101 protein-coding genes and 1 riboswitch (1 of these 102 running past the window's edge) are annotated in these 115,343 nt (G+C 52.5%); of the genes, 55 read left to right on the forward strand and 46 right to left on the reverse strand.

What is annotated here, in order from left to right; translation table 11 throughout:
- Positions 1 to 28: 28 nt before the first annotated feature.
- Entirely contained in the window at positions 29 to 550 is a 522-nt protein-coding gene (locus tag AC5E51_RS08710; protein ID WP_491778432.1) for a hypothetical protein, read from the forward strand.
- A 160-nt stretch (positions 551 to 710) separates the two neighbouring features.
- On the opposite strand, the gene AC5E51_RS08715 is transcribed toward AC5E51_RS08710, so the two are convergent.
- Positions 711 to 2,636, reverse strand: coding sequence for a DUF2075 domain-containing protein (locus AC5E51_RS08715; protein ID WP_491778433.1), 1,926 nt, complete (start codon positions 2,634 to 2,636; stop codon positions 711 to 713).
- Complete coding sequence (locus AC5E51_RS08720; RefSeq protein WP_491778434.1) at positions 2,629 to 2,856, reverse strand: helix-turn-helix domain-containing protein; 228 nt, start codon at positions 2,854 to 2,856, stop codon at positions 2,629 to 2,631. Before AC5E51_RS08720 ends, AC5E51_RS08715 begins: the two co-directional genes overlap by 8 nt.
- A gap of 93 nt (positions 2,857 to 2,949) precedes the next feature.
- Between AC5E51_RS08720 and AC5E51_RS08725 the strand changes: the two genes are divergently transcribed.
- The gene (locus AC5E51_RS08725) at positions 2,950 to 3,123 is read left to right on the forward strand and encodes a hypothetical protein (RefSeq protein ID WP_491778435.1); all 174 of its coding nucleotides are present in this window, start codon (positions 2,950 to 2,952) and stop codon (positions 3,121 to 3,123) included.
- 4 nt (positions 3,124 to 3,127) lie between these two features.
- Here AC5E51_RS08725 and mnmE read toward each other — a convergent pair whose 3' ends face one another.
- From mnmE to rpmH, 5 genes are all read right to left on the reverse strand, one after another.
- Positions 3,128 to 4,531, reverse strand: coding sequence for a tRNA uridine-5-carboxymethylaminomethyl(34) synthesis GTPase MnmE (gene mnmE / locus AC5E51_RS08730; RefSeq protein ID WP_491778436.1), 1,404 nt, complete (start codon positions 4,529 to 4,531; stop codon positions 3,128 to 3,130).
- Between the two features lie 135 nt (positions 4,532 to 4,666).
- Positions 4,667 to 6,376 carry a membrane protein insertase YidC gene (yidC, locus tag AC5E51_RS08735; RefSeq protein WP_491778437.1) on the reverse strand — a complete coding sequence of 570 codons (1,710 nt, stop codon included), beginning with the start codon at positions 6,374 to 6,376 and terminating at the stop codon, positions 4,667 to 4,669.
- Positions 6,377 to 6,378: 2 nt separating this feature from the next.
- Entirely contained in the window at positions 6,379 to 6,681 is a 303-nt protein-coding gene (gene yidD / locus AC5E51_RS08740) for a membrane protein insertion efficiency factor YidD (protein ID WP_076514369.1), read from the reverse strand.
- On the reverse strand, positions 6,641 to 7,030 hold the full coding sequence (rnpA, locus tag AC5E51_RS08745) for a ribonuclease P protein component (RefSeq protein ID WP_273091328.1): 390 nt from the start codon (positions 7,028 to 7,030) through the stop codon (positions 6,641 to 6,643). Before rnpA ends, yidD begins: the two co-directional genes overlap by 41 nt.
- A 30-nt stretch (positions 7,031 to 7,060) precedes the next feature.
- The gene (gene rpmH / locus AC5E51_RS08750; RefSeq protein ID WP_068435451.1) at positions 7,061 to 7,195 is read right to left on the reverse strand and encodes a 50S ribosomal protein L34; all 135 of its coding nucleotides are present in this window, start codon (positions 7,193 to 7,195) and stop codon (positions 7,061 to 7,063) included.
- Positions 7,196 to 7,746: 551 nt separating this feature from the next.
- On the opposite strand from rpmH, the gene dnaA reads away from it, so the two are divergent.
- The 5 genes from dnaA (at position 7,747) to AC5E51_RS08775 (ending at position 15,022) form a co-directional block, all read left to right on the forward strand.
- A complete protein-coding gene (gene dnaA, locus AC5E51_RS08755; protein ID WP_491222042.1) occupies positions 7,747 to 9,285 on the forward strand; it encodes a chromosomal replication initiator protein DnaA in 1,539 nt (512 codons plus the stop codon).
- A gap of 37 nt (positions 9,286 to 9,322) precedes the next feature.
- A complete protein-coding gene (gene dnaN, locus AC5E51_RS08760) occupies positions 9,323 to 10,423 on the forward strand; it encodes a DNA polymerase III subunit beta (protein ID WP_076514371.1) in 1,101 nt (366 codons plus the stop codon).
- 19 nt (positions 10,424 to 10,442) lie between these two features.
- Positions 10,443 to 11,528, forward strand: a complete 1,086-nt coding sequence (gene recF, locus AC5E51_RS08765; RefSeq protein ID WP_491778438.1) for a DNA replication/repair protein RecF — start codon at positions 10,443 to 10,445, stop codon at positions 11,526 to 11,528.
- Positions 11,525 to 13,942, forward strand: a complete 2,418-nt coding sequence (gene gyrB, locus AC5E51_RS08770) for a DNA topoisomerase (ATP-hydrolyzing) subunit B (RefSeq protein ID WP_068435455.1) — start codon at positions 11,525 to 11,527, stop codon at positions 13,940 to 13,942. The genes recF and gyrB overlap by 4 nt, the downstream gene beginning before the upstream one ends.
- 303 nt (positions 13,943 to 14,245) lie before the next feature.
- On the forward strand, positions 14,246 to 15,022 hold the full coding sequence (locus AC5E51_RS08775) for a glycoside hydrolase family 19 protein (protein WP_491778439.1): 777 nt from the start codon (positions 14,246 to 14,248) through the stop codon (positions 15,020 to 15,022).
- 40 nt (positions 15,023 to 15,062) lie between these two features.
- Here the strand turns inward: AC5E51_RS08775 and AC5E51_RS08780 are convergent, their stop codons facing one another.
- Positions 15,063 to 15,914, reverse strand: a complete 852-nt coding sequence (locus AC5E51_RS08780) for a metal-dependent hydrolase (protein ID WP_491778440.1) — start codon at positions 15,912 to 15,914, stop codon at positions 15,063 to 15,065.
- 165 nt (positions 15,915 to 16,079) lie between these two features.
- Here AC5E51_RS08780 and AC5E51_RS08785 point away from each other — a divergent pair, with 165 nt between their 5' ends.
- The gene (locus tag AC5E51_RS08785; RefSeq protein WP_491778441.1) at positions 16,080 to 17,591 is read left to right on the forward strand and encodes a mechanosensitive ion channel family protein; all 1,512 of its coding nucleotides are present in this window, start codon (positions 16,080 to 16,082) and stop codon (positions 17,589 to 17,591) included.
- A gap of 31 nt (positions 17,592 to 17,622) precedes the next feature.
- Here the strand turns inward: AC5E51_RS08785 and AC5E51_RS08790 are convergent, their stop codons facing one another.
- Together AC5E51_RS08790 and AC5E51_RS08795 are read right to left on the reverse strand one after the other, a co-directional pair.
- Positions 17,623 to 17,814 carry a PLDc N-terminal domain-containing protein gene (locus AC5E51_RS08790; protein WP_068442368.1) on the reverse strand — a complete coding sequence of 64 codons (192 nt, stop codon included), beginning with the start codon at positions 17,812 to 17,814 and terminating at the stop codon, positions 17,623 to 17,625.
- A gap of 65 nt (positions 17,815 to 17,879) precedes the next feature.
- On the reverse strand, positions 17,880 to 18,674 hold the full coding sequence (locus AC5E51_RS08795) for a lysophospholipid acyltransferase family protein (RefSeq protein ID WP_491778442.1): 795 nt from the start codon (positions 18,672 to 18,674) through the stop codon (positions 17,880 to 17,882).
- Positions 18,675 to 18,835: 161 nt separating this feature from the next.
- On the opposite strand from AC5E51_RS08795, the gene AC5E51_RS08800 reads away from it, so the two are divergent.
- The gene (locus AC5E51_RS08800) at positions 18,836 to 20,824 is read left to right on the forward strand and encodes a BCCT family transporter (RefSeq protein WP_301377784.1); all 1,989 of its coding nucleotides are present in this window, start codon (positions 18,836 to 18,838) and stop codon (positions 20,822 to 20,824) included.
- Here the strand turns inward: AC5E51_RS08800 and gmhB are convergent.
- A complete protein-coding gene (gene gmhB, locus AC5E51_RS08805) occupies positions 20,821 to 21,372 on the reverse strand; it encodes a D-glycero-beta-D-manno-heptose 1,7-bisphosphate 7-phosphatase (RefSeq protein WP_301377786.1) in 552 nt (183 codons plus the stop codon). The genes AC5E51_RS08800 and gmhB overlap by 4 nt on opposite strands.
- Before the next feature lie 233 nt (positions 21,373 to 21,605).
- On the opposite strand from gmhB, the gene AC5E51_RS08810 reads away from it, so the two are divergent.
- On the forward strand, positions 21,606 to 23,273 hold the full coding sequence (locus AC5E51_RS08810) for a hypothetical protein (protein ID WP_301377787.1): 1,668 nt from the start codon (positions 21,606 to 21,608) through the stop codon (positions 23,271 to 23,273).
- Positions 23,274 to 23,339: 66 nt separating this feature from the next.
- On the opposite strand, the gene AC5E51_RS08815 is transcribed toward AC5E51_RS08810, so the two are convergent.
- The 5 genes from AC5E51_RS08815 to AC5E51_RS08835 form a co-directional block, all read right to left on the reverse strand.
- Positions 23,340 to 24,500: a hypothetical protein gene (locus AC5E51_RS08815; protein WP_068442641.1), complete on the reverse strand. Its 1,161-nt coding sequence runs from the start codon at positions 24,498 to 24,500 to the stop codon at positions 23,340 to 23,342.
- A 20-nt stretch (positions 24,501 to 24,520) separates the two neighbouring features.
- A complete protein-coding gene (locus AC5E51_RS08820; protein WP_301377790.1) occupies positions 24,521 to 25,396 on the reverse strand; it encodes a hypothetical protein in 876 nt (291 codons plus the stop codon).
- A 151-nt stretch (positions 25,397 to 25,547) separates the two neighbouring features.
- Positions 25,548 to 27,626 carry a glycine--tRNA ligase subunit beta gene (gene glyS, locus AC5E51_RS08825; protein WP_301377792.1) on the reverse strand — a complete coding sequence of 693 codons (2,079 nt, stop codon included), beginning with the start codon at positions 27,624 to 27,626 and terminating at the stop codon, positions 25,548 to 25,550.
- Between the two features lies 1 nt (position 27,627).
- A complete protein-coding gene (gene glyQ / locus AC5E51_RS08830; RefSeq protein ID WP_068442629.1) occupies positions 27,628 to 28,617 on the reverse strand; it encodes a glycine--tRNA ligase subunit alpha in 990 nt (329 codons plus the stop codon).
- Between the two features lie 169 nt (positions 28,618 to 28,786).
- Complete coding sequence (locus AC5E51_RS08835; protein ID WP_068442626.1) at positions 28,787 to 30,094, reverse strand: TolC family outer membrane protein; 1,308 nt, start codon at positions 30,092 to 30,094, stop codon at positions 28,787 to 28,789.
- Between the two features lie 183 nt (positions 30,095 to 30,277).
- Between AC5E51_RS08835 and AC5E51_RS08840 the strand changes: the two genes are divergently transcribed.
- From AC5E51_RS08840 to parC, 7 genes are all read left to right on the forward strand, one after another.
- The gene (locus tag AC5E51_RS08840; protein WP_068435246.1) at positions 30,278 to 30,889 is read left to right on the forward strand and encodes an NUDIX domain-containing protein; all 612 of its coding nucleotides are present in this window, start codon (positions 30,278 to 30,280) and stop codon (positions 30,887 to 30,889) included.
- 143 nt (positions 30,890 to 31,032) lie between these two features.
- Entirely contained in the window at positions 31,033 to 31,488 is a 456-nt protein-coding gene (locus AC5E51_RS08845; protein WP_068442623.1) for a DUF1249 domain-containing protein, read from the forward strand.
- 152 nt (positions 31,489 to 31,640) lie between these two features.
- Positions 31,641 to 32,447 carry a 3',5'-cyclic-AMP phosphodiesterase gene (gene cpdA, locus AC5E51_RS08850; RefSeq protein ID WP_301377796.1) on the forward strand — a complete coding sequence of 269 codons (807 nt, stop codon included), beginning with the start codon at positions 31,641 to 31,643 and terminating at the stop codon, positions 32,445 to 32,447.
- 1 nt (position 32,448) lies between these two features.
- Positions 32,449 to 33,057: a YqiA/YcfP family alpha/beta fold hydrolase gene (locus AC5E51_RS08855; protein WP_301377798.1), complete on the forward strand. Its 609-nt coding sequence runs from the start codon at positions 32,449 to 32,451 to the stop codon at positions 33,055 to 33,057.
- Positions 33,058 to 33,123: 66 nt separating this feature from the next.
- Positions 33,124 to 35,013: a DNA topoisomerase IV subunit B gene (gene parE / locus AC5E51_RS08860; RefSeq protein WP_068442612.1), complete on the forward strand. Its 1,890-nt coding sequence runs from the start codon at positions 33,124 to 33,126 to the stop codon at positions 35,011 to 35,013.
- Between the two features lie 65 nt (positions 35,014 to 35,078).
- Positions 35,079 to 36,872 carry a putative bifunctional diguanylate cyclase/phosphodiesterase gene (locus tag AC5E51_RS08865; RefSeq protein ID WP_301377800.1) on the forward strand — a complete coding sequence of 598 codons (1,794 nt, stop codon included), beginning with the start codon at positions 35,079 to 35,081 and terminating at the stop codon, positions 36,870 to 36,872.
- An 86-nt stretch (positions 36,873 to 36,958) separates the two neighbouring features.
- The gene (gene parC, locus AC5E51_RS08870) at positions 36,959 to 39,217 is read left to right on the forward strand and encodes a DNA topoisomerase IV subunit A (protein ID WP_301377802.1); all 2,259 of its coding nucleotides are present in this window, start codon (positions 36,959 to 36,961) and stop codon (positions 39,215 to 39,217) included.
- 1 nt (position 39,218) lies between these two features.
- On the opposite strand, the gene AC5E51_RS08875 is transcribed toward parC, so the two are convergent.
- Entirely contained in the window at positions 39,219 to 39,857 is a 639-nt protein-coding gene (locus tag AC5E51_RS08875) for a hypothetical protein (protein WP_301390944.1), read from the reverse strand.
- A gap of 230 nt (positions 39,858 to 40,087) precedes the next feature.
- On the opposite strand from AC5E51_RS08875, the gene AC5E51_RS08880 reads away from it, so the two are divergent.
- The 3 genes from AC5E51_RS08880 to speE all read left to right on the forward strand — a co-directional run bounded on the left by AC5E51_RS08880 (position 40,088) and on the right by speE (position 42,574).
- Complete coding sequence (locus AC5E51_RS08880) at positions 40,088 to 40,528, forward strand: gamma-glutamylcyclotransferase family protein (RefSeq protein WP_301377806.1); 441 nt, start codon at positions 40,088 to 40,090, stop codon at positions 40,526 to 40,528.
- A 114-nt stretch (positions 40,529 to 40,642) separates the two neighbouring features.
- Complete coding sequence (locus AC5E51_RS08885; protein WP_301377808.1) at positions 40,643 to 41,581, forward strand: alpha/beta fold hydrolase; 939 nt, start codon at positions 40,643 to 40,645, stop codon at positions 41,579 to 41,581.
- Between the two features lie 138 nt (positions 41,582 to 41,719).
- A complete protein-coding gene (gene speE, locus AC5E51_RS08890) occupies positions 41,720 to 42,574 on the forward strand; it encodes a polyamine aminopropyltransferase (RefSeq protein ID WP_301377810.1) in 855 nt (284 codons plus the stop codon).
- A 110-nt stretch (positions 42,575 to 42,684) separates the two neighbouring features.
- On the opposite strand, the gene AC5E51_RS08895 is transcribed toward speE, so the two are convergent.
- Together AC5E51_RS08895 and AC5E51_RS08900 are read right to left on the reverse strand one after the other, a co-directional pair.
- A complete protein-coding gene (locus AC5E51_RS08895) occupies positions 42,685 to 42,990 on the reverse strand; it encodes a type II toxin-antitoxin system RelE/ParE family toxin (RefSeq protein WP_301377812.1) in 306 nt (101 codons plus the stop codon).
- A gap of 8 nt (positions 42,991 to 42,998) precedes the next feature.
- Complete coding sequence (locus tag AC5E51_RS08900) at positions 42,999 to 43,256, reverse strand: type II toxin-antitoxin system ParD family antitoxin (protein ID WP_301377814.1); 258 nt, start codon at positions 43,254 to 43,256, stop codon at positions 42,999 to 43,001.
- Positions 43,257 to 43,436: 180 nt separating this feature from the next.
- Here AC5E51_RS08900 and AC5E51_RS08905 point away from each other — a divergent pair, with 180 nt between their 5' ends.
- The gene (locus tag AC5E51_RS08905) at positions 43,437 to 44,807 is read left to right on the forward strand and encodes a DUF1566 domain-containing protein (protein ID WP_491778443.1); all 1,371 of its coding nucleotides are present in this window, start codon (positions 43,437 to 43,439) and stop codon (positions 44,805 to 44,807) included.
- A 20-nt stretch (positions 44,808 to 44,827) separates the two neighbouring features.
- Positions 44,828 to 45,346 carry an Lcl C-terminal domain-containing protein gene (locus AC5E51_RS08910; RefSeq protein WP_301377817.1) on the forward strand — a complete coding sequence of 173 codons (519 nt, stop codon included), beginning with the start codon at positions 44,828 to 44,830 and terminating at the stop codon, positions 45,344 to 45,346.
- 43 nt (positions 45,347 to 45,389) lie between these two features.
- Here the strand turns inward: AC5E51_RS08910 and waaA are convergent, their stop codons facing one another.
- Positions 45,390 to 46,658, reverse strand: coding sequence for a lipid IV(A) 3-deoxy-D-manno-octulosonic acid transferase (gene waaA / locus AC5E51_RS08915; protein WP_301377819.1), 1,269 nt, complete (start codon positions 46,656 to 46,658; stop codon positions 45,390 to 45,392).
- A 99-nt stretch (positions 46,659 to 46,757) separates the two neighbouring features.
- Here waaA and hldE point away from each other — a divergent pair, with 99 nt between their 5' ends.
- From hldE to AC5E51_RS08935, 4 genes are read left to right on the forward strand one after another with little or no spacing between them, the layout of a single operon-like run.
- Positions 46,758 to 48,188, forward strand: a complete 1,431-nt coding sequence (gene hldE / locus AC5E51_RS08920; protein WP_068442655.1) for a bifunctional D-glycero-beta-D-manno-heptose-7-phosphate kinase/D-glycero-beta-D-manno-heptose 1-phosphate adenylyltransferase HldE — start codon at positions 46,758 to 46,760, stop codon at positions 48,186 to 48,188.
- A complete protein-coding gene (gene rfaD, locus AC5E51_RS08925) occupies positions 48,185 to 49,156 on the forward strand; it encodes an ADP-glyceromanno-heptose 6-epimerase (RefSeq protein WP_068442588.1) in 972 nt (323 codons plus the stop codon). The genes hldE and rfaD overlap by 4 nt, the downstream gene beginning before the upstream one ends.
- Positions 49,149 to 50,096, forward strand: a complete 948-nt coding sequence (gene lpxL, locus AC5E51_RS08930; RefSeq protein ID WP_068442585.1) for an LpxL/LpxP family Kdo(2)-lipid IV(A) lauroyl/palmitoleoyl acyltransferase — start codon at positions 49,149 to 49,151, stop codon at positions 50,094 to 50,096. Before rfaD ends, lpxL begins: the two co-directional genes overlap by 8 nt.
- A 25-nt stretch (positions 50,097 to 50,121) precedes the next feature.
- Entirely contained in the window at positions 50,122 to 50,943 is an 822-nt protein-coding gene (locus tag AC5E51_RS08935) for an SDR family oxidoreductase (protein ID WP_068442581.1), read from the forward strand.
- An 89-nt stretch (positions 50,944 to 51,032) separates the two neighbouring features.
- On the opposite strand, the gene AC5E51_RS08940 is transcribed toward AC5E51_RS08935, so the two are convergent.
- Positions 51,033 to 53,744, reverse strand: a complete 2,712-nt coding sequence (locus AC5E51_RS08940; RefSeq protein ID WP_491778444.1) for a S8 family peptidase — start codon at positions 53,742 to 53,744, stop codon at positions 51,033 to 51,035.
- Between the two features lie 280 nt (positions 53,745 to 54,024).
- On the opposite strand from AC5E51_RS08940, the gene AC5E51_RS08945 reads away from it, so the two are divergent.
- From AC5E51_RS08945 to AC5E51_RS08955, 3 genes are all read left to right on the forward strand, one after another.
- The gene (locus AC5E51_RS08945; RefSeq protein WP_297533692.1) at positions 54,025 to 55,539 is read left to right on the forward strand and encodes a YifB family Mg chelatase-like AAA ATPase; all 1,515 of its coding nucleotides are present in this window, start codon (positions 54,025 to 54,027) and stop codon (positions 55,537 to 55,539) included.
- Positions 55,540 to 55,596: 57 nt separating this feature from the next.
- Positions 55,597 to 56,925: a DUF4397 domain-containing protein gene (locus AC5E51_RS08950; RefSeq protein WP_491778445.1), complete on the forward strand. Its 1,329-nt coding sequence runs from the start codon at positions 55,597 to 55,599 to the stop codon at positions 56,923 to 56,925.
- A 132-nt stretch (positions 56,926 to 57,057) separates the two neighbouring features.
- Positions 57,058 to 57,213, forward strand: a complete 156-nt coding sequence (locus tag AC5E51_RS08955; protein ID WP_175607862.1) for a hypothetical protein — start codon at positions 57,058 to 57,060, stop codon at positions 57,211 to 57,213.
- Positions 57,214 to 57,247: 34 nt separating this feature from the next.
- On the opposite strand, the gene AC5E51_RS08960 is transcribed toward AC5E51_RS08955, so the two are convergent.
- Positions 57,248 to 58,858: an EAL domain-containing protein gene (locus AC5E51_RS08960; protein WP_491778446.1), complete on the reverse strand. Its 1,611-nt coding sequence runs from the start codon at positions 58,856 to 58,858 to the stop codon at positions 57,248 to 57,250.
- Positions 58,859 to 59,069: 211 nt separating this feature from the next.
- On the opposite strand from AC5E51_RS08960, the gene rep reads away from it, so the two are divergent.
- Entirely contained in the window at positions 59,070 to 61,088 is a 2,019-nt protein-coding gene (rep, locus tag AC5E51_RS08965; protein ID WP_068442564.1) for a DNA helicase Rep, read from the forward strand.
- An 85-nt stretch (positions 61,089 to 61,173) separates the two neighbouring features.
- Here rep and AC5E51_RS08970 read toward each other — a convergent pair whose 3' ends face one another.
- Positions 61,174 to 63,471: a hypothetical protein gene (locus AC5E51_RS08970; RefSeq protein WP_301377830.1), complete on the reverse strand. Its 2,298-nt coding sequence runs from the start codon at positions 63,469 to 63,471 to the stop codon at positions 61,174 to 61,176.
- A 180-nt stretch (positions 63,472 to 63,651) separates the two neighbouring features.
- Entirely contained in the window at positions 63,652 to 64,572 is a 921-nt protein-coding gene (locus AC5E51_RS08975; protein WP_297533698.1) for a hypothetical protein, read from the reverse strand.
- A gap of 93 nt (positions 64,573 to 64,665) precedes the next feature.
- Here AC5E51_RS08975 and AC5E51_RS08980 point away from each other — a divergent pair, with 93 nt between their 5' ends.
- The gene (locus AC5E51_RS08980; protein WP_297533699.1) at positions 64,666 to 65,640 is read left to right on the forward strand and encodes a DNA topoisomerase IB; all 975 of its coding nucleotides are present in this window, start codon (positions 64,666 to 64,668) and stop codon (positions 65,638 to 65,640) included.
- Here the strand turns inward: AC5E51_RS08980 and AC5E51_RS08985 are convergent, their stop codons facing one another.
- The gene (locus tag AC5E51_RS08985) at positions 65,641 to 66,312 is read right to left on the reverse strand and encodes a zf-HC2 domain-containing protein (RefSeq protein ID WP_297533700.1); all 672 of its coding nucleotides are present in this window, start codon (positions 66,310 to 66,312) and stop codon (positions 65,641 to 65,643) included. It lies immediately after the preceding gene.
- Positions 66,313 to 66,322: 10 nt separating this feature from the next.
- Positions 66,323 to 66,817, reverse strand: coding sequence for an RNA polymerase sigma factor (locus AC5E51_RS08990; RefSeq protein WP_297533701.1), 495 nt, complete (start codon positions 66,815 to 66,817; stop codon positions 66,323 to 66,325).
- Positions 66,818 to 66,919: 102 nt separating this feature from the next.
- Between AC5E51_RS08990 and AC5E51_RS08995 the strand changes: the two genes are divergently transcribed.
- The 3 genes from AC5E51_RS08995 (at position 66,920) to AC5E51_RS09005 (ending at position 70,790) form a co-directional block, all read left to right on the forward strand.
- Positions 66,920 to 68,362: a S8 family serine peptidase gene (locus AC5E51_RS08995; protein ID WP_297533702.1), complete on the forward strand. Its 1,443-nt coding sequence runs from the start codon at positions 66,920 to 66,922 to the stop codon at positions 68,360 to 68,362.
- Positions 68,363 to 68,457: 95 nt separating this feature from the next.
- Positions 68,458 to 69,852, forward strand: a complete 1,395-nt coding sequence (locus AC5E51_RS09000) for a DUF5666 domain-containing protein (protein WP_301377834.1) — start codon at positions 68,458 to 68,460, stop codon at positions 69,850 to 69,852.
- A gap of 65 nt (positions 69,853 to 69,917) precedes the next feature.
- Positions 69,918 to 70,790 (forward strand): hypothetical protein, encoded by an 873-nt coding sequence (locus AC5E51_RS09005; protein ID WP_301377835.1) that lies wholly within the window; start codon positions 69,918 to 69,920, stop codon positions 70,788 to 70,790.
- Between the two features lie 19 nt (positions 70,791 to 70,809).
- On the opposite strand, the gene glmS is transcribed toward AC5E51_RS09005, so the two are convergent.
- The 6 genes from glmS to AC5E51_RS09035 all read right to left on the reverse strand — a co-directional run bounded on the left by glmS (position 70,810) and on the right by AC5E51_RS09035 (position 76,982).
- The gene (gene glmS, locus AC5E51_RS09010; protein ID WP_491778447.1) at positions 70,810 to 72,624 is read right to left on the reverse strand and encodes a glutamine--fructose-6-phosphate transaminase (isomerizing); all 1,815 of its coding nucleotides are present in this window, start codon (positions 72,622 to 72,624) and stop codon (positions 70,810 to 70,812) included.
- 89 nt (positions 72,625 to 72,713) lie between these two features.
- Complete coding sequence (locus AC5E51_RS09015) at positions 72,714 to 74,384, reverse strand: GGDEF domain-containing protein (protein WP_491778448.1); 1,671 nt, start codon at positions 74,382 to 74,384, stop codon at positions 72,714 to 72,716.
- An 82-nt stretch (positions 74,385 to 74,466) separates the two neighbouring features.
- Positions 74,467 to 75,246, reverse strand: coding sequence for an endonuclease/exonuclease/phosphatase family protein (locus AC5E51_RS09020; RefSeq protein WP_297533285.1), 780 nt, complete (start codon positions 75,244 to 75,246; stop codon positions 74,467 to 74,469).
- Between the two features lie 6 nt (positions 75,247 to 75,252).
- Positions 75,253 to 75,882 carry a thiol:disulfide interchange protein DsbA/DsbL gene (locus tag AC5E51_RS09025; RefSeq protein WP_301387243.1) on the reverse strand — a complete coding sequence of 210 codons (630 nt, stop codon included), beginning with the start codon at positions 75,880 to 75,882 and terminating at the stop codon, positions 75,253 to 75,255.
- Positions 75,883 to 76,039: 157 nt separating this feature from the next.
- On the reverse strand, positions 76,040 to 76,642 hold the full coding sequence (locus tag AC5E51_RS09030) for a c-type cytochrome (RefSeq protein WP_301387244.1): 603 nt from the start codon (positions 76,640 to 76,642) through the stop codon (positions 76,040 to 76,042).
- A 43-nt stretch (positions 76,643 to 76,685) separates the two neighbouring features.
- Positions 76,686 to 76,982, reverse strand: a complete 297-nt coding sequence (locus AC5E51_RS09035; protein WP_273088492.1) for a c-type cytochrome — start codon at positions 76,980 to 76,982, stop codon at positions 76,686 to 76,688.
- Positions 76,983 to 77,126: 144 nt separating this feature from the next.
- On the opposite strand from AC5E51_RS09035, the gene yihA reads away from it, so the two are divergent.
- Positions 77,127 to 77,756: a ribosome biogenesis GTP-binding protein YihA/YsxC gene (gene yihA, locus AC5E51_RS09040; RefSeq protein ID WP_068440330.1), complete on the forward strand. Its 630-nt coding sequence runs from the start codon at positions 77,127 to 77,129 to the stop codon at positions 77,754 to 77,756.
- Positions 77,757 to 77,817: 61 nt separating this feature from the next.
- On the opposite strand, the gene AC5E51_RS09045 is transcribed toward yihA, so the two are convergent.
- Complete coding sequence (locus tag AC5E51_RS09045) at positions 77,818 to 79,677, reverse strand: alpha/beta hydrolase family protein (protein WP_491778449.1); 1,860 nt, start codon at positions 79,675 to 79,677, stop codon at positions 77,818 to 77,820.
- Between the two features lie 542 nt (positions 79,678 to 80,219).
- Between AC5E51_RS09045 and AC5E51_RS09050 the strand changes: the two genes are divergently transcribed.
- Positions 80,220 to 81,767 (forward strand): GMC oxidoreductase, encoded by a 1,548-nt coding sequence (locus tag AC5E51_RS09050; protein WP_491778450.1) that lies wholly within the window; start codon positions 80,220 to 80,222, stop codon positions 81,765 to 81,767.
- 60 nt (positions 81,768 to 81,827) lie between these two features.
- Here the strand turns inward: AC5E51_RS09050 and AC5E51_RS09055 are convergent, their stop codons facing one another.
- On the reverse strand, positions 81,828 to 82,130 hold the full coding sequence (locus AC5E51_RS09055; RefSeq protein ID WP_297533710.1) for a type II toxin-antitoxin system RelE/ParE family toxin: 303 nt from the start codon (positions 82,128 to 82,130) through the stop codon (positions 81,828 to 81,830).
- Between the two features lie 30 nt (positions 82,131 to 82,160).
- Positions 82,161 to 82,415, reverse strand: coding sequence for a type II toxin-antitoxin system Phd/YefM family antitoxin (locus AC5E51_RS09060; RefSeq protein ID WP_297533711.1), 255 nt, complete (start codon positions 82,413 to 82,415; stop codon positions 82,161 to 82,163).
- 117 nt (positions 82,416 to 82,532) lie between these two features.
- On the opposite strand from AC5E51_RS09060, the gene AC5E51_RS09065 reads away from it, so the two are divergent.
- The 5 genes from AC5E51_RS09065 to AC5E51_RS09085 all read left to right on the forward strand — a co-directional run bounded on the left by AC5E51_RS09065 (position 82,533) and on the right by AC5E51_RS09085 (position 84,674).
- Positions 82,533 to 82,799: a type II toxin-antitoxin system ParD family antitoxin gene (locus tag AC5E51_RS09065; RefSeq protein WP_297533712.1), complete on the forward strand. Its 267-nt coding sequence runs from the start codon at positions 82,533 to 82,535 to the stop codon at positions 82,797 to 82,799.
- Positions 82,789 to 83,085, forward strand: a complete 297-nt coding sequence (locus tag AC5E51_RS09070) for a type II toxin-antitoxin system RelE/ParE family toxin (RefSeq protein ID WP_297533713.1) — start codon at positions 82,789 to 82,791, stop codon at positions 83,083 to 83,085. The genes AC5E51_RS09065 and AC5E51_RS09070 overlap by 11 nt, the downstream gene beginning before the upstream one ends.
- Before the next feature lie 38 nt (positions 83,086 to 83,123).
- Entirely contained in the window at positions 83,124 to 83,369 is a 246-nt protein-coding gene (locus AC5E51_RS09075) for a type II toxin-antitoxin system Phd/YefM family antitoxin (protein ID WP_297533714.1), read from the forward strand.
- A gap of 101 nt (positions 83,370 to 83,470) precedes the next feature.
- Positions 83,471 to 84,127, forward strand: coding sequence for an AHH domain-containing protein (locus AC5E51_RS09080; protein ID WP_297533715.1), 657 nt, complete (start codon positions 83,471 to 83,473; stop codon positions 84,125 to 84,127).
- Positions 84,102 to 84,674: an imm11 family protein gene (locus tag AC5E51_RS09085; RefSeq protein ID WP_301377848.1), complete on the forward strand. Its 573-nt coding sequence runs from the start codon at positions 84,102 to 84,104 to the stop codon at positions 84,672 to 84,674. The genes AC5E51_RS09080 and AC5E51_RS09085 overlap by 26 nt, the downstream gene beginning before the upstream one ends.
- Before the next feature lie 12 nt (positions 84,675 to 84,686).
- Here AC5E51_RS09085 and polA read toward each other — a convergent pair whose 3' ends face one another.
- Positions 84,687 to 87,506 carry a DNA polymerase I gene (polA, locus tag AC5E51_RS09090; RefSeq protein ID WP_491778451.1) on the reverse strand — a complete coding sequence of 940 codons (2,820 nt, stop codon included), beginning with the start codon at positions 87,504 to 87,506 and terminating at the stop codon, positions 84,687 to 84,689.
- A gap of 93 nt (positions 87,507 to 87,599) precedes the next feature.
- Between polA and AC5E51_RS09095 the strand changes: the two genes are divergently transcribed.
- The 5 genes from AC5E51_RS09095 (at position 87,600) to AC5E51_RS09115 (ending at position 91,667) form a co-directional block, all read left to right on the forward strand.
- On the forward strand, positions 87,600 to 87,890 hold the full coding sequence (locus AC5E51_RS09095; RefSeq protein ID WP_245820038.1) for a DUF2782 domain-containing protein: 291 nt from the start codon (positions 87,600 to 87,602) through the stop codon (positions 87,888 to 87,890).
- An 11-nt stretch (positions 87,891 to 87,901) separates the two neighbouring features.
- Positions 87,902 to 88,867, forward strand: coding sequence for a homoserine kinase (locus tag AC5E51_RS09100; RefSeq protein WP_491778452.1), 966 nt, complete (start codon positions 87,902 to 87,904; stop codon positions 88,865 to 88,867).
- A 7-nt stretch (positions 88,868 to 88,874) separates the two neighbouring features.
- Positions 88,875 to 89,960 (forward strand): zinc-binding metallopeptidase family protein, encoded by a 1,086-nt coding sequence (locus AC5E51_RS09105; protein WP_068436160.1) that lies wholly within the window; start codon positions 88,875 to 88,877, stop codon positions 89,958 to 89,960.
- 124 nt (positions 89,961 to 90,084) lie between these two features.
- Complete coding sequence (locus AC5E51_RS09110) at positions 90,085 to 90,831, forward strand: SDR family NAD(P)-dependent oxidoreductase (RefSeq protein WP_068436164.1); 747 nt, start codon at positions 90,085 to 90,087, stop codon at positions 90,829 to 90,831.
- Complete coding sequence (locus tag AC5E51_RS09115) at positions 90,831 to 91,667, forward strand: SDR family oxidoreductase (protein WP_068436166.1); 837 nt, start codon at positions 90,831 to 90,833, stop codon at positions 91,665 to 91,667. The genes AC5E51_RS09110 and AC5E51_RS09115 overlap by 1 nt, the downstream gene beginning before the upstream one ends.
- Before the next feature lie 304 nt (positions 91,668 to 91,971).
- Here the strand turns inward: AC5E51_RS09115 and AC5E51_RS09120 are convergent, their stop codons facing one another.
- The 4 genes from AC5E51_RS09120 to AC5E51_RS09135 form a co-directional block, all read right to left on the reverse strand.
- Entirely contained in the window at positions 91,972 to 92,739 is a 768-nt protein-coding gene (locus AC5E51_RS09120; RefSeq protein ID WP_301391309.1) for a choline/ethanolamine kinase family protein, read from the reverse strand.
- Positions 92,739 to 93,365, reverse strand: coding sequence for a nicotinamide riboside transporter PnuC (pnuC, locus tag AC5E51_RS09125; RefSeq protein WP_068436664.1), 627 nt, complete (start codon positions 93,363 to 93,365; stop codon positions 92,739 to 92,741). The genes AC5E51_RS09120 and pnuC overlap by 1 nt, the downstream gene beginning before the upstream one ends.
- A gap of 87 nt (positions 93,366 to 93,452) precedes the next feature.
- On the reverse strand, positions 93,453 to 93,719 hold the full coding sequence (locus tag AC5E51_RS09130; RefSeq protein WP_068434962.1) for a YkoF family thiamine/hydroxymethylpyrimidine-binding protein: 267 nt from the start codon (positions 93,717 to 93,719) through the stop codon (positions 93,453 to 93,455).
- A 94-nt stretch (positions 93,720 to 93,813) separates the two neighbouring features.
- On the reverse strand, positions 93,814 to 95,955 hold the full coding sequence (locus AC5E51_RS09135) for a TonB-dependent receptor (protein WP_491778453.1): 2,142 nt from the start codon (positions 95,953 to 95,955) through the stop codon (positions 93,814 to 93,816).
- A 91-nt stretch (positions 95,956 to 96,046) separates the two neighbouring features.
- Positions 96,047 to 96,154, reverse strand: a riboswitch (TPP riboswitch).
- 125 nt (positions 96,155 to 96,279) lie between these two features.
- On the opposite strand from AC5E51_RS09135, the gene htpX reads away from it, so the two are divergent.
- Positions 96,280 to 97,173 carry a protease HtpX gene (htpX, locus tag AC5E51_RS09140; protein WP_491778454.1) on the forward strand — a complete coding sequence of 298 codons (894 nt, stop codon included), beginning with the start codon at positions 96,280 to 96,282 and terminating at the stop codon, positions 97,171 to 97,173.
- Between the two features lie 47 nt (positions 97,174 to 97,220).
- On the opposite strand, the gene AC5E51_RS09145 is transcribed toward htpX, so the two are convergent.
- A complete protein-coding gene (locus AC5E51_RS09145; RefSeq protein ID WP_488072964.1) occupies positions 97,221 to 98,189 on the reverse strand; it encodes a hypothetical protein in 969 nt (322 codons plus the stop codon).
- A 339-nt stretch (positions 98,190 to 98,528) separates the two neighbouring features.
- Here AC5E51_RS09145 and AC5E51_RS09150 point away from each other — a divergent pair, with 339 nt between their 5' ends.
- Both AC5E51_RS09150 and AC5E51_RS09155 read left to right on the forward strand, forming a co-directional pair.
- Positions 98,529 to 101,225: a CHASE domain-containing protein gene (locus AC5E51_RS09150; RefSeq protein ID WP_491778455.1), complete on the forward strand. Its 2,697-nt coding sequence runs from the start codon at positions 98,529 to 98,531 to the stop codon at positions 101,223 to 101,225.
- 106 nt (positions 101,226 to 101,331) lie between these two features.
- Positions 101,332 to 102,447 (forward strand): fatty acid desaturase, encoded by a 1,116-nt coding sequence (locus AC5E51_RS09155; RefSeq protein WP_491778456.1) that lies wholly within the window; start codon positions 101,332 to 101,334, stop codon positions 102,445 to 102,447.
- Between the two features lie 4 nt (positions 102,448 to 102,451).
- Here the strand turns inward: AC5E51_RS09155 and AC5E51_RS09160 are convergent, their stop codons facing one another.
- Positions 102,452 to 103,510 (reverse strand): LPP20 family lipoprotein, encoded by a 1,059-nt coding sequence (locus tag AC5E51_RS09160; RefSeq protein WP_301377855.1) that lies wholly within the window; start codon positions 103,508 to 103,510, stop codon positions 102,452 to 102,454.
- Positions 103,511 to 103,756: 246 nt separating this feature from the next.
- Here AC5E51_RS09160 and AC5E51_RS09165 point away from each other — a divergent pair, with 246 nt between their 5' ends.
- Positions 103,757 to 103,981, forward strand: a complete 225-nt coding sequence (locus AC5E51_RS09165) for a hypothetical protein (protein WP_297533306.1) — start codon at positions 103,757 to 103,759, stop codon at positions 103,979 to 103,981.
- 273 nt (positions 103,982 to 104,254) lie between these two features.
- Here AC5E51_RS09165 and AC5E51_RS09170 read toward each other — a convergent pair whose 3' ends face one another.
- Both AC5E51_RS09170 and AC5E51_RS09175 read right to left on the reverse strand, forming a co-directional pair.
- Entirely contained in the window at positions 104,255 to 104,842 is a 588-nt protein-coding gene (locus AC5E51_RS09170; RefSeq protein ID WP_068435438.1) for a penicillin-binding protein activator LpoB, read from the reverse strand.
- Between the two features lie 4 nt (positions 104,843 to 104,846).
- The gene (locus tag AC5E51_RS09175; RefSeq protein ID WP_301388333.1) at positions 104,847 to 106,625 is read right to left on the reverse strand and encodes a COG3014 family protein; all 1,779 of its coding nucleotides are present in this window, start codon (positions 106,623 to 106,625) and stop codon (positions 104,847 to 104,849) included.
- A 137-nt stretch (positions 106,626 to 106,762) separates the two neighbouring features.
- Between AC5E51_RS09175 and AC5E51_RS09180 the strand changes: the two genes are divergently transcribed.
- On the forward strand, positions 106,763 to 107,536 hold the full coding sequence (locus tag AC5E51_RS09180) for an alpha/beta hydrolase (RefSeq protein WP_301388334.1): 774 nt from the start codon (positions 106,763 to 106,765) through the stop codon (positions 107,534 to 107,536).
- Positions 107,537 to 107,643: 107 nt separating this feature from the next.
- Entirely contained in the window at positions 107,644 to 108,000 is a 357-nt protein-coding gene (locus AC5E51_RS09185) for a porin (RefSeq protein ID WP_301388348.1), read from the forward strand.
- A 186-nt stretch (positions 108,001 to 108,186) separates the two neighbouring features.
- Here the strand turns inward: AC5E51_RS09185 and AC5E51_RS09190 are convergent, their stop codons facing one another.
- Both AC5E51_RS09190 and prlC read right to left on the reverse strand, forming a co-directional pair.
- Positions 108,187 to 108,498: a YheV family putative zinc ribbon protein gene (locus AC5E51_RS09190; protein ID WP_491778457.1), complete on the reverse strand. Its 312-nt coding sequence runs from the start codon at positions 108,496 to 108,498 to the stop codon at positions 108,187 to 108,189.
- The gene (gene prlC, locus AC5E51_RS09195) at positions 108,495 to 110,555 is read right to left on the reverse strand and encodes an oligopeptidase A (protein WP_491778458.1); all 2,061 of its coding nucleotides are present in this window, start codon (positions 110,553 to 110,555) and stop codon (positions 108,495 to 108,497) included. The genes AC5E51_RS09190 and prlC overlap by 4 nt, the downstream gene beginning before the upstream one ends.
- Positions 110,556 to 110,659: 104 nt before the next feature.
- Here prlC and AC5E51_RS09200 point away from each other — a divergent pair, with 104 nt between their 5' ends.
- From AC5E51_RS09200 to AC5E51_RS09210, 3 genes are all read left to right on the forward strand, one after another.
- Positions 110,660 to 111,217: a gamma carbonic anhydrase family protein gene (locus AC5E51_RS09200; RefSeq protein ID WP_491778459.1), complete on the forward strand. Its 558-nt coding sequence runs from the start codon at positions 110,660 to 110,662 to the stop codon at positions 111,215 to 111,217.
- Positions 111,218 to 111,561: 344 nt separating this feature from the next.
- Entirely contained in the window at positions 111,562 to 113,076 is a 1,515-nt protein-coding gene (locus AC5E51_RS09205; protein WP_491778460.1) for a vanadium-dependent haloperoxidase, read from the forward strand.
- A 252-nt stretch (positions 113,077 to 113,328) separates the two neighbouring features.
- Positions 113,329 to 115,343, forward strand: the 5' portion of a protein-coding gene (locus AC5E51_RS09210) for a TRAP transporter large permease subunit (RefSeq protein ID WP_297533316.1). The gene runs 103 nt beyond the window's last position; the window shows 2,015 of its 2,118 coding nt (coding positions 1-2,015); it begins with the start codon at positions 113,329 to 113,331; its stop codon lies off the right edge, out of view.

The following is a 115,343-nucleotide window of genomic DNA, read 5'->3' on the forward strand; positions in this document are numbered from 1 at the left end:
GTAGATTACGAGAAATTAGCAAATTAATGTGTCCGGTTTTGTTGACCAGAACAGAGAAATGCTATCAACAATCAGGTACGTGTACACCGATGGTACACTTAATTTTCATGCTTCGTCTCCAGAGAATGCATACCGAGAAATTGAAGTACCTATGCAGCGTATAATTTCCATAGCAAAAAATGGAAAGTTACTTTTTAAGAAAGAGTATAAAGAATATGCTATTCGATACATAGATTCTCTAATTTCAGTACTGAAGCACTCTGAAAGAAAATTAAACAAAGATGAAATAAATTTAATTTCGGAACTTGAGAATATAAAAGTTGGACTCGATGATGGTAGTATCATTCCTCCACTCGGAAACCCCAAGAATGTTTTTCCTGCATACCTTGCTGTTGACCGGTACAATCCAACTATAAGTGATCTTCCAGATGGAAAAATCCTAATCAAAACAATTTCTTCAATTGTATTCAATGGAGTAAGGCCTGATTCGTGGATAAATGTGGAAGCAGCTGATGAAGACACAGCCAGTTTGTCAACTTCTTCAATTTAGTATCAATCCCGTGAACAGTGATCGTAAGAGAGCCTCTTAGGATGACTGTCCAGATTATCACTTAATCAACCCATCTTGCGCCGTCAAATTCAAGGGCAATAACGCTTTAACAACTTCCAGCCTTTCTGCCCTAAACAGTGCTTCACACACCGTTTTCAGGTTAATCAATAACTTCAATGCCACATGATTTCAAATAATTGTATGTTTCGTCATAGAATGCAGTAAGCCGCGTCCCGTCATCATTATTTCCATAAGGAACATATATAACCATCCCTTGCCTTGCTCGGGTCAAAAGCACACGATAGGCATTTTCGAGATATTTTCTAGATTGTTCTTGGTGTCTAGTAGTCCATTTTGTTCCAGAGAAATTATAGTATTTAAAACCATTCTTCGTATATCTAAGATCTGCGTCCCAACCTAGAATAGTCCAGTCTAACTCCAAACCTTGAACCTTAAATTCACTTACGGCTTCCTCTAAGAAATTCGAGCTTCTGACATCAGCAGCAGGCTTCAAAAACCAGTTCTTTTCATCTACTTCCTTAGTATTTATTATCCCACAAGCTCGCAGCCGCTTGCCGGAAGAACTAGAAAGAATTCCCATCCTTTCGTTCACTCTGCATTGACCTTTAATCCAAGATCTGGCTACCTCTAGATCTCTTGTTATTGTTAGGGGATAGCTATCTTTAAGAATTTCATAATGACGTTTTGCTTGCTTTGTATCTGTACTAAGAAGCGCATCGACAAAGCTTGCAAGATTAGTCGCCCTAAAAGATCTTTGAGAGACTGATAGGTGAAACTCTTTTTTCTCAATACAATTAATTCGATCGTATGGAAGTAGCTGGTTCTGAATATTATTTGAATGGAAAATTTCCCAATGTGGAAATTTTTCTTTAATCGAAGTCATCCAAGATAAAACACCTACTTCTCCACTATTAATCTCTTGACCGCTACCAATAAGTGCCACTACTACGCACCAATCTTCTTTTCTATCCATACTAGTTAGTAGAATATCTGGCTCTGACCCTAATCCCTTATAGACCGGTTTGCTTTTCGTAAGGTGCTCTTCATCCCAAGCTCTCTGAGCCTCATCAAAAATCACTACTCGTTCTGGCGGTTCCTCCTCACTTAATCCATATTGGCTTCTAAAATGATGCACATTCTGAATGCTGGCTTTAACACGAGGTTCTATTTCGGCCCTCCGACTACCAAGCTGAATTTGATCTTGGATCAATGCTTCTCTAAGCACATTGACTAGTGGCCCATTGCCAGAGAGGTAAACGGCTATCTCTTCATCATCCGATGTCGGCTGAGTAGCAATATTCAATCCCACTAACGTTTTCCCTGCGCCTGGCACACCTGTAACAAAGCAAATAGCTTTTTTAGTATTGGTATGGCAGTACGAGATGACTTTGTTTAACTCACTGGTGGTCTTAGAGATATTTTCTGCTTCAGCATCACTTCGAGAAATATCTTCGACCCTATGATTCGAGTATAGGGCTCTTGCTGCTTCGATAATTGTTGGAGTAGGCTTATATCTCGATGAGAGCCATTCAATCATTGTTATTTCTGAAGATCGATTACAATCTCCTGATTCTGTGAAAAAACTAATGATATCTTCTATATTCTTTCCGTTAGACTTCTGCACTGCTGCAATTTTTTTTTCAATAGCAGAATCGATTTTTATAGAATGACTGGCACCTGTCGCTACTAAGATGGGTACTATAAGACGATCCTGACTACCTTCATGAAAGTACTGAAAATCTATGCAGTATCCTTCAGCCTGGGCAATATCACCAGACCGATATTCCTTTTCTCCAACTTTAAACTCCAGAACAAACACTATTCCTTTATACAAGAAAACTGCATCGGCTCTCTTCCCCATCCTAGGAATAAGCGCTTCGAAAGCAATGTGACCGTCAGCGAATCCAGCTAACTGTTCCTTTAGAATTGGAATTTGCTCTTCCCAAGCTCTTGTCTGCTGATGAACAATTTCCTGCGAGTGACAGGGAACTATAGAGCCGATGATTGTTTCATCAGTATCTTTTAAGAATTCTTCAACCGTAGCTGAGTAATATGCTCTATTCATCGTCAACCTCGAAATCAAGTAATGACGACATAGAAATATTTAGAGCTATTGAAAGCTTATAGATATTCAGAAGAGAGACGTTTCGCTTTCCCCGCTCAACACCACTAACATACGTTCGATCAAGATCAGCCAAGCTCCCGAGCTGTTCTTGACTTAATTTCTTTGACAACCGCGCATTACGAATACGCTCGCCAAACAAAACAAGAAGCTGATTTTCCATTTTTAGTTCCAGCTTAAACACCAAGCTTGAACTTCAACCGTTAGTTGACTATAAGTCTACGGACTATAAGTCACATAGTGAGCAGGAGTGGATATGGATAGTTATTTCTCTGAACTAGAAAGGGAACTGCTTAATCGGTTCGGTCTGACTTTTGACGACACTGGATACGAAAGAACAGAGTGGATTCAAAAGTTCGATTGCGTGGACGCTAAAGCCGACGCAACTGAATTTGGGAAAAAATACGACTTAGAAGAGCTAGATAGCTAGGCCATCACTTCCCAATACAGAAGCTTCCAAAAATCTCACCCAACAAATCATCAGCGGTAAAGGCCCCGGTGATTTCGTTCAGTGCGTTTTGTGCCATACGTAGGTCTTCAGCGAGGAGTTCGCCGGCACCCATACCTTCAAGCTGTTGGCGGCCGTAGGCGAGGGCGTCTTTGGCGCGACTCAGGGCGTCGATATGGCGGCGGCGGGCGAGGAAGCCGCCTTCATTCGCGGCGTTGTATCCCATCACGTCTTTGAGGTGTTCGCGCAGGGTATCTACGCCGGCGTTCTGTTTTGCAGATAGCGTGATGGTTGGATAGTTAGCGTTTGAGCCTTCGGTTGTATCCAAGCCAATGTTCTCAGTCGAGAGATCAGCTTTGTTACGGATCACGGTCACACGTCCGCTAGCGAGCAGGTCATCAGTCTGCTGTTCGAGTCCGCGTTCATCGTAGAGGGCGTGCAGGAGCTTCTCAGGGTCGGTTTCGTTTGTGGTTGAGTCAATCATCAGCAGAATACGATCCGCCTTGCTGATCTCGTCCCAGGCGCGCTGAATACCTATGCGTTCAACTTCGTCGGGTGCATCACGTAAACCTGCGGTGTCGATGATGTGCAGCGGCATACCGTCGATGTGGATATGTTCTTTCAGTACATCGCGGGTGGTACCGGCGATGTCAGTGACGATTGCTCGCTCTTGACCAGCCAATGCATTCAGCAGAGAAGATTTACCGGCGTTTGGGCGCCCAGCGATCACGACGTTCATGCCTTCACGCAGAATCGCACCCTGATTTGCCTCTCGCAGTACCTTTTCTAACGCCTGTTCGACGTCAGTAAGCATGGCTTCGACTTTGCCATCACTGAGAAAGTCGATTTCTTCTTCAGGGAAATCGATCGCGGCTTCGGTGTACATCCGCAGGTGTATCAGCTGATCGAGCAGTTCATGCACTTTTTTGGAGAATTCACCCTGCATAGAGCGCAGCGCACAACGTGCCGCTTGCTCAGACGCCGAGTCGATCAGATCGGCGATGGCTTCGGCCTGAGCCAGATCCAGTTTGTCGTTTAAGAAGGCACGCTCTGAGAATTCACCGGGGCGGGCCATACGGCAGCCAAGTGCAACGACTTCTTTCAGCAGAAGATCGAGCACCACAGGGCCACCATGGCCTTGCAATTCGAGTACGTCTTCGCCGGTAAACGAATTCGGATTCGGGAAGAAGAGAGCGATGCCTTCGTCGAGTACGGTGCCACCTTCTGCTTTGAACGGCCCGTAATGCGCGTAACGCGGTTTTGGCTCGTAACCCAGTACTTGTCGTGCAACCTGTAAGGCTTTCTCACCAGACACGCGGATAATGCCGACACCGCCGCGCCCCGGGGCCGTTGCGATGGCTGTGATGGTGTCCTGGTGTACCTGGGTCATGGTCTGGCCTTTTGTTTCTTGATAGTCCTTATCTCTCTCTAAGACCATCATGACATCGGAGTGTCGTGTGTGAATGCGCCCATTTTAAGGCAACAAAAAAGGCGCCGCAGCGCCTTTTTAAGATTGGTCAGAGCGTCAGCTCTTCTCAATCTGTTTGGTAATGACGTACTGCTGTGCAATCGAGAGTACGTTGTTCACTACCCAGTACAGTACCAGACCTGCAGGGAACCACAGGAAGAATACTGTGAAGATCACTGGCATAAGCTGCATAACACGCGCCTGCATCGGGTCTGGCGGTGTTGGGTTCAGCTTGAACTGGATGAACATAGATGCGCCCATCAACAATGGCAGGATGAACAGCGGATCTTTGATCGACAGGTCTTCAATCCAGAGGAAGAAAGGCGCCTGACGCAGTTCTACCGATTCCATCAGCACCCAATACAGTGCGATGAATACTGGCATCTGAACCAGAATTGGCAAACAACCACTGAGTGGATTGATCTTCTCGGTCTTGTAGAGCTTCATCATCTCCTGACCAAGTTTCTCGCGGTTATCACCGTAGCGCTCTTTGATTTCCGCCATTTTCGGTGCAACTTTGCGCATGTTCGCCATTGAACGATACGACATCGCCGACAGCTTGAAGAACGCCAGCTTAATCAGAACAGTCAGCAGGATAATGGCAACACCCCAGTTTCCAACGCCACCACCCAGATCAATTTCCAGACCCAGGAAGTCAATTTCGCCAGACTGAATGAAGTTCAGTAATCCGAACAGCGGCTGCGCTACCCACCAGAGGATGCCGTAGTCGATCACCAGGTTCAGGTTTGGTGCGATTTCTTCCAGACGATCCTGGATCTTAGGACCAGTGTAGAGCTGAGCACCCATGGTCGCGGTTTCACCCGGAGCCACGCTAACGGAGTTATCGTAGAAACCAAAGATGTAGTTTCCTTTCACGTAACGACCGTTGTAGGTGTGCTGCTGATCCTGTGCAGGAATCCACGCAGATACGAAGTAGTGTTGCAGAATGGCAGCCCAGCCACCTTCTTCAACACTTTTGAATTTGCCTTCTTCGAGGTCATCAAAACCTACTTTCTGGTAACGCTCTTCACTGGTGGTCAATGCGGCACCCAGATACGCCTGCATACCCATGCTGCTTGACTGAGAAGGGTCATCAGAACCGTCGCGCTTCAGCTGTGCGTAAAACGCACCCTGCCATGGCTCCTGCGAGATGTTGCGTACTTTGTAGCGCACATCCATCAGGTATTCACCGCGGGTGAAGGTGAAGATTTTTTCTACGTACGCTTTTTCGGACTGGTGAGTCAGCACAACTTCGAGTGTCTCTTCGCCTTCGTTCAGCGTGTATTCAGTATTTTCAGTGCTGTACAGCGCACCGTTGTTTTTGTCGATGCCGTCACGTCCAACCAGGCCGCTTTGTGCGATAAAGAGACGAGTGTTGCTGTTTTCGAGCAGGGTAAATGGAACGTCTTTTTGTTTAATCGACTTTGAATACTGAGGTAAACGAACCGAAACAACCTGACCGCCCTTAGGATTGATCTCTACGTTGAGAACGTCGGTCTGTACTGTGATGACGTCACCCGTCGGTGCAGCAACTTCAGGCATATCAGCTGAGCTGACCGCTGGTTGATCACTGACATCCGGTACATCTGCATCTACAGCATCGGAAGTGTCTGGGGTGTCAGAACCAAAATCTGGTGCTGATTCGTTGCTGGTTTCAGCAACTGGGGTCGTAACGTTCTCAGTTCCGTAATCCTGATTCCAGGCAAGAATCAGCATATAAGAGGAGATCGCAAGTCCTGCATAAATGACTAAACGGCGGATATCCATGATCAGGGTTTCCGTTGGCAACAATGAGTTGAATGAGTGTGTGTTTCCAGATCTGGTACCAGATCGACACCGTGACCACCCCATGGGTGACAACGGCCAATACGACGAAGTGCTAACCAGCCTCCACGAAGGATTCCGTAACGACGGATGGCTTCTTCAGCGTATGAGGAACAAGTGGGGTAGTATCGACAGCGGCTGGGAAGCATCGGACTGATGGCATACCGATATACAGAAATCAGCGTCAGGGCTATCCTGGCTACAGGATTAACGCCGCGGTTTGCGTTTTCTGCCTTGGTGTTTGCCATGGGGTTTCTTCAGTCTGAACCAGAGGCTGTCGATCATCTCACGAATCTGCTGATTGTCCAGCTGAACGATTCCCGAACGTGCCAAAATGACAAAGTCATGGCTGGCGAGATCATGCTGATGCTGTCGGAAAGATTCGCGTACCAGGCGTTTAACCCGGTTGCGATCTACCGCTAGCTTGAGCTGTTTTTTCGCCAGAACAAAACCGACACGAGGTCGGTTCAGTTCGTTGGGAGCAGCCAGTACCAGAAGGTGAGGCGTGCTACCGCGCAGAGCTGTGTTATCGAAAACACGTTTGAATTCTGCCGGTCTCAGCAGCCGTAAGTCTTTACGGAAGCAATGGTCCGGCATACTTCTCTCTGCGCAGATAAGTTACAGCAATTAAGCAGCGAGGCTGTGACGGCCTTTAGCGCGACGACGTGCCAGAACCTGACGGCCGTTTTTGGTTGCCATGCGGGCACGGAAACCATGAGTACGCTTGCGCTTCAGTACGCTTGGTTGAAATGTACGTTTCATATCATCACCCAGTCAGTGTGAACAGGCCCAGATAATCAGGGCAATTTTTAGGGCCGGGAATTGTATGCAAAAGAAACACTTAACGCAACGCTGAGATCGCTTTGTTTATGAACTTTCTGAAAAACGTGAAGACCGGTCATTCTGATGAATATTTATGTTTTAAGTACTGATGATGTGTGATGAAGAAGAGAAGAAATCTGAAGTTATTATTAAAACGGGCGCTTAATTCTGTTGATAACTCAAAAAAATCTATTATTTTCAATGGATTAGACTCGAAATAAGTCTGCGGATAAACGAGGTAAAGACTGTCCGGAAGTTGGGTTCATTTGGTGGACGAAACCATGGGTTATACACAGTGATGACCGGATCGCGAGTTGTTCACAATTTCATTCATCCCTTAAAAGACAAGCTGTTAAGAGACTTATCCACAGGTCAGGTGGTAACTTTGTTCATCAGAATGGCGTATTTCTGTGGATAACCAGCACTTCCTCGGGTAGTATGTCCGTCTTCTTTATAGCTATTCATTTCGACGTCAGGATTCAGAGGTGCATGTGACGGGTTTGTGGGAAGACTGCCTGGGGTATCTGCAGCACGAGTTACCCGCACAGCAATACAACACATGGATTCGTCCTCTGACCGCCAGCGCTGATAATGGACAGCTCGTCCTGAGTGCGCCTAACCGGTTTGTAAAAGACTGGGTAAGAGATAAGTACCTTCAACGTATTCAGGAAATCATCTCAGATCTTAATGGCGGCTTGCTCACGCACGTTAATATAGTCGCGGGTGAGTCCCGTCCTATGTTTCAGCGTCCGACGACACCGCCGCCTCGCCCAGAGCCTCGTTCTATAAAAGACGATACGATGAGCTTTGCCGCGCCGCGAGAACCCGCATCTAAGATAGAAACTGCGCCATTGGGCGGCTCTTACAGTGCTGAACCTATGGCGTTTGCTGAAGATTCTGGCCCGTCAGCTGCCGAACTTGCGGTGGTTGATCCGGTAACTGAGCCCACGCCGGTTGCACCGACTCCGCCACCTAAAAGAAAGGTGCAGGTTGAAGGTGGCTTGCAGCATCAGAGCTTTCTTAATCAGAACTTCACCTTCGATACCTTTGTAGAAGGTAAGTCGAACCAGCTGGCGCATGCCGCTGCGAAGCAGGTGTCTGATAATCCTGGTGGCTCGTACAACCCACTCTTTATATATGGTGGTGTTGGTCTGGGTAAGACCCACTTGATGCACGCGGTTGGTAACTACTTACAAACTAAGAACAAGAACGCCCGTGTACTTTACGTGCACTCAGAGCGTTTTGTTCAGGATATGGTGAAAGCACTCCAGTTGGGTGCGATTAACGAATTTAAGCGTTTTTACCGTAGCCTCGATGCCTTGCTGATTGATGATATTCAGTTCTTTGCAGGCAAAGAGCGCTCGCAGGAAGAGTTCTTCCATACCTTTAATGCCTTATTAGAAGGCGGTCAGCAGATGATTCTGACCTGTGATCGGTATCCGAAAGAGATCGCGGGTCTGGAAGAACGTCTGAAGTCACGTTTCGGCTGGGGTCTGACGGTAGCGGTTGAACCACCTGAACTTGAAACGCGAGTGGCAATTCTGATGAAGAAGGCCGAGCAGACAGGGATGAACCTCCCGGATGATGCTGCTTTCTTTATTGCTCAGAAAATTCGTTCTAATGTGCGTGAGCTGGAAGGGGCGCTGAAGCGTGTCGCTGCAAATGCTCAGTTTACGGGCAGTGAAATCACTCTACCTTTTATTAAGGAGTCGCTGAAAGACTTATTAGCGCTCCAGGATAAGCAGGTCAGCGTTGAAAATATTCAACGTACGGTCGCAGAGTATTACAAAATCAAGATGTCTGATTTATTATCTAAGCGCCGTACACGCTCGATCGCGCGACCTCGTCAGGTCGCCATGGCATTGAGCAAAGAACTGACAAATCACAGTTTGCCTGAGATAGGCGAATTGTTTGGCGGCCGGGACCATACAACGGTCTTGCATGCGTGCCGCAAGATTAAAGAATTGCAGGAATCCAGTGCTGATGTGCGGGAAGATTATAAGAACCTGCTGCGCTTACTGACAACCTAACGCCTGTTAGCTCAGGCTCCGGACCGAGTGGAGAACCATGAAATTCGTAATATCCAGGGAAGCCCTTCTGCGCCCACTGCAATTGGTAGCAGGTGTTGTAGAAAAGCGTCAGACTCTGCCAGTACTGTCAAACGTACTGCTTGAAATTGAAGGTCAGCAGCTGTCGCTCACAGGTACCGACCTTGAAGTTGAGCTGGTAGGCCGGGTCACTCTTGATGAAGTCGGCCAGGAAGGTTCGATTACGGTTCCAGCGAAAAAGCTGATGGATATCTGTCGCTCTCTGCCGGATGGCGCTCAGATTGAGATCGAGCAGGATGAAGCGCGCGTTAATGTTCGCTCAGGTCGTTCGCGTTTCACGCTTTCTACTCTGCCTGCGACGGAATTCCCGAACGTGGATGCGATTGCCGACGAGCAATCTTTCTCTCTGCCACAAGCCAGCCTGCGTCATATTATTGATCGCTCAAGCTTTGCCATGGCACAGCAGGATGTTCGTTACTACCTGAACGGTATGCTGATGGAAGTTACCGCAGACAGTCTGCGCGCTGTTGCTACCGACGGCCACCGTCTGGCGACCTGTGTTACAGAAGTCTCTGGTCTGGCTGAAACACGTCAGATCATTCTGCCGCGTAAAGGTGTTCTGGAGATGGCGAAACTGCTGACTGATCCAGAAGCCAGCGTAAGCCTGTCGTTGAGTGCCAACCATCTGCGTGCTCAGACTGAAGAGTTTACCTTCACTTCGAAACTGGTCGACGGTAAGTTCCCGGATTACAGCCGTGTGATTCCTAAGGGCGGTAATAACGTGGTTCTGGCTGATCGTACAGATCTGCGTCAGGTGTTTAACCGTACTGCGATTCTTTCTAATGAAAAGTATCGTGGTGTTCGCCTGGTGCTGGGTACCGATACGCTTCAGGTATTCGCGAATAACCCAGAGCAGGAAGAAGCCGAAGAAACGACAGCGGTTGAGTATCAGGGCGATGCGCTTGAGATCGGCTTCAACGTTTCTTACCTTCAGGATGTTCTTGGCGTTATTTCAACCGAACAGGTTAAGTTCACACTGTCGGATGCAAACAGCAGCGCATTGATTGAAGAGCCAGACAGCTCTGATGCTATGTACGTTGTTATGCCGATGCGTCTGTAGTCTCAGGCGTTTCTGATTTATGCCAGTCAGGCATCTCAGGATCAGTGGTGTGCGTAATCTGCAGCCACTGATCTTTGATCCCCATCCCCACGTCAATTTCATTTACGGAGATAACGGCTCCGGCAAAACCAGCATTCTTGAAGGAATTGCTGTGATGGCCTCCGGTAAGTCATTCCGTACTAATCAGCTTAAGCATGTGCTTGCCTACGATAATGATCGGATGGAAATGCGTTTTTCCATTGAAGATCCGGATATGGGTGCATGCGAAATGGAGTCTCTGCGTTTGAAGGCAGGGGACCATCTTCTTAAGTTGAATGGCTCTGTTCTGACAAGCCAGGCTGAAGCAGCGCATTGGTTGCCCGTTCAGATCATTGAGCCGAACACCTTTAAGCTACTCTCGGGTTCGCCGGAAGAGCGCAGGGCGTTTATTGATTGGGGTGTGTTCCACGTGGAACAAAGTTTCATGGAACAGTGGAAAACCTTCAGAAAGCATCTCAAACAGAGAAACGCCGTACTGAAGCAGAAGGAAGAAGAGTGGCTGGATGTCTGGAACGCTGGCTTTATCGAGGCCGCTGAGCATATTGATAATGAACGCCAGGCGTACCTTAAGCGCTTTAAACCTGAATTTGAGCGGATATTGAACGAGCTAGATCCTTCAATATCTGTCACACTGGCTTATTATCCGGGGTGGGAAAAAGACTCTCGTCTGGCGGACGTTCTGAGCCGTCAGCAGGAGCGTGATATGACGCTCGGATATACCCAGTCAGGTCCTCACAGGGCCGAGCTTCGCATTAAGTGCGACAAACAACCGGCTTCTGAGATTTTGTCTCGGGGGCAACAGAAAACAGTGGTCTCAGCGCTTAAGATTGCGCAGGGATCGCTCTTCCAGCAGGAGAGTGGGCGCCGGACTATCTATCTTGTGGATGATCTTGCGTCAGAGCTCGACGAAAAGCACCGTTTTGCTTTATGCAAGCTGCTGGAAGATTTAAAATGTCAGGTCTTTATAACCAGCATCGACAAAGAAAAACTAACCGATGTCTGGCAGCCAGTCGCCAGTAAAGTGTTCCACGTGGAACATGGCAAATTAGAGGAATGCACCGAATGAGTGATCAGAGTTACGATTCGTCCAGTATTAAGGTTCTTAAAGGCCTCGATGCGGTACGGAAGCGTCCAGGGATGTATATCGGCGATACCGACGACGGTACCGGCCTCCACCACATGGTGTTCGAGGTGGTCGATAACTCCATTGACGAGGCGCTGGCTGGTCACTGTGACACAGTTGAGGTTGTTATCCATCAGGACAACTCAATCACGGTCTCCGATAACGGTCGTGGTATTCCTACCGAGCTTCACCCGGAAGAGGGCGTATCGGCTGCAGAGGTTATTCTGACCGTACTCCACGCGGGCGGTAAGTTCGATGACAATTCCTACAAGGTATCCGGCGGCCTGCACGGTGTAGGTGTCTCGGTAGTAAACGCGCTGTCTGAGAAGCTGAAGTTGACCATTCGACGCGGCGGTAAGCTGTACGAGCAGGAATACACGCATGGTGTGCCTGATTACCCATTGAAAGAAGTCGGTGTATCTGACACTACGGGTACAGCGATTACCTTCCTGCCGTCGAAAGAGACCTTCACCAAGACCGAATTCAGCTACGACTATTTGGCAAAGCGCCTGCGTGAACTGTCGTTTTTGAACTCAGGTGTGCGGATCCATATGAAGGATGAGCGCTCTGATAAAGAAGATATTTTTGAATTTGAAGGTGGTCTGGGCTCGTTTGTTGGCTTCCTGAACGAAGGCAAAACACCCGTCAGCGAAGTCTTCCACTTTTTAACTGAGCAGCGCGACGACGGTATCGGTGTTGAAGTAGCAATGCAGTGGAACGACGGTTTCCAGGAAAGCATTCACTGCTATACCAACAATATTCCACAGCGTGACGGTGGTACGCACCTCGCGGGCTTCCGCGCCGCGCTGACGCGTTCTCTGAACTCTTACATTACTCAGGAAGGCCTGGATAAGAAAGCCAAGGTATCGACCACAGGTGATGACGCTCGTGAGGGTCTCACGGCGATTATTTCGGTTAAGGTGCCTGATCCTAAGTTCAGTTCACAGACCAAAGATAAGTTGGTTTCCAGTGAAGTTAAGCCTGCCGTTGAGCAGGAAATGGGGCGTCAGTTCCAGGACTTCCTGCTGGAAAACCCACAGCAGGCGAAAGAGCTTGTTGGCAAAATGATTGATGCTGCCCGGGCCCGTGAAGCGGCGCGTAAAGCACGTGAGATGACCCGTCGTAAGGGTGCGCTCGATATCGCAGGTCTGCCGGGTAAGCTGGCAGACTGTCAGGAAAAAGACCCGGCACTCTCCGAAGTGTACCTGGTGGAGGGTGACTCTGCGGGTGGTTCTGCTAAGCAGGGCCGTGACCGCCGGACCCAGGCTATTCTGCCACTCAAAGGTAAGATCCTTAACGTAGAAAAAGCTCGCTTCGACAAGATGCTGTCTTCTGCCGAAGTCGGCACACTGATTACTGCACTGGGCTGTGGTATCGGTCGTGAAGAGTTTGATCCGGATAAGCTGCGTTATCACCGCATTATTATCATGACGGATGCTGACGTCGATGGTGCGCACATCCGTACGCTGCTGTTGACCTTCTTCTTCCGTCAGATGCCTGAAATCATTGAGCGTGGCCACGTTTACATCGCTCAGCCGCCATTGTACAAGATCAAGCGTGGTAAGCAGGAACAGTACATCAAAGACGAAGAAGCGATGGAGAGCTACCTTACCCATATCGCACTCGAGAAAGCCGCTCTGCACCCTTCTGAGGGCGCCCCAGCGATCTCTGACGAGGCGTTTGCCCAGATAGTAGATCAGTATCGCTCTGCCCAAGAGACGGTCGATCGTATGTCGAACGTTGTGCGTAAAGAGATTCTGCACCTGATGCTGACTCTTCCACGCGTCACTACCGACATGATGACCAGCGAAGCTGCCATGAATGAGTGGGTTGGCAAGCTCCGTGAACAGCTTCCTGATGCAGGCCGCAGTGGCTCACACTTCGAAGTTGCGACGGTTAAAGATCCAGAGCGTGACAACTACAACGTCGACGTAAAAGTGATCACACATGGTATGGCACGTGACTACATCCTTGATGTCGACTTCTTCGGTGGCAATGGCTACAACAAGCTCGCGAGCATGAGCGAGAAGCTGGCTGAGACCCTGGAAGAGGGTGCCTACATCCAGCGCGGCGAGCGCGTTCACATGATCAATGACTTCTGGGATGCGGTTAAATGGCTGCTCCACGAAGCTCAGAAAGGCTTCAACATCCAGCGTTATAAAGGTCTGGGCGAGATGAACCCTGAGCAGCTCTGGGAAACCACTATGGACCCAGAGACTCGTCGCATGCTTCAGGTCAGCATCGAAGATGCCATCGGCGCCGACAAGATGTTCACTACACTGATGGGCGATGACGTAGAGCCACGTCGTGCCTTTATCGAAGCGAACGCACTGAACGTAGCGAACCTGGACTTCTGATCCGCTGCTCTCTGTGTTCCATGTTCCACGTGGAACACAGGGAAAGTCGATACGATAAAGACCTCTAAAAAGCCCCGGCTGATATGCGTCAGCCGGGGCTTTTTGTTCAGTAAGGATCTAATCGGCTCACGCTATGAGCCGAATACTTCGCTTATTCGGCTCAACGAAAGGAAAGAACGTCCGCAGTGGCGCGTGAGGACATGCCTCAGCCATTGAGAAAATCGCCGCCCTCAGTAATGATGAAGGCAAGCAGGCGGGCCTGTATGGCCGCTGAACGGGTTTTTAAAGCAAAGGAGTTGTCGTATGTGCATTCAGTGCAGTGTTGGCGCTGGCGGCGTAAATATGAAGTCTGATGTGCGTATCGTGCAGGCGGCATTGAATCAGGTTCTCAGCCCGGAGAAACCTTTAGTGGTTGACGGCCTGATTGGCCCGGCAACCATCAGTGTGATTGATGCTTTTCAGCGTGGGGCAGTGGGGCTTAACCGCCCTGATGGTCGGGTCGACCCTAACGGTCGCACGTTACGTACTTTGAAAGACCTGCAGCCGAAGGCGTTTTCCAGTGATTGCCTGGCAGCAGTTATGCCGACCGCACCTTTATCAAAGATCGAAACCTATTTTCCGCTGATGCAGACTGCCGCTGAACAGACAGGGTGTGTTTCTGGTGCTCGCCGCCTGGCGCACTTTCTCGCTCAGATCGGACACGAGAGTCTGTCGCTCTTTTACACAGAAGAGCTGGCTTCTGGTGAGGCTTACGAAGGGCGCTCTGATCTGGGCAATACCCAACCCGGTGACGGGGTTCGCTTTAAGGGCCGTGGGTTAATTCAACTGACAGGACGTTATAACTACGAGCAGTACGCAGAGTACGCCGGGATAGATACGTCGCAGCCGGATTGGCCGGAATTACTGTCCACCCCTGAGCATGCGCTAAAGGTGAGCCTCTGGTTCTGGGAAACCCGGCACCTGCAGGAAAAGGCCGATCAGGATGATCTGTTGGGTATTACCCGCAGGGTCAATGGCGGCTATAACGGCCTGTCTGATCGGCAGGCGTACCTGCAGCGGGCGAAGTTCTTTCTGGAATAAGCTCGGCTGTCGTCTGGCTGGCCTGACTGTTAACCCGTGCTTAGCTAGCCCGGTACGCTTCAATTTCGGCTTTCCACTTTTCGATCAACTCACGATTGTCGTGATCTTCGGGGTGGAAGTCTTCGCGGTAGAAATCTTTGAATGGTGCTTTGATGCAGGTGAACATGCCGTCTTCACCAAAGAGCATGCCCCAGGCTTCTTTGACCTGAGCCCAGCTGGGCATGCGTCGTGCGGCCCAAAGAAGGTAAATCGTACGACCAATGGTGAGGGTGGGAAACAGTACCGCAATGGCGCGCATGATACGCAGCAGAGTCTTACGCTGACCGCCGGTGGCCATGTACACATCGAAAGCGACAGACTTGTGTTCGATTTCTTCGATGGCGTGCCAGATCATCATGTATTTGATGGAAGGGTGCATTCCCTCAAGCTGTTTGGGGTGAGTAAGTACATACTCCGCGACAATTGCCGTAATGTGCTCAAGGCAGACTGTGGCGGCCAGCCGTTCGCGTTTTGAGCGTTTGGCGTTGAGCAGAGCAATCGCTTTTTCAACGCGTTTTTCGATGTTTTGTGCCTTCCAGCCAAGCGATTCCAGCTTTTCATTGGCGAGCTTGTGCTGATTGGTATGGTGAGCTTCCTGGCGGGTGAAGTCTTTAACGTTCTCAAGTAATTGCGGGTCAGTCACGCGGTCTTTGTAGTTGCGCACTGATTCAATAAACATCTGCTCGCCCGGAGGAAAGGTGCCCGAGAGCACGGCAATGAACGCAGTAAGAATCGGATTATCACGGTACCAGTCCATGGTATCGACCTGATCGAAGCTGAAGTCCATACGTCGGACTTCAATGCCGTTGGTTGATTCTGTCTGGGGGATGCTGATCTCGGCGGTGGTACTCATGGCCTTCTCCTGCGCAGATAGTTAAAGTCTCGTACCAGTTATAGCCAAGATCGCCGGCATGTCACAATGACTTGTTAGCCTGAGATAGGCGGCATTATGGCCACTCGGGGTGAACCCCGCGCCGATTCACTGGTCGATAAGTTCATAATTTTGTTGGAGAACACTATGCGTCTACTGGCTGTGTGCCTGTTGTTACTTTCGTCCTTTGCTGTGTGGGCAGTGCCTGCTTCACCTGCGTCATCCGGTAGCTCCAGCGATGGCAAGGCGGTCGATAGAGAAGCGGTTAAAAATCTGATTGGTACTCTCGAAAGTGAAACAGAGCGGCAGGACCTGATTCAGAAGCTTGAGCTGATGCTGGAGGCAGAGCCTGAACCCGAGCCTGAACTGGCGTCAGTCTTTGGCCTGGATAGCACTGGTTCAGGCGTGTTGAGCGAGTTTACGGCACTGACGGAAAGCTATGGGCTGCCCGAGAACATCATTGGTGATGTGCTGGCGTTCGGTGTAACTACCTTATTGGTGTTGCTGGGTATTTTTCTGAATGGTTACCTGAGTCGGTTTCTGGATAAGCGCATGAAGCGCGTACGCAAGCGCCTGCATTGGGATAAGGAGCGCTTCAGCTCAATCTTCACTATTCAGCGTGCCATCGGTTATGCGTTAGGTCTGATTCTTGTGGGGTACGCAGCACTCGACGTCGTAGCGGTATATTTTGGGGAAAAGAGCATGACGGGGCTTGGTAGCCTGCTAGGTACTGTGCTGTCGATCTCGCTTGCTGCGCTGGTTTTTGCTTCGATCTGGGAGGGCGTGAATGCCTTACTGGAGTCGTTAATGTTCCGTCACGAGCGACTGAACAGCTCGCGCTTCCAGACCATCACGCCGATCATTCGCAACATTCTGCTGATCACCCTGTCGTTGCTGTCGGTGATGGTGATTCTCTCTGAGGTAGGCATCAACATAATGCCGTTACTGGCCGGTGCTGGTGTTCTGGGTATTGCTGTGGGCTTTGGTGCTCAGACTCTGGTGAAGGACTTCCTGACCGGGCTGACAGTGGTGTTTGAGGATCTGCTGCAAATTGGTGACGTCATCAAGATCAATGATCATTTTGGTCTGGTAGAAAAGATCACGCTGCGCAAGATTCAGATGCGAGACCTGGACGGTACTGTGCACACGATTCCATTCGGTGAAGTATCGATCATCTCGAACCTGACCAAAGACTTCAGCTACTACCTGATGGATGTGGGTGTAGCGTATCGTGAGAACACAGATGAAGTCGTTGCGATTATGCGCGAGGTGGATGAAGACCTGCGTTCAGACAAAGACTTCGAAGATCTGATTCTTGAGCCCCTCGAGGTGCTGGGTGTCGATCAGTTTGCTGACAGTGCTGTGATGATTAAGGCGCGGATTAAGACTAAGCCGATCCAGCAATGGAACGTAGGCCGTGAGTTTAACCGCCGAATGAAGATTGCCTTTGATGAGCGGAATATCGAGATTCCATTCCCACACCAGACTATTTACTTTGGTGAAGACAAGCAGGGCAAGGCACCGAACGCCAATGTTCGCTTGGTCGAGGAAGTGGAAAAACGTGCTGAAGAAGCTGCGGGTAAAGAGCGCGCACTTAAGGATGCAGGCGGCTCGGGTACACCAAGTGCCAGCTCCAGCTCAGACAGCGGCGATAGTTAAGCCGCTGTCTGGTATGCGAATCCTGGGTCGGTCAGCTGACCTTGGGTTCGCGAGGACCAAAGAAATACCAGGCAATCAGGCCTGCTACAGGCAGCAACAGAATTGCTGCAATCCAGGCCGCTTTCACGCCCAGTGTGGTGCGTGCCTGAACGGTATTCAGGATGGCGTAGATATCGCCAACCAGAATCAGAATGCCAAAAATACCACCTACTTCAATCACCATAGTGTCCCCCTGTGAATCCCCCGGTAATAGCGGTAATGATCATATCATGCAGTGTGTTGCAGTTATCAGAATCGTTTTCCGCTGGTGAGTTCAGTAATCACGGTGCCCTGAAAAGGCGTTGCAGAAATCTCGTCGACGCGATTGTTTATCCACTCTTCACATTGCTGATGAAGAAACTTAGTTGGTAAGTCTTTACTATCTAGCGGAGCCCCGATAACGACAGTAATTGTGCCCGGATAGCGTATCCAGTGGTGGTTCGGCCAGAAGTCTCCGGCGTTATGAGCTATGGGAATCACAGGCGCCTTGACGCGGCTGGCGAGCATGCTGCCCCCTTTAGAAAACGCTTTACGTGCGCCTGCAGGGACACGGCTCCCTTCGGGGAATATCAGCACATGAAAGCCGTTGTTCAGACGTTGTGTTCCTTGCTTAACGAGCTCTTTGAGAGCTGTCGTCCGTTGCGTCCGGTCGATAGTAATAGGCCCCATCATGGCCAGATACCAGCCGAAGATCGGAATACGCGTCAGCTCTTTTTTAATGACCTGAACTTGTGGCGGTAATAGCGCGGGCAGCATAAAGGTTTCCCAACTGCTTTGGTGCTTAGCCACAATAATGGAAGGCCGGGAGGGTAGCTCACCCTCGTAAATGACGTTCCAGCGCAGGCCCAGAATCAGACGTGCTGACCAGACGCAGGCGATGCAGAAAGGCCGGCCAATAAGACGATGCCGGGCGGGCAGATCCATTAAGGGCGAAATAATCAGGGCGGGAAGAATCCAGATCAGGGTGAGGAAGGTCATCCAGACCATAAAAATGATGGTGCGGCAGGCGGCGAGTGATGTCGAGTGAGCGGTGGTCTCAGGCAATCGTTTACCCCTTAGGAGTGTGAATAGCACTGTATTCAGAGTACGGCGAAAGCTGTCTGCTGAAAAGTAGCGATTTGCTATCTGGCTCTGGCTTTGTCAGGGTTATAGAGGCACGCCGCGCTGAGACGGGGTGCGCTGGACCATACAAACCGGAGTGTTGAATGAATCTCGAACGAAAAGGCCTTCAGGCAACGTTACTTATGCCTGTTGCTGTCCCCACCATTATTGCCGCGGCTCTGTTGATTATCGGCACGGTCAGTAACCCAGAAGCAGCGGGCAATCTGTTCAGCAGCATGCTGGGCTGGATTACCCAGACGTTTGGCTGGTTTTACATGTTAGCGGTGGCGATCTTTCTGATCTTTATTCTTGTGGTTGGCTTCAGTAGTTGGGGCAATATCCGACTGGGCTCCGATCATGCGGAGCCGGAGTATTCGTTTCCCGCCTGGTTCGCGATGTTGTTCTCAGCAGGCTACGGTATCGCACTGCTGTTCTTTGGTGTGGCCGAGCCCGTACTTCATTATTCGACGCCTCCGGCCGGGGCCGCAGAGACTGTGCCGGCGGCAAAAGAAGCCATGCAAATTGCCTATTTCCATTGGGGTCTCCATATCTGGGGGATCTACGGCCTGATGGGGTTAGTGCTGGCTTACTTCGCCTACAGGCATGGCCTTCCCTTATCTGTGCGTTCAGCGTTGTACCCACTCATTGGTGATCGCATTCATGGCTGGGCCGGGCATATCGTCGATACGTTCGCGGTGCTGGGGACTATGTTTGGCCTGGCAACGACGCTGGGGCTGTCGGTATCTCAGATCAATGCAGGCATCAATTATCTCTGGCCAGCGATACCGGTGAGCACGACTGTTCAGGTGATCGCCATTGCTGTGATTACTCTGGCTGCGACGGCTTCGGTGGTTGCGGGTATGGATAAGGGCATTAAGAACCTGTCGATGCTGAACATGGGGCTGGCAGTTTTTCTTATGGCCGTTGTTTTCGCCGTAGGTCCGAGCGTTCATATTCTTAATACCCTGTTGCAGAACACCGGTGCCTATCTGGGCGGCGTTGTCGAGCGCACCTTTAACATGCAGGCCTACACACACAGTGACTGGATTGGTAACTGGACGCTGTTTATCTTCGCCTGGACGATTGCCTGGGCGCCTTTTGTCGGCCTCTTTATCGCTAAGATCAGCCGCGGACGTACGATTCGTCAGTTCGTGTTTGGTGTCCTGGCGGTACCGACGCTGTTTACATTCCTGTGGTTCGCTATCTTTGGCGATACGGCATTGCACCTGATTATGGAGCAGGGCAAAGAGGCGTTAATCGGCGAGGTTCAGTCCAATCATGCGGTGGCACTGTTTGAGTTTTATGATCGCCTGCCGATGTCGTTTTTCCTTTCGATCATCACCGTCTTCCTGATCATTACCTTCTTTGTCACCTCATCCGACTCGGGTTCTCTGGTGGTCGACTCACTGGCGTCGGGTGGTTTACTAGAGACTCCGGTCTGGCAACGAGTGTTCTGGGCTTTCCTTGAAGGGGGCATAGCGGCGGCCTTGTTGTTGGCTGGCGGTTTAAGTGCATTGCAGACCATGACCATCGTGAGTGCATTACCATTCGGGATCATCATGCTGCTGGCCGTTGCCGGGCTCTGGCGGGCATTGGTCATCGAAGGTCATCGTGAGGGCTCTATCAATGCGATTACCCCAGTTCGCCCGCACAGCAATGGCGGAGACTGGCGCAAGCGCCTGAATGGTATGATGAAATTCCCCGGTGCTAACAAAGTCGAGAAATACATTGAGGGCGTTGTTACGCCCGCGCTGGAAGAAGTCAGTGAAGAGCTACGTTCTCACGGTTGGGATGTGCGTGTCAGTGGCGCGACGGGGGAAGTCTCCATGTCTCTCGTGAGAGAGGGCGTTGATGAGTTCTTTTATCAGGTCAAAGCCACCGAGCATGACGCGCCGGATTATCGGCCAGCGGGCGCAAAGTCGGCGACCTTCTGGCGTGCCGATGTTCACCTGAGTCATGGTTCGCTGGGTTACGATTTGTTTGGGTGCAGCAAAGAGGAAGTCATCCGCGACCTGGTGGATCACCTTGAGCAGTACCTAAACTTTATCGAGGCTGCGCCCGGCACCTTACCGTGGGAGCCGGTGAGCAACTAAGGTTGCTGGGCGATAAGCCAATCAACAAACGTGGCCAGGTCCTCAAATACGGGGGCATCAGCCAACGTGGGGTGAGAGGTGAGTTTGTACTCACTTTTCTCGCCTTTGCCGGTTCTTACAAGCGCAGTTTTGCATCCTGCTGCAGCTCCAGCCTCCAGATCGCGTATCGAGTCACCGACTATCCAGGCACCTTCTGCCGAGACCTTAAGCGCATCTTCGATCTGATGAATTAAACCAGGCAGTGGCTTGCGGCAGTCGCAGCCATCGTCCGGGCCATGCGGGCAAAACGCGATATGAGCAAACTCACCGCCCTCAGCCGCAGCGAGCCCCGTCATTTTGTCGTGCATGGCATCAAGATCAGCCTGAGAAAAATAGCCGCGTGCCAGACCACTCTGGTTCGTTGCGACAGCAACAGTGAAGTCGGCCTTGCAGAGTTTACCTACGGCTTCTGCGCTGCCCGGGATCGGCAGCCACTCATCAACGGACTTAACGTACGCATCGGAATCCTGATTCAGAACGCCATCGCGGTCGAGGATGATGAGTTGCATAGAGGGGCTCCGGGCTGTTGGAAAATAAAGCCCGAGTATAACGGAAGTCGTCAGGCTTCGGTGGCATTAGACACTGGCGGCCACACGGGAGGGAGGGGCGTACTACTGTCGCCACTGTCATATCCCGACACCTGACATGCCTGAAATCTCAGGTATCCATCAAGACACCTCTGCTAATCTGGGTTTCCCAACACTTCCCATCACAATTAAGGACGATGGATATGGATATAACAATGATAAAACGGCTTATGGCAGCGACCGTATGTGGCTCAGCATTGATGCTGGCAGCTTGCGGAGAATCCCCGAAAGAAAGCGTAGCAACCACCGATTCAACCAGGAATGGAACCTGTACAGGCACTTACCCAAGTTACTGGCAGGACCCGGCATTTCAGGATCAATGGGTCGGTCAGAAAACCAGCAACGTTCCCCCGGCTGACTGGACAGGCCCTGTGTATCAGCTGTCGGATGATTTCCCGCGCTCCCCGGTGGACGATGCGGCAAGTCAGAAATGGCGTGACAGCAAATTTGATGCGCTATTCGACGAAGGTACGTCTCAGGAAGAGAAAGCTAAGCTGGCGTACGACTACGGTTGGCTGGTGATGAAATATATTCAGGAGGGCAACGTTAACCAGAAAGATGCGGAAGACTGGGACGTGTGTAATAACAAGGTTCGTCCCTGGTACAACATTCCATTCCAGACCTACGATGCCATGAGCGGACGCGAGTTCACACACGGCCTGACACGAGAGGCGCCGGTAACGTTCTCAACACCCCAAGGCGATAAGCAAAGCACCATGTGGGCGGTGGGTTTCTTCAATGCCACGGCAGCTTATACATTGGGAACAGTGTGGCAGGCCGACGGCACCGCGAAAATTCCGCAGGACGACGTCAGCTTTGACGAAGGCGCGGTAATCGGTAAGCCGCTTTTCAATACGCTCAGCCCTGATGTGCTGCCAGTGATGGAGAATCTTCCGAGCTGGAATGCCAATATCTCAGATCCAACGTTCTGCAGTTGCACACCTGCTAACGGTAAAGAGTGTACGTTGATTGAAGAGAGCGAGCAGTGCCCTCGCAGTACTACCGAGTGGGGTGACGTGACCTTGCTGCAATTCGACTTTGCTGTAAAAGACAGTCGTGCCAAAGGTACTGAGTGGGTGTTCGGTACCTTCGTTGCTGACGGTCAGCGTAAGGCGGATGTAGCAGACCCGTGGCAGCGTATTGCTCTGCTGGGTGTTATGTGGGGTAACGACACACCACCAGAAGGTCAGCTTGCGTATAACCATCCGGTCGACGTGAAGAAAAATGGCTTTAAACAGGAAGTTATTTTTTGGGATACCGTTGATGAGCTGAATAAATACGGTGGTGATGACGTCATGAAGCAAATGGGGCATCTGGGCTGTAATTATCGCTTAAATGGCCCTGCGGATAATGCCAACAGCTCATGTATGTCCTGTCATGGAACGGCTTCTGTACCAGACAAAAATCTGGTGACACCGCCACTTCTCTCGCAGTTCTCATCTCTGACCAAAGAATGTGTCACGCCAAATGCGGCTAACCCGGCTATTGGTAAAGATCGCAGTGGTGCTGATGCAACAGTGAATAACGGTATCGGCTTTGCTGAAATAGACAGTATTTACTTCGCCAATACGCCAGCAGCTGAGCCATTTAATATGACGGTTGAAACAGGCTCTGGCCCAGTTAACGTGATGGGCGATGGCGTACCGGCTTATGACAGCGGACGCAGCAGCTGGATTTCACTGGATTATTCATTGCAGCTTTCTATTTCGCTGACGCAGTGGATGCAATGGCAGGATCACAGCGATGATCCAATTGAGGGACGCATTCATATGAAAGAAATCCGACGCGGTTACCCAGCTGGAGTCGGGCATAAAGCGGAATAATTTAAGTACGTTGTAAACAAAAAAGCCCGGCCATTGTTAATGGCCGGGCTTTTTTATTGTGATCATTCAGGAAGCCCAATTCTGGTTGCCAGAACCGAAGGTCGAGGACATTGCACCTTTGAGGTTGCGTGCCATTCCGCATAGGCTGGCGGCTTTACCAGCAATAACGACGACGCCACCGGCAATAGCCAGTGCAGAACCTAAGCCTGCTGGGCTTGAAGCCGCCAGCTCGACAAGTTTCTGCACACTTTCGACACCGGCTTCACCCGCAAAGTGAGCGCCAGCACCGGTGAAAGCAACCGCACCTGCCGCTTTGCCAATTTCTTTCAGAGCATCATTGCGAGCATCTGGATTATGTAAAACGTCGTTCTTATTGAGGTTTACATCGACAAAACTCATACCGACGGACTTACAGATAGCTTCCAGATCTTTTTTACTGGTGTGACGTCCACGAGGATTGGAAAAGAAAACATCCTGATTGGCCATGCCTTTCTGCGCAGTGATGATATCGCTGGCAACCGGGTTCGCTTTGATAAAGCGTAGTGCCTGTACGAATGTGCCACAGCCTTCCCCATGAATCAGCCACTTCATACTCTTGCTCTGCTTTTGCGCTTGCTGGATCATTGATACAAGGCTTTGAACATGCTCTTTGCTGGTGAATTCGTTGTTCAGCCAGAACAGGGAATAATGGTTGCCTCGCTGGCGAGCATCTGAGAGTGCGTTACTGCCTTTTATGTAGGCTTTTTCAATATGAACACCCATCATTCGCCCAGCCCGCTCTTTGTTTTCGAACTCTCCTGAAATAGCAGCAACATGAGCATTATTTGACCAAGCGTGATCTAAATCCATCGCGGTAGATGGGCTTGAACTTTCAGAAACTTCCCAGCTATCACCCTCCCATCTTGGCTTGTAAATACCCGGGGTTCTGGCTGAAATATGAGCGTCGTTTTTAAAGCTGATCAGGTTGATGAATATATCTTTCCGATCAGCACTGGTCGTATACGAGAAGCTGAATGCACCTATGCTCGCTTTGGGAGCGACCGTTTTATCGCCAACGGCAAGGCGCAATACCGCCCTTAGTAATGTGGTTTCATAGTAGTTACCGACGTGGGAGTTCTTGATTGTCTCCCACGATGCTTTCTGACTTTCCGGAATATGCACATTGTGTGCGATTCCAGATTCATGGCTGCTGAATATCTGAGCGTATCCTGCTTTAGTAACTGACATAACTACTCTCCGTGTAATGGTTAAATATGGAATTCGGGTGCTGGGTCGCCTGGTTCTAGAATGATGGCGCGTGTTTCGCCCTGGCTTGCAACCCCTTCACGCCATTTGGCGGGATACTTCCAGGTTGCAGGCTGGCGCTCCGGGCTAATAGAGGCATTGGGGTACTTGGACCTGACCTCCTGCTTTCGCTTTTCGGCGTGATCACTCAGTTGCCAGTGAATGCTACCGACAACCAGATCCCGGACTTTGCTCGCAGCCTCTATTGATTCTGCAACCGGCATGCTTCCAAAATTAATAAAGCGTAAAAATAAGATGTAATGATCATCCAGGGCAGTCACTGCGAAGGCTTTAAAATTAGAGTCTTCGTGCTCTTCAGGCTTGTCTGCCGGGAGGTCTTTGTGCTGCTCAAACAAGATCCATGGGTTGCCCTGTTTGCTCTCGACCCGCCAGTTTACAGGCGCAAGCTTCCGCCCGAAATCAGGCATTGCTGGGCCTGTTTCATACAAATAGCGCATGACTACTTGCTCTAAAGTAGCTGGATTGAAACAGCTCATTCCTTCTGGAAGGCAATCAACTCTTAATGATGTGACCTGAAAATCAGTCATTCCAATGGAATCAAACTTCCAGATTGGGCCGAAAAACTCCCAATTCCGACGAATACAGTTGGCGTAGCTGAACTTATTATCTTCGTATTCGTGGCCGTAGTCGTAAATGGAGCGTTCGTAGATATTAGGAATATCCTTCGGCTCGACATCAGCGTCGAAACCGGCTGAGGAATAGTGCGGTGGCAGCGTGATATCCAGCTTGCAGCCAGCAATGGATACAGACACGCGCTCTGGATTGTCCAGACCGGGAACGTAGGGATTTTTATGAGAGGCAAAGAGGCGCTTAAACATAGTCCATTGCAAGTGATCCTGAATTGACCTGAGTGTAACAATCTGAGCCGTACCAAACCATAGTCAAGCTGTGACATATGTCTGTTTAATAAACAAAAAAGCCCGCCGAGCAGACATGCCTGGCGGGCTTTTCTTGGTCAAGGTATCAGCCTTACAACACCGAAATATCCGCGATACCGATAAACAGCCCTTGCAGTTGCTTCAGCAGTGCGAGACGGTTGTTTTTCACGGCTTCGTCATCGGCCATGACCATAACGTTATCGAAGAAAGCATCCACTGCGGTACGCAGGCCAGCCAGTTCGTTCAGGGCGGCGGCGTAATCGCCTTTGGCCATCAGGGGCTCGAGCGCCTGATGCTTGGCTGCGATTTCGCGGGCCAGTACCTGCTCTTCGTTCTGTGAAAGCAGCTCGCCGTTAACTTTGGCTTCGACGGCATCGCCGCCGTTCTTGGCGAGGATGTTGGATACACGCTTGTTCGCGGCAGCCAGTGATTCGGCAGCATCGAGCTTGCTGAATTCGAACACGGCCTTAACGCGACGGTTCACATCCAGTGCATTGGTAACGCCCAGAGCGCGTACTGCCTGGAATACGCCAGTCGGGATGTTCTCATCCGCGTACCAGGCGCTGAAACGATCCAGCATGTATTCGATCAGGGTGGCTTTGGTATCGGCCTTCGGTGCCGTTTTCCAGTCGCCTTCAAGTGCGTAATCAATCAGAGTCGCCAGATCAATATTGATCTCTTTCTCAACCAGAATACGCAGCACACCCAGAGACGCACGACGCAGTGCGAACGGGTCTTTGGAGCCCGTTGGGATCTGACCTAAGCCAAACAGACCGACAAGGCTGTCGAGACGGTCGGCCAGTGCAATCAGAGTACCGGTCTGTGTTGCCGGCAGTTCATCACCCGCAAACGCAGGCATGTACTGTTCAACCATGGCGGCTGCAACATCGGCGTGCTCGCCATCGTGTTCCGCGTAGTATTTACCGGCGAGACCTTGCAGGTCGGTGAACTCAAACACCATGTTGGATACGAGGTCGTTCTTACACAGCTGCGCTGCACGCTCAACCAGTGCTTTATCGCCACCGGTTTCGCCAGCGATGCGGGCTGCCAGTGCGCCAATGCGGCGGGCTTTATCAGCAACGGAACCGAGTTTGTTTACCCAGACGACGTTCTCGAGCTTGGCGAAACGGCTTTCCAGTTTCTGCTTACGGTCGGTATCCCAGAAGAAGGCAGCATCGGCCAGACGTGGACGGATCACTTTCTCGTTACCTGAGATCACCTGCGCAGGGTCTTTCGACTCGATGTTTGATACCGTGATGAAGTTAGGCAGCAGTTTGCCATCTTTCATCACGTGGAAGTATTTTTGATGCTCTTTCATAGAAGACACCAGTGCTTCTGGCGGAACGCGCAGGAAGTCTTCGTCGAATGAGCCAGCCAGAGCGACAGGCCACTCGTTGAGTGCGGTCACTTCGTCGAGCAGGTCCTCATCAATAATGGCTTCGCCACCGAGGTTTTTTCCTTCAGCTGTGACCTGTTCTTTGATCAGGGCTGAGCGCTCTGCAAAGCTGGCCATCACATAGGCGCTACGCAAGGTTTCCTGATACGCCATTGGGTTGGCAATCACGATCTCGCCCGGTGCATGGAAACGGTGGCCACGGCTGGTATTACCGGCTTTCAGGCCCAGCACTTCGCCATCAACTACCGCATCACCCAGCAGCATGACCAGCCACTGTACCGGACGTACGAATTCAACACGTGATGCACCCCAGCGCATACGCTTAGGAATTGGCAGCTTATCGAGACTGGTCTGAATGATGCCGGCGAGAAGTTCGGTAGTCTGCTGGCCTTTGATGGTGCGTTGCAGCATCAGCTTACCGGCATTTTTGCCGTGTGACTCGGGTGCCGTCTGAAGTTCAGAGGCATCAGCGCCTGCCCGTGAGGCAAAGCCTACAGCCGCTTTTGTTGGGTTACCGTCGGCATCAAAGGCAATGTTCGCCGGAGGGCCGTAGAGAGTTTCTTCTTTATCGGCCTGTTCGCACTGGAGTGCTTCAATCGTGATGGCGAGGCGACGTGGAGCAGCGTAGCTGACGACGTTTCCGTGGCTCAGGCCAGCTTCTTTCAGGCCGGCTTCAACACCAGTAGTGAAAGCGTCAGACAGCGACTTTAACGCCGTTGGTGGCAGCTCTTCGGTACCGAGCTCTACCAGAAAATCTTTATTAGACTGGCTCATTTTACTTCTCCTCCTGAGCGGCAGCTTTTGCTTCGCGGTCGGCTTTTTCGGCCTGATACTTGGCGAGCACATCAGCACGGTTGGCTTCTTCAGCCAGCGGGAAGCCCAGTTCTGCACGGCTGTTGAAGTACGCCTGTGCAACTGAGCGCGCCAGAGTGCGGACGCGGAGGATATAGCCCTGACGCTCGGTCACAGAGATGGCGCCACGGGCATCGAGGAGGTTGAAGGTATGTGATGCCTTCAGAACCTGCTCGTAGGCTGGCAGAGGCAAGCCAGCATCAATCAGGCGAGCGCAGTCTTTTTCGTACTGATCAAACGCAGTGAACAAAAAGTCTACGTCCGCGTGTTCAAAGTTGTACGCCGACTGCTCGACTTCGTTCTGGTGGAATACATCGCCGTAAGTCACGGCTTTGCCGTCCGGGCCGTAGGTCCAGACCAGATCGTAAACAGAATCGACTTCCTGCAGGTACATGGCGATACGCTCAAGACCATAGGTGATTTCGCCAGTCACCGGGAAGCACTCAAGGCCGCCCACTTGCTGGAAGTACGTGAACTGAGTGACTTCCATACCGTTCAGCCAGACTTCCCAACCCAGACCCCAGGCGCCCAGCGTTGGAGATTCCCAGTTGTCTTCAACGAAGCGGATGTCGTGCACCAGAGGATCAACGCCCATTGCACGCAGCGAATCGAGGTAGAGTTCCTGAATGTTTACCGGATTAGGTTTCAGAACCACCTGGAACTGGTAGTAGTGCTGCAGACGGTTCGGGTTCTCACCATAACGGCCATCGGTCGGGCGGCGGCTTGGCTGAACATAGGCAGATGCCCAGTTTTCAGGGCCAATAGCACGCAGGAAGGTAGCGGTGTGGAAGGTACCGGCACCGACTTCCATATCGAGCGGTTGATTGATCACACAGCCCTGCTCGGACCAGTATTCCTGCAGGGCAGCGATAAGGCCCTGGAAGGTTTTGATGTTATGGCGGCTCTCACTCACGGTGATAATTCCTGTGGTTTGCGCGAATTCAAAGACTGGCGATTATAGCAGTGGCGGCGCGGGATAACAGGGGGCAGACGCCCCGTCTTCATTGGGGAAAGTAAACGGACACAAAAAAAGGGGCCAAGGCCCCTTTTTTCACGCTGATTGGTGTTTTGCTGAAAGCTGTTCAGCCTTGCAGCCAGCCATTCAGCATATTGATGTCGCCTTCGTTCAGCGTGCCTGCGTAGTACTTCAGGGTCAGCAGGTTGATGATGTAGTCATAACGCGCGTTTGCGTAGTCACGCTCTGCACCGTACAGCTGCTGCTGTGCGTCGAGCACTTCAACAATATTGCGGGTACCGACTTTGTACCCTGTCTGGGTCGCATCCAGTGCACTACGTGCAGAGCGGATCGACTGCTGGCGTGCCTTGATGTTCAGAACATCATTCTGGACCTGCAGGTACAGAGTACGGATATTCTGACGAACTGTGCGTCGTTCGTTCTCAAGCAGATAGTCAGCGGCAGCGTAATTCAGAGCAGCCTGTTTGGTCTGAGCATACAGAGAACCACCGGCCAGCAGAGGTACTGATACCTTGATGCCATAAGCGGTTCGGGTGGCGCTAGCAGGATCTTCGGTGATGGTTGTGGCCTGATCGCCGTCTTCATAGTTAGCAAAAACTTCTACGGTAGGCAGGTGCGCTGCACGTGCGGCGTTGCGTTGCAGGCGAGCGGCTTCAAGTTGTGAGTCCACCATGCGCAGGCCCGGGAATTTATCCATGCCGGAAGTAACCCAGGCGTTCGGGTCGGCAGGCTCTGGACGATTCATGTCCACCGAGCCTTTCAACGCGGCAACATCACTGATGGTCTGGCCTGTCAGCTGCTCAAGCGTTTCGTACTGAATCTGGCGGTTTGCCTGCTGGCCCAGCAGGTTGGCATAACTCAGATCGTAAGCGGCTTGCGCCGAATGAACATCGGTAATCGCAGTCAGGCCGACGTCATAGCGCTGCTTAGTTTGCTCCAGTGAGCGTTGCACGGCTTTCAGTTCAGCATCGGCAGTCGACAGGTTGTCTTCGGCACGCAGGACGTTGAAGTAGGCTTCCGCCGTACGAAGCAGCAGTTGCTGTTCGGCCATTTGCAGCTCGTAAATGCCGTTGTCGTTACCAGCGCGAGCTGCCTTGTAGGTGTACCAGCTGTTCAGGTTGAACAGTGACATTCCGGCGGTAACCGAGAATGCGCCGAGTTCGTAATCAGTGACCAGTCCGTTTACACCGTCGATTTCGATTTCGACATTAGTGTGCGTGTAGCTGGCTTCTGCCTGTGGCAGCAGAGCGCCGCGGGCGATCATGACGTTGTATGCATCTGCTTCGCGACTGGCGCGGGCAGCAGCAATTTGTGGGTCGTTGCTGGCGGCCATGTCGTATATGGTGCTGAGATCTGCAGCAATAACGGCCGATGGCAACAGGATTGCAGATGTCAGAGTAAGCAGTTTTTTCATAAAGGTGCCTTTCCCAGGAGAAGGTATAAAATGCTCTCAGGTGCCCCTGGAATTTCCGGAGGTGCACCAAGTCTAACAGAAATTATCCGGCTTTCAGTTTCACCTTTGTTGCTACTGAGCGAACAGTCAGTATTGCCGGTGTTTATTCGAATATTCTTGTATAGATATATAGATAGGTCAAGCATGTCCGTTTTCCCATCGCCCATGACAGCCGCCGATGTCGTCGTGGAGGCAAAAGAAGTCGCATATCAGGGGTTCTTCCGCATGGAAAAGCTCACCCTTCGCCATAAACGCTTTAACGGCGAATGGATGGGGCCGTTCACTCGTGAGCTTTTCGAGCGCGGGCAGGCGGTCTGTGTCCTGCTGTTTGATCCCAAAAAAGATGCAGTGGTGCTGCTTGAGCAGTTTCGCGTCGGGGCGCTTGAGGATGAACGTTCTCCCTGGCTGATTGAGCTGGTCGCGGGCATGGTGGAAGAGGGCGAAACGCCTGAGGACGTCGCCTTGCGTGAATCCGAAGAAGAGGCTGGCACCGTGCCCACCCGCCTGATTCCTGTGTGCAATTACTGGGTGTCCCCAGGCGGTACCAGCGAAAAGGTCGCGATTTTCTGTGGACTGATCGACAGTGAAGGCATGGGCGGGCTGCATGGTCTTGATGACGAACATGAAGACATCCGTGCATTTGTGGTGCCGTTTGACGATGCCTATCGCGGTGTGGAGGATGGCACCATCAACAACGCGGCGACCATTATGGCGTTACAATGGCTGAAGATTAATCACGCCTCAGTGACTGCTTAAAGGCAGCGTTCAGGACGACACATGCGCTCTTTTGAGGGCGTCTTCAGTCATGTCTGACATTGCCGGTAGTGGCGCTGATCAGGAAAATCTTCATGCGTCCTGCTAAGGTGTTGTGTCTTTGATATTTACTCCGGAGAGAACGCTTGCGCCGTAAACGCTACGTCCCTGACCTGCAGGAAATGGCTTCCGTTGCCGAGTCGAATTACCTGCGATTCCTTCGCTTGCTGCCTGAGACCGACGAAGGCGGTGAGCGCACGTTTGCGATCACAGGGATGGGTGATCAGAGTGCCCGGGTGCGGATCAGGATCGACGAGGTGCAGCCATACACCACGATGCTGACCGTACAGCAGGAGGGCTTGAGCCCGGAGTGGGTCACTCCTCCTTCCATGAATGTGCGCCTGTACCACGACGCCAGCATGGCCGAGGTGCTGAGTTACCAGAACCAGCATAAATTTGAGGGGCGGTATCAATACCCCAATCCTCAGATGCGCATGCCCGATGAAAAAATTCAGCTGAATAAGTTTCTTGCCGACTGGCTCGAGCACTGTCTGCAGCACGGGCATGTCGAGCAGCCTTTCAGTTTTACGCCGACCTTTTAATTAAGTGTGTTGAGCCGGGCCACTCTGGCCTGGGCTGGTACTTTTTTCGTATATTGGCCCGTATATTCCGATATGTGATGGGTTTCCGTTCGGGGCTTCGACAGACGTCTAGTATATAGTCTCAGCCCACTGAAATTCACACTGAGGCCAACGTGTTCCAACTGACATCCGCCGAGACATTGCGCATCGTGCAGGTGACCGATACCCATCTCTTCGGGGATATCGGTGGTAAGCTGCTGGGCGTACCCACGTACGACAGTATGCACGCCGTTTTGTCTCAGTTGGATGCGTTTCCGTTTCAGGCTGATGCCATGCTTGTCACAGGCGACCTGTCTCAGGATGGCAGCGAACAATCCTACCGCCTGCTGGACGATGCCATGGCCCGCTTCGGTGCCCCTGTCTTCTGGCTTCCCGGAAATCATGACGAACCCCGTAATCTGGAGAAAGTCGGACGCGAGCGGGATCATCTGCATAAGGTGATCCGCAGCGAACACTGGCAGATTGTGATGCTCGACTCTCAGGTGGAAGGTGCTGTGTTTGGCCAGCTCAGGCAGGAAGAGTTGGATATGCTCGAACGTGCTCTGACGGAGCGGGATGACCTGCATTCGCTCGTTTGTCTGCATCATCATCCGATCCCGATGAACAGCGAGTGGATGGACAACATCGGTTTGCGCAACCGTCAGGCGCTGATGGATATTCTCAGTACTCATGACAACGCGAAAGGTGTGCTCTGGGGCCACGTGCATCAGAGCTGCGATGGTTACGTGAATGGCGTGCGCCTGATGTCCACGCCCTCAACCTGTATACAGTTTGAGCCGCAGACCAGTGGCTTCAGTCTTGATGAAGCTGCACCGGGTTTCCGCTGGTTAGAGCTGCACAAAGATGGGCGCATCAGCACGGGCGTTGAACGCCTGAGCAATGTATCCTTTGCGGTAGATCGTACCCAGACAGGATATTGATATGCTGATTCCAGCCTCTGTGCAAAACAGCGGCTGCCTTTATCTCCACGGTTTTCTCAGCTCACCTGCATCTGAGAAGGCCCAGCAGATGATGGCTCTGTTCCGTGAACATCCCGAACTCGGTTCCATTAATGCCCCTTTTATCCACTTCGCTCCTCAGGATGCCATTGCACTCGCCGAGCAGGCCTTGGCGGAATTGCGTGAGAAGCATGACCGGGTCTGGATTGTCGGCAGTTCGTTGGGTGGCTTTTACGCGACCTTTTTAGCCGAAAAGCACGATGTTCCTGCCGTATTGATCAACCCCGCGGTCAGGCCGTTCGAATTGTTCAGGCATTACCTCGGCGAGCACACTCACTACCATACGGGCGAAACGCTGCTACTCGAACAAGCGCACCTGCATCAGCTTGAAGCGCTCAATACGCCAGTTGTTCAGAATCCTCAGAATCTGCTGCTGCTATTGCAGACAGGCGATGAAACTCTCGATTACCGGCATGCTGCTGAGCTGTATCGCGAATGCCCGGCCTGGCTGGAAGGCGGCGGTGATCATAGTTTCCAGCATTTTATTGATCGGGTACCTCAGATGCTGGGGCACTTGAGTCGCCTCTGGTAGGCAGACTCCCCCACGCCCCGGTATACTCCGGACATTACTGCAATTCATGGTTTGACAGGGGAACAGATGTCAAAGCAATACACCGCCTCATCGATTGAAGTCCTGAGTGGTCTGGACCCGGTCCGTAAGCGTCCGGGCATGTACACCGAAACTACCCGCCCGAATCACCTGGCGCAGGAAGTGATTGATAACTCGGTGGACGAAGCTCTCGCAGGTCACGCCAGCAAGATCGAAGTGACGCTGCACGAAGATGGCTCAATGACTGTGCTTGATGACGGTCGTGGTATGCCAACGGATATTCACCCTGAACATGGTATTTCGGGCGTTGAACTGATTCTTACCCAGTTACATGCCGGGGGTAAGTTCAGTAATGACAATTACCAGTTCTCCGGTGGTCTGCACGGTGTCGGTGTTTCTGTCGTGAATGCCCTGTCGCAGGTGCTCGAAGTAACCATCTGGCGCGACGGTCAGGTCCAGCGCATTGGCTTTAAAGACGGTTATAAAGCGATTGATCTTCAGGTGGTCGACACCTGTGGTAAGAAACGCACCGGTACCAGCGTTCGCTTTTTACCGGACCCTCAATACTTTGATACTCCCAAGTTTTCTGTCGCACGACTCAAGCACAACCTGCGTGCTAAAGCGGTTCTCTGCCCGGGACTGCGTATCAAGTTCAATGCCCCGAACGCTGAAGACAGTGCTGAGTGGTATTACGAAGATGGTCTGAAAGATTACCTCAAAGTATCGACAACTGGCTGGGAAGCGATCCCCGAAGAGCCCTTCACAGGCGCAATGAGCGGCGATACTGAAGGTGTCGACTGGGCCGTGCTCTGGCTGCCTGAAGGCGGAGAGCTGTTGCAGGAAAGTTACGTTAACCTGATCCCGACCGCGCAGGGCGGTACTCATGTGAATGGCTTCCGTTCTGGCTTGCTCGACGCGTTGCGTGAGTTCTGCGAATTCCGCAACCTGTTGCCGCGCGGGATCAAGCTGACACCAGATGATCTCTGGGAGCGCTGCTCATATGTTTTGTCTGCCAAGTTAGCCGACCCTCAGTTTGCGGGTCAGACCAAAGAGCGCCTGTCTTCTCGTGAAGCCTCAGCTTTTATCTCGGGCGTAGTGAAAGATGCCTTCGCGCTTTGGCTGAATGAAAATACCGCGGATGCCGAACGTCTGGCTGAGCTGGCGATTTCCAGTGCGCAGTCGCGTTTGCGCAAATCCAAGAAAGTCGCACGTAAGAAAATTACTCAGGGTCCAGCTTTGCCGGGCAAGCTGGCCGACTGTACCGGTCAGGACAGCGAACGTACGGAACTCTTTCTGGTGGAAGGTGATTCGGCGGGTGGTTCTGCCAAGCAGGCCCGTGATCGCGAGTTTCAGGCCATCATGCCGCTGCGCGGTAAGATTCTGAATACCTGGGAAGTGGAGTCAGGAGAAATTCTGGCATCGCAGGAAGTACACGATATCGCCGTTGCTCTTGGGATTGACCCAGCATCAGATAACCTTGATGGCCTGCGTTACGGCAAGATCTGTATTCTCGCCGACGCAGACTCCGATGGTCTGCATATCGCGACCCTGCTGTGCGCGTTGTTTGTGCGTCACTTCCGCAAGCTGGTGGCGGATGGCCACGTCTATGTCGCGATGCCGCCGCTGTACCGGATCGACGTCGGTAAAGATGTCTACTACGCGTTAGACGAAGGTGAAAAGCAGGGCGTTCTTGAACGCATTAAAGCCGAAAATAAGCGTGGCAAAGTGAACGTCCAGCGCTTTAAAGGTCTGGGTGAAATGAACCCGATGCAGTTACGTGAAACCACGATGGACCCGAATACCCGACGTCTCGTCCAGCTGTCGCTGGAGCCGGGGGATGGCACCAATGAAATGATGGATATGCTGTTGGCGAAGAAGCGCTCCTCTGACCGTAAGGAATGGTTAGAGACGCACGGCAACGAGGTTGAGATTCTCTGATTTTTCACCGCTCCACTGTTTCCAGCACAATAGCCGGCAGTGCGCTGCTGGCACCCTTGCCTGCTATGGCTGATGGGATTGCTGCTGAGCCGTTTGATCTGATTCTGGCCGTATTACTGCTGGCCATGATTTCAGTATTCACTGTGCTGCTGTTGCTTCAGCAGCGCCAGCTACGCGCGCGCAGTGATCGTCAGCTGGGTGCGCATACCGCCTTGTTCGGCAACATTTTCGGGGCGCTGCCTGAGATGGTGTTCTACAAAGACCGGCGCGGCGTCTATCGCCTGTGTAATGGGCCGGGTAGTCGTTTTCTTGGTCGTCCGGCTGATGAAATTAAAGGTCAGCGTGATACCGACTTCTTCGATGTGCAGAGTGCTAAGCGGATGCGCCAGCGCGATGTTGAAGCCATTGAGCGACGCAGTGCGATACGCTCAGAAGAATGGTTGCTTGGGCCGGATGGTGAACAGGTACTGCTCGAGATAAACCGCCAGCCGCTGTTCAGTGACACTCAGGAGTGTGTCGGTGTGCTTCTTACATGCCGTGACATTACGGAAACCCGCGAAAAGCAGAAGAAACTTGAGTATCAGGCGCGTCATGACATTCTGACCGGGCTTGCCAACAGAGCGCTGCTGCATGAAAAACTGACCTTTGCGCTGCAGATGGCAAAGCGCAATGATGAGTCGCTGGCGGTAATTTTCATCGACCTTGACCGTTTCCGTGAAGTGAACGATGCGCTGGGCCATACGGTCGGTGATCTGCTGCTACGTGACGTTGCTCACCGCTTGAGCAGTAATCTGCGAGATAGTGATATCTGCGCCCGCTTGAGTGGCGATGAATTTGTCGTCGTACTGACGCAGGCGGATAAAGCCTACGTTGAGAGCAAGTGCACACAGCTTCTCGAAGCTTTAGCACGTGCATATCAGTTGCAGGGCCATTTGCTCAGTATCAATGCCAGCGCAGGGATTGCACTGGCCCCTGAGCATGGGGACAACAGTGATATTCTGCTAGTACATGCTGATGCCGCACTGCATCACGCAAAAGCGCTCGGGCGCAATCGCAGCTGCATCTATTCACAGGAACTGTCGGCTCATAAGAGCAGTCAGTTGTCGCTGGAGCAGGACTTGAGAGATGCGGTTGAGAATGAAGAGTTCAGCCTCGAGTTTCAGGGGCAGTTCCGGCCCGGAGAGCGAGTCCCTCGCCGGGTCGAAACACTGATCCGCTGGCCTCATGAATTACGCGGCCAGGTTTCTCCGCATGAATTTATTCCATTGGCAGAAAGCAGTGGCCTGATCCGGGAACTCGGTTTCTGGGTGTTACGACGCGCATGCGCTGAGTTCATGAGTTGGCGTCAGCAGGGAATGAAACTTGAGAAAATTGCCGTCAATGTGTCGGCCATGCAGATCAACAGTCGCTTCGCCGAAACGGTTGAAACCATTATGAAAGAAACCGGTTTCGAGCCCGCTTGGCTGGAGCTCGAAGTGACCGAATCGTTAATGATGTCGGGCATGACCGAGGTGAACAACCAGATTCACCAGCTTCGGGCGCTGGGTGTCGAGTTTTCAATTGATGATTTTGGTACCGGATACTCTTCGTTGAGCAAGCTAAAAGAGATGCCCGTCAGTGTGTTGAAAATCGACCGGTCGTTCGTGCGTAACATTCACGATCAGGAAAACGACTACGAGATCGCCCGCGCGATAGTGGCCATGGCCGATAGCCTGAACATTGAAGTGGTGGCTGAGGGCGTTGAAAATGAAGAGCAGGGCGAGACCCTGAGACACCTTGGCTGCGAATGGTTGCAAGGATACCTGTACGGCCGGCCTATGGCGGCGGACGATTTCCTCAGGCACTATTCCGAAACGTAGTCCTAAACGCAGTTTAATTGTTAAGTCAGAAGCAGAATATTTTAAACACGGCCCTGTGACGGGCCTCGAGCAGACAACCGGATACTATGACGGATCAGATCAGTTATACCGATGATGGCGTTGAACGTCAGTCACTCAAACAATACACCGAGAATGCGTACCTGAATTACTCCATGTACGTCATTCTTGATCGCGCACTGCCTCATGTGGGCGATGGTATGAAGCCGGTACAGCGCCGGATCATTTATGCCATGAGCGAACTTGGCCTGAAGTCTACGGCTAAGTACAAAAAATCGGCCCGTACTGTCGGTGACGTGTTGGGTAAGTATCACCCACATGGCGACAGCGCCTGTTATGAAGCCATGGTGCTGATGGCTCAGCCGTTCTCATACCGTTATCCGCTGGTCGATGGTCAGGGTAACTGGGGTGCGCCGGACGATCCGAAGTCCTTTGCTGCGATGCGTTATACCGAAGCTAAGTTGTCACAGTTTGCTGATGTGCTTCTGAGCGAGCTTGGTCAGGGTACGGTCGAGTGGCAGCCGAACTTTGATGGCACCATGGACGAGCCTGCAACACTGCCAGCACGTCTGCCGACAGTGATGCTCAACGGTACGACCGGTATCGCGGTGGGCATGGCGACGGATATTCCGCCGCATAATGTCCGCGAAGTGACCTCGGCATGTATTCGCCTGCTGGATGAACCGAAAGCCGATATTGATGCTCTGTGTGAGCATGTCATGGCGCCGGACTTCCCGACAGAAGCCGAGATCATTACCCCACGCGAAGATCTCAAGAAGATGTACCGCACGGGTAAAGGCAGCGTCAAAATGCGCGCGGTCTACACTCTTGAAGACGGTGATATCGTCATTACGGCGCTGCCGCATCAGGTGTCTGGCGCCAAGATTCTTGAGCAGATCGCCGCTCAGATGCAGGCTAAGAAGCTGCCGCTCGTAACGGATTTACGTGACGAGTCAGATCACGAAAACCCGACTAGATTGGTGATCGTGCCTAAGTCCAACCGGGTTGATACCGCCGCAGTGATGGCGCATCTGTTTGCGACGACTGACCTTGAGAAGAACTATCGCGTTAATATGAACGTGATCGGTCTTGATGGTCGCCCGCAGGTCAAAGATCTTAAAACCATGCTCAGTGAGTGGCTGGAATACCGTACCGGTACGGTGCGTCGTCGCTTGCAGCATCGCCTGGATAAAGTACTGGCGCGTTTGCATATCCTTGAAGGTTTGTTGGTTGCCTTCCTGAACATCGACGAAGTGATCGATATTATCCGCACTGAAGACAAACCAAAGCCGGTGCTGATGGAACGCTTTGGTATTTCAGATATTCAGGCCGAAGCCATTCTTGAGTTAAAGCTTCGTCATCTGGCCAAGCTCGAAGAAATGAAGATCCGTGGCGAACAGGATGAGCTGGAGAAAGAGCGCGACATGCTCGAGAAAACTCTGGGTTCTGAACGTCGTATGAAAACTCTGATTAAGAAAGAACTCACTGCCGATGCGGAGCAGTATGGCGATGAACGTCGTTCTCCGGTGGTTACCCGTGCCGAGGCGAGAGCCTTCAGCGAGACCGAGCTGGTGTCTGCCGATCCGGTTACGGTGGTACTGTCGCAGAAAGGTTGGGTCCGCGCCGCCAAGGGTCATGACGTTGATGGTGCAAACCTGAGCTACAAAGCCGGTGATGCCTTCCTCACGTCGGCCAAAGGTAAATCGAATCAGAGTGTGATCTTCCTTGATAACACTGGCCGATCGTACAGTTTGCAGGCGCATACACTGCCTTCAGCACGGGGTCAGGGTGAGCCGTTAACTGGCAAGCTGAACCCTCCGGCAGGCAGTCTGTTCACGAATGCATTGATGGGCAAAGACGATGACCGCTACCTGCTAAGTACCGACGCGGGCTATGGCTTTATCGGTACGCTCGCTGACATGCAGAGCAAGAACAAAGCCGGTAAGACACTGGTTACTGTGCCGACCAACGCGAAAGTGTTGCCACCAACACTGATCGACGAGCCGGATAAGAGCTGGATTGCCGCGGTGAGTAATGAAGGGCGGATGCTGGTCTTCCCTGCGGCTGATCTCCCACAGATGGCGCGCGGTAAAGGCAACAAGATGATCAACATCAACGGCACCCGGGCGGCCGCCAGAGAAGAGCTGATGGTTGCCACGCTTGCTTTCAAAGAAGGGGATACCCTGCTGGTTCATGCCGGTAAGCGTCACCTGAAACTCAAGTTCTCAGATCTTGAACATTACCAGGGAGAGCGTGGGCGCCGTGGTAACAAGTTACCGCGTGGTTTCCAGAATGTTGATTCGATGGAGGTTCAGGGGGCTGACTAAATCAGCGCCCACCTTCTGAAGCAACGAAAAGGTCGGGTTGCCGCTCCGGCCTTAACAGATCTGCAACGGCCTGGGATGTTGGTCTTGCTCTGATCGTGCCATCGGTCGTCACGCTTGCGATGCCGGTGCAAGTTGCCCCCTGAGGGACAGTCGCTGCCGAGCGGTTTGCCTCGCCACTGAGTATTGCATCAATCTCAGCCTGACTGAGTGCTTCCAGGGTCTCCGCCGCGGTGACCTTATGTCCTTCGAAATAGGCTGTTTGTTCACTGTCCCACGAGCCATCGAAATTTCTGTCGAAGTGCTTGTATTGTCCGTGCATCATGCCTTCATCCAGAGTGATGCTCAGAGAGCCCGATTCGCTGTAAGGTGAAGTCGCAGTCTTATCGGTCAGTGAATAGGCGCCGCGCAACTGTGAAGCCTGTTGGTTGAGTGTTATTGGCGTGAAATTAGCGGTGCAGTCGTGTAGCCGGAATTCTCCGTGGCCAGTCTCTTCCAGTACGACAAGCTGTCGTCCGGACATTTGGGTGCGGATATCACTTCCTGAGTCATTGATGCTATCGCTCATTGTTGTCTGAACATACCATACCCCCGCTGGGGAGCTGTCTGTTCGCGAGCTGTCTGCGTTTGAATTATCGCTCATGCATCCACTGATGCAGGTAAGTGAGGCAAGGATCATCGTTGATAGAACTGAGCGCCTGGTCTTCATAACAACTCCTTGCCTGGGTATTCACTAAATCGGTTAACTACCATAGCAATCCATTCCTGGATGAAAACGGGCCCTTAATGACAAGACTGTTAATTTGAGGAGGAAGTCACAAATCCAGCGTTTTCCGGTACGCTTTCTGTCAAATTTGTCACAGATATCAAGAAATGGAAGGCGATTACCTGTTTGTCTACGGCAGCTTAAGGCCGGCTGCGCGCTTTACCAGTTCCATAGTGGGCTCCGATAAGGCAAGAGCACTCCTGACAAAAGACCGCCATGAGACGGCTGCGACTGTTCCTGGTCACTTGCTCTCATTGGGGCTCTATCCTGGGTGGGTCGCGCCCGGAAGCTTGCCGGGTACTTCGTCATATTCACATGTTCAGGGAGACATTTATTGCGTTAATGACCGCATTCTTGCCTGCCTTGATGTGTATGAGGGTTGTTCCGCCTCTTGCCCACAGCCTCATGAATACCGTCGGTGTAAGGTGATAGCGGTAACCGCAGAGGGTTCTGAAATCGAGGTTTGGGTGTATGAGTACATCGGCCATTTAACTGGAATGATCCGGCGGATAGAGCTGATTCCATCAAACGACTGGCTAAAAATGTAACAAAACGAGCCATTGAATTCGTAATCCGGCCGGAAAAGATATGGGCGGCATGATTACCAGACCTTACTATGTTGCCTGCTTATAAGTGAATGAACGACTCATAGAGGAGTAATAATGAAAATAGTTAAAGCGATAGCCGCGCTGGTGGTGGTTGTAGTCATTGGTATTACAGGCACTATCATGGTTGCCCCAGAGGGGACCGCAGCGTTTCTGGTTGATGTGAAACGCGGCCTTGGAGACCTTGAACAGAAAGAAATTACACTGCCAAGTGGTCTGACCTACGTTTACCTGGAGTCAGAAAATACCGACGCTGACACGCTGGTTCTGTTGCACGGCTTTGGTGCTGACAAAGACAACTTCACTGAGTCAGCGCCATACCTGAAAGACTTCCACCTGATCGTGCCTGATCATATTGGTTTTGGTGAATCGTCGAAACCTAACCCAGCTGACTACACACCAACCGCTCAGGCCAAACGTTTGCATGAGTTGTTCAGCGAGCTGAATCTTGATCGTAAGATCCATATGGGCGGCAGCTCCATGGGTGGCCATATTGCTATGACCTACGCCGCGCTGTATCCAGCTGAGGTAAAGAGCCTCTGGTTGCTTGATCCGGGCGGTGTCTGGTCTGCGCCAAAATCTGAAGTCATGGAGATTATCGAAGAAACGGGCAAGAACCCACTGACAGCCAAAACCGAAGATGAATTTCGCGATGTGTTCGACATCGTAATGAGTGAGCCGCCGTTTGTCCCTGGGTTCGTGTTGGACCAGATGGCTAAGAAACGCATCGACAACTTTGAACTGGAACAGGATATTTTCGTTCAGATCAAATCGGACAGTGTTGAAGAACGTGTGACTGGCCTCGAGACCCCGACGCTTCTGGTTTGGGGTGTCGAAGATCGCGTGCTTAACGTCGGTGCAACGGATGTTCTCGAACAGCTGATGCAGAACGTGACTACTATCAAGATGGAAGGTATTGGCCACCTGCCTCAGCTGGAAGCGCCAAAGCAGACCGCTGAAGATCTGAAAGCCTTTATTGCGGGGCTTGAGCAGTAATCACTTACGGTGTTAAACCAAAGAAAAGGCCAGCAATTGCTGGCCTTTTTGTTTGCCCTACGATTACTTCACCATAGTCCTGATTTGCTATTGCAGCTATAATCCGGCGCTTTACTCACTCCCATCTGGAATCCGCCCATGACTGAGAAAACTTTTGTCCGCGAGCGTCTGTATGACGACTACGCCCAGTCCTTCACTGTCAGTGATCTGCTGTTTGAAGTAAAAACCGAACATCAGCATCTGGAGATCTTTGAGACGCCGTTTCTTGGCCGGGTGATGCTGCTTGATGGCGTGGTACAGACCACCGAGAAAGATGAATTTATCTATCACGAGATGATGGTGCATGTGCCGATGCTGGCACACCACAATCCAAAGCGTGTCCTGATTATTGGTGGTGGCGACGGGGGTATCCTGCGCGAAGTTCTGCGTCATAAGAACGTAGAGCACGTGACTCAGGTTGAGATCGACCAGAGCGTGATAGATATGTGCAAAGAGTACTTTCCGAAACACTCTGACGGCGCCTATGACGACCCGAAAGCCAATATCGTCATCGCTGACGGCAAAGACTTCGTGGCCAACTGCACTGACAAGTTTGATGTAATTATCGCTGACTCTACCGATCCTATTGGTCCGGGCGAAGTATTGTTCACCTCTGACTTCTACGCCGATGAGAAAAAGTGCCTGAACGAGGGCGGCATCATGGTGGCCCAGAATGGCGTGCCATTTATGCAGGGCGATGAAGTGACTAACACTTACCAGCGCCTGAGCAAGATTTATAACGAAGCCAGCTTCTACGTTGCTCCGGTACCAACTTATGCGGGCGGCTTTATGTCTCTGGCATGGGCAACAGACGATGAGTCACTGCGCAAGCAAACAGTTGAGCAGATTCAGGCGCGCTATGATGCGGCGGGCTTTGAAACCCGTTACTACAACCCTGAAGTACACGTCGCCAGCTTCGCGTTGCCGAATTACGTGAAAGTGCTGATGAAGTAAGGCATTTGCCTGGTATTCATCTGAAGCCCTAAGGCAAAGATAGAAGTAATGATAGAAACGATAACGCCCGCGTTGGTTGCTACCAGCGCGGGCGTTTTTCGTATTGGTGCCTAAAAATGCCGTCCGGGATCCTGTCTGGCGTGCAGTACCCGGATGATTTGTACCGAATTCGCTCGTATCTGGTAGTAGATAACATGGCTCTCTACTAACAGGCTGCGGGTGTCGGTTAACAAACTATCGAGTAACTCAGGCCGCAGTACACCACTATGAGGCTGCTCCACTAGCCTCCAGAATGTATCTTTGATCGCATCCAGATAATCTCGCGCTTTCCTCTGTCCCCATTGTTGGGCACTGTAGCGGTAGATATCGCTAAGATCGTTATTCGCTGCGGGCGAAATGGTTAGTGCGAAAGTCACGTCTGAAATCAGCCGGTGATGTCTTTAAACAGGCTATCTAACGCATCACGGGATTCAACCTTGATGCCTTCGCCCTGGTTGAGCTGGTCCGCTCCGACCTTTAGCTGCTCACGCAGCTGCGCCAGTTTCAGCTCACGAACCCAGTCTTCGTGGGTTTCCATAAAACGCAGAGCTTCCCGTACAACCTCACTGGCATTGTTATAAAGGCCGCTTTCTACCTTGGCTTTAACCCGTGATTCGAGTTCAGAAGTGAGCGAGATATGCATGGTGAGCCTCTCTGATTGAGTGGATATTGGTTTCAGATTATGAGTCGCTACAAAGATTGTCAATTTTTGATTATTGCCTGAGGTTTATTTCTTAACCGGCTACCTTCGACGTACTTTGACAATAGACCCTGAGCTCCTTTCTTTATAAAGTGCCCCAAAAGAAATCACAGGGACTCTAACGTGAAGGCAACGTACTCACCTTTGCTCGCTATGCTGTTTGTTGTCGGGGCACTGACCGGCTGCGGCGACTCAGGCAGCAAAGACAAAACACCGGCTGATCCGGGCAGTTACAGCGAAAATTCTGAAAACGAGCAAGCGTCTGAGCAACCAACGACTTACGCCGTTACGCTTGCCGCGACCGACGGCGGTGTACTCAGTCTGACGGGTACGCAAACCGTTGAAGAAGGCACCGGTTTCAGCGTAAGCATCACGCCAGATACCGGCTATCGCATTGAATCGGCCAGCGGTTGTGGCGGCTTACTTACCGATAACACCTTTACAGTGGATGCCATCACTGCTGATTGTGCCATCAACGCCACCTTCGCCCGCCTTGAATACATAGTGTCTATCAATGCCAGCGGCAATGGTACTGTCACGCCCGATACGGCACAAACCGTATTGCACGGTGACAACCTGACCCTGACGGTAGCGCCAGACAGCGGATATTACGCCTCGGCCATCACAGGTTGTGAAGGTACGCGCACAGGCAACGACTACATTACGAATATTACCGCCGACTGCACTATCGACGTCATCTTTAATGAGCAAGGGCAGCTCAATGATACTGGCATCACCCTGTGCGGTAACTACGATGCCGAAGATGAAGCCCAGTGGAGTTCAACGTTCAACTGTACCGATACTGGAGCGACGCACACCGCAGATGGTATTGATGCCGACGGCAATCTGATACCTTCGGGGCAGGATGCCCACTATGGCCGCGATCCACAAGCTGCCAACGGCCAGCTCGCCAAAACCGGTGCTGGCGATGCTGGTTTTGACTTCACCAAACTAGATGCGAGCGGCAACGATCTGCCAGAAAGCGCCACCGAATGGTCCTGCGTGCGCGACAACGTTACCGGCTTAATCTGGGAGGTCAAAACCCCTTCTGATGGTAACGTCGGCGACAGCCTCCATGATGCCGACGACCGATATAACTGGTACGACACCGACTCCTCCACCAATGGCGGCTCTGTCGGTTACGCCGATGACGATGGGGCTATCTGTTACGGCTACGACAACGCTAACAGCACCACGAATTGCAATACCGAGGCCTTTGTAGATCGCGTCAATGCCGCCGGCCTGTGTGGCGCTAACGACTGGCGCATGCCTAAAAAAGAAGAGCTGCGCAGCATCGTTCATTATGGGCGTGCCAATCCCGGTATTGAGATTGGTTACTTCCCTAACACTATTAGCACTTGGTATTGGTCAGGGTCACCTAATGCTCGTCGTAATAGTCATTCTTGGATTATGAACTTCTACACTGGCGGTGATGGTAACTTTAGCCGTGACGCCGACTTTAGAGTAAGGGTCGTTCGTTCTGCGCATAATTGATCACTAAAGAGGAAAATTGAATGAAAAACTATTTGTCAGTTGTCGTCGTTTTGCTGGTGCCTTTGCTGGCTTTCGCGCAGACAGTGAACCCCGATATTGAAAATATCACACCTGATAGTCGTTATACCTTACACGACGATGGTACGGTTACGGACAACGAGACTCGTTTGATGTGGTTGCAGTGCTCAGAAGGACAAGTCTGGGAACCTAATGGTGGTGCGGGTAACTGCACCGGCGCGGCAACAACTTATACTTGGAGTGATGCTCTTACGTTGACCTCAGGTATATCAGTTGCGGGCTATTCAGACTGGCGCCTACCGAATATTAAAGAATTGAGCTCCCTGGTTGCGGAGGATCGTTTAGATCCGGCGATTAATCTAGCAATTTTTCCGGCGACACCCTCATCAAGTTTCTGGTCGGGATCGCCGGAAGCAGGCCGCGATGGCTATTCGTGGACTGTGGAGTTTGAATACGGCGCTGATTTCTCTAGGCAACGTAATGCATATTATCATGTTCGATTAGTACGTCACTTACCATAATTCGGATTTGGGGCAGTAATGTGTTCAGAAGGCAGGTATAGCTTCAGTCCGACAACTGCTCTTTCACCAACGCCAGCAACTGCGCTACTGCACCACGATTACTCTCTACCACGTCCAGCCCTTTATGACCCATCGCTTCGCGGGCAATGCTGTCCCTCAGCAAGCGAATTACCTCATCCTGCAACGCCGGCAGGCTTTCGCAAACGGCTATGGCGCCAGCCTCGGTCAGTTCATTAACAATACTGGTGAAGTTTATGTGATCAGCACCAATCAAGGTGGCTTTGCCGAGTGCAGCCGGTTCAATTGGGTTGTGACCGCCGCCGCCCGGATAAAGGCTTCCGCCCATGACGACGACATCGGCTGCGGCAAGCATATTCAGCATTTCGCCCATGGTATCGGCAACATAAATCTGAATATCGTCAGAGACGTTGCCATTCGTGCGGCGGTGGACGTGCAGGTGGCGGCTACGGGCAGCATTGGTCACTGGCTCAAAACGTTCTGGGTGGCGTGGAATCAGTAGTAGCAGGAGGCCTGGAATGGCTTTCTCTAACGCTGGATAGATATCAAGGAGTTGTTCGTCTTCGGTCGGGTGGCTGGATGCGAGTGCCAGTACCGGGCGATCTGCTCCCCATTGCCCGCGAAGCGCGACTCCCTGCTTATGGCAGTCCTCCGGAACAGTGACATCAAACTTTACGCTGCCGGTTACTTTCATACGGCCGGTGGGTAACCCTAATTCAATAAAGCGCTGGCCGTCCGTCGGATTCTGCACTGCGACTACACTCAGGCTGTGTAGCATTGGGCGGGTCAACGCTGGGAGTTTTGCGTATCCACGAGCAGACTTCTCGGACAGTCGGGCGTTCGCCAGTACCACTGGAAGGTCATGCTTAGCGCATGATGCCAATAGGTTTGGCCAGAGTTCAGTTTCAATAATGACCAAGGCACCAGGCTGGATGTTCTTGATAAAACGATTGATGAATGACGGCAGGTCATACGGCAGGTACATGTGGAACACGCGCTCGCCGAATATGCGTTTTACCTGCTCTGAGCCCGTTGGAGTCGTACTGGTAATGATGACCGGCGTGTTCGGGTTCTGCTCCATGAACTGTTTGACAAACTGAGCCGCTGCGAGCGTTTCACCGACGGATACAGCATGCACCCAAAGGCCGCCCGGACGTGGCCTATGGGGCAGAAAACCGAAGCGTTCAGCGACACGCTGGCGGTAACCCGGGTTCGCGCGTCCACGCCACCACAGTCGGGCGACGATTAAGGGTAAGAAGAGGCTGTAAATCAGGGTGTAGATGTGTCGTGCCACAGTGCGTCCGGGTACTGAATGTCGGGCCCGGATAGTAGCACAAATCAGAGGTCGCCTATGTTAAACTGCGCGCTTTCTGATCTACCGGCGACTCCCCTGATGGATGTAACTATCCCTGATTTTCACAAAGCCCGGGTTCTGGTATTCGGCGACATTATGCTCGACCGCTACTGGGGTGGCCCGACGTCACGTATTTCTCCCGAGGCACCTGTGCCTGTGGTGAAAATTCAGGACACAGAGAACCGTGCTGGTGGTGCGGGCAACGTTGCGTTGAACATTGCGGTGCTCGGTGGTCAGGTCGACCTGCTTGGCATTACCGGTCAGGATGACAACGCTGCTTTGCTCGAAGGTCTGTTACAGGATGCCGGCGTTATTTGTGATTTCCAAAGGCACGACACCCATCCGACCATCACCAAATTGCGGATTATCAGCCGTCAGCAGCAGCTGATTCGTCTCGACTTTGAAGATGCCTTTCATGCGGTGGATATCTCCGCATCGAAAGCGTCGTTTGAAGCTCGCTTAAAAAATACGGGTGTAGTCATCTTGTCGGATTACGGCAAAGGCTCGCTGGCAGATCCTCAGCCTCTGATTAAAGCCGCGAAAGCGCAGAATGTTCCGGTTCTGGTCGACCCGAAAGGTGCGGACTTCGAGAAATATCGGGGCGCGACCCTGATTACACCGAATCTCAGCGAGTTTGAGGCCGTGGTTGGCCCGGCTCAGTCGGACGAAGCGCTGGTTGCAAAAGCCCGTGCGCTAGTCGAAGAGTTTGATCTCGAAGGCGTGCTGGTGACCCGCAGTGAAAAGGGCATGACCCTGGTACGTCGCGACGCTGAGCCTTTCCATCTGCCGACCCGCGCCCGCGAGGTGTACGATGTGACCGGTGCCGGTGATACCGTAATTTCTGTTCTGGCGGCCTCGCTGGCTGCTGGTGCTGGTTTTGAAGAGGCTACTGTGTTGGCAAATACTGCTGCTGGCATTGTGGTCGGCAAGCTGGGTACCGCAACGGCCTCAACCGAAGAGTTGCGCCGTGAGCTGCGTCAGGACAGCCAGCAGGGTGCTGGCCTGTTTGATGAAGACTCGCTGATGGTACTGGTCGAGGAGGCCCGTGAACGTGGTGAAACTCTGGTCATGACCAATGGCTGTTTCGACATTATTCATCCCGGTCATGTGCAGTATCTGAAAGAAGCGAAAGCCTTGGGTGACCGCCTGTTGGTTGCGGTGAACTCTGACGAATCTGTGTCGCGCCTGAAAGGCCCGGCACGTCCAATTAACCCACTCGACCACCGAATGGCTGTGTTATCTGGCCTTGAAAGCGTGGACTGGGTGGTGCCTTTTACCGAAGATACCCCGGAGCGCCTGATCTGTCGGGTGCTGCCGGATATTCTGGTGAAGGGTGGTGACTACCGCATCGAAGAGATTGCTGGTGGTCAGTGTGTACAGCAAAACGGTGGTGACGTGATCATCCTGAGCTTTAAAGACAACTGCTCAACCACGGCCATTGTTAAACGCATTCAGGAGACAGAAGCATGATTATCGTAACAGGCGGCGCTGGCTTTATTGGCAGCAACATCGTTAAAGCCCTGAACGCGATGGGGCGCACCGACATCATCGTGGTGGACGACCTGAGCGACGGTCGCCAGTTCTATAACATCAGCGATTGCGATATTGCCGACTATCTGGATAAGGATGACTTTATCCAGCGCGTACAGATTGATGATGGCCTGCTGGACGATGTTGAAGCTATCTTCCACGAAGGTGCCTGCTCATCCACTACCGAGTGGGATGGCAAGTTTATGATGGAGAACAACTACGAGTACTCCAAGATTCTGCTGCATGCCTGCCTCGAACAGGGTATTCCGTATCTGTATGCCTCCAGCGCATCGGTTTACGGCGGCAGCGACGTATTCAAAGAAGAGCGCGCTCACGAAAAGCCTCTGAACGTGTACGGCTACTCTAAGTGGCAGTTCGACCAATACGTTCGTCAGTTGCAGGCCACTTATCCGAATAACCGTTTCCCAAGTCAGGTTGTGGGCTTCCGTTATTTCAACGTGTATGGCCCGCGTGAGCAGCACAAAGGCTCTATGTCGTCAGTAGCTTTTCACTTCAATAACCAGATTAAGGACACCGGCGTTTGTAAGCTGTTTGGCGAGACCGAAGGCTGGGGTGCTGGCGAGCAGCGCCGTGACTTCGTCTATGTCGGCGATGTTGTGAAAGTGAACCTCTGGTTCTGGCAGCAGAGAGCGGCATCGGGGATTTACAATTTGGGAACAGGTAAATGCCAGAGCTTTAACGACGTTGCAGATGCCGTCGTTGCGTGGCATGGCGCGAAAGGTACCGATGGCAAGAAAGAGTACATTCCGTTCCCGGATCATCTGAAAGGTGCATACCAGAGCTTCACCGAAGCGGATATCTCGAATTTGCGTGCAGCTGGCTACACCGACGAATTTTTCACAGTTGAACAGGGCGTTAACGCGTATCTGGACTGGCTGAATGGCTGATGTATCTAAAGGCGGCGCGGAGCAGCTCAAAGCTCCGCTCCACCCTAAGCACTGGCCCATCTGGTTGGGCGTAGGATTGCTCGCGCTTCTGACTCGCTTGCCCTTTTCATGGCAGTTGGGAATCGGCAAAGGTATTGGCTTGCTGCTACACAAGGTCGCCGGGAGTCGTCGCAGAATTGCCGAAGTAAATATGGAAATCTGCTTTCCAGAGAAATCCCCGGCTGAGCGTGATGCCCTGGTACGTCAGATCTTTATCGATAATGGCATCGGTTTGATGGAAACCTTTATGGGCTGGTTCCGTGATCCTCAGTGGTTGGCCGCCCGCACGGATTTTGTAGGTTTCGATAAGGTGCGAGAGGCACAGAATAACGGTCAGGGTGTGATGTTGCTCGGTGCTCATTACTCCATGCTGGATCTCGCTGGCAGCCTGGTCAGTACAGTGCAACGCGTGAGCGTAAGCTATCGCCCGCAGGATAACCCGGTGATGAATTATGTAATGGAGCGGAACCGCGCCCGTTTGTACGATGAATGCCTGACGCGTAAAGACATCCGTGGATTCATCCGTACGTTACGTCAGGGCAACGTGCTCTGGTACGCCCAGGATCAGGATTTCGGCCGTAAGAACAGCATCTTCGTAAACTTCTTTGGCCACCCGGCGGCGACGATTACAGCGACTTCCCGTATCGCGAAAGCGGGTAAGGCGCTGGTGATGCCGATCACTTACTTCCGTAAAGATGATAACTCGGGCTATACCGTCACGGTGCATGATCCTTTACCGATTCCGAGCGGCGATGACGCAGCCGACGCCCAAATGGCGAATGACTTTATCGAAGCACAGTTACGGGAGCACCCCTCTCAGTATCTGTGGCTACACAAGCGCTTTAAGACAACGGTTGACCCTGACATGAAAAAGGGCAGCATTTACCGCAAGAAAAAATAACAACAACTTACGGGGTTTTATCATCATGCAAAAAGTACTGATCACAGGTGCAGCCAGCGGTCTTGGCCGCGAACTGGCCTTACGCTTCGCTAAAGAAGGTGCCGATATCTGTATCGCAGATATTAACAGCGAGGGCTCGGCTGAAACTCTGGAGCTGGTAGAAAAAGCAGGTGGTAAAGGCTGGACGGCCTATCTGGATGTCACCTCTGAAGATCAGTGGAATGCACTGCGTGCTGATGTTGAAGAGCGGTGGGGTGGCCTTGATGTCCTGATTAATAATGCCGGTGTTGCCACTGGCGACCGTATTGACGCGGGCGAGTGGGCCTGGTGGGAATGGATCATCGATATCAACCTCAAAGGCGTCGCTCTGGGCTGCCGTACCTTTACCCCTGTGATGAAGAAGCAGAACAGCGGCTACATTATGAATACTGCTTCGCTTGCCGGTCTGATGATTCTCCCGTCGATGGCTTCCTACAATGTGACTAAGGCGGGTGTGATCGCACTCTCTGAAACCATGTACTACGAGCTGCACGCTTATAACATCAAGGTCACGGCGCTGTGCCCAGGTTTCTTCCGTACCAATCTGAACAAGACGATGAAAACGTCAGATCCTTCAATGCTGAAGTTCGTCGATAAGGTGTTCGAGAAGTCAGAGCTGGATGCCAGTGAAGTGGCTGATCGCGCCTATAAGTCGCTGATGAAGGGCGAGATGATCTGTAACCCGCACCCGATTGGCCGCAAAGCGGTATTTATTAAGCGTTGGCTGGGTGGTCTGTTCCGCTGGAAAGTGAAGCAGGCATCATTCGATTTGCGGCGTCGTGAAGAGTCACTGCAAAAGCAAAGCTGATTTTGTTCAGTTGGCTTAATCGTCGAAACACACGCATTAAAAAGGGCCGCATGAGCGGCCCTTTTTAATTGAACGGAAGTGAGAGTATTTTAACGACTTACTGAACGGACAGGCTTGCTGTCGCTCTCGTCTTCTGTGCTGTTATCCGCTGGCTCAGACTCTTTGGAGTCAGGCTCTTCGGGGTCAGCTGACGGATTGGCACGCAGAATTCCAGGTCCGCCGTCATCACTGACATCAATGCCGCTGACCAGGCTGACAACAAAGTCGATGTCGGTTACGTCACCGTTAACCTCGATGACTTCTTCAGTCACTGAGTCAGGATAGCCGCCGCAGGTTTCCCCGTTCTGGCAGATGAAAAGATCAACGTCGATATCTGAACCTGCGACAACCCGATAGCTGCCGGTAGGCACATCCGTGACCGCGTAGCTGCCATTTGGATTTACGAGGGTCTCTGCAACGATTTCGGCGGTTTCAGAATCCTCCAGCAGTACATACTGAGGCGCTGAATCTGTCATGGTGATGATGTCACCGACCCGCATAGTTACTGTCACATCGAGACTGTTGCCAGTATCTGGTGTAAAGCGGACCAGACCTTCGTACATGCCATCTACAAGGTCGGCGCGATCGACAGTCACTACGTATTCGCCAAAGCCATTACTGTCGACATCACTCGGGCTGATCGTGAGCCAGTCTTCGCTGACGTCTGTCGTGATGACGGGGTCATCAGCTTCATCATTAACGTTGTTCAGGGTAAGGGTCAGTGAAGAGCCTGAACCGAACTGAAGCTCGTCGGGGTCGCTCTCCAGTACAGGAACCTGGGGAACACTGCCGCCGCCGGCGAGGTTGTTTGCTTCCTGAACCGCCTTTAGCGCGTTGATAAGACCGTGTCCGAACTCATTATCACGACCGGCAGCGCCGATGTCGTCGGTAATCCGACCGCTACTCAGCAAGGAATCTACTTCGCCCGGAGTCAGTGTTGGGTCGACCGCTTTCATCAGCGCAAGAACACCGGCGACGTGCGGTGTCGCCATCGATGTGCCTTGCTGAAGCGTATAAGCACTTTGTCGAGTGCCTGCGGAGTCATCCACCGAGGTACTTAGTACACCGTCCGCTTGCCCATCAGAGTTTGTGTCGTTACGCAGGTCTCCGCCCGGAGCAGCAACGTCTATCTTGCTGCCAAAGTTTGAGTAGTAGGCCAGGCTGTCATCAGGGGCGGTAGCACTGACAGAAATCACACCATCGTATGACGCTGGGTAGAAAAGTTCATCGGTGGAGCTGTTTCCTGCTGCGGCGACGATAATAACGCCGGCATTCCGGGCTGCGGTAAATGCATCCTGTTCCGCCGAGCTGCGGAAGCTCGAGCCAAGGCTGAGGTTTATGATGTCCGCCCGGGATGATGGCAGGGTTCCACTGTCATTACTCAGACGTGCAGCATAGCGAACCGCCTGAAGTACGTCGTAGGTTGAGCCTTCACCGTTAAGGCCAAGCACCCTGAGGGGCATTACCCGGGTATCCCAGCCAGCTCCTGCGGTACCTTGCTGGTTGTCTGTCGCTGCGGCAATTGTCCCGGTGACGTGAGTACCATGCCATGAGCTTGCTCCGCGTTGATTGCTGTCGCCTGGATCATCAGGATTCGAATCAATGCCATCACCATCACGGCTTACAGAGGAGTCACTGATAAAGTCGTAACCCGATACCAGCTTACCGGCCAGATCCTCATGGTTTAGGAATACCCCGCTATCAATCACGGCAACAGTCACAGAAGAAGAGCCAGTGGACAGGTCCCAGGCTTGCGGAAGACGTATATCCGCGTAGTGGAACTGAAGGCGATACAAGCCATCGTCCGGTGTGGCTGTGGCATAACGGATGTAGTTAGGTTCGGCGTACTCAACATCATCGCGCTGATTCAGTGCCTTAATAGCTGAGAGAGTATCGCGGCCAGAGGTAAATGCACTCAGGTCTTGACCAGTACTGGCCGATAGGCGCTCAACCGATGCCGGTTTCCTAAGGTTGAGTTTGACCGGGCGATCGGTCGCAGTGCTCATCGCTTGTGCACGATGGTCCCGCACATTGAAGGCAGTAATAGCGGAGGTATCCGCAGTGTCTTTCCATTGCACGATGGCCTCACCCGGCTTGAACGATGGCCGGGCAGGTTGTGACTCAGATGCGGTTGGCAACAGGCTATTACTTGCCGGGAGGATCTGTAAAACATACTTAGAGATACCACTGTAGGCGAACACCTCAAGAATGTAGTCACCATCGGCCGGCACTGAAAATTCTTCGCGGTTGGTCTCTGACTGTGAACTGCGGATGGGGTCGCCGCCGGTATTCAGATACAGATACATGTCCAGATCACCCGCGTATGCGCTATCCGGATTGTTATTGCCGTAGTAGTCAACGACGTTCATTACGATTCGCTGTCCGCCCTGAAGTGAGACTGCATAGTAGTCACTTTCATCCGCTAGGTTAGCGAAACGTTCAAACTCTGCATCGCCGGTCGCTGTGGCGTTGGTTGGCGTGTTCGAAGCAAAGCCTTGCACTGTGACCACGTTTGGCAGGGGCTGGCCATTGAACGGATCGTCGTTGGTCAGGGAGCCGCTATAGACGTCATTGATGTCGTAATCGATGACTGTCTGCCCGGCGGTGAATAGAGTACCACTGACCGTGTGTCCGGAATCTGAGTCTCCGTCTGAACAGCCAGCCAGCATGGCTGTGCTCAGCAGGGCAGCCGCGAAACTGGCTACTGTCGAAGTAGCATTACGAGTGTTACATTCATCATCGATTAAAATGTCAGGAGTCATGGTTTCATCTTCTTCGCTACTGGTGGCGCCTCCACGTCCTGCTAAGACCAGGCTCAGCGCAATACATATGGGAGAGAGCCGGTTCACAATACGTTCCCTTCAAACAGTATTCTGTTGTCCGTGCCCCGCTAGTTCTTCGGCCTTGAAAGGTAGGTACGACTTAGCCGGGGCTTCAGATGTAAAGGATACGTGACTGGCAGTTATGGTGTCAGTCTTTCTTCGTATGGTCGTTACTCAGGTACTTCTATAGTCTAGCTGGATACAGCGGCAAGGAGGCCCGATGTCACTTTCTACAGTTTATACCCGTGCTCAAGTGGGCATAGAGTCGCCTTTGGTTCAGGTTGAGGTCCACTTGTCTGGCGGTTTGCCTTCTTTAAGTCTGGTCGGTTTACCTGAGACGGCGGTTAAAGAATCCAAGGATCGTGTGCGCAGTGCGATTCTGAACAGTCACTACGAATTTCCGGCTAAGCGCATCACCATCAACCTTGCTCCTGCTGATCTGCCAAAAGAGGGCGGACGTTATGACCTCGCAATTGCGTTAGGTATTCTTGCGTCTTCAGATCAGGTACCGAAAGACAAGCTTACCGATTACGAATTCGTTGGGGAACTGACCTTGTCTGGTGAACTACGTCCGGTGACCGGGATTCTGCCGACGGCGTTACGTGCAGCGCATGCGGGTAAGACGCTGATCGTGCCCGCTGGTAATGCCGGTGAGGCCGCCCTCTGTCATGAGGCCAGAATACTGCAGGCGCGTTCGCTATCTGAAGTCTGTAGCTGGTTGCACAATAATGAATCTCTGCCGGAGGTCAGCCCTGAGGACGCACCGGTTCGAACCTCCCGTCTGACGAATGATCTTTCAGAGGTTAAAGGGCAGGTCGGTGCTCGGCGAGCGCTTGAAATAGCGGCGGCTGGGCAGCATAACTTACTTTTTATCGGGCCTCCGGGGACTGGAAAGACCATGCTGGCGTCACGGCTGCCCGGAATTCTGCCGCCGATGAGCAATGACGAGGCTTTAGTGGCTGCGTCGGTCGCATCCATCAGTCACCACAGTGGCGACTGGCAAAGCCGTTGGGGGCAGAGGCCCTTCAGGGCACCTCATCATACTTCTTCAGGCGTTGCTCTTGTTGGCGGTGGCGGTAACCCCAAGCCCGGTGAGATCTCTCTGGCGCACGGTGGGGTTTTGTTTCTGGACGAGTTGCCCGAGTACAGCCGTAAAGTGTTGGATGTTCTGCGGGAGCCTCTGGAAAGTGGAGAGATCGTCATCAGCCGTGCCAACCGTTCTGTCACTTACCCGGCCAGTTTCCAGTTAATTGCTGCGATGAACCCGTGTCCATGTGGTTACTACGGTGACCCCTCTGGGCGCTGTCAGTGTACGCCAGATCAGATCCGTCGTTATCAGGGCCAGACATCAGGGCCTTTACTGGACCGGATTGATCTTCATGTCGACGTGCCTCCTGTATCGCCAGCGCTGCTGCAGCAGGCGCCTCCTTCTGAGCCGAGTACGGCTGTTCGTGATCGCGTGATGGCCGCGCGTGACCGTCAGATGCGCAGGCAGGGCTGCGCGAATGCCTGCCTGTCAGGGCAGCAGCGGGATGATGTGTGCCGGTTGCTTGAGAGTGATCAGGCCTGGCTTCTGGACACGATCGCACGCCTGAATTTGTCTGCGCGCTCCTATCATCGCTTGCTGACCGTTGCGCGCACTCTTGCCGATCTGAATGACGCGGACAGCATTCAGCGCCAACACTTAATGGAAGCGATTGGTTTTCGGGCTCTTGACCGTTATCGGATGGCCTGACACGGGTTGTTTGGTATAGTGCTCAGGTTGAAGAATAATAATTATCCGGAGAAACCTATGAGCCTGCTCAAAAAACTGACGATTGCCGCCAGCATTGCTGGTCTCGCTGCCTGTGGCGCCGACGACGACAGTGATGCCTACGTGCGTATCTTACATGCCTCGCCTGATGCACAGGCTGTGGATGTATACGTTAACGGCGAACTGCAGCTCAGTGATGTAGCTTTTCAGGATGGTACGGGTTATCTCAAATTGTCTGATGGCAATGCCAATATCGAACTGCGCCTGGCAGGGACGGATACCGTTGCTGCATCTTATGCTGCGAGCCTCAATTCAAATGCTTACTATGCCGCGATTGCCGTAAACCAGGCGAGTGACCTTGAGATTACGGTACTTGATGAAACTGACGTCGTCACTGACGGTGATATTGACTTGCGTGTACTTCACGCGGCACCAGCAGCCTCGTCGACAAACGTCGACGTGTTTGTATCAGAGCCCGATGCTGAGCTGGGGGAGACGCCTCAGGTGAATGCGTTGTCTTACCTGAGTAACCAGTTGCTCGAGGGTGTTGAAGATGGTTCTTATCAGGTGCGACTGACAGCGGATGGATCAACGGACGTTATATACGACTCAGGCTCGTTGAGCGTCACTGATGATGCGATTGTTGTGGCTGTGAACAGTGATAAAGGCCGCTCCCCCGTTTCTTTGCTGGTTTGGGCCGGTCCTGCTGCGACTGCTATTCCAGACAATACGGCTGAGCTGCGTATCGTACACGCTATCGATACTCAGGATATTGATGTGTATATCGAAGGGGAGCTGTACGCTCCGTTGGAAGATATGAGTTACACCCAGGATTCGGGTTATATTGTGTTTCCTGCGGGTTCATTGCCTATAAGCATTACTGAAGCGGGTGCAGCTCTGGAAGGTGCCCCATCTGGCTTATCAACATCGCTTGAGCTTGCGAGAGGGGAGTCTTACACGCTGGTTGCGAGTGGCAGCAATGATGACTTCGCAAGCGCGATACGTATCTTCCTGACCGATCAGCGTGAGGCATCACAGGCGGGTTCCGCAGATATTCGCTTGATAAATGCATCCGTCGCTACAGATGTGAATTCGGCAGATGTTTATATCTATGAGTCTGCTGATATTAGCCAGGAAGCATACGAAACCACTGGGATGAGTCAGGGCGATGATACGGATTACATCACTCTTGCTCCTGATACATACGACATTCACATCGTTGCATCAGGGTCGGGCAAAGGTGGGCCCGCGGTTGTCCCTGGGCTGACCAATCAGACGGTAGCTGCAGGAGATGTTAATTCAATCGTTATAGTTGGTAAGACGACCCCGGTGACATTGCCGCTGCTCACTGACAAGCGCGCGGACTGATTGCTTTTACAAAACAAAAACGGGGCTTCAGCCCCGTTTTTTTGCGCCATGTTTCCCCCAAAGGTGTCTTCTTGCGAAACCCCGGTGACGTGCCAGACTGATAAAACAGACTGAGCAATTGCGGAGACCTGAATGAATAAACAACTGATCATATTTCTGTTAGTTATCGGTGCTTTTGTTGGCGCTATGTCTTATTACCATGTCAGCACGCCGAGTCCTTTTGATGGAGAGGCGTTCTTTGGCCCGAAAGAGACTCCAGCACCGCCACCTGAAACGCCTCAGGAGTAAACAGATTGCAACGGAGTCGGGCTGGTAGGGAATGCTAAAAAAGGCTCTGCTGCCCGGAAGCGTAATCGACAAGAACAGACTCCTGAACGCAGGCGCGCTCAATCAGTTTGTCGACTGACATGGGCTGAGCGTAAAAGTAACCCTGCACGCGATCGCAGCCGAGTGAGTGGATCACCTCGAGGCAGCTCTGGTCTTCTATCCCTTCTGCCGTTGTTTCCAGTTTCAGGCGCTTAGAAAGATCCAGCATGGTTGCGACTATGTGTCGTCGCGCTGAGTTTTCATCGTCGTGACTGAGTGGCGTAACAAAAGCCCGGTCGAGTTTTATGCCCGTAATCGGCAGGTCGCTGAGGTGAGAAAGCGACGAAAAGCCAGTACCAAAATCATCCAGAACGATGCGGACCCCGGCTAGCTTTAATCGATTCAGATTATTCAAAGATACACTAGCGTCCAGCATCATGGCGGTTTCGGTGAGCTCCAGTTCCAGACTGGCGGCGGGTACCCCCGTTTCATCCAGCAGATCCAGAACTTTATCGGCGTAGTCGGGGTCTGCAACCTCCGGGAACGAAACATTAACTGCCATCCGGATATTGATGCCCCGGTCATTCAGCATCTTCCAGACGTTGAGGGTCTCTCGGAGTGCCCAGCTTCCCAGAGTACGAATCAGGCCAGCCATTTCAGCATCCCGTATAAATGCGGTTGGCGGCACCATACCAAGTTCGGGGTGGAGCCAGCGCAACAGGGCTTCTGCCCCCACAATCGTAGCTGTGTGACTATCAAATTGTGGCTGAAACTCCAGATAAAATTCTTTGTTGCGTAGCGCGCGGATGAGATCCTTCACAACTATTGACTCATCAGCGGTGAGCGAGCGCCCTCCAATCCGGCTGCACATCATACGGCTACGCTCAATCTCGCGAACACAGTGCTGAAGCGCCTCACCCAGGTCATCGTAAGAGTGAAGTGGCACCGGGGTGCTTAGAAATGCGGTCCAAAGGAAGCTTGTATCATCATCGTGAGAGCGGACCCACTTTTCTGAAAGATGCTTTGTACTCTGGCTGACAATCACAAACTGATCGTCCAGGAGCTTCCCTATCAGTGCATCGGCGGGAGCGCTTGCCCGCAGCTGATGTTCAAACGATTGCTGGGTGTCAAAGCGGATTTCAGCACTATCGCCGGAGGCAGCAGGCCGCCAGCGACAGCTCACGAGTTGCAGCATCAGGTCAGAATTGCGTTCCAGAAGGCTGCGACACTGCAGCATCCAGTTCTGGCGAGCAAGTAACGGGCGTAACTGGCCAGCAACGCAAGCCCTCAGCTCAGTCAATCCGTGTTTGAGTGCGTGAGGCGTGAGGTGATCTGCGTCGATCCAGACGCAGGCATCAGGGTAGAAGGCCCGTTCGTCTGCGAACCCGATCAGTAGCGTCGGTACCTGAAGAGTCACCTCCTGAACCCGATCGCGTTGCTCCGGGTCACCATGTGGCACCGTGATGACGACCATATGCCCCTCTGGGACGGGGATAAACGCGTCCAGCATTCCTACGCGCAGTGCGTTTTTCTGGTGTGCGGTTTCCTGACTCAGCCAGTCTGTCAGAAAATCAGGCATCGGGCTGTCAGTACCCAGCGCAAGTAGCATCGGTTGTTCGGTGTCCATTCTCTGGCTCATCCTGAAACGGTGTACCCCAAAAATAATCCGCCCTATGACATATAGAAGAGAGAATGCGGCTTCGCGAATGAATGGCCGGAAATGTGTCTGGATTGGCCCATTATTTTCACCCCTGACTTTGTTTCTCCAGCGTTCGGCAGTGGTGTCTCCTTCGAGGTAAATGCTGGTAGAATCTCCAGCCTGTTTCAGAGGTATATCCGTGGTCGATTTAAGTCAGCTCAACCCCCGTCAACGAGAAGCCGCCAAGTATATTGATGGCCCCTTGCTGGTGCTCGCGGGTGCGGGCTCTGGCAAGACGAGTGTGATTACCCGCAAAATTGCTTACCTGATCGATGCCTGTGGAATTAAGTCTCATCACATTGCGGCGGTAACCTTTACCAATAAGGCTGCCAAAGAGATGAAAGAGCGTGTGATGCAGCTCACCGGGCGCGGCGGTGCCCGCGGGCTTACCGTGTCGACTTTCCACAACCTGGGCCTCGGCATTATCCGTCAGGAACTAAGTACCGCAGGTTATAAATCGGGCTTCTCTATTCTCGATCAGGACGACTGCAAAGGCATTATTCGTGACGTGATGCACCGTGAGCACGGTGATGACGGCGATATGCTGGACATGGTTCAGAACGAAATATCCAACCTGAAGAATGACCTGATCACGCCTGAGCAGGCAATTAATAAGGCCGCTAGCCCGCAGGAAGTATTGGTCGCTCAGACCTACAGCGTTTATCAGCGTATGTTGAAAGCATACAACGCTGTCGACTTCGATGACCTCATTATGGTGCCAACCATCTTATTCAGGGATAACCCAGAGGTTCTGACCCGCTGGCAGAAAAAGATCCGTTATCTGCTGGTGGACGAATATCAGGATACCAACACCTCGCAGTACGAGCTGGTTAAGCTGCTGGTGGGTCACCGCAATGGCCTGACGGTGGTAGGCGATGATGACCAGTCGATTTATGCCTGGCGCGGTGCGCGGCCGGAGAACCTGTCGTTACTGAAAAAAGATTTCCCGTCACTGAAGCTGATCAAGCTTGAACAGAACTACCGCTCTACGGGCCTCATTCTGAACGCGGCGAACATTGTTATTGATAATAACCCTCACGAATTCGAGAAGAAGCTCTGGTCTGATCAAGGGTATGGCGATCCGATCAAAATTCTTAAGTGCAAGAATGACGAGGTTGAGTCAGAGCGTATCGCTACCGAAATTGTCGAGCGACGCCTGCGCTACGGCGGCACCTATCGTGATTTTGCCGTGCTGTACCGTGGTAATCATCAATCGCGCATGATTGAGATGAAGCTACAGGCTTATCAGGTGCCGTATAAGTTGAGCGGCGGTCAGTCATTTTTCGGGCGTAATGAAATCAAAGACATCATGGCGTATTTACGCCTGCTGATTAACCCGACAGACGATGCTGCATTTTTACGTGTAGTGAATACACCGCGCCGTGAAATCGGGCCCAGCACGATCGAGAAACTCAGCGAATATGCAGCGATGCGCAATATCAGCATGATTGCCGCAACGACCGAAATGGGGCTGGAGCAGGTACTGATGCCAAAGGCTCTGGATCGCCTGCGTCGTTTTGGTCACTGGCTGGAGCGTATCACCCGCAATGCCTACACAGATGATCCTGTTGCTGCCATCAAAGAAATGATCGACGACATCGATTACGAAGGCTATCTGCACCAGAACTCCGGAACGCCTCACCAAGCTGAGCGACGTATGAAGAACGTTTACTTCCTGGTTGATCAGATTCAGAAAATGATCGACAAGGCGGATGAGCTGGGCGACGAGTGCACCATTGAAGATGCGGTCGGTAAGCTCATTCTGCGCGACATGCTGGAGCAGCAGAGCGAAGAGGACGAGAACGATCAGGTGCAACTGATGACACTGCACGCTTCGAAAGGTCTGGAGTTCCCGCATGTCTATATCATGGGCATGGAAGAAGAGCTTATGCCACACCGTAACAGCATCGAAGCAGACACGATTGAAGAAGAACGTCGCCTGATGTACGTGGGTATTACACGCGCTAAGCGCACTTTGACGCTGACCTATGCCGGTAAGCGCAGACAGTACGGCGAAGCCACGGATACCACACATTCCCGTTTCCTGGATGAGCTTCCGCCTGATGATATCGAATGGGAAGGCAAGTCAGAAACCTCTCCGGAAGAATCCAAAAAACGAGGGCAGGATACACTCGATAGCCTGATGAATCTGTTCTGATACGAACTTTCCCCTTCTAAAACTAAAAAGCCCCGGTATTACCGGGGCTCTGAGACGTGTCGGACCAGCTATTGCCAGCGCACTTTTAGCGGACGTCCCATACCTCTCCATTCACCTCGCCAGTTGCGCTGTCGAGTGCACTGCTGTCTTCAGTATCCTGTCCAAAGCTGACAACGCTGATCTGACGAGCATTCAGTTCAACTTTGGCAAGGTTCATTCTCAGGTACTGAGTCACGCCATCATCGGTATGTTGAGTATTGAGAATGAGGTAGCCGACGTCGTTGATGGTCCAGGTGAAGCCGAGTGAGACAAAGTCCCCATCATTGATTTCTCCCTGATACAGGCCGTTGCCGTCCTGGGTAAAGCTGAAGGCACCATCACCGAAGAAGAATGACTTTCCGGCCACATCCCCAGAGGTGAACGATACCGCGCTGCAGTCGGTCGCAGCTCTGTCGAAGTCAGCAAAAGAAGAGTCTTCGTTATCAGCGATATCGCAGGCCGTGAGCTCATCCAACAGGGTATAGTCGAATGCTGCTTTAATTTGTTCGCGTGCGTTCCCATTAAATACCCATTGTTTGTCGCTGCGGCCGCCGGCAGGCATCATCTCACCCGCGCGTACGTAGCCATCGACAACTGCAAGTAAGGGCTTCGCTCCGCGGTCGTAATCACTGCGCAGTGCAATATCCGCAGGCAGGTCGATGACCAGCACTTCTTTTGTTTCTACCGTCGACAGGCGCCAGCTCGTTGAGCCAGCAGCGATCAGGCTTTCCGATTCGCCCATGCTGCTGCGTTCGATACGATACAGATTCGCCGTGCCACCAGAAACCAGCTCTACAACGTGCTGATTGTCATCGCCATACAGGTCGATGCCTCCCAGGTCTGCTCGATATTGTGGATTACTTGCGGCTGCTGAGCTGATCAGTTGCGAGAGAGAGGTTGCTGCATCGCCATCTGTTTCATGATTGCCATCGCCTGTGTGGACAAAGACGTTGTTGCACCAGGTATCGGTCGGTGACCAGGTATTACCCTCGATAACCTCTCCATCCCAGCAGTCGCCGACTGACTCTACATTGTCTTTGTACAGCTCATACGTATCCTGACTGCGGGTAAAGGTCAGCAGATAGCCCAGGGCGGTATCGTCGAATGTCACTGCAGGATCAATGACTGCCTGATACTCATGCTCCAGATAGGCACCAATGCGCTTATTTTCCAGGTTGATCTGTTCACCAGAAATAATTTCCTCGGCGAAACTCAGGCCACCGCGCAGAATACGTACGTTATTACCATCGGTTGACACGGATTCGTTATCCTGTGCGAAACAACGCCACTCACCATTGCCGAGCAGACAATCCTGTTGCTGATTTCCCTCGTCAGACATGGCTACCCAACTGTCGCCCTGTGTGTCATAGCCATATTGAGTGATGGAAATAACCCCTTCACCATCAGCCTGGACATTGCCATAGCCGAACATCATTGCGCCTTCTTCTTCAAACGCCTCGAAGAAATTAAGGCCATCTCCATCCGTCAGTAAGCCGGCCAGATTTGCCGCGGTAGCTGCGCGGCGGTCGCGGCGTTCTTCAAGTTGTTCTTCTACTTTGCTTGGGTCCAGACGGGTACTCTGAAGGTCATCGGAGCCTGCCAGGTCATCGGCGTCGAAACCGTCTCCAGCGGTTTCAATCGCTTGCTGAATATCGTCGAGTGCTTCCAGTACCTGTTCTACAATCAGAGCGGTCAGGTCTTCCTGAGACACGCCGGTTTCGTTGACCACTGTATTAACCAGCTCAATGTTCTTCTGCATGACAGCACGAGTGACCTGGGCAACCTTGTGCAGGCGCTGAAACTCCTCTCCACTGGTGCCGTCATCAGAGCCCGCGACATAGTCTTCAGTCGGGTCAAGTTCAGTACCTAGTCTTGCCTGAATACTGGCTTTAGCCTCATCCGGGCTCAGTCCATTTTCTTTAATTTCGTTCTGCACCATTGTCGTCAGCGGGCTGACAAACGCTGAACCAGCGGGTGCGGTCAGGGTATAGGTCTTATCAATGGTTTCACCTGGGTTATCTTCATCGATGGTTTCACCCACGATAATTTCAACCACGATGGGTGAATTCGCGATCTGTTCCTGCGTCACACCTTCGAGGGTATAACCACCACCGGCACTGGTCGTCGTGGTCGGCTCGCCATCGTCGCAGCTCGCATTATTATTTAAGTCGAGGCAAACACGTGCCCCTGCAAGGTAGCCATCGGCGGCTTTACCTTCTAGTGAGACATTTCCACTGCCGTCGCTGTTGTCTGGATCGTCAGAATTACCACTACTGCTGGAGCAGCCACTGGTGATTAAAATCGCTGCAAGCGCAGCACCTGTTGGGATGAGTTGTCTGAACATACGCAAATTCTCGGCTGGGAGGAGGTATGTTCAGTGAAGCAGCCTGTATGGATTTGTGTTGCCGTGGTGACTTGTCTAACACGACAAGAGTTTCGTAACTGGTGGGTGGCTACAAAACAGAACAGTGGGGTAACGCCCCTGCTACGTGTAGCCGGGGCGTGAGAGAAAATTATGTTTGTGTTAATGCCACTTCGGTAGCCAGACTTTATTACTCAGGCCAGTCAGCTCATCGTCCATTATGACGGTCGTTGCGGGCAGCTGTTTATCGCCGACTGCGTATTTTGCCGTAACTGTGTAGTTAATCCGGCGACGCTCGCCGGGCGCCAGCGGTTCCAGCGTCCGCTCCCATATCAATTCTGTGCCGTCTTCAGATACAAAACGAGTGAAGTTATCGCCTGCGCCGCTGAAATCAGTATCGTCGAGTGCATCCCTGAGAATCAGTTCGCTGGTGGCCTGTGAGCCGTGGTTAACTACTTCGATACTGATTTCGACAGGCCCGGTTTCTACTGGGATCGGATATACGGTTTTACGAACCTGAAGGTTCACCGGGCCGGGGTTATAGGTGAATTTGATCGGCTGTAACTGCTGAGAGCGAGCGTAATATTCGTACTGAAACTCTTCCTCTGCTGACTTTTCCATCGCCGGCGGTTCTGAACGGATCATCGGATAAGCGGCTTCAGGAATCTGGATATCTATATCGACCGAGCTGATGGCCGGGGCCGGTGCATTATCTAAAAGTAATGAAAGGTCGACTTCAGCTTTTTGAATCTGGTCGATCTTTCCTGCGTGGCGCGGTGATGTTGGCAATGAGATGGTGGTCGACTCTCCAGCCGCAATAGCGATCTCCTGAGCATCAGCACCCGCAAAACCTATCACCCCGGAATAGCTTTCGTCCGATTCATTCTCGATCAGCAGCTGGAGCGATGTTTCGGGTGACTCGCCATTCTTCAGAATAATATTGCCGGTCAGTTCACTGAGAACGATCACTGGCTCTGGGATCGCGTCTTCTTCAGGTGTTTGCGCTCGCGGCTCAGCATTGGCAAAAACGCTGACCAGCAGGGAGGTCAGAATAAGCGAGGTCAGTCTGGTCATCTTTGACATGGGATTTTCCACAGTTCGGTCTCAGGCATTGTTACCCGCGTGCCCTTTTCAGGCAAGGCGCATAGAATGCCATAAATCCTCAAAGGCACGGCCATGGCAACGTATATCTATCGGAAACCGCACGGAAAAACCTACACATATCAGGATGAAACAGGTGAGACGGTACGTAATGCCAGCCTGAAACGCTGGGTGAAGTCTTTGGCCATTCCTCCAGCCTGGGAAGAGGTTGAGATCAATACCGACAGAAATGCGAAAGTACTGGCGACGGGTCGTGATGCGCAGGGACGTAAGCAATATATCTACAACCCGGATTGGGCAGCCGAAGCGGCGGAGCGTAAGTTTCAGCGAATTCTGCGTTTTGGTGAGCAGCTGGAAACTATGCGGCGCGTAACGGCTCAACATATCAACCAGCGGCCGGTAAACGCGGATGCGGTCCTGGCGGGCATGGTGCGCTTGATGGATGAGGCGTTCTTCAGGCCCGGGAGCCAACGTTACACCGAACAGAATCAGAGTCATGGCCTGACGACGCTGAGAAATCGTCATATGACATCCCACGGCGAGTCCATCGTCTTTGAGTACCAGGGGAAGTCGGGGCAGGAGCAGCGTCGGATCATTGAAGACGAGGCCGTCTGCGATCTTCTGCATGAGCTAGAGGGGATGACGGGCTACGAGTTGTTTGACGTGACCTTACCGGATGGTGAGCGTCAGAAATTTACCTCAACAGACCTGAATGAATACATTGGCCGGATCATGGGTGAAGACTTTACCTCAAAGGACTTCCGCACCTGGGCGGGTACGCTGCTGATGGCCGTCGCGCTTGCTGAGGCAGGCCCTCAGGACGAAGAAAAACTCACCACCTCAGAAGTCGTCCGGGCGGTAAAAAATGTAGCAGAGCGGTTAGGGAATACGCCTGCCATCTGCCGGGAGAGTTATATTCATCCGGCGATTATCAAAGCTTATGAGCAAGGCAGAACGATCCGGAATCTGCGTAAGCAACTCAGTGAGCAGCCGGATGGCTTACTGTCCGCCGATGAGCAGGCAACGTTGGCGTTGCTGACCCGGGATTGATCACTGACGCTCAAGCCAGTTTTTTTCCTCGGCCGCTGTCATCACTCCTGCGGGTTTGCCGGCAGTGGCGGTGACGTAGCCCGGTGTGGACTGATGCTGCTGCCATTGCCACTGGTCAGATTGCAGACAAGCGCTGTATTCAGTCGAATGTTCCGGCGTATGCAGCATAAGATCCCGGCAGATATCGCCTTCAGCCGTCTCGCGGGTAGCCAGGATTTCCATACGCCAATCGTCCCCTTGCTCGACGTAGCCCGATGCCTCTGTGGTAAGTGCCGGTGCGACCGCCAGTTGAGCGGGATGCGCTGGTGACTGCAGACCTGTCTGCCATACAAGTACGGCAGACAGGACGACACTTGCGGCGATGGCTGCAGGCCGCATAACGTTGCGTTGCGGCTGCTGTAGTGAGCGCGTTGGTAGTGGCACGACGTTGTCTTCAGGGTCTGTCCGCTCTGCAGAGTCGCTCCTGATAAGCGCTTCCAGCCCTGCGGGCATTGGGGCTTCATCGACAGGAATGAATGCGGCCCGCGCTATCTCATCGGCAGACTTAAGAGCGTTCAGTTCAGCCCGCAGGTCTGGTGAATCAGCCAGAGCCTGGTCTACCGCAAGACGCTCATTCGAAGAGAGCTCACCATCAATATAGGCAGATAAGGTTTCCTCAGAGATTCTGTTCATCGTCATTACCTCAACGTTGACTGGCTTCGGCCAGATGCTTGCGCGCGCGTGCTAAACGACTCATTACCGTACCTGAAGGAACATCCAGAATATCGGCGGCTTCCTGATAGCTGCGACCTTCGACAGCAACGAGATACAACGCCATTCTTAACCCCTCACTTAAGGCGTTGAAGTGAACCTGCATCTGCCCCAGAGCGGCCTGAGTCAAAGCCTGTTGTTCCGGGTTATCGCCTTCATTGGTGACCATCAGGTCGTCAGTAAGCTCATCGCTGTTTTTTTCTGTTCGCATGGTATCGATCCAGTGATTACGGCACAGGCGATACATCCAGCGCTCAAATTCAGTGCCGGGTTGGTATTGCTGCCACCGGCGCAGCGCCTTTTCCACGCTGGACTGCAGCAGATCATCAGCGCTGTGCATGTCCCCGGTCAGCGCATTACAGTAGCGTCGCAGCTTGGGTAGCATGGTCAGCAAGCGCTGACGGAATTCGTGTTCCTGTGCCTTCATATTGTTATTAACGACACTCCCTGCCTTTTATTCCCTATGTGAGGAAATAAATTTTCAATTTCTTCGTTATAGTAAATAGAGAGTAACCAACCGGTGTGTGCTTTGCGACGTATAACCTGCTTAACGCTTTTTATTTATCTGATCCTGTCCATCGGCCTGTGCCATGCCAGCGACGATGATTTCGAAGAGGACCATGAGGATTCTGTCGAAAATCAGTTGGATGAAAGAGACGACGATGACGATTGGGAAGAGGATGACTTTGATGAAGCCGAAGACGAACTCGAGGATCGTCTTGAGGCCAGATTCGGCCATTCCGACGATATTGATGATGATCTTGAAGATCGCCTCGAAGATATGTTCGGTGAGCGCGAAGATCAAGATGATGACTTTGAAGATGAACTGGAGGAGGCCTTCGAGGATCGGTTTGAAGACAATATGGAGCGGCTGGAGCAGCGCCTTCCTGAGCGCTTGGACAGCGTCCATCAACTAGCAGAGCTGGATGAGCGTCTCGATGACCTTGAGGTATTGTCCGTGCCGGATGAGTACATTGAACTTGTTGATGCTGAAGAACTTGAGACACTTCGCAATGCCGGCGTGGATATCCAGTCTGTCGAGGAGCTGGAGAGCCTCGGTCAGCTGCTGGTGACCTTCGGCGACGAAGACCGCCCACCATCTGCTGAATTAAACCACCTGTATACACTGGATGGCCCGGTGGAGAAGGCCGGAAAAGCGGCCAGTGACGGCACCAAAAACAGCGACGGAGGACTTCTGCCTCTCGAAGCCGCATCTTATATGGGGATTGACCGTCCGTCTCCGGTGGCTCTCCGGATAGGCATGATGGATTCTTCGATAGATCAGTTGCACGAGTGCTTTACCGACACTCCTGTTGAGCAACGAATGTTTATCCCGCCGGATAGCCGGCCTGATTATCGTCACGGTACCGCGATTGCCACCGTATTCAGTCGCTCCTGCGGAATCCTTGAGCAGAGTGAGGTTTACAATGCGGTTGTGTTCGGGCGCAGCGCCCGAGGTGCCGTGGTAGCCTCGGCAGCCGATCTGATACGCGGTCTGGACTGGCTCCTTGGAGTCCGGCCAGACGTGATAAATCTCTCGTTGTCCGGGCCTCCGAACCGTATGCTGAGCGCCGCCATTGAGCAGATGTTACTGCGCGGAATTCGCATTGTGGCATCGGTGGGCAATGATGGTGCGGCTGCTTTTCCCCGTTATCCCGCGGCGCAGCCAGGCGTGATTGCAGTCACGGCGGTCGATACAGACATGGCTGTCTACACTCGCGCCGTGCGCGGGCAACATGTGCAGTTTTCTGCCTTAGGGGTAGGTCTTCGTCTGGCGGCACCGGATCAGCGATTTGCGATCAAAGACGGAACATCGGTTGCCTCTGCACTCGCCAGTGCAGTTCTGGCTCAGGGGCACAGTGTTCAGCAGTACGAAGACTCGGCAATTGACCTCGGTGAACCGGGTTTCGATGACACCTTTGGGTTCGGCTTACTCAACATTGACAAAATAATGACCTCGAGCGGGGAATAAATCTCCGGATAGCTCGTTAAACCAGATAACGGAACAACATGGGTGTGCTCGGGTGCAGCCATTGTTCTGAAGACTCAGCTTAACGAGGTAATGTCATGAAAAACAAAATCGTCTTTCCAGCGCTACTGCTTTCATCTTCGGTTCTTCTTGTCGCGTGCGGCAGTGGTGGTTCTTCATCATCTGGCAGCAGTGCTGCAGAGGACCGGACTGTGGTCGGTACCGTCGATGGTTTCGGCAGTGTCATTGTTGACGGCGTTCACTATGAAAGCAGTAATACCGAATTTGAAATAAACGACCGCTCCGGTGTCGAAAGCGAACTGCGCGTTGGCCAGCGGGTTATTGTTGAGGGTTCTGACGATGGCAGTGAAGGTGTTGCCAGCCGCATCAGCTATGAGGCCGATATCCGTGGTCCGGTAGAGTCCATCGACCTGGCAGCCGGCACCCTGGTGGTTCTTGGTCAGACAATTACCACAGACGCTATGACCGTCTTCAGTGGCACAAGCCTCGATACCATGGCGGTTGGTCAATACATTGAAGTCAGTGGTTCACGCAGCGGCGATGGCAGTGTGCTGGCGTCGTTTATTGAGCTGGAGGACAGCACTGAAATTGAGTTGCGCGGAAATATCAGTGGGCTTGATGATACGGCCATGACATTCGCCATTGGCGGCCTGACCATCGATTACAGCAGCGTTGCGACGCTTGAACTTGATGATGCCGCCCTGGCGAACGGCATGCTTGTTGAGGTAGAAGGTGAACTGGAGGCCGGCGTTCTCGTCGCCAGCAAGGTCGAGCAGGAAGACATGCACCATGATCATGACGGCGAAATTAAAGTATACGGTGCTGTCTCGGATCTCGATGCCGCGGCCGGAACCATGACGGTGAATGGCACCAGCGTTGTGTTTAACTCGTCAACCCGCTTCGACGATGGTTCGGTCTCCGATCTGGCGCTGAATGCTAAAGTGAAAGTAGAAGGTTCATTTAATGCGGATGGTGCACTGGTCGCCGCTGAAATTGACTTCGAGGCTGCTGTAAAGCTTGAGCTGGAAGGACCAGTTACGGCAGTGGGCGATGGTACGATTTCGGTGATGGGTGTTGAGGCTGTCGTGAATACCTCGACAAGGGTCAGGGATGAACGTGACGAAGAGTATTACTTCAACCTCAGCTCAGTCGCTGTGGGTGATTACGTTGAAGTCCTCCTGACCATAGAAGCCGATGGCACATACCGCGCCCTGAAGCTTGAGCGCGAAGAGGATGATACAGAGGTGAAAATCACCGCGCCCGTGACTGCCGTTGATGTAGCTGCTGGGACTGTCACCATGCTCGGAATTACGGTGGATATGTCGTCACTGAGTCAGATTGACCTGGCATCTCTGCAGACCGGCACCTACTTTGAAGTGGAGGGTATCTACGACGGAAGCGTCATCGTTGCCAGCGAGGCTGGGGAAGATCATGAATACGACGATCACGAGGATGATCATGACGACGACTGATATGAGAGGTCGCTTCTGAGGTGAAAAGTACAGTCATCCGCCACAACATAAAGACAGTCGCATCAGTGGCTGTCTTTTTCTGCGTTCTGGCCTTGGTTCAGGGTGGTGATGCCATGGCCTCTCCGGAGTTCGGAGCCTCCGCGCAGGCGGAATATGACAGCAATATCCTGCCCGAAGCCGATACCACCACGCAGAATTCGGGTGACTGGGCATGGGGTGCGGGCGCCTATATCGGCTGGGATTCTGATTCTAGCAGTCCCGTCGATTGGCAGGCTCGCTATGATTACAGCGCCACCCGGTGGCAGCAGGCGGTTGAGTTCGATACCGATTTGCACACTGGGTTCATCAGAGTAGGCGTGAATCGCGGAGATTATACGTCGGACATGGTTGTGTTGATGGCCCGTGCAGACCTTCAGGGAAAGCCATTTATGCAGATTCGTCGTTTAAGTCCGGCTCTGGGGTATTTCTTCACCCGGAAGTTCTATGTGCGCGCACAACTGGATATCGGGGACAAGCGTTTTATGCTTTATCCTGAGCGCGATGCAAAACAGCTCGGTGCTCGAGCAAACCTATACTGGCTGTTAAGCAGGACACGAAATTATCTGTCGCTGCGCACAATTTACCGCAACGAGGACACAACCGTCGCACCATTTGGGTATGAGTCGTTCAATACGCGCCTCCGCTGGAAGTATCGACCCAACGATATCGCTTATCGCCTGCAGGGTAGTTGGGAGGTACGCGAGTATGAATCTGTCTGGCAGGATATCGGTGAGCGCCGGCAGGATAACCGTTTTCGGGTTGAGGCCGGCGTTGACTGGCCTCTCGGCAAGGGCTTCTCATTGCACGGTCAAGTGGGGCGGGATTTGTACCGATCAAATCTGGTCATCGCTGATTACCAGCAGTACCGGTTCAACACAGAGTTGAGCTGGGAATTCTAAGCGGCCAGAATTTCGCTGGTCACTCCACTGTGACAGATTTCGCCAGGTTCCGCGGCTGGTCGACGTCGGTGCCCTTGATAACAGCCACATGGTAGCTTAAGAGCTGCAGCGGTAATGTATAGAGGACAGGGGCGATAATGTCATCGCAATGCGGCACGCTCATAACCTTCATATTACTTTCTGGTCTGATGCTGAGTTTCTCATCGGCAAAAACAAACAGTTCACCACCGCGGGCACGAACTTCTTCAATGTTCGACTTCAGCTTTTCGATCAGCTCATTGTTGGGTGCCACAACGATGATCGGCATTTCTGAATCAATCAGTGCGAGAGGGCCGTGCTTAAGCTCACCTGCGGCATAGGCCTCGGCGTGGATATAACTGATCTCCTTCAGCTTCAGGGCGCCTTCCATAGCGATCGGATACTGATCACCACGTCCCAGAAACAGGGCATGATGCTTTTCTGCGAAATGCTCGGCGAGATCTTTAATAGCACCATCCATGCCGATGGCTTTTTCAATCAGGGCTGGCAGCTTCAGCAGGGCTTCGGCGATACGGCCTTCACTTTCCTTGCTCATGCCGTTTGCGCGTCCGAGACCCGCTGTCAGCAACATCAGTGCGGTCAGCTGGGTGGTGAAGGCTTTGGTCGAGGCCACACCTATTTCTGCGCCTGCCCGGGTAAGCAGAGCCATATCAGACTCGCGGACCAGGGAGGAACCGGGCACATTACAGATGGTAATCGTGCGGTCATAGCCGGTTTCTTTCGCGAGTCGCAGCGCTGCCAGAGTATCGGCTGTTTCACCGCTTTGTGAGATGGTAACCAGCAGGCTATTAGGGCGCACAACTGATTTCCGGTAACGGAACTCTGAGGCAATTTCGACGTTACAGGCAATGCCGGCGAGCTCTTCGATCCAGTAGCGGGCTGTCATGCCAGCGTGGTAGCTGGTACCACAGGCAATGATCTGAACCTGGTCGATATTACTCAGATCTCCGAGGGACTCGAGATTGAGTTTCCCGCCGACTAAGCGGCCTTCCAGAGTATTCGCGATCGCAACCGGCTGTTCGTATATTTCCTTCATCATGTGATGGCGGAATTCACCTTTGTCGCCAGCGTCGTGCTCTACGTCGGACTCATGAGCTTCGCGGGTTGTAGGTTCGTTACCTGCATCAAAAATGCGGATTTCTGTACGGGTAATCTCTGCAACATCACCTTCTTCCAGATAGGAGAACTTACGGGTAACCGGAAGCAGGGCCAACTGATCTGAGGCGATAAAGTTTTCGCCAATGCCGTGCCCTACCACCAGAGGCGACCCTGAACGCGCAACAACCATACGCTCAGGGTCTGTACGGTTAATTACCACCATGCCGTATGCGCCCTCGAGCAGTGATCGGGCCGCCATGACCGCATTCAGCAGGCTGGTTGAATCGCGCAGTTCGCGCTCAACAAGGTGGGCGATGACTTCGGTGTCTGTCTGGGAGGTAAAGGTGTAACCCTGATCCTGCAGCTCTTTACGCAGTTTTTCGTGGTTTTCTATGATGCCGTTATGAACGACTGCAATGTCGCCCGACATGTGCGGGTGTGCGTTATCTTCAGAGGGTTCGCCGTGTGTTGCCCAGCGGGTATGGGCTATGCCTGTTCCACCAGGCGTCGGCGACTCGGCGATGGCATCTGCCAGAGTTTTCACTTTACCCATGCGGCGGACGCGCCGCAGGTTCTGGGACTCATTGATGACTGCGACACCTGCAGAGTCATACCCGCGGTACTCAAGGCGACGTAAACCTTCGAGCAGGATCTCAACAACATCGCGCTGTGCGACGGCACCAACGATTCCACACATGACACTTAAACCTTCCAGAATTCCAGCGGCGAACTATATCTGATGCCTGCTGGGCTGGCAAAGTTGCACCTTCACTATGGCTTTCGCTTTCAGGCGATCACAGCGCGGTTGCGGCCCGACTTTTTAGCCTCATAGAGTGCCTTGTCCGCTCGCTCGAAGACCATCTCTGTGGACTCCAGCGCTCGAAACTCACTGATGCCAAATGACATGGTTATGGACACACGTTCACCACGGAAATTAAATGGGCAGGCTTCGATGCTGGCCCGTAGCTTTTCTGCGACCCCGGCCGCGGCATCTGCCGGAGTACCGGGCAGCAGAATGACAAATTCCTCACCGCCATAGCGTGCGATAAAGTCTGCCTCCCGCAGGTTCTTCTTTAGCGTGCTGGCGATCAGTTGCAGCACCTTGTCCCCTGCGATGTGGCCGTAGTTGTCATTAATCTGTTTGAAGTGGTCAACATCACAGATAATAAATGATAACGACCTGCCACCGCGGCTGCGCTTCATCAGTTCTTCGCCAAGCTGAACTTCATAGGCAGCACGGTTTGGCAGGCCTGTAAGGTGATCCAGCGTCGCACGTTTCTTCTGGTCTTCAATGATCTGGCGAGCCTGAGATGCCTCGGCCTCCATCTCTGATAGCCGGTTCTGCAGGACTTCAAGCTGCTCTGCCAGTCTCGCTTCACGCTGTGACTCGACTTCCTGATAGTGCTCCATCGCCCGGACGATGTTGGTCAGATGCTCTCTTACGCTGGAGCCCAGCTCACCAAGATCACCGAGACCGTTTACCACGCCGCGGATGTCATCAATCTGATCCCTGACCATGGTTTCGAGGTTTGTGCGGGCATCTTCACGGTCAGTCTGCCCAGAATTGGCGTCTGATACCATGGTCTGAATAGCTTGCAGGCGCTGATCCAGGCTATGAAGAAATCGCTCGAATTCCTCTTGCCCGGAGCCCAGGCAGTCGAGCAGGAACTGGGAGGTATCTTCCAGTAGGCTGACAAATTCATACCAGTGCAAACCGTCATCAAGGCGTTTCTGTAGCTCGTCAGAGCGTTGGCGCAGTCGCTCTGGTACGACCAGCCGTGATATCAGCCCATTCAGTGCGCTGGCGACTTCTCGTGCAATCGTCGAGAAGCCGGGTTCTGCTGGCTCGTCACTGCCGCTGGTATCATCGGCAGTGATGGCTGCTTCAGGAAGCTCGGGCTTTTCAGCGGCTTCTGTGGAAGTATTCTCTTTTGAAAAGACCTTTTTCCACCAAGGGCCCTTGCCGGTATCGCCCGAACCCTCATCGAGGGTTACCAGCGTCGACAGGACGCCAGCCCAACCCTCAAGCTGGTGGGAGTAGCCTTGCCAGTTATTGAGAGCATCTGGCGCAGCTTTGCGCAACGCACGAACTTCGTTCACTAATTTCTTAGGTATCTGGCAGTGACACAGTTTTTCAGCCATCAGACTGATTTTCTCAGCGAGAGCGGCTGAATGTTCTGCCTGGCTCAGATCGTATTCTTTTATCTGGCCATTGAGCAGATTCATCGTTTTGTTCAGGTCGCTGGTTGAGCCCCGCATAGACTCGCGAAGATCTGCCAGAGTCCGGTCGAGAGGATCAGACTGCCCTTCAGCCAACAGGGATACCAGCACTAGCCCACGCCGCAACTGCTCGTTGCGTGTGCCTACCTGAAGCTTGAGTTTGTCGTATTTTTCATTGAGGGTGAGGTACTTATCCCTCCATTGAAGATCGGAGGGCCCCTGCTTTGTTACCGCCATACTACTTCCCGAAGACGATTCTCAGATGATTGTGTCCTGAGTATAGTCGCGTTTGGACTGTCCGCTGGGCAGATACGGACTTTTACAGTCCTATTTCGGCGGCAACCGGTAGGTGATCTGACTGTGGATGGTCAATGACCGCAATGCGGTGCAATGGAATGCTGTCGCTGACCAGAATATGGTCAATGCCGCGCGCCGGCTGCCAGCTGGGGTAAGTTGGCAGTTCATCGACAACAGGGTGGAGGTTCAGTCTTTTCAGTGGGCTTTGCTGGAGGAGCCATTCGCTCTCCTGATTCAGGTCTCCCATGATGACGACCTTGCGCGCATCAGCGAGCGCATCAACAAGATAGCTGATCTGACTGAACTGCGTTTGCTTGCGTAAAGCCAGGTGAGTAACTGCGACTACCAGCGGATCTGCAGGGTCGCCGTAACGCAGAATCATCATGCCCCGGCCCGGTAAACCGGGGAGTGGGTGTCGCTCAACACTGAATGCGCGGTTGCGGCAGAGTACGCCGTTTGAATGCTGGGCAAAACGACCGAGATTGCGGTTCACCTGATGGTGCCAGTGGTCGAACCCCGCGAGTTCGGCAATGCTTTGAATCTGATTCTGTCGGCCGCTGCGCCAGCTGCCCCCGTCGGCTTCCTGTAACGCAACCAGATCAAAGGGCCTCACCAGATCGGCGATGTTATCTAACGCTGATTCCCGCGCCTGAAAAGGAAGAAAGTGTTGCCAGCTGCGCAGGAGGTAGTGATGGTATCCGCCAGTGCGGATACCGACCTGCATATTGAAGGTGAGTAGTCTCAGACGTTCGGGGGAGCAGGGAAGCTTAGTGAACGCCCTTAGAGAGGTGAGCTCAGGCACGGCCGCTTAGCGGTTGCGTTCCTGTTCGATCAGATAGTCGACAACTTTAACCATATCTTCCTGACTACCGGCACTGCTGGCATCGACGATGTACTGACCGTTAACAATCAGAGTAGGCACGCCGCTGATTTCGAATGCGCGAACACGCTTATCGCCACGGGTCATTTTTGAGCGCACGGCGAATGACTCGTAAGCCTTATCGAAGTCTTCCGCAGAAACATCCGCTTTCGTCATCAGAAAGTCGCGTTGCTCTTCTTTGGTCAGAAGGCGTACTTTCTGAAGGTGGATGGCATTGAAGATATCGCTGTGCACCTGATCAAGCACACCCAGGGCATCAGCTGTGTAATACAGTTGAGCGTGAACCACCCAGGCACGGCCAAACATAGCCGGGACACGTGAGAAGGTCACGTCTTTCGCCAGAGTCTTTTTCCACGGAACAATGACTGATTCCAGGCTGAAACAGTGTGAACAGCCATACCAGAAGGCTTCTTCGACGTGAATCTGTCCGTCTTGCATTACGGCGACTGGGTTTTCCAGTACGCGATAGTGCTTACCAGCTTCATAATCTGCCGCCGATGCGACAGATGCAACTGTTACTAAGGCTGCTGCCATCCATTTCTTGAAAGAAGAAAGCATCATCGCTCCCGTTTAATTATGTTAGATAGTATTTATTCTGCCCAGAAAGGCCGCGTGCGACCAGACCGGCTGTGCAAAGCTCTGTCAATCCGAATTGCACAGCAGGAAACGCAGGCATAAAAAAAGGTGGCCGAGGCCACCTTCTTCTCAGTGCTGCTTAACGCAGACCCTGGATGTAAGAAGAAACCGCTTCGATTTCTTTCGCATGCAGGCGGTATGCGATGTCACGCATCATCTTGCTGTCACCATCGTTGGTGCGCTCGCCGTTGCTGAACGCGGTCAACTGCATAGAGGTGTAAACATCATGCTGGCCAGCAAGGCGTGGGAAGCCAGCCGCTTCAACACCTTTACCTGCAGGGCCGTGGCATGCCAGACATGCTGGGACGTTTTTCTCTTCGATGCCGGCGCGGTAGATGCGCTCACCCAGTTCGGCAAGCTCTTCTTTAGCTCCACCAGCTGTTGGTACTTGCTCAGCGAAGTAAGCCGCCAGATCAGCAATGTCTTCATCCGACAGGCCTGTTACGAAAGGCATCATTGCTGGAGCCTGACGATTACCGTCACGGATGTCAGTGATCTGTTTGATCAGGTAACGCTCTCCCTGGCCAGCGATTTTAGGGAAGGTCGGCGCCATGCTGTTACCGTCGGCACCATGACAGGCGGCACAGGTAGCAGATTTCGCTTTACCAGCTTCGGCATCACCCGCGTGGGCGACGGTTACGAGGCCGGCAGACAGAATGAGGCTAATCAACAGGTTTTTCATCATCAGGTCCAGTTTCAGATATAGTTCTTAGTTACTTGTACGGTTATTTCGGCGTTGACATGTATTCAATCAAAGCCTTGTACTGATCAGCAGTACAGTCCATGCAAAGACCTCGTGGAGGCATCGCATTCAGGCCGTTTGTCACGCTCTGTACAAGAGTGTCCATGCCTTTCTCAAGGCGCGGCGCCCATGCTTCAGCGTCGAACGCTTTAGGTGCACCAGCCACTGCCATCATATGACAGGCTGCACAGGCCTGAGTGTATTTGGATTCAACATCAAACGCCTGTACGTTGGCGCTCAAAGTGGCGGTCAGGGCCGCGAGTAGTGTCAGTTTTTTCATGGTCTGATCTCTCTCTTTAGTTATAGCCACAGGTTTCCGACAAACACACCACTTCAGAATTATCCCTCTATGATAGAATAGGATCTGCGCTGAAGGGCGCTCATTATATACCATTATTTTCCGGACGGTCATTACCAATACCTTATGTCAGCTCAGGAAACCTTGATTTACACCAATGCCGAGTTCGAAAAGAGCGCTGCCAAACTGAGCCAGTGCCCGACGGACATCATCCGTGAGGTCGCGTTTGCCGGGCGTTCTAACGCCGGTAAATCCAGTGCACTCAATACGTTAACGGCGAATAAGAAGCTGGCTCGTACCAGTAAAACTCCCGGACGAACGCAATTGATCAACTTCTTCCGCCTTGGCGAAAGTAAGCTGGCCTTGGTCGATTTGCCCGGTTACGGCTACGCAAAAGTTCCGGTCGATAAGAAGAATGAGTGGCAGAAGGAGCTCGAAACCTATCTGAATCGTCGTCAGGCGCTGTGCGGGTTGGTTCTCCTGATGGACATCCGCCACCCTCTCAAGGACTTCGACAACGCTATGCTTGACTGGGCTGCAGAGGCTGGTATGCCCGTTCATATACTTCTGACTAAGTCAGATAAGCTTAAGCGCGGGCCTGCGAAAACGACGTTGCTCAAAGTTAAAAAGGCCGTTGCTGATCTGGGTGACCTTGTTACGGTCCAGACTTTCTCAAGTCATAACCGTGAGGGGCTAGGTGATCTACAGAGCAAACTGACTCACTGGCTGGATGCACCGTTTATTGCTCAGGAATGAGTAAATTCTTGAGTATTATGTAAAAAAGGAGGTTTTCGCCTCCTTTTTTACGGTTCGGTCGTCAGTCTTTAAAGATAAAGCGTTTGATGAAGTCCTGTTGATCAGGGCGATCCGAAGCGCGAGCAAAAATCAGGTGCGCAGAGGCATGGGATGCTTCTTCAGCGAATTCACCTTCCCAAATCAGAGGAACGGTTCCAACAACCGGCTTGTAGTGGCGGATACCATAGCCATCCTCGTCAAAGTCGCTCTCAACACGCACATTTGGCATATCGAACAGCGGCTCGCCAACAATCGGCAGATCAGCCAGGTTAGCGGCAGCAACACTGCTTGAGTTCGGTACGATCGTGTCGCCAGCACCGTTAGTCAGCATCAGTGGACGAGCCTCATTACCAAGCTGTGGATGACGGAACATATCGATGTAGTTGATCGAATCACCGTGATCCAGCGTTTGCTGAATTGCACCACGCAGCATAATAGCTTCTGCGCCATTCGCTTCAGAGGGCACCAGATTCGAGAACATAGGAACCCACAGGATCGAGTTGGCCAGAATGCTGGTCACACCTACCCCCGTCACATGGTATACGCCGCCTTTGATAGTAGGGCTGACTGCGCCGTAGGTTGAACCCAATACGCCGCCGAGCGAAGTACCTTGCATCATGACCTGAGTTGAATCGATGTCAGCAACACCATCGGCTTTGTTGCCGTACCAGCTGCGCCAGCTTTTCTCGCCAACTACATCAATGTCAGCCAGAGTGGTTTCCAGTGCACGATGCGCCGATGCGAAGTCGATCGCGTTCTGGTTGATCATACCCACCGGGATACCCAGCTTATCGGTGCTGACGTTCGCCAACACATAGCCACCATCCGCATCACCTCGTGCGCCGTGGTTTGGAAATCCAATCGAGAAGGTAGCAACGCCGATTTCAGCGTTCATGGTAGAGACGATGCCATCGCTTTCCTTGTTGGCGCCCAGACCATGCGCATACAGAGCAACCGGAGCAGCACCATCGCGCGACGCTGCAGGCAGAGTCAGACGGAATTCAACCCACTGCTCCATAGGCTCGGCGTCGTAATCCACGTTGCTCGTGCCGTTTTTCATGCGGTAGTTGTAAATCAGAACTTCACCTTCGACACGAGCGGCAACGTCGCGGTTGGTGTAGTTATAAGTCACGTCGAGGTTACGTACTGGGTGTTCGCGATCACGGACATCAGCAACGGCGTTGAATACAGGCTCGATCACTTCTGCGCGATCGCGAACCAGAAAGCGGGTGGCATTGCGTACGCTCAACGGATTTACACCGTTGGCCGTCAGAGTAGAGATCAGATCCTGTGTATAGGCACGTTGATCTGCGGTGCCAGATAAAATCTTCGATACCAGGCCTGCTTCTGGTGACTCCAGATCCAGATCTGTCGTGATCGCCACTACGATTTCGTGCCCGTATTCCCAGCGAGACTGAGGATAAACCTCAACCACATGTGCGGTGCCATTCACTTTATCGGATTGTGAGTACTCACTGATGACGGCACGAACCGGAACCTGACTACCGGTAGTCAGATCGATGGCGACGACGGCAGCGCCACCATTCTCAGGCAGAGAGGCCGCATCTGGCGCACTGTTAAACTCGAAAACAGCGGCACTGGCAGCGGAAAAACCACTGGCGCCATTAAAGATACCTTCCGGAGTAAATCCTTCATCCGCTGGCAACTGAGCCAGTATCTCTGGACGGATCATGGCGTTGGATACCTGGATGGTCTTACCTGTTGGGCTCATTGCATCGTCTTCCATCCAGTAAGTCGAAGGGAATGGCAAAGCACAGGTATTCAGAGAGGTTGGGTTACACAGCTCGTCAGCGTAGCTGACCGACGCCAGTGCAGTCATCGTGACCGCAAGAGCAGAGCGCATGGTATTGATAGGCTTCATTTCGTCACCATATTTATTTTTGTAGTGTGGTGTTACGTGGCAGACCAGTCTCACTTATGCCAGGGCTCACGTATACGATTCTTCGGGCCAGACAGGTCGTAAGAACGGTCTTATATGGCCAAGTATCGGTTAAATTATTCATTTCAGGGTTGTTGAACACCTGATATAGCCAGAATGAAGCTAAAAGACAGACATAATGACAAATCTGTCTTAAAACGTGATGGATCGCACGGCAAAGTTGAAAATAGGGTCTATAGTTAAAATATTCCTCCTGCGATTAAGTGTGATTGAGGTCACTTGAACGCGAAGGGTAGTTCTTTTTCCTTCGGTACTTCCCCCAATGATCCGAAGTTGGCCCGACAGTTTCCCCCAATGGCTGCCGGGCCTTTTTTTATCCCTTTTTCTCATATTCCTCCAAATTCTTGGTCTATTCGAGCCGATGCTACACACCCGTATTGCGCGGGTAATCTGCGCGTAGCAGGCTAACTGTGGAAACTCTATTGCACCGTTCGTACACAGAAAAACTAAAAAGAAGAATAAAAATGGCCAAGATGAATCGACGTAAGTTCATACAAAGCTCAGCCGCGGCGGGTGTCGCTGCTGCAGCCTCAACTGCTCCAACAGCCAATGCAGGCTGGTTTACCAGAACAACTCGTTCGCAGACCAAAGCGCTGGTGATAGGCTCCGGATTTGGTGGCTCAGTTGCCACACTGCGCCTGGCCGAAGCGGGCATTCAGACCATGCTGCTCGAGCGTGGCAAACACTGGAAATACGAAGGTGAAGGCAGTTACCCAACGCTGGCCGAAACCGGTTCCACACTGAAGATTAACGACACCGTTCTCTGGACCAACCCAAGCTCACTGCTGCCGGGTTCCATGGGCATGGTGGAATACTTTGTCGATTCATCCATTGCTGTCGGTTGCGGTGCCTGCTTAGGCGGCGGCTCTGTCGTATACGGTGGTGTACTGCTGCAGCCAAAGCGCGAAGCCTTCGAAGATGCCCTGCCATTTCTGTCGTACACCGATATGGATCAGATCTACTACCCCCGCGTACTTGATCGTATCAGCGGTGGCCCGATCCCAGACGACGTGCTGAATCACCCGAACTACACCGCCAAGCGCGAATTTATTCAGAGCGCCGAAGATGCCGGCCTCGAAGTGGTGCGCAGCCATGTCAGCTTCGACTGGGACGTGATCCGCGAAGAACTGAACGGCACTAAGCCCCAGTATGCCTCCGTCGGTGAATACGTCTTCGGCTGCAATAGCGGTGCGAAAAACACCCTCGATCGTAACTATCTGGCTGACGCCGAAGCGACAGGTAACGTCACCATTAATCCGCAGCATCTTGTGACCGATATTCACGCCAACAGTGGCGGTGGCTATCGCGTTACCTGCGACATGCTGGACGAAAAAGGCAAAATCACCGGTAAGCACGTAATTGAGTGTGACTATCTCTTCATGGGCGCAGGCTCACTGCACACCACGCGTCTGCTGTTGAGAGCCAAAGAACGCGGCGATATTCCGGGTCTCAACGATCAGGTCGGTGCAGAGTGGGGCACCAACGGTGATGAACTGATGGGCCGTAATGACATCAACACCTCGACCGCACCGATTCAGGGTGGCCCACCATCCATCGCCGCGTTTGATACCGAAAACCCATACAAACTGACTGGCTTTATGCACTCGCCGACCTCGGCCGTGGGTGAGTTCACGCAGTTGCAGATGGGCATGGTGGTGTCAGACGAAAGCTCCCGCGTGACCTATAACCGCTGGACTGACAAGATAAAACTCAACTGGGATCGTGACGCTAACGAGAACTCCCACAACGCCCTCGTGCACACCATGGAAAAAATGGTGCAGACCGGCGGTGGTAAGCTGAACGAAGCCGGCTGGTTTGGCACCTGGCATCCGCTTGGTGGTGTTGCCATGGGCAGTGCCTGTGACCTCAGTGGTAAAGTCTACGGGGTAGAAGGTTTGTTCGTGGTCGACGGCGCAGCGATTCCTGGCTCTAGCGGCTCGGCTAACCCGGCCTTGACCATTGCCGCCAACGCCGAGCGCATGATGGAAGAGATTATTCCGCAGATCAGCTGAGTAATATTGGGCGCTTCTCTTGAGGGGCGCCCAGTCCAGAAGCGCCCAGCTCAGCAGACCTCAGATTTCAGGCCTCAGATGTTTTTCGGGTACCATCCGTTTGTGCAACACCGCAAATATCGTGATCCCAGCTTCGGCGCTGAGGTAATAAATCACATGGCTACGAAACGGAAAACTGTAGCTTGAAGCACTGACCTCCGGGCGGTGTTTGCCTATTCCGGGATTCTCTGCGAGCGTCTGTAAGCTGGTGCGCAACGCCATCAGATATTCGCGCGTATGAGGCACTCCCCAGCGCTCATCTGAGTAAACCTTGAGTTGGTGTAAGTCTGCCTGAGCAGCATTCGTGAGCGAGTAATGAGTCATAGCGTTTCAGTAGGGAGTAGGGAGCAGGGGTCAATCCTGTTGCGTTAACTCGCTCAGGAAGGCATCGCCATCGGTCGTCAGGCCAGACGCTACGTCTTTTTCTGCCTGTACCGCTCTCAATTGCAGTAGCTGCAGTTTCAGTTCTTCATTCGAGGCGTAATCTTCCGCCGAAAGCACCACTGCCGCTGGCTTGCCATTTTTGGTGATCTGCACCGGCTCCCGCTGACTCTGTAATAGTAACTCGCCGAAATGCGTTTTTGCCTGATTGGCAGTCATCTTGTTCATATCGTTCAAACCATGCGAATCGTTTGATTTGGTTAGTTTGCAGCCAATTGACCCGTCGATCAAGTCACCGCTATTATCCTACTAAGTAGTATAAAAGAGTATTGGAGTAACCTTTTTATGGCCATGGTCAAAAAGAGCATTACCGTCACCGATCAGCAGGATGCCTGGCTCAAAGCCCAGATCAGTGCCGGGCATTACGGCAACGAAAGCGAAGTGCTGCGCGAGCTGATTCGTGAGCGTCAGCTCAGAGAACAGGAAGCCCAACGGGAAGTTGAGTGGATTCGGGCGCGCCTTGTTGAAGGTGAACGCAGCGGCTTCACAGATCAGACACCGGCAGAGATACTGCAGGAAATCAAAAACGGATTAGGACGGGATGACCTATAAAATAAGTAAACAAGCGAAGATGGATCTTGCGCGGATTTACTGGTTTGGCGTTCGGGAGTTTGGCGACGCTCAGGCCGAGAAGTATTACAACGCATTGATTGGAAGATTCGAGTCCATTGCAGAGAATCCATTAACCTACCCAATGGTTGATCATGTCCGGTTGGGCTATCGGCGCTGCGTATGTGGTGCGGATAGCATCTACTATCAGATCAATAATGGCTACGTAGAGATCATGCGAGTGCTGGGTAGGCAGAACACGACGAGTGAGATACCGGCAGAACACTAAAAAATAGCGCAAATGATTAACCGATCAGCGGATGGCCTATGAAAACAATCCCGTTTACCGAAGCGAGAGACAATTTTAATAACGTACTTGATCAGGTTGTTAACGACGCAGAGCCCATCGTTATCAATGGCTCTGGTGAAGGCGTCGTGGTGGTGATGTCTCTCCATGATTACAGCAGCCTGATGGAAACGGTACATTTGCTGCGTTCAGCAAACAACTCCGCGCACTTAGGTCGTTCTATCGCGCAGTATAAAGGACGAATTGGCAGTCCGAAGGATCAATGACACCATTTATTTGATAGATGCAGAGGGGGGTCATATGATTGCAGTGGTTTCGTGTTGGCATCGTCCAACATTAATGGATGAGCATCTAGGAAGAATTTAGGATGGAACCGCAAAAAGACGTGCCGTACGCGCTTCAGACTTCGTTAGAGCGTGCCTTAAATGGTTACAAGGCTCGGTTAGCTCAGAATATCAAATTGAAAGAAGATCCTGATCGTTGGCGCCGTTTCGTGCAGCATGAGCGTGGTCGTATTCAAGCGGTTGCACAGGTGCAAGCAGGTCTTGCGCAATACCGCCAGGAATGTCAGGCGAAAGACGTTGATGAGCTCGAGGATGAAAAGCACTGTTCCCTGAAATTGGGAGATCATATGCGGGCGGAAGGCTTTGCGAGACCGAGCCCCTATTGGCATGCGCATGCTATTATTGCCGGCGGTGATACACGGTCTTGGCAATTACGGGCACTACTTGCTGAACTCCAGATTGGCATTGATGATGCGCATAACGGTTGTTGGTTACCTTCCCGAACGAAATACGCAGGACAGCAGCCATACCCGAAAGCTGTGCCTCATAGCCGTATTCATCGCCATAATTATTACGCTTGGTTAAACATCCGATTTGCCGGTGTGTTCAGTGAGCAGGTTATGCGCTCACGCTTATTAGCAACACGTAGTGATCTTTTACATGCTAGCTTTCCAGAAGAAGTAATGCTCCCTAAAGGAAAATGGAACGAACCCTATGACAACCTATCGCTTGCTGAATAACGTAAAAAGTTATCATGAGGCTTTTGTAGATTTCAGAGCGATGCGAAAGCAGTTCGACGGCGTCAAAGTATGGTTTTCACAAAAAAATGAAACACTTATTGATCGTCTAAAAGATGATTGGAATCCAGTTTCAGTGATATTCGAATCTGATACAAAGACAAACCAAGTCCCCGATATTTCTGTCTGGAACTATTCGTGTTTGGTGCTCAGCTCTAAAGCTAAATCAGCGCTAGAGAGTCTTTTATCCGGTGCTGGAGAGTTTTTACCGCTGGAAGATGGTTTCTGGCTTTTTAACTGTCTCGATAGTATCGGCGGCGATTCTATTGATGCTGAACAATCTAAGTTTCAGATAGATTCAGAAGACTCTCTTCATATTCCTACATCACTTACTCTGAAATCCGAAAAAATATCTGGCAAGGCATTGTTTAAACCAGGGTTTGCACATAATAGTTTTTTAATGTGCTGTGATGAATTCAGAGATATTGCTATCAAAGAGAATCTTGGTGGTGTTGTATTTGAAGAAAATTTGGCGAAGATTTTTCTGTAGAAAAACAGGCGCTTAATGCGCCTGTTCCCAGTTATCCCCAATACCCACATCCACAATGAGCGGCACGTCTAACGTCGCTGCGCATTGCATCTGGGTTTTCAGTTCTACCGCAAAGGTTTCGGCCTGATCTTCGCGTACTTCAAGGATCAGTTCATCGTGTACCTGCATCAGCAGTTTGGCGTCGTAGCCTGAGGCTGGCAGCCATTCGTGTACGCGGATCATTGCGCGTTTAATGATGTCGGCGGCGGTGCCTTGCATGGGCGCGTTGATCGCGGTGCGTTCGGCATGTTGGCGGCGCTGGACGTTGGATGAACGGATATCCGGCAGGTACAGACGGCGGCCGTAGAGAGTTTCAACGTAGCCCTGTTCTTTCGCTTGTTCGCGGGTGTTGTCCATGTATTCGCGCACGCCCGGATAACGCTCGAAGTATTTACTCACGTAATCCTGGGCTTCGCCACGGGCAATGCCGAGCTGCTTGGCTAAGCCAAAGGCTGACATGCCGTAAATCAGACCGAAGTTAATCGCTTTGGCGCTGCGACGCTGATTGTCGGTGACGTCTTCTTCTTTCTCGCCAAAGACTTCGGCGGCAGTCGCGCGGTGAACGTCGCGGTCTTCCGCAAAGGCGCTGACTAAGCCTTGGTCACCTGATAAGTGCGCCATGATTCTTAGTTCAATCTGGCTGTAATCGGCCGCGACCAGTTTGTAGCCTTCTGGGGCAATAAACGCCTGACGGATCTTGCGGCCTTCTTCTGAACGGATCGGAATATTCTGCAAATTCGGGTCAGTCGACGATAAACGACCAGTAGCTGCCACGGCCTGATGGTAAGACGTGTGCACCCGACCGGTTTTGCTGTTCATCATTAATGGTAGCTTGTCGGTGTAGGTACTTTTTAGTTTGGCCAGTCCGCGATTTTCAAGAATAAGACGCGGCAGCTCGTATTCTTCGGCGAGTTCCTGCAGCACTTCTTCAGCGGTTGAAGGCGCGCCTTTCGGTGTCTTTTTAACAACCGGCAGGCCCTGCTTCTCAAACAGGATTTCGGCTAACTGTTTTGGTGAACCCAGGTTAAATACCTGACCGGCGCTGTCGTGGGCAGCGCGCTCCAATTCCTGCAGGCGTTGTTCAATCTGAGCGCTTTGCTCGTGGAGCTTTTCTGCGTCGATTAAGGCGCCGTTCTCTTCCATTTCGAACAGTACCGGCATGACCGGCATTTCGATGTCTTTAAAGACTTTGGATTGCGCTTTACGGGCAGCCAGCTGCGGCCACAGCATCTGATGCAGGCGCAGCGTGATGTCGGCGTCTTCAGCGGCATACGGGCCTGCTTCTTCAATGCCGATCTGGTTAAAGGTCAGCTGTTTTGCTCCTTTGCCTGCGATGTCTTCGTACTTAACGGTTTTATGGCCGAGGTACTTGAGTGACAGGCTGTCCATGTCATGCTTAGTCGCGACGGAATCCAGCACATAGGATTCAAGCATGGTATCGAATTCCACGCCTTTTAACTGGATGCCATAATTCGCTAATACATGCGCATCGTATTTCATATGCTGGCCGACTTTTTTCAGATTTTTATCGTCTAAGATCGGCTTTAACTGTGCGAGCACGGCATCGCGGTCGAGTTGTTCAGGTGCGCCTGCATAGTCGTGGGCCAGTGGTACGTAGGCGGCTTTGCCTGCCTCAGTACAAAAAGACACGCCGACAATTTCGGCGTCTTTATAATTCAGCGACGTAGTCTCGGTATCGAAGGCGAATAATTCGCTGGATTTTAATTGATCGATCCAGTGATCAAGCTCGGCCTGTTCGAAAAGTATTTCGTATTCGCCTTTGCCAGAAAATACCTCGGGCGTTGGAATATTTTCTTCGTCGTCAGATTCAGCTGCAGCCGAAGATTTAGCCGAGGAGCTGGCAGCACTTGCTGCGACTTTGGCCGCTACTTTTGAGGCTATGTCGTCACCCACTTCATCCGACAGCTCGGCGATCCAGGCTTTGAATTCCATATCGCGGAATAAGCCCAGTAGAGTTTCCTGATCCGGCTCGATACTTTTGATTTCGGTCAGGCTTTGCTCAAGTTCAACGTCGCACTTAATGGTCGCGAGTTCTTTCGACAGGAAGGCCTGATCTTTGTGTTCTTCGAGCTTTGGGGCGAGGGTTTTTGCGCCACGGAAGCTCAGCTCTTTGACTTTATCGAGGTTGGCGTAGATATCTTCGAGGGAGCCTAAACCGGCAACCAGGCCGACGGCGGTTTTTTCACCGACTTTGGGCACGCCGGGAATGTTATCGACTTTGTCGCCCATAAGTGCGAGGTAGTCGATGATGTGCTCTGGCGGTACGCCGAATTTTTCTTTCACGCCTTCTACATCCATAAACACGTCGTTCATGGTGTTGATCAGGGAGACGTGTTCGTTCACCAGCTGGGCCATGTCTTTATCGCCGGTGGATACGATTACGTCCTGTTTGTGTTCTAACGCCTGCGCGGCGAGGGTGCCGATCACGTCGTCGGCTTCAACGCCGTCGATAATTAACAGCGGCAGGCCCATGGCGCGGATGATGTTATGAATCGGTTCAATCTGCTCGCGCAGTTCGTCTGGCATGGGCGGGCGGTGCGCTTTGTATTCCGGGTAGATGTCGTTTCGGAAGGTTTTGCCTTTGGCATCGAAAATCACGATGACCTGAGACTCCGGGTAATCTTTGTTGAGCCGCTTCACCATACTGATCACGCCCTTGATGGCGTTGGTGTGAAGACCTTTGGAGTTGGTCAGCATCGGGATCGCGTGAAATGCACGGAACAGGTACGACGACCCATCAACAAGAATCACAGGTTTTGCGGTCTCAGACATCTTGGTTTGGCCTTGAAATCAAAGGAAGACTGACGCTTACCAGCCCTCTCAGGTACACTGGTGTTAACGACGTTACTGGACGGGAAGTCTACCATGAAGATGCCAAAAACTCTGGCTGTTGGCCTTATCTCTGCGGTTCTCTCCGCTGTAATCTCAGCGAGTGCGCTGGCCGCCGAACCTGCCGGTGAAACAGTGACCATTCGCAACGATGGCGACAATACTTATTACGAGTTCCGGGTAAACGGCGAGATCGTTGAGATCAAGGTACAGCCGAAAGTCGGCCCAGCATATTACCTGACACCAACTCAAAGCGAAGCGGAAGAATTTGAGCGCACGGATGCCCCGAATATGCGGGTGCCGAAGTGGGTACTGTTTCGCTGGTGATCTGATTTCCTATGGCGGTTTATACCTCTCTGACGGCAGCAGATGTATCTGATCTGCTGTCACATTTCGATCTCGGTGAACTGGTGGAACACTCGCCGATTAGTGCCGGTATTGAAAACTCCAACTATGCAGTGACTAGCTCACAGGGTGAGTATGTGCTTACTCTGTTTGAGCATCATGCGCCGGATGAAGTCCGTAATTTTGTCCGGCTGGCCCGTCATCTGGGGGAGAAAGATCTGTGCGTCCCGAGTCCGGTGGAAGGTGCGTCGGGCGTTTGGCTGCACAGCCTGAAGAATAAACCCGCGATACTGTGCCGACGTTTTACCGGGTCTCATCCAGATCAGTTATCGGAGCAGCAATGCGAGGCTATCGGTCGAGAATTGGCGGAGTTTCATCTGGCCTCCAGTGATCTGCCTGATCCGCGCCATGACGAGCGCGGCTATGACTGGTGGCAGAGTATCGCGCCGGAACTGTCGACCGATCTGGACGCCAGCGACAAGGCGCTGCTAACCGACGAGTTGGCATTTCAGCAAGCTCAGCGAGCTCAGTGGTGTCAGTTGCCCCATGGTTGGATTCACGCGGATCTGTTTCATGACAACGCGCTCTTTGATGGCGATGAGCTGACCGCGATCCTTGATCTCTACAACGCCTGCGAAGGTGCCTGGCTGTATGACCTGGCGATTGTTGCCAACGACTGGTGTGCTTCTGATGACAGTGGTCTGGGTGATAGTGGCCTCGATCCAAAGCGCTTCGAGGCGCTCGTCATTGGATATCAAAGTGTCCGCCCGCTGTCGGAGTTTGAGGCTGGCATGTGGAATACGGTGTTGCGTGGAGCGGCATTGCGTTTCTGGTTGAGTCGTTTGTTGGCGGCGCGTATGGCAAAAAGCCGCAGCGAAGAACTCCCAGCGCATAAGCAACCTACGGAATACCGGGATCGCCTGCGTTGGCATCGCGGTAAATCCTTATCGAAAGGCTGAACGTCTTATGCGCTATTTTTCGTGTGACTGCACTGCTGGTGACAGCAAACCCGTCGCGCTGTTTTTTGAGAATACCCAATGCCTGAGCTGCCAGCGTCAGGTCGGTTGGTGTTTTGAAGAGCGCGACATGTTGGTGTTCGATCAGAATAAAGACGGCGGCTTTCATTACAAGGGCCGCGACTATGTACCTTGTGCTAATCGTGCGAGCGGTGTCTGTAACGCCATGATTCCTGCGGATCGTATAGGCGCCGAACCCGCGCTCTGCTTTGCCTGCCACTTTAACGACAATATTCCAGACCTGACGGTCGAGGGGCACGCTGAGCTCTGGGGCAATCTGGAAAGGGCCAAGCGTCGCCTGCTGTTTACTCTGGATTCACTCAGTCTACCGATGCCAGATAAACGGCAGTCGCCGGAAGGACTTAGCTTTCACTTCATGGCGGATAAAGACGCGAGTGACCATTTCCGCACGCCATTGACGCATGTTGCTGCCGTGTTCACTGGGCACGCACAGGGTGATATCACGATTAACCTTGCAGAGGCGGATGACGTTGCCCGCCATCGCATGCGCGTTGATATGGGTGAGCAGTACCGGACGTTGCTTGGGCATTTCCGCCACGAGGTCGGGCACTTTTACTGGGATTTACTGGTCAAGCCGGACGAGGCTCGCCTGATCAGGTTCCGCGAGGTGTTTGGAGATCCCGATCTCTCGTATCAGGCTGCTCTGGATAAGCATTATGCCCGAGATCCGGAAGATCAGAGCTGGCGCAGTCAATTTATCAGTGCCTACGCGTCGATGCATCCGTGGGAAGACTGGGCCGAAACCTTTGCTCATTACCTGCACATTATCGACACGCTTGAAACCGCGCGGGAGTGGGATCTGATCGATTTTGGTCAATACGCGGGGCTGACTCTGCCACAGGATGAGGGCATCTGTGATCCTCAGCGGCTGATCGACTGCTGGGGCGAGTTCAGTGTCAAGCTGAATGCACTGAACCGCAGCATGGGGCTGGCGGATGCCTACCCATTTGTGATCAATCCAGTGGTGGTCGGTAAATTGAAATGTGTGCACTCTATGCTGGATAAAACTCGCTAATCCCGATAGTTGTCCAAAAAGGATACTTTGCGCCGAATAGTGCCGTTTAGTCCCGGCGTCCTTGCCCGTTTTTCAGGGCGGTTATAAAATCGCGCCGCTATTAAAAAGACAAGCAGGGAGTCATATGAACGTCTTCATCACCGGGGGAACTGGGGGTATCGGGGCTGCTCTGGCCAGATACTATCTGAAATACGGTCATCGGGTCGGAGTCTGCGGCGGCGATCATGATGATTTTATCCGTGCTTTTCCTGATCAGCCTGAACTCGTTGAATTTTACTCACTTGACGTGACCTCACGCGAATCCTGCATTCAGGTTATTGGTGAGTTTGCTCAGGGTTCGCTGGATATTCTTATTGCGGCGGCAGGCGTGAATGATGGATCGCCGGTTCAGGGGCGTCCTCTGGATTTTGATCGCTCTAACCTTATTCTGGATGTGAATTTGCGTGGCGCGCTCAACTCCGTTGAAGGTGCACTGCCGATGATGCAGGCACAGGGATTTGGCTCAATCGCAATTCTTTCCAGTGCAGCAGGCCTCAATGGTTTTGGTCAGACGCCAGCCTATTGTGCCTCTAAAGCGGCGGTGAACATGCTGTGTGAAAGCCTGTCACTCCGTTACGCCGATCAGAATATCTCGGTTTCGGCGATTATGCCGGGATACATCGATACACCGCTGGCGCGGGCAACGCATCCTGATCTCGAAAAAATGCCATTCCTGATGGACTCTGAACGGGCTGCCCGAAAAATTGCCCGGGCAATTAAGCGCAGGAAAATGCGATATGTTTTCCCTTGGCAGATTCGTATGGTTTCCCGTGCGTTGCAGGTGATGCCGCGACCTTTGTTCCGCAGTCAGTTTAAGTGGAGTGAAAAATAATGGCGATTGTAATCACGGGTGCTTCTACCGGTATTGGCTTTTCTCTGGCTGAGCAATTAGCTGGTCAGGGGTATACCGTCTTCGCAGGTGCCCGTAAGCAGGAAGACCTGGATCGTCTGGGGGATGCTCATGCCAACATACGACCTGTTGCACTGGATGTCTGTAATCCTGAACAGGTTAATGCATTGGTTGAGCTGCTGCGGAATGAAAATATTAAAGTCGATGCCCTGATTAATAACGCCGGTGTCGCAGTGATTGGCCCTCTGGAAATTCAGAGTGATGACGATCTCCAGTGGCAAATGGAAACCAACCTGATCGGTACAGCACGCATGATCCGGAGCCTGTTGCCATTTTTGCGCGAGACCAAAGGGCGGATTATTAATGTCAGTTCGACATCCGGTTTAGTCGCCTGGCCTTTTGCCGGTGCGTACGTAGCGTCTAAATATGCGATCGAGGGATTGAGCGATGTGCTCAGAGTTGAGCTTCGTCGTTTTGGTATTGAAACGATTCTGATTAATCCGGGAGCAGTGGCCACCCCGTTGTGGGAAAAAACATTTTCGGCGGTGCATGAAAAATTAGCGCGCCAGCCTGAAGAAATACGTAAGTTTTATGAAGCCGACTCGAAACGCTCGGAAGACGCGGTGCGCAAAAGCGTCGATAAGGCTGTGAAACCAGAAGTTGTGGTTAATACAGTGCTTGAAGCCCTGGCAGCAAAAAAACCTAAGCCACGTTATCTGGTCGGCCCCAGCGCGAAAATTCAGTGGTGGATGCGGGTGCTTCTGAGCACGCAGTGGTTCGACAAATTAAAATATAAAATTGTCTACGGTGATAACTGATAACGAAAAGAGAAGGTACTTCCGGTGAGAAGTACCTGACCTGAAGAAAGCTGGCTAAAGCAGGATCAGATCCGCTGGCGGACGCTGGTGCCCAGATAACTTCCTTCCAGAACAATTTCAAAGCGCCTGTCGGTCGGGTGTCCGCGTCTCCTTCTTCCCTCTCTGGATATGCCTGGCAACCCAAGCCTTTGATAGCATCGCTTTGTGCTCATATTCATCAAGGCCGTTCACTGAAGTACCGAGCGTTCAATTATCAGAGGCAATTGTGGCTCTGGATATGGCGTCACCTAACCAAGCAGGGAGTTTATCCGGTCGCGTGTGCCAGTCGCCATGAGAGATCCAGTAACCGAACCTGTGCGCGCGCGTCGGCCATCACCGCACGAAGATTCTCAGGAATGAATGATTCGAACAAGGCCTGCTTATTCTCTGGTAATTGCAGCTGAAGGGCGGCGTAGTCGAGAGACGGGTGGGCCAGTGCTGCGTATTCCCAATCCAGCAGCCAGAGTTTACCTTCGCTATCGCGCAGCCAATTCGCGGGCAAAGGGTCAAGGTGGCACAAGCAGGCGTCATCGGCAGGGAGAGGTACAAGCTGAGACACTTCTTCTTTCAGTCTGATGACAGCTTCTGAATGGCCATCGCACTGGGCAAGATACTGAGCGCATGCGGCCTGGACATCGAGAGTATGCAGGTTGGCCCGGGGGCGCTGGGCGTGGACAGTAGAAAGCACTTCCGTCACTGCACGAAGGTCCTCGCTTGAAGGCGCGGCAGCGAGGGGTGTCCCGAGGATAAAATCACGTACCCAATAATTAAGCTCAGACGAGTGATATCTCACCGCTGGGGTAAGCCCTGCTTTGGCCATATGCTGGTGAATTGCCAGCTCTTCGTCGCGGTAAATACCCAGTGATGTTGCCGTATTATTCAGACGCAGCAGCACTTCGGTTCCCTCACTGCGGATCAGATAGTTCTGGTTGGTCAGGCCTCCGTGGATGCTCAGGATAGAGTCAGGTGGTGACGCTAACCCCCACTGATGCCACTCAGCCAGAATCTGTTCAGGAATCATATCTAAGCTCACTAAGCAGCCTGAGGTGACGCTTGTTGGGCTTGATAGTCTCTGCGCCATAATAGGTAACCACCCACCGCGAGCACGACATAGAAAGCCATCAGCACAGCCGTCAGGTAGAGCCCGCGGTCTATGTAAAGGTAGATCGCGGCAGCGTCGATCACGACCCAGTACAACCAGTTCTCTAGTATCTTGCGCGTTACCATCCAGGTAGTGAGTACGGCTCCCCAGGTGGTGAATGAATCCAGATAGGGCAGAGCCGCACTGGTATTGTTCGTCAGCAGCCATCCACTGATCAGACTGATCAGCACAACACCGCCAATGGCGATGCCATGCTGCTGGATTCCCCAGCGTTGAACCGGGAGGTCGGGTGATTCCGGAGAACCATTACGCCAGGCCAGCCAACCGTAAACAGCCATCGCCAGATAGTAAACATTCAGCGCAGACTCCATAACCAGCGACACATCAAAGAAGAGCCAGCTGAAGATCGCTGTGCTGCCAAAAGCCGCGTACCAGCACCATTGACTCTGACGCATCGCAAGCACCAGATAGGCAACACCCAGAAGTACCGCAGTGGTCTCCCAGTGACTCATTGTCTGAGCGTATTCAATCGCGCCTGAAATAATGGTGTTGAGCATGGTGGCTCCCGGTGTTCGTTTTTGATCAAAATGAATGGCGCGCAGTGCGCACCCTACATGCGGTAAGGGCGAGCACTGCTCGCCGTCTTAGCCGTGGGGGTTAAGCGCCGGGTCAAGATTCACGCCGATAAACTTACAGACGAAAATCGCTTTGCCGTAGGTTTCCCAGCTCAGCTTCATTTCATCGCGCAGGGTGTTCATCACCAGCTCGTGGTCGCCGAATACCTGAGTACTCATGGTGTTGGTGACCACGGTTAAGCCGTCGATGGTATTCAGACGGTCGATAAAGCTTTTGATCGCCGGGATGTAGTCGTCTGCTAATGGGTATTTGCTGATTTCTACTGAGATTTCCATAGTGTTCTCCAGTGTTTGATGTGTAGGAGGGAAACTTCTTCCCGAACACCGTTATTGCCGATGCTCAGGGATAAGATCCCCTCCTGCATAAAGGTCAGAAATACAGCTTACCTTCGACACCGTAAGTCAGAGGCTCGCCGTACTGGACATAGCCGTACGAGGCGTAGCCATCGCGAGGGTCGTTACCAAATCCGAAACCGCGTACTTCGTAATCACGGTCGGTCAGGTTACGGCCATACAGGCTGACCTCATAGTCTGGCTTGGCGTAGGCGATACGGGCATGCCAAAGGACGTAGGCTTCTGACTGGAGATCATGGCTGTCTGAGAAGTAGAACTCATCTTTAGCTTCGCTTTCCAGACGTACAGACAAAGCATCAGTCAGACCATAGGTCAGTGCGGTAGATGCGCTGTACTGAGGAGCATGTGCCTGCTGACGACCGTCCTGAACGAATACACCGTAGTATTCAGATTCATAGGTGTATTCGCCGATTTCTGTGATCAGGTAGCCGTAGCTCAGCGCCCAGTTCAGACGCTCAGTGATGTCCCAGTCAGATTCCAGCTCAATGCCGTAGTTTTTGCCTTGTTTGGTGTTACCGATGTAATCCTTGAACTTCGGCGCCCCATCTTCCATGTAGCTGAACGAGTTCTTGATCTGCTGGTCTGTACGGTCGATATAGAACGCGGCAATACGGGTTTTCAGGCTGTCAGCCAGCAGTGATGATTTCAGACCCAGCTCAATGCTGTGGTTGATTTCGGCATCGAAGGTACGCAGTTCATCATCCAGCACGGGTTCGCTGTTCACGCCACCGGCTTTATAGCCGCGCGCCAGTGTTGCGTAGGCCAGGTGCTCGTTACTCACCAGTGCTTCCAGTGTAATACGGCCGCCGACCAAGGTTTCGTCGGTGCCTTCACTCAGGCCAGTGTTGTCTTCGAAATCGTTTGCCCAGTTTTCAACACGTAGACCTGTGATCAGGCGCAGTGTGGATGACAGATCGGAGTTAAGCTCACCATAGGCCGCAATTGATGTGGACGTCAGCTCACTGGTGAATACTGGATCGTAGGTGTAGTTGCGGGTCAGGTCTTCGCTGCGCTGCATGGCGTAGATGCCTGCTACCCAGTCAGTAGTGTTATTAAATAGACGGCCATCAGTGCCTGACATCAGGCGGACATCAGCAGACTGGCGCTTGTAGTCGCGCAGATATTGGTCAAATGAACTGTAACCATCGAAGTCGGCAAGACATGGCCCCTGCGTGGTATCGCATGGATCAGGCTGGTACACAGGCTCATCCGCAAGGAAGATGTATTCTCCGTATGCCCAGTCTTCGTCGTAGCTATATTCAATGTCCGACATGCTGGCAGTCAGCTCGGTCTGAAGAATCAATGCACTATTGATCTGAGTGTCAGAAGTGAGGGCGAGTGCATGTGTATCCTGAGCGTCGACGCCAGGAGCGTTTGAGTACGTCTCACGAGTGTTGTCCAGGCTGAATGCATCGTAGCCATTGTCGACATCGGCATAGAGGTAGGTCAGACTAACGTCAGTGTCATCACTGACCTGAAACGCCAGCTTACCGCGCGCAACGACTTCGTCGATGTTGTTGGTGTCATCACGGTTCAGGAAGGTGTTATCGATGTAACCGTCAGACTGATAGCCGTTGACAGCGATACGCCCCTGAACAGAGTCCGTCAGGCTGCCGGAGACTGCACCACCGAGACCATAGCTGTCGTAGTTGCCAGCGCGGGCAGACAGGTAGCCTTCGGTTTCTTTGGTCGGGTCATTGGAACGGATGTTGATCATGCCGGCCAGTGCATTCGCACCAAAGCGAGTGCCCTGTGGACCACGCAGAATTTCTACCTGCCGCACGTCGAAAAGGGTGGCTGCGCCGCCTAATCCAGTCATGTCGATGCCGTCGATCACCAGACCAACGGATGGGTTAACCGGATCAATGAACTGACTTCTCTCACCAATGCCGCGAATCTGGTAGAAGCGACCACGGGAGGCACCAGAAGAGTAGTTCACATTCGGGGCAAAGCTCAGCACTTGCTCCAGGTGTTCCGCGCTGCGCGCTTCTATATCCTCGCTGCCGACAACCGTGACGGCTTCTGGAATTTGTTGAACATTGGTCTGGCGGAAATCTGCTTCAACGGTGACGGGAGTCAGTTCGACATCTGAGTGCGCCATTGAGGAGGCGGCCATTACAGCAATAGCCAGTGGAGTGCGGAGCGTTTTATGAGTCATGGGTCTGCCTGTAAACCTTAAGATACTGGTAAACAAAGACCCGGCTGTCGCGTAGCTGCGCATGGCGCGCAATGTATGAATTGTCGTGCAGTATCGACTGCCTTCCCATTCCTACGCCGGTACTAACCGGATCAGGTTCCGGGGTTTAAGCTCGAAGCTAATCTCAGGCTGCACTCGGCAACCTCCCCCTGGGTATGGCGCATGGTAACTAAGCGTCAACACCACTGTCATCACCTTTTTTTACACTCACTATCTATTGATATGCGGGCGTAAAACCCTCATAACCAGTGTCAGACCCTTACTTGATTAGCGGAGAGCACAAAGATGCTTCGTATATTCCTCTTTCTGGCCACCAACCTTGCGGTGATTCTGGTTGCCAGCGTCACACTAAGCCTACTTGGTGTGGATTCGTATTTTCAGCAGAACGGCACGGATCTTAACCTCCAGTCGCTGCTGATTTTCTGTCTCGTCTTCGGTATGGCGGGTTCTCTGGTATCGCTGTTCATTTCCAAATGGATGGCAAAGAAAGGCATGCGCGTACAGGTCATTGATCAGCCGCACAACTCCGGAGAGCAGTGGCTGGTCAGTACTGTAAAAGAACTGGCAGACAAAGCCGGCATTGGCATGCCTGAAGTCGGTATTTTCCAGTCGGACGCACCGAACGCGTTTGCGACTGGCTGGAACAAAAATGATGCGCTGGTGGCGGTCTCTACTGGCTTGCTGCAGCGCATGAGTAAAGAAGAAGTGAAAGCGGTGCTGGGTCATGAGATTGGCCACGTAGCGAACGGTGATATGGTCACGCTGGCTCTGATTCAGGGTGTGGTGAACGCGTTTGTTATGTTCTTTGCCCGTATTATCGGTAACTTCGTCGATAAGGCGATTCTGAAGAATGAGAATGGCCCGGGCATTGGTTTCTTCGTAGCGACCATCGTTTCAGAGATTATTCTCGGTATTCTGGCTTCGACCATAGTGGCATGGTTCAGTCGCCGTCGCGAGTTCCGCGCGGATCAGGCAGGCGCGGAGCTGGTCAGCCCTGCTGCGATGGCGTCGGCGCTGATGCGTTTAAAAGAGACGTACGAGCAGCCAAGTGAGCTGAAAGGCGAGCTGGTTGCATTCGGTATCCGTGGTGAAGGTAAGTTTTCAGCCCTGTTTGCGACCCACCCACCGCTTGATGTTCGCATACAGGCACTTCAGCAGCGCTACGGTAATTCGCAGTAACAACCGTTTCCTCTGCAAATAATAAAAGCCCGCTCTCGCGGGCTTTTTTATTGTATTTTCTTCAGCAGCGCATCGCGCCATGCGTCAGCAATATCCCGGACGGTCTGTTGATCTGGGCAGATGTGAGGGTGCATCTTTAAGGTCAGTGTCAGCTGTCCGTACCATTCTGTTGTTGTTGCCGAGATTGGGTAGTTGGCCGTGCCCGGAGCCACAGCAACCAGGCGACGGTTATCTGGCTTGGGTGGATTATCCTGGCCGGGCAGAGGCCAGCTGCCCATGTTAGAGCAGCTACCCATGTAAAACTGTTTGCCACTTGTCATACGGTAGATCAGTTTCACGCCGGTCATACCAACCCACTTACCAATGTTTGCCAGTTTCCAGTTTGCCCAGTGTTGTTTGCCTTTAAAGCGTTGCCGCATCTGAGATTGCCACTCCTGAGGAGAAGATGTCGGCTTGGTGAGCATGTAAAAACCAGAGACCTGATTAAAGCTTTCGGTCTGGATACCTGTCGCACCGCGCACGTTGACTGGATAAAACCAGTAAAAAGGATCGTCGCCTTCAATCATGCGTTCGGCAACAATATTGCTGAGTTCGGCGTAGATCAGGCTACCCGGGCTGACCTTGTGCTCTTTGCACCACTGGTTCAGTTTTGTGGTCTCTTCTTCTGAAAAACAAGAAATTTCCGGCGACAGTGCGTCGTGCTGACTGTTTTCGTAGGTTTTCTTCCAGTTTACGACCTTCCTGCCTTCTTCGGTTTGGAATTCCCTTTTGGCTTTGCAGATTTCTCGCCAGCCCGGAACTTTGGTTTCGTTACAGACAGGAAGCGGATAACAGGGGTAGCCCATTGGGCGGAGGATATTTGCGAAGCCCGCCATGCCGTCAGCATCCGCGTGTTGCCAGGTCTTCCAGTCAGTGCTGTTGGTTTCGGGGTCGTACCACCCCCAATAAATGGTGTCGGTTATGCCGTATGGTTTGCGCGCGTGATACCACATGGCAATGTAGTCTTTTTCTGCCATCGGGGCTTCCTATTATTGTTATTGTCGCCAAGTAAACCAACTATAACGGATATCTTCGGCCGGTGGTATGAGACGACAGGCGCCACTTCAAAACAAGTTGCGTACCAAGTCACTACTTGCAGGTTTGACCTGAAATGCCTTACCCAGTTACGCCAATCTCACGAGTGATGACGTCCGAGTGACTGGCTGAGCAGGTCGACGGGTCTCTTCAGAGACTAGTTCATTTATGGCATTCATCCAGCCACCTGTTAACGGACTAGCTCCATTGGCTTCTGATCGAGAGAAGGCCAACCTCAAATCCTTGTCTATACTTGAAAAGTTATGTTCCCGGACGGTGGTATGTTCTTCGTCAGAATTTTCATTGCTGCGCTGGCCTATTTTGTCTTTGCTCGTCTGGGCACGGCACTGGCCATTCCTCCTGACTATGCCGCCGCTGTCTGGCCAGCCGCTGGCGTTGCCTTGGCCTCATTTCTCCTGTTCAGCCGAACCGTTGCATTCGTCGGGGTTATGGCAGGTGCTGTATTTGCCAATCTGTATACCACCACGTCAGCGTTGAATGAGTTGTCGGTGACCGCTTTTGTATCTGGTCTGGCAATGGGGGCTGGTGCAACTTTGCAGGGGGTGTTCGGAGCATGGCTGTACCGTACTTACCTCCCCGGTCGTAGCCGCTGGGATGAGTTGCCTCACCTGATTCGCTTCTGTTTTGTCGTCGTCGCCCTTGGCAGTGTCGTCAGTACAACGATTGGTAATATCACTCTCTACGTTAACGAGTTTATTGTCACAGAACGCCTGGCCTTTAACTGGATCACCTGGTGGGCTGGCGACGCGATCGGAGCGCTACTGGTGACGCCTGTCATCATGGTGTTGGCAGCTCCTGAGAAGATCTACAGCCGTGATCGTAAAATTAAAGTGATGGTGCCCATACTGCTGATTCTTACTGCGGTTTTCGGACTCTTTTATAAGTCGGTCGGGTTTAACCGGGAGCGGATTGTCAGCGATCTTCAGGCCGCTGCTGATGAGTTATCACAGCTCGTTGACGCACGGCTGACGATTTCAGAAAACAAGCTGATTGCTTATGCCGCCTTATTCAGTGCAAGTGAATTCGTTACGCCTGAGGAATTTGCCCGGTTCTCCGAACGGGTGATGTCCCGTGACGATGCATTCTTTGGCGTCGGGTGGACAGAGGTCGTCGACAATAGCGGCCGCGCCCGCTGGGAAACTTTCTACCGTGAGCGTGGTTTCGACGGTTTTACCTTCACCGAGCTCGCTGAGGGCGGGCGCCTGATCGAAGCCAGTGATCAGGAAACCTACTATCCGGTCTTGTATATCTATCCATTTGAACGCAATCGCCGGGCCTTTGGACTTAACCTGGGAGCCAACGCTGAGCCAAAAACGGCGCTCGACAAAGCGGCGATAGAGCATGTTCCGGTGGCAACCGCACCAATTGTTCTCGCTCAGGAAACTGGAAAGAAGCGTGCGATCCTTCTGTACATGCCGGTATTTGATCTTGAAGACGATGAAGCACTTGTCGGCTATTCCAGCGGTGTACTCAAGGTCAGTGGCATACTTGGTGAAAGCGTTTTTCAATCTCGCCAGGCGGGTCTGTATTTTAATTTATACGATGTCACGGATGGCGAGCGGCTGACAATCTATGAAGCGTCGGAGCAGGCGCACTCCAACCTGCCAATGCATAGCTACGACGCTTACTTCGGTACACGTAAGTACCATCTGGAGATATTCCCTGCTGAGAATTACGTATACGGGCGCAATGACTGGACCAGCTATGTCATCCTGACCGGTGGGTTTGTGATTGCGACGCTGTTTCTGGTTTTTGTGCTGACTACCACTGGGCAGATTGAAACGGTCCGGCGACAGGTTGAGTTGCGAACGTCAGAACTGAGCGACGCCGTATCCCGGGCGAATGCGGCCAGTGACGCCAAATCTGCGTTTCTCGCCAACATGAGCCATGAGTTACGTACGCCCCTTAATGCGATCAATGGATTTCTCAAATTGGTGCTCGATACGGCGCTAACTCCCGTACAAAAGAACTACCTGCAGAAAGCAGATCTTGCTTCTGTGACCTTGCTGGGGCTGATTAATCAAACGCTGAATTACGCAAAAATAGAATCCGGCAACATGGAGCTCGAACAATCCACTGTGCGTATGCGACGTATTGCGCGGAAGATGGAAGCTTTGTTTGGGCACATTGCCGATGAGAGTTCACTGGATTTCAGAATCAAGCTGGCTAATGACGTGCCTGAAGTGCTGATAGGCGATGAATTGAGAATCGAGCAGATTACCCTCAACCTCCTTAGCAATGCATTCAAGTTTACCCGTGAGGGCCACATCGACCTGGATATCAGTTACGAGGCAGACGATGAGAAGCTTCAGATTCGTGTAACTGACAGCGGTGTCGGTATTCCCTCCGATAAAATGGAGCATATCTTTGCCGCGTTTGGACAAGCGGATGCTTCGATCAGCCGCCGTTACGGTGGCTCCGGCCTCGGCCTGAGTATATCCCGCCGAATCGCCATCATGATGAAAGGCGATATTCTGGTGCGAAGCACAGAAGGTCAGGGCAGTGAATTTCTGGCGTACTTGCATCTGCCCGTTGGTGATGCCACTGCTGATGATGTAGGGGCTCTGGAAAGTCGTGGTCAACTTCAGGGTAAGTGCGCCCTGATTGTTGAAGACATCAAGGTAAACCAGATGATTGTTCAGGAGTTTCTCAGTAAACACGGTATCAGCACCTTGGTCGCTGAGAACGGTCGAGAGGCCGTTGATCAGATATCGGCCAGACCAGCGGTCGACTTTATACTGATGGATGTACAGATGCCGGTCATGGATGGCTACGCCGCCACTCGCGAGATTCGCAAATTGATGCCTGAAATCCCGATTATTGGTATGACGGCCAATGCGATGGATGACGATAAGATGGCGTGTCTGGCTGCTGGAATGAATGACCATGTCGCCAAACCTATTGATCCTGAGAGCCTGATCCGCTGTGTGCAGGATGTGGTTAGCAAATGTGGCTAAACGGGCCATGCGTAGACTGAATTGACCTCGCTCACATTGTTCCGCTGCAGAAACGTATTGTTCTGCTAGACTGTCTCCGTTTTGTAATAATTCTCAGGGGAGCGGTATGACGCAGATCGATACCGGAGCACAGGTGCTCAGAAAAACAAAAAATGACCTGATTAAGCGGTACGCTGTCCGCAACAACGGTATTGCATTGAAGCAGACGCTGTCCACGCTCTTGCCAGTCTTCGCGTTGACCTATGCAGGTATTGCTGCACTCGAGGTCTCTCTGTTGCTGACCGCCGGCGTAGTCCTGCTCCTTACGCTTTTTCTGCTTCGTGCTTTTGTCATGCTCCACGACTGTGGACACAATTGCCTGTATGAGTCGCCACGTGCCAATAAAATCGCCGGTTTCATCTTTGGTGTTGTGTGCGGTGTTCCTCAGTACGTCTGGTCGCGACATCATGATTATCACCACTCGACCAATGGCAACTGGGAGAAATACCGTGGCCCGCTGACGGTGTTGTCGACTCAGGAATATGCTGAACTGACGCCGAAACAAAAGCGCAGCTATGCGCGTCAGCGTAAGTTGTTCATGGGGCCTCTGGCGGGCTTTCTTTATTTCGTGTTTAACCCACGCTTCACTTGGCTGAAGGGAACGTTCGGGTTGATCGCGCATGTGCTTAAAGGCAATAAGGCCTCTGACTACAGCACGCGATACTGGGCTGACTGGAAAGAATTCCGCCACATGACCGGCAACAATATTGCGTTGCTGAGTATCTGGACCCTTGCGGCTATGGCATTTGGTGCGGCTGAGTTCGCACTGGTATTTATCGTAGCTCTTTCGTTGGCGGGCGCATCAGGGATTATACTGTTTACGGTTCAGCACAACTTTGAAAACTCATACGCGTCACCGACCGAAGGTTGGGACTACTATCAGGCGGCATTAGCAGGTACCAGCTACCTCAAACTGCCTCGAATCCTGCATTGGTTCACGGCAGATATTGGTTATCACCATATCCACCATCTGTCTGCGCGCATACCTAACTACCGTTTACGCGATTGCCATGAAGAGAACCGGGAGTTGTTTGAGAGTGTTACGCGGCTGACATTGAAAGATGTTCCACATTCGATGCGCTACATTATCTGGGATGAAAACAACGCAACCCTGATGACGCCTGAGCAGTTCGAAGCTCGCACAGTAACTGCCCAAGCTCCTGAAGCGGCTCAGGCTGCCTGATCTGTCAGCGAAGACGCTGAGTAAGAGTGGCTGCCAGTTCCTCTGACAGCTGCTCTGCTAATTTCTCAGATGCTTTATTCAAGGCATTCTGCTGAACGCCCGACACACCACGTGCTCTGTCTGAGAACGAACTTAAAACCTTACCGCTGCTGTCTCGAAGGTTCACCCGCGCGTTCGCAAATACGTAGTAATTGCCATTCTGCTGCTGGCTGTCGAGGTTGGCGCTGACTTCGAAGCTGAGGTCTGGGTTATCGCTTTCGCCTAGTCGAAGCCCCTGGCTCGTCAGTGTTTCAAATAAGCCGCCGCGCATAATGCGAGCGCCGTCATCTAACAGAACCAGCCGGACATCAAGCGCTTTCACGGCAGCAAGAATATCTCCCCGGTAGTCGCGCAGTGCCTGCGGGGCCTGTGGTCGGGTTCTGCTGGTGGCAACAAACGCATATTGCTCCGCCAGTTGATCATGTTGAGCAAAGAGAGCCAGTGCAGGTAACTGTTGCTGCAGGCGTTCGAGCTTGCCGGTGCCAGTGACCTGTGCTGCTTGCATCATCTCCAGCTCGGTCTCGAGTTCCTGTAGTTGTCCTTGAATACGACTCGCTGCCGCGCTTCGGTCCAGCTCAGCAAGAGCGTAGGCGTAGTTATCATCAACATACGTGTCGCGAATGACGACTTCATCCAGCGTGACTGTCGGGATGGTGCTGCTGACGGCTTGTGAGATGTTTTTCTGCAGGCGGGTTTCACCGTCAGACGTGTACTCGTTAATGCGGCTTGAGTTGGTTGCTGAGATAGTCACCTTCAGGCGGCTGACCAGATCAGCCCGCGCAAAATCAGCTGCACGCTTCAGTGCCTGGTCCGGGCTCCCATACACTTCCATCGAGCCGACACCGTATGCCTTCGTTTTATCCGACGGCTGCTGTGTCACCCAGCCAGGCAGGCTCTGAACCTGAGTGACATCGTCGGGGACCACGTCAGAGTCGTCCTTCTCATACAGCGAGCTACAGCCACTCAGGAGGCTGATGGCGAGGGTGAGAGGGATCAGTGAAGTCGTCAGGTATCTGGTCATCATTGGCAGTCCGAATAGGTCCTTGAAGCAGCAGTTCGATCGGGTTGGGTAGAGTGTACCCTGATACGAAGAGAGAATGTCATCTCTCTGACCGTTAAAAGCGGCGCAATATCCCACATCCGCAAAAAGCTAACATCAGTGACAATCAGTAACCGAGATTAGACATTACTTGACGGTGGTGACTTATTAAGCAATTGTTCGCAAAAATTTGTCTTGTGACGACAACCTGCTAATTGAAAGGGACACCCGATGGCTGACGAGGTGATTACACAGGAACTGGCCGTTCAGGAGAGCGTCTGTGTTGGAGCGGGATGCCGGGATGGCGAAACCTTCGGTTTTGAAACCTTAAAGGTGAAAAGCGCGAGTCCACTGGTGTTATTTGACGACACAAGCTCCTCTGCTTCCTTTCCTGATAACGACTGGCAGATAGGTGTGTCAGATGACGTTGCCGGCGATCAGGCGAGTTTTTTATAGAAGATGCTACCGGTAATCGTCGTGTTTTTGAGGCCTCACCGGCCGGTGATATTGCACTGGGCAGCAACTCAGTTGTCGTCGAGGGCGCGGTCTCGGCGGATGAGCGGGGCGAGCTGATGTTCACGTGCTTCTCCGGCGATGCTCAGGCTGTGACTGCGGGATATCGCATCCTGTTCTGATTACGTTTCTGGTGGCTTTTGACCATGCATTAAAAAAGCCTCTCTGGTCATACCAGCGAGGCTTTTTGGGGAAGCTAAGAAAGTTAAGAAGAACTTAACGCTCCTGCAGTTTCTGGATTTTCTTCTGGCCATTCCAGACTTCGCGATTGCTTTCCATATTGATGAGCTTCATGTCTACCTGATAGAAAGTTACGCGCTTCTTACCGGCTTCATCGACGATGCTGTTGATTGAACCTGACAGGGCAAAGTCAGCCGCGTCTTCCTGGCCCATCTCTTTCGCATTACGTGAGTTCAGCTCCTGATCACGACGCTCATCACGGACGGCATCACGTTCTTCACCAGCTACGACAAAGTCTGCTTTACCTGAGCGCAGCAGGGCGCGCTTGATGTCATTAACGAAGGTATCAACGGCGATATGTTCGTGCGACTTGTTCGCGATGCGCTGGATAATAATGGTCGGGCGCTCATTGTTTTCCAGTTCGAAGTCAGACACCCAAGGAAACGACAGCATGTCGTTGATCATTTCGGTCGCGACCAGCTCCGAATCTTTGTTATTCCACTGATCAGACAGAGCGATTTCTTCTGCTGGATCAACACGACTGACTTTGGTCGCGCAACCAGCGGTCAGAACAGCTGCGCCAACCATGGTCAGGGCAGCGAATCGGGCAATAGGGTTTAACATAATTTCATTCCTTCGTTGGCAGTCTTCGGGTCGGTTTATCTGTTTTTGGAACGGAGTCCGTCGTCGGAGTTCCGTCTTGAGTATCCGGCTCAGGAGCAGCTTCATTCTTTTCAGGCAGTGCCTTACTGGTTGTATTAGCTCCCGTCGTGCGCACAGTCCAGAGCTGAATATCACCCGGTTTGAGGGATACCTGCTTCTGGATTTGCTGCCGCCTATTGTCGGTCAGGTGCGAGTCGAGGGTTAGTGTGTGGTCGCCGGGCTCAAGAAACAAGCGTCTGATCTGTATTTCGCCAGGCAGCAGTAACCAGCTTCGGGTTTCTGCCGCGTCTGAGAGCTGAGCGGCAAGTTTGCCAGCGAAGGCCAGAAGGCCAGTGGAGTCCTGCGAGCCGATCGCTGACGCTGTAATGGCTTTCACTGCAGCGCGGGACAGGGCAGCACGGATCTCTGGCCCCGCATTTTTCATCTGTTCCTGAATGGCCATCAACTGCGGGCTGGCGGCCGGATCCAGAGACCAGGTCTGTTGATCAATGGTCAGCAGGCTTTGCCCGTAATCGAGAGGGCGACCGTAATAAGGAACAGCTACCCTCAGGGAACTGCCGACGGCATTAGTCAGGCCCATGCTTTCGGCGGTGTCGTACAGCGGGCCAAGGAATATGGTCTTGGTGAAAAAGTCGACCCGGAAATTACGGGTGGCGTTGAGATAGTCTGCCACCAGACCATAGAACATCTTGTCTGCATACAGCAGGTAGAACCAGTTGATCTCTTCTTGCGAGTATTCAAAAAAGTACGGCTGTAGCTCAAGAGCCCGCAGGTTCGGATTGATTGAAAGCTGTAGGTTCAGCTCTTTCTTTTCGGGCACGCGGCCCTTGTGCTCAATCACCAGTAACTGGCTTTTATCAGCAACGCTGTCCAGCAGGCTCAGTTGCGATTCAGACAGTTTGCCGCCAGTAATCTGAGTTATTTCGTTGTCTGAAAACCCGGTTCTGCGCATCATTCGGGCAACATCCAGCCAGGCTTGCTGAGCCATGCCGTTGCCAAGTTGAAACTGTTCTGAGTAACCGGACTCGTAACTTTCTGCGGCTTTCAGATAACTGATTCTGGCGTTGTCGTACTCGTCGTTCATTTCGAAGCTGACGCCCGTCAGGTAATGCGCTAGGGCGTCGTCCCGATAGGTGAGGTCGTCGGTGTCGACTAGGTTACCGACCAACACAGAGAAGACGTCCATGACCTTTGAGAAGGTGCGTTCTTCTTTGTCTTTGTACTGGTTGTAAGAGCCTTCGTTATTGCGCAGGGCCTGCAGGCGAAGTAACAGGCGACGGGATTCGATGCGCGCACCTTCAATGGCGTCGAGGCGAGCGTTACCGGGCGGCAATTGTCCCGCAATCGCAAGGTAGTTCAGGGCCTTGTAGTAATAGATCATCATTTCTTCGTGAGTGTTGCCCGCATAATCAGCGTTGCGCGGGTTGCTCATCATGACGACCAGACTGTCACGGAGTTGTTTCTTCTTCAGCGCCTCACTAATGCGAGCCGCGTCTTCGAGCAGGCGATTACTCTCTGCGTAGTTGCCTTCAAGGTGACGAATAACGCCAAGCTCCAGGTTGTAGAGCAGGCGGTCTTTGCCATCGGCAGAAAGAGACGACTGAATCTGTGTTGCCGCCTTGGTGTAATCACCTTCTTCAACCGCTGTCAGTGCCTGTTGGACACCGCTTCCATACGTTGCGCAGCCAGCCAGTTGGACCAGTACCAGGGCTGAAAGCAGGGTTAACAGTCGCCGGGCTATCAAAACAGTTCTCCTTCATCGACACTCAGGAGTGTAACCTACCCGTGCCAAGCTGCCACCCGTATTGGACGCATTTGTCCGGGACAGCACAGTATGGCTCTGTTAATTTATGGCCAGCAGATAAAAAAGAGATTATTTTCATGTCGAAGACAAAAGCCCCTGTTGTATTGATTGCCGGAACCTACTGTTATCCCGAAGTATGGGACGATATGAAGCAAGCATTCGAGGAGCGTGGTTACGAAGTTCATGCGCCGCCCCTGCGTCATCATGAATTGCCCCTGCTTGAAGGCGCTCTGGCGATGAAAGACAACAGTCTGCTGGATTATCGTGACGACTTTATTGAACTGATCAACGGCCTGAGCCAACCACCGATTATTGTCGGATGGTCAATGGGCGGCCTTATCGCGCAACTTGTTGCTCAGGAAGTGGAACACGCCGGTCTGATGTTGCTGGCACCTGCGCCCGCGGCCGGCATTTTTGCGGCTTACCCTTCTATGCTGCGTACTTTCCAACATCATTTCTCGCGCTGGGGCTTCTGGCGTAAGCCTTTGATGCCTGAATGGGAAAGCTTTTTCTGGAGCACCGGGCACCTACAGGATGAGCAGTTAATGCGTGATGCCTTTGTGCAGCTGAAAGCTGAATCCGGAAAGGCTTACTTCGAGATGGCCATGTGGTTCTTCGATAAGAAACGCGCCAGTAAAGTCTATCCAGAACGTATTACAACGCCGGTTCTGGTCATAGCAGGGAGTGATGATCGTATCGTTCGTACGCCTATTGGTAAGACGACAGCGCTGCGTTTCGAACACGGAAAGTTCGTCGAGCTTTTCAACCAGGACCATATGTTGGTTACCGGGACAGGTCTGCCACGAGTGATGCCGGAGTTTGATCGCTGGGCACAGGACAATAGCCTCTGACCTTTAACCGTGACTGGATTAAAAATAGTTAGAGAAATGAAGAAAACAATCAGAACAGGCGTGATCGCCGCAGGCCTTGCAGCGACCGTCGCGCCCTCTGTGCAGGCATTGCCTATGACACCGAGGTCGAGGGCGACGACATCGACCTTGTTCGTCTTGTGCTTCGTTACCCACTGGGACCTGTGGCGCTAGGTGCTCTCTGGGAGCATCGCGATGTACTTGCAGAGTCAGAGGCGACGACCGGTTGGCTGGCATCTGCTGAAGTCCCCATCAATACAGAGCTGGCTGTGCAGGTGCAGTATGGCGCATCTGATAATGTGGCCGAGAACAGTACGAGCGCTAGCTTGGGGGCAACCTACGACCTGGGTAACGATGTGGGTCTCTACGTCTTCGCGACAAAGAACTCGTCTGACGAGATCGACGATGAGTCTGAAGTTGGTGTCGGCATAAGCTATGTATTCTGAACGGTCAGCTCTCTTCTTCCGGGCTGGTCAGTTATACGGGTATAAAAACGGGCATTGCGGCTTCCTGCCGCAATGCCCGTTTTGTATTAGGGTGCTGTTGTAATGTCTGATGGTTATGACAACAGTTTAGCGGGAAATATCCCGAAGACGCATCACTACTTTAGTGAAGTGTGATGAAGGATCTATTTACTTACTGTCAGTATCTTCTAAGCCCATAATCTTCAGCGGTTTAACGTCTTCGTCCAGCAATGCTTTGCCATCGACGGGTGTCACTCGTGTGGTGAGTTCCGTTGCCAGACCTTCCGCCTGCGCAATTTCCTGTGCTTGCTCCTTACTTGTCTGGCTGTAGTCACAGCTGATGCACTCGCGGACTTCGTCGCCGTCGTCGTTGGTGTACATTACGGTGCGGTCCATTTCGGAGCACTTGGGGCAGACCGCACCTGCGATAAAGCGGCGCGGACGTTTGGGTGCCTGATATTCGTTTGATGCGTCGCTCACGCCACCTCCGGGATTTCAATACCTGAATGACGCAGCAGCGGTTCCACCGACGGCTTGCGGCCACGGAAGGCTTCAAACAGTTCAGCCGCTTCACGTGAACCGCCCTGAGAGAGGATTTCTTTCAGGAAGCTTTCTCCGGTATCGCGGTTGAATATGCCTTCTTCTTCAAAGCGTGAGTACGCATCCGCACTCAGTACCTCGGCCCATTTATAGCTGTAGTAACCGGCCGCATAGCCACCGGCAAAGATATGGCTGAAGCTGTGCTGGAAGCGGTTGAATTCAACCGTGGGTACGACGGTCACTTTTTCACGGACTTCATTCAGAATCTGTTCGGCCGTTACTGGGTTGCTGTCGCTGTACTCGCGATGCAGGCGGAAGTCGAACAGCGCAAATTCGAGCTGACGCATGGTCATCATGGCGCTCTGGAAGTTTTTCGCGGCGAGCAGCTTATCCAGCAGCTCCTGTGGCAGTGGTTCGCCGGTTTCATAATGTCCCGACAGGAAGGCCAGCGCTTCCGGCTCGTAGCACCAGTTTTCCATAAACTGACTTGGCAGCTCGACCGCATCCCAAGCCACACCGTTGATGCCACTCACCGCGCTGACGTCGATCTCGGTCATCATGTGGTGAAGGCCGTGACCGAACTCGTGGAACAGGGTGGTCATTTCGTCGTGGGTCAGCAGGGCGGGCGTGTCACCGACCGCTGGGCTGAAGTTACAGACCAGATAGGCAACCGGCAGCTGCACGCCGTCTTTGGTGGAGCGACGCACGCGGCAGTCGTCCATCCAGGCGCCGCCACGCTTTTTCGAGCGGGCGTATAAATCGAGATAGAAGGCAGCAATCTGCTTACCGTCTTTGGTGACGTGGAAGAAACGCGCATCCGGGTGGTATGTATCGAACTCGTTCTGTTCTTCAAACTCAATGCCGTACAGGCGTGAGACGACTTCGAACATGCCTTTAATCACGGTGTTCACCGGCAGGTACGGGCGAATGTCTTCCTGAGAAATGCTGTAGCGAGCCTGACGCAGTTTTTCCGCCGCGAAGGTCACGTCCCAGGGTTTCAGGTCGGTCATGCCCAGTTCGTCGGCGGCGTAGGCTTTCAACTCTCCGAATTCACGCTCCGCCTGTGGCTTGGCTTTGGCGGCCAGATCATTGAGGAAGTCGATGACTTCTTGGCCAGATTCCGCCATCTTGGTCGCGACGGAATATTCAGCGTAGTTGTCGAAGCCAAGCAGTGTCGCCAGCTCATAGCGTAGCGCCATGATGTCTTTCATGTTCTGGCTGTTGTCGAACTCGCCGGCGTTCGGGCCAGTGTCCGAGGCACGCGTGACAAACGCGGTGTACAGCTCTTCGCGCAATTCGCGGTTGGTGCAGTAGCTCATGATCGGCATGTACGACGGGAAGTCGAGGGTAATCACGTAGCCGTCGAGTTCGCGCTGTTGAGCTTGCTGAGCGAGCAGGCCTAAACCTGATTCAGGTACGCCATCGAGCTCTGATGCATCGGTGATGTGTTTGGTCCACGCGGCGGTGGCGTCGAGGACGTTCTCGCTGAATTTGCTGGTCAGCTTTGATAGCTGCTGTTGGATCTCGGCGTAACGCGCTTTTTTATCCGCTGGCAGATCAATGCCGGATAGGCGGAAGTCACGCAGCGCGTTATTGATCGCCGTCTTCTGAGGCACGCTCAGATTGTCGAATTCCGGGCTGTTCTTCAAGGCGTCGTAGGCTTTGAACAGGTCTTCGTTCTGGCCAAACTCCGTCCAGTACTGGCTCAGCAGTGGCAGACAGGCGTTGTAGGCTTCACGCAGCTCATCACTGTTGAGTACGCCGTTGAGGTGGCCGACCGGCGACCAGGCTTTACTCAACTCGTCGTGCCACTCGTCCATGGGTTCGATTAACGACTCCCAGGTCGGTGTCGCTTCACCACTGGCGAACTTACCCAGCAGCTCGCTGATGCGGGTACGGTTGGTGTTCAGGTGCTCTTCAACCGCCGGCAGTACGTGCTCAGCATTGATGTCTGAAAAAGGAGGTAAGGCATGTGCCTGCAGAAGCGGGTTGGACATAAGTGGCGATATCCCAATGACTGATAGACTTTCGAAAGCAATGAAGTAAGTATTTGGGGCAAATGGCCGGAATTCAAGCAGAGCCGCAAGAGAAAGGAGACAGCATGAGCAGTTCACACCGAGACATCCGCTCTTATCAGGGCATCACTCCGATATTAGGCGAACGGGTATTTGTTGATCGCACCGCGGTTGTCATTGGTGGTGTTCATCTGGGAGATGATTGCTCGGTCTGGCCCTTAGCTGTCATCCGTGGCGATATGCACCATATACGTATCGGTGCGCGCACGTCGGTTCAGGACGGGTCCGTATTGCACATCACTCATGCCTCCGACTACAACCCCGGCGGTTATCCGTTGATCATAGGAGACGATGTGACCATTGGCCATCAGGCAATGCTGCATGGTTGTACGATAGGGGACCGGGTGCTCGTTGGTATGAAGTCTATGATCATGGACGGTGCTGTTGTTGAGAACGAAGTCATCATTGGCGCTGGCGCTATGGTGCCCCCCGGAAAAACGCTGGAAAGTGGCTTTGTCTACATGGGTTCACCTGCCAAAAAGGCGAGGCCGATCACCGAAAAAGAGCGCAAGTACTTTACCTATACCGCCAAGAACTACGTCAAACTCAAGGACAAGCATATGGCGGAAGGTTTTGATTACTGAAGGTTATCAGTCACCTTTGTGAATCCAATAAAGTTCCCTTGCTCGCTCCGTTGATCAGCAAAAAAATCGAGCTTCATGATTAATATTGAGTCCTGAATTGACTTTGCGTCACCTAGTGGCGCGAATAGTCTTTCATGTTGTTGTTAATTTGCGTCGCCCTTTGAGTCGTTTTATGCCAAATAAGATCAGCGGTCGTTATTTGGCCTGAACCTGTCTTTTATGTCATGGCAATACCCGTCAAACGCAATGAATCAGAAATGAAAATGGCGCATATTCTTATCTGCCGTGCGGAAGTATTCGGCGGTATTGGGTGCAAACTCTAAATAACAGATAAGGAAAATCTTATGAAACTCCCTCTTCTTAAGGGGCGTCCGCTTGCTCTCGCAGCGTCTGCTCTGCTCTCCATCGCTGTAAACCAGGCTTCTGCCTACGACCTGCAGACAGGAAATGCGCCAGTTGAATTGGTGATCTCAAAAGTCGCGCCTGCAATCTTCCAGGACATCTCAGCGACTGCGGGTGACGCAACCCTGGTTCTGCGTGTGACAGCACAGGTGACCAATGCCTGGTACGACGCGTCGGCGCCTTACCACCCAACGGCGGTAGGTGTGTATTCACGTATTCCTAATCGTCCTGCGTCTGAGAGCGTAGACAACGAGAACATCAATATTGCGACCCTGTATGCGTCTTATCAGCTGCTGAAAGTGCTGCTGCCACAGCGCACTGCAGAATGGCGTGGAATGCTGATTGAAGCAGGTCTGGATCCTGATGACACCAGCACTGACCTGACCACTCCTGTCGGTATCGGTAACGTTGCGGGTGCAGCAGTAGCAGAAGGTCGTCTGAATGACGGTATGAACCAGGCTGGTTGGATCAATGAAGATGTGCACCCACAGCCTTATGCCGACTACACAGGTTATGAGCCAAAGAACACTGCTTATGACCTCAAGCGTCCTTCAAAGTGGCAGCCAGATGTTCAGCGTAAAGGACTGGGTCTCTATAAAGTTCAGCAGTTCGTAACACCTCAGTACGCGAACGTTGAGCCGTATTCTTATGATGATCCAGAGCGTTTCAGTGTGCCTTGGCCTGCAAAGAGCTTTGCGCCTTTCAAGCACCTGTATAAGCAACAGGCTGACGAAGTTCTGGTTGCGTCTGCGAATCTGACCGAAGAGCAGAAGCTGAAAGCGGAACTGTTTGATAACAAGATTTTCTCACTTGGTTTCTCTGCTGTGTTCGCGGCTCAGTCTCGTGGACTGTCTCTGCTTGAGTTTATCCAGCTGGACTTCCTGACCAACATGGCAGCGTTCGATGCCGGTATTTTCGTATGGCAGGAAAAGGCTGAGTACGATGGCGTTCGTCCATTCTCTGCAATCCAGCACATCTACGGCGATCAGCCTGTTGAAGCCTGGGGCGGTCCGGGTGAAGGCACTGTGATGCTGCCAGCGAACCAGTGGCGCGCTTACATGGAAGAAGCAGATCACCCTGAGTATCCATCAGCATCTTCTTGTTTCTGTGCAGCGCACTCTCAGTCTGCGCGTGCGTTCCTGGGTGATGACATGCTGGGCTTCCCGGTTGAGTACCCGGCAGGTTCTTCCCGCATCGAGCCAGGCCTGACGCCAGCAGCGGATACCACTCTGGTATTCAATACCTGGAGTGAGTTCGAGCAGGATTGTGGTCAGAGCCGCGTTTGGGCAGGTGTTCACTTCCAGGCAGCCGTTGATGAGTCTCTGGCACTGTGTGGTGACTTCGGTGATATGGCTTACGACTACATGCAGTCTCTGATCGATGGTACTGCGCCAGAGCGTGGTCCAAGCCAGCCACTGCGTGACCCAGCGACATACAGCAACAAGAAGTGGTGGTAAGCCGCTGAGTTGCTAGTTGCTTATGTAGCGATAAAAACGGGGCCATTGGCCCCGTTTTCTTTTAAAGAGCGCTGATGAGTATGTGTTGGATCTGGCACCGCGCATCATGCGCCAGCCGCTTGCTGCTGGGTAAAGTTTCTTGACATGTGTCTATAAAAAACAGATCTTACCGGCGTTTGTATAAATGCTGACCAGTACAGCAGTTTCAGCATTCACTATAAGAAAAAAAAGACGTTTCCGGGGCAATCTCTGATGCATAACCAACGCAATGTTAATGCGGCGCTTGAATGGTCGATGGCGCTGCCTGCTTTTCTGATTTTAGTTTTCGTTATCCTGCTGAACACCAGCCATACCGTTCATGGCCAGCTTCTGCAATTGGGCGAGTCGGTATGGGAAGGGTATTTCCAGCTGCGCCAGGACCCGGTTGAGCCAACCTGCGACCCGCAGATGGACATTGATGCTGAGGTTCAGAAGCGCATAGAGGCTGCGCCACCGGCGGATGAATTTGATCTGTTTGCTGCTCCACCTCCCGGTCCAGAGGTGCTTCGTCAGTCTCTGACCGCTTCTAAGGCGAGTTGCCAGCTGAAACATCAGCATTATGCAGAGAACATGGATCAGATCACTGCAGGGGTTGAGGTATTCCGTTCAGTAGAGCTGGCGGTATCCAAGCTGGGTGATATCGGTCTTTCAGCAGAGCGTATCCTGCTTGCGGTGCTGGTACTGATTTGCGGTGGAACGGCGCTGTTCCGTCGTCACCATATTGCGCTGAAGCCCATGGAAACCGTGATGGACTACCGTGTCGCGGCGGTAGCTCAGGGCATTGCGTTCGCCGTCCTGTTTGATTCGGTCTGGAATTTCAAAGATATCGTTTTCTCCGCGGGCGTCGACGTTTCTACAGAGCACGCCGTTCTGCACTGGATGTGGATAGCGGGTTTCGCGGCTCCGATATTTATCTCTATCTATCAGTTCTTCGTCATTCCTGATGACGCTAAGCCGGGCGGCAGCTTCCTCCGTGCTCAGTTATCTGTGCCCTTGTATGCGAGCATGGCGATTGGTACGGGCCTTTACTTTATTCTCAGTGGTCATCCGGCGGGCGTTGCTATCCATCTGAATCAGATGATGGAAATGTCACAACTGTTCCTGAATGTCGGTCTGTATGTGTGGATCGGTATGCTGCTGAAGCGGACCGATATGGCGCAGAAGGTGTTCAATATATTCCGGCCTTTCAATCTGGCGCCGGAGATCTTTTCGGTCGTGCTCGTCATTCTCGCTGCACTGCCTACGGCGTACACCGGTGGTTCGGGTATTTTCGTTATCGCTGTCGGTGGTCTGATTTATCTTGAGTTGCGTCGCGCAGGCACGCGTCGTCAGCTGGCGTTGGCGGCAACTGCGATGTCTGGCTCCCTGGGTGTGGTGCTGCGTCCATGCCTCTTGGTCGTTATCGTTGCGGCACTTAATAAAGAAGTAACCACAGATCAGCTGTTTGGCTGGGGGGTGAAAATCTTCTTGCTGACGACCACGCTGTTTGCCCTCTACGCTTTGCTTACCCGCAAAGGCGAGTCGAATAAAGCGAATTTCAGCAATGATGCCTGGTCGCAGTTCTTCACATCGCTGCGTCCGCTGATTCCGTACGTCATCATTATTGCCCTTGTTCTGGGCATCTATGCAGTGCTGCTGGATGCGTATCTCGACGAATTTTCTGCACCTATTATTCTTCCTGTGCTGTTGCTGGCGATTATTGCTTATGAGCGTATTGCGCAGGAAAAAGGCCTTCTTAAACGTGAGAATCTGAACGCAGACTACGTTGAGTCACGTTTGGCGAACTCGTTCGCGGACCTGAAACACGGCCGCGACAGCATGGAGAAAACCCTGCGCGAGTCGACCACGGAAGCAATCGTTCATATCGGTGCGCTGCTGATGCTGATGGGCATGTCGATGAGTCTTGGCGGCGTTGTCGAACGCGCTGAACTCATGTCGTATATTCCGGTGGACTTCAACTCAGTATGGCTGGCGATGGCAGTGCTCGTATCGATACTGGTGGTGATCGGCATGATCATGGACCCATACGGCGCCGTGGTGCTGGTGAGCGTATCCATCGCAGGTATCGCTTATCAGGCGGGCATTGATCCGGTGCACTTCTGGATGGTGACTCTGGTGGCCTTCGAACTGGGTTATCTGAGCCCACCTGTTGCGCTTAACCACCTGTTAACACGTCAGGTGGTCGGTGAAGAAGAAGTCCGGTTGTCGAAAGAAGAAGTGATCGGCGA

Source organism: Thalassolituus sp. (assembly GCF_984348125.1).

Bases quoted from the DNA above. Each gene is read 5' to 3' on its own strand.
- AC5E51_RS08780 (WP_491778440.1), bottom strand. From the start codon at position 15,914: ATGAGTACCACCGCCGAGATCAGCATCCCCCAGACAGAATCAACCAAC.
- AC5E51_RS08970 (WP_301377830.1), bottom strand. From the start codon at position 63,471: ATGTTCAGACAACTCATCCCAACAGGTGCTGCGCTTGCAGCGATTTTA.
- AC5E51_RS09205 (WP_491778460.1), top strand. From the start codon at position 111,562: ATGAAACTCCCTCTTCTTAAGGGGCGTCCGCTTGCTCTCGCAGCGTCT.
- AC5E51_RS09130 (WP_068434962.1), bottom strand. From the start codon at position 93,719: ATGGAAATCTCAGTAGAAATCAGCAAATACCCATTAGCAGACGACTAC.
- AC5E51_RS09180 (WP_301388334.1), top strand. From the start codon at position 106,763: ATGTCGAAGACAAAAGCCCCTGTTGTATTGATTGCCGGAACCTACTGT.
- AC5E51_RS08715 (WP_491778433.1), bottom strand. From the start codon at position 2,636: ATGAATAGAGCATATTACTCAGCTACGGTTGAAGAATTCTTAAAAGAT.
- AC5E51_RS09050 (WP_491778450.1), top strand. From the start codon at position 80,220: ATGGCCAAGATGAATCGACGTAAGTTCATACAAAGCTCAGCCGCGGCG.
- AC5E51_RS08940 (WP_491778444.1), bottom strand. From the start codon at position 53,744: ATGACTCCTGACATTTTAATCGATGATGAATGTAACACTCGTAATGCT.
- AC5E51_RS08950 (WP_491778445.1), top strand. From the start codon at position 55,597: ATGAGCCTGCTCAAAAAACTGACGATTGCCGCCAGCATTGCTGGTCTC.
- AC5E51_RS09055 (WP_297533710.1), bottom strand. From the start codon at position 82,130: ATGACTCATTACTCGCTCACGAATGCTGCTCAGGCAGACTTACACCAA.
- AC5E51_RS09035 (WP_273088492.1), bottom strand. From the start codon at position 76,982: ATGAAAAAACTGACACTACTCGCGGCCCTGACCGCCACTTTGAGCGCC.
- pnuC (WP_068436664.1), bottom strand. From the start codon at position 93,365: ATGCTCAACACCATTATTTCAGGCGCGATTGAATACGCTCAGACAATG.
- AC5E51_RS08800 (WP_301377784.1), top strand. From the start codon at position 18,836: ATGAATCTCGAACGAAAAGGCCTTCAGGCAACGTTACTTATGCCTGTT.
- AC5E51_RS09115 (WP_068436166.1), top strand. From the start codon at position 90,831: ATGGCGATTGTAATCACGGGTGCTTCTACCGGTATTGGCTTTTCTCTG.
- AC5E51_RS09110 (WP_068436164.1), top strand. From the start codon at position 90,085: ATGAACGTCTTCATCACCGGGGGAACTGGGGGTATCGGGGCTGCTCTG.
- yihA (WP_068440330.1), top strand. From the start codon at position 77,127: ATGTCAGCTCAGGAAACCTTGATTTACACCAATGCCGAGTTCGAAAAG.
- gmhB (WP_301377786.1), bottom strand. From the start codon at position 21,372: ATGCAACTCATCATCCTCGACCGCGATGGCGTTCTGAATCAGGATTCC.
- AC5E51_RS09065 (WP_297533712.1), top strand. From the start codon at position 82,533: ATGGCCATGGTCAAAAAGAGCATTACCGTCACCGATCAGCAGGATGCC.
- htpX (WP_491778454.1), top strand. From the start codon at position 96,280: ATGCTTCGTATATTCCTCTTTCTGGCCACCAACCTTGCGGTGATTCTG.
- AC5E51_RS09000 (WP_301377834.1), top strand. From the start codon at position 68,458: ATGAAAAACAAAATCGTCTTTCCAGCGCTACTGCTTTCATCTTCGGTT.
- AC5E51_RS08820 (WP_301377790.1), bottom strand. From the start codon at position 25,396: ATGTTTAAGCGCCTCTTTGCCTCTCATAAAAATCCCTACGTTCCCGGT.
- AC5E51_RS09075 (WP_297533714.1), top strand. From the start codon at position 83,124: ATGAAAACAATCCCGTTTACCGAAGCGAGAGACAATTTTAATAACGTA.
- gyrB (WP_068435455.1), top strand. From the start codon at position 11,525: ATGAGTGATCAGAGTTACGATTCGTCCAGTATTAAGGTTCTTAAAGGC.
- parC (WP_301377802.1), top strand. From the start codon at position 36,959: ATGACGGATCAGATCAGTTATACCGATGATGGCGTTGAACGTCAGTCA.
- AC5E51_RS08775 (WP_491778439.1), top strand. From the start codon at position 14,246: ATGTGCATTCAGTGCAGTGTTGGCGCTGGCGGCGTAAATATGAAGTCT.
- AC5E51_RS08855 (WP_301377798.1), top strand. From the start codon at position 32,449: ATGCTGATTCCAGCCTCTGTGCAAAACAGCGGCTGCCTTTATCTCCAC.
- AC5E51_RS09200 (WP_491778459.1), top strand. From the start codon at position 110,660: ATGAGCAGTTCACACCGAGACATCCGCTCTTATCAGGGCATCACTCCG.
- AC5E51_RS08980 (WP_297533699.1), top strand. From the start codon at position 64,666: ATGGCAACGTATATCTATCGGAAACCGCACGGAAAAACCTACACATAT.
- AC5E51_RS08880 (WP_301377806.1), top strand. From the start codon at position 40,088: ATGGAAGGCGATTACCTGTTTGTCTACGGCAGCTTAAGGCCGGCTGCG.
- AC5E51_RS09095 (WP_245820038.1), top strand. From the start codon at position 87,600: ATGAAGATGCCAAAAACTCTGGCTGTTGGCCTTATCTCTGCGGTTCTC.
- hldE (WP_068442655.1), top strand. From the start codon at position 46,758: ATGGATGTAACTATCCCTGATTTTCACAAAGCCCGGGTTCTGGTATTC.
- AC5E51_RS09030 (WP_301387244.1), bottom strand. From the start codon at position 76,642: ATGAAAAACCTGTTGATTAGCCTCATTCTGTCTGCCGGCCTCGTAACC.
- recF (WP_491778438.1), top strand. From the start codon at position 10,443: ATGCCAGTCAGGCATCTCAGGATCAGTGGTGTGCGTAATCTGCAGCCA.
- yidC (WP_491778437.1), bottom strand. From the start codon at position 6,376: ATGGATATCCGCCGTTTAGTCATTTATGCAGGACTTGCGATCTCCTCT.
- AC5E51_RS08720 (WP_491778434.1), bottom strand. From the start codon at position 2,856: ATGGAAAATCAGCTTCTTGTTTTGTTTGGCGAGCGTATTCGTAATGCG.
- parE (WP_068442612.1), top strand. From the start codon at position 33,124: ATGTCAAAGCAATACACCGCCTCATCGATTGAAGTCCTGAGTGGTCTG.
- AC5E51_RS08945 (WP_297533692.1), top strand. From the start codon at position 54,025: ATGTCACTTTCTACAGTTTATACCCGTGCTCAAGTGGGCATAGAGTCG.
- yidD (WP_076514369.1), bottom strand. From the start codon at position 6,681: ATGGCAAACACCAAGGCAGAAAACGCAAACCGCGGCGTTAATCCTGTA.
- dnaN (WP_076514371.1), top strand. From the start codon at position 9,323: ATGAAATTCGTAATATCCAGGGAAGCCCTTCTGCGCCCACTGCAATTG.
- AC5E51_RS08815 (WP_068442641.1), bottom strand. From the start codon at position 24,500: ATGTCAGTTACTAAAGCAGGATACGCTCAGATATTCAGCAGCCATGAA.
- rnpA (WP_273091328.1), bottom strand. From the start codon at position 7,030: ATGCCGGACCATTGCTTCCGTAAAGACTTACGGCTGCTGAGACCGGCA.
- AC5E51_RS09025 (WP_301387243.1), bottom strand. From the start codon at position 75,882: ATGCTTTCTTCTTTCAAGAAATGGATGGCAGCAGCCTTAGTAACAGTT.
- AC5E51_RS08875 (WP_301390944.1), bottom strand. From the start codon at position 39,857: ATGAGCGATAATTCAAACGCAGACAGCTCGCGAACAGACAGCTCCCCA.
- AC5E51_RS09155 (WP_491778456.1), top strand. From the start codon at position 101,332: ATGACGCAGATCGATACCGGAGCACAGGTGCTCAGAAAAACAAAAAAT.
- lpxL (WP_068442585.1), top strand. From the start codon at position 49,149: ATGGCTGATGTATCTAAAGGCGGCGCGGAGCAGCTCAAAGCTCCGCTC.
- AC5E51_RS08835 (WP_068442626.1), bottom strand. From the start codon at position 30,094: ATGAAAAAACTGCTTACTCTGACATCTGCAATCCTGTTGCCATCGGCC.
- AC5E51_RS09150 (WP_491778455.1), top strand. From the start codon at position 98,529: ATGTTCTTCGTCAGAATTTTCATTGCTGCGCTGGCCTATTTTGTCTTT.
- AC5E51_RS09060 (WP_297533711.1), bottom strand. From the start codon at position 82,415: ATGAACAAGATGACTGCCAATCAGGCAAAAACGCATTTCGGCGAGTTA.
- AC5E51_RS08865 (WP_301377800.1), top strand. From the start codon at position 35,079: ATGGCTGATGGGATTGCTGCTGAGCCGTTTGATCTGATTCTGGCCGTA.
- rpmH (WP_068435451.1), bottom strand. From the start codon at position 7,195: ATGAAACGTACATTTCAACCAAGCGTACTGAAGCGCAAGCGTACTCAT.
- polA (WP_491778451.1), bottom strand. From the start codon at position 87,506: ATGTCTGAGACCGCAAAACCTGTGATTCTTGTTGATGGGTCGTCGTAC.
- AC5E51_RS09100 (WP_491778452.1), top strand. From the start codon at position 87,902: ATGGCGGTTTATACCTCTCTGACGGCAGCAGATGTATCTGATCTGCTG.
- speE (WP_301377810.1), top strand. From the start codon at position 41,720: ATGACTGAGAAAACTTTTGTCCGCGAGCGTCTGTATGACGACTACGCC.
- rfaD (WP_068442588.1), top strand. From the start codon at position 48,185: ATGATTATCGTAACAGGCGGCGCTGGCTTTATTGGCAGCAACATCGTT.
- AC5E51_RS09135 (WP_491778453.1), bottom strand. From the start codon at position 95,955: ATGACTCATAAAACGCTCCGCACTCCACTGGCTATTGCTGTAATGGCC.
- AC5E51_RS09080 (WP_297533715.1), top strand. From the start codon at position 83,471: ATGGAACCGCAAAAAGACGTGCCGTACGCGCTTCAGACTTCGTTAGAG.
- AC5E51_RS09085 (WP_301377848.1), top strand. From the start codon at position 84,102: ATGACAACCTATCGCTTGCTGAATAACGTAAAAAGTTATCATGAGGCT.
- AC5E51_RS09045 (WP_491778449.1), bottom strand. From the start codon at position 79,677: ATGAAGCCTATCAATACCATGCGCTCTGCTCTTGCGGTCACGATGACT.
- AC5E51_RS08955 (WP_175607862.1), top strand. From the start codon at position 57,058: ATGAATAAACAACTGATCATATTTCTGTTAGTTATCGGTGCTTTTGTT.
- AC5E51_RS09105 (WP_068436160.1), top strand. From the start codon at position 88,875: ATGCGCTATTTTTCGTGTGACTGCACTGCTGGTGACAGCAAACCCGTC.
- AC5E51_RS09170 (WP_068435438.1), bottom strand. From the start codon at position 104,842: ATGTTAAACCCTATTGCCCGATTCGCTGCCCTGACCATGGTTGGCGCA.
- AC5E51_RS08990 (WP_297533701.1), bottom strand. From the start codon at position 66,817: ATGAAGGCACAGGAACACGAATTCCGTCAGCGCTTGCTGACCATGCTA.
- AC5E51_RS08960 (WP_491778446.1), bottom strand. From the start codon at position 58,858: ATGGACACCGAACAACCGATGCTACTTGCGCTGGGTACTGACAGCCCG.
- prlC (WP_491778458.1), bottom strand. From the start codon at position 110,555: ATGTCCAACCCGCTTCTGCAGGCACATGCCTTACCTCCTTTTTCAGAC.
- AC5E51_RS09160 (WP_301377855.1), bottom strand. From the start codon at position 103,510: ATGATGACCAGATACCTGACGACTTCACTGATCCCTCTCACCCTCGCC.
- AC5E51_RS08840 (WP_068435246.1), top strand. From the start codon at position 30,278: ATGTCCGTTTTCCCATCGCCCATGACAGCCGCCGATGTCGTCGTGGAG.
- AC5E51_RS08985 (WP_297533700.1), bottom strand. From the start codon at position 66,312: ATGAACAGAATCTCTGAGGAAACCTTATCTGCCTATATTGATGGTGAG.
- AC5E51_RS08810 (WP_301377787.1), top strand. From the start codon at position 21,606: ATGATAAAACGGCTTATGGCAGCGACCGTATGTGGCTCAGCATTGATG.
- AC5E51_RS09070 (WP_297533713.1), top strand. From the start codon at position 82,789: ATGACCTATAAAATAAGTAAACAAGCGAAGATGGATCTTGCGCGGATT.
- AC5E51_RS08725 (WP_491778435.1), top strand. From the start codon at position 2,950: ATGGATAGTTATTTCTCTGAACTAGAAAGGGAACTGCTTAATCGGTTC.
- AC5E51_RS08910 (WP_301377817.1), top strand. From the start codon at position 44,828: ATGAAAAACTATTTGTCAGTTGTCGTCGTTTTGCTGGTGCCTTTGCTG.
- AC5E51_RS09145 (WP_488072964.1), bottom strand. From the start codon at position 98,189: ATGGCAGAAAAAGACTACATTGCCATGTGGTATCACGCGCGCAAACCA.
- mnmE (WP_491778436.1), bottom strand. From the start codon at position 4,531: ATGACCCAGGTACACCAGGACACCATCACAGCCATCGCAACGGCCCCG.
- glyS (WP_301377792.1), bottom strand. From the start codon at position 27,626: ATGAGCCAGTCTAATAAAGATTTTCTGGTAGAGCTCGGTACCGAAGAG.
- glmS (WP_491778447.1), bottom strand. From the start codon at position 72,624: ATGTGTGGAATCGTTGGTGCCGTCGCACAGCGCGATGTTGTTGAGATC.
- AC5E51_RS08785 (WP_491778441.1), top strand. From the start codon at position 16,080: ATGCGTCTACTGGCTGTGTGCCTGTTGTTACTTTCGTCCTTTGCTGTG.
- AC5E51_RS09165 (WP_297533306.1), top strand. From the start codon at position 103,757: ATGGCTGACGAGGTGATTACACAGGAACTGGCCGTTCAGGAGAGCGTC.
- AC5E51_RS08790 (WP_068442368.1), bottom strand. From the start codon at position 17,814: ATGGTGATTGAAGTAGGTGGTATTTTTGGCATTCTGATTCTGGTTGGC.
- AC5E51_RS08975 (WP_297533698.1), bottom strand. From the start codon at position 64,572: ATGTCAAAGATGACCAGACTGACCTCGCTTATTCTGACCTCCCTGCTG.
- AC5E51_RS08885 (WP_301377808.1), top strand. From the start codon at position 40,643: ATGAAAATAGTTAAAGCGATAGCCGCGCTGGTGGTGGTTGTAGTCATT.
- AC5E51_RS08935 (WP_068442581.1), top strand. From the start codon at position 50,122: ATGCAAAAAGTACTGATCACAGGTGCAGCCAGCGGTCTTGGCCGCGAA.
- AC5E51_RS08900 (WP_301377814.1), bottom strand. From the start codon at position 43,256: ATGCATATCTCGCTCACTTCTGAACTCGAATCACGGGTTAAAGCCAAG.
- AC5E51_RS09015 (WP_491778448.1), bottom strand. From the start codon at position 74,384: ATGGCGGTAACAAAGCAGGGGCCCTCCGATCTTCAATGGAGGGATAAG.